The sequence below is a fragment of the Paraburkholderia sp. TE9906 genome (genome assembly GCF_056279605.1).
In genome coordinates this window covers 402,551-517,893 of the sequence record NZ_JBWCCT010000007.1, presented here as the reverse complement: position 1 = coordinate 517,893, position 115,343 = coordinate 402,551, and the positions used below count along the sequence as shown (strand labels likewise).

94 protein-coding genes, 2 tRNA genes, 1 pseudogene and 1 riboswitch (1 of these 98 cut by a window edge) are annotated in these 115,343 nt (G+C 64.1%); of the genes and pseudogenes, 51 read left to right on the top strand and 46 right to left on the bottom strand.

Annotated features, from left to right (window positions below):
* The 6 genes from ACZ9H4_RS21885 to ACZ9H4_RS21860 all read right to left on the bottom strand — a co-directional run.
* Window positions 1-915: the beginning of a phosphocholine-specific phospholipase C gene (locus tag ACZ9H4_RS21885; protein ID WP_476120796.1), read on the bottom strand. The gene continues 1,206 nt to the left of window position 1, outside the view; the window shows 915 of its 2,121 coding nt (coding positions 1-915); its start codon is at window positions 913-915; its stop codon lies off the left edge, out of view.
* Window positions 916-998: 83 nt separating this feature from the next.
* The gene (locus ACZ9H4_RS21880) at window positions 999-1,334 is read right to left on the bottom strand and encodes a hypothetical protein (RefSeq protein WP_408156997.1); all 336 of its coding nucleotides are present in this window, start codon (window positions 1,332-1,334) and stop codon (window positions 999-1,001) included.
* A gap of 192 nt (window positions 1,335-1,526) precedes the next feature.
* Complete coding sequence (locus tag ACZ9H4_RS21875) at window positions 1,527-2,387, bottom strand: alpha/beta fold hydrolase (protein WP_476120794.1); 861 nt, start codon at window positions 2,385-2,387, stop codon at window positions 1,527-1,529.
* Between the two features lie 8 nt (window positions 2,388-2,395).
* Window positions 2,396-3,997: a benzoate-CoA ligase family protein gene (locus ACZ9H4_RS21870; protein ID WP_476120793.1), complete on the bottom strand. Its 1,602-nt coding sequence runs from the start codon at window positions 3,995-3,997 to the stop codon at window positions 2,396-2,398.
* Window positions 3,998-4,077: 80 nt separating this feature from the next.
* Entirely contained in the window at window positions 4,078-5,673 is a 1,596-nt protein-coding gene (locus ACZ9H4_RS21865) for a 3,4-dehydroadipyl-CoA semialdehyde dehydrogenase (RefSeq protein WP_476120792.1), read from the bottom strand.
* Window positions 5,674-5,680: 7 nt separating this feature from the next.
* Entirely contained in the window at window positions 5,681-6,148 is a 468-nt protein-coding gene (locus ACZ9H4_RS21860; protein WP_408148210.1) for a DUF4863 family protein, read from the bottom strand.
* 200 nt (window positions 6,149-6,348) lie between these two features.
* On the opposite strand from ACZ9H4_RS21860, the gene ACZ9H4_RS21855 reads away from it, so the two are divergent.
* The 4 genes from ACZ9H4_RS21855 to boxA all read left to right on the top strand — a co-directional run bounded on the left by ACZ9H4_RS21855 (window position 6,349) and on the right by boxA (window position 11,924).
* Window positions 6,349-7,329 carry a helix-turn-helix transcriptional regulator gene (locus ACZ9H4_RS21855; RefSeq protein ID WP_476120791.1) on the top strand — a complete coding sequence of 327 codons (981 nt, stop codon included), beginning with the start codon at window positions 6,349-6,351 and terminating at the stop codon, window positions 7,327-7,329.
* A 117-nt stretch (window positions 7,330-7,446) separates the two neighbouring features.
* Window positions 7,447-9,117, top strand: a complete 1,671-nt coding sequence (boxC, locus tag ACZ9H4_RS21850; protein ID WP_476120790.1) for a 2,3-epoxybenzoyl-CoA dihydrolase — start codon at window positions 7,447-7,449, stop codon at window positions 9,115-9,117.
* A 99-nt stretch (window positions 9,118-9,216) separates the two neighbouring features.
* Window positions 9,217-10,644, top strand: coding sequence for a benzoyl-CoA 2,3-epoxidase subunit BoxB (gene boxB / locus ACZ9H4_RS21845; protein WP_476120789.1), 1,428 nt, complete (start codon window positions 9,217-9,219; stop codon window positions 10,642-10,644).
* 38 nt (window positions 10,645-10,682) lie between these two features.
* The gene (gene boxA, locus ACZ9H4_RS21840; protein WP_476120788.1) at window positions 10,683-11,924 is read left to right on the top strand and encodes a benzoyl-CoA 2,3-epoxidase subunit BoxA; all 1,242 of its coding nucleotides are present in this window, start codon (window positions 10,683-10,685) and stop codon (window positions 11,922-11,924) included.
* A gap of 94 nt (window positions 11,925-12,018) precedes the next feature.
* On the opposite strand, the gene ACZ9H4_RS21835 is transcribed toward boxA, so the two are convergent.
* On the bottom strand, window positions 12,019-12,771 hold the full coding sequence (locus tag ACZ9H4_RS21835) for a TetR/AcrR family transcriptional regulator (protein WP_408148323.1): 753 nt from the start codon (window positions 12,769-12,771) through the stop codon (window positions 12,019-12,021).
* A 313-nt stretch (window positions 12,772-13,084) separates the two neighbouring features.
* On the opposite strand from ACZ9H4_RS21835, the gene ACZ9H4_RS21830 reads away from it, so the two are divergent.
* From ACZ9H4_RS21830 to ACZ9H4_RS21805, 6 genes are all read left to right on the top strand, one after another.
* Entirely contained in the window at window positions 13,085-14,368 is a 1,284-nt protein-coding gene (locus ACZ9H4_RS21830) for a Zn-dependent hydrolase (protein WP_408156978.1), read from the top strand.
* 126 nt (window positions 14,369-14,494) lie between these two features.
* On the top strand, window positions 14,495-15,844 hold the full coding sequence (locus tag ACZ9H4_RS21825) for an NAD(P)-dependent oxidoreductase (protein ID WP_476120787.1): 1,350 nt from the start codon (window positions 14,495-14,497) through the stop codon (window positions 15,842-15,844).
* A gap of 70 nt (window positions 15,845-15,914) precedes the next feature.
* A complete protein-coding gene (gene preA, locus ACZ9H4_RS21820; protein ID WP_408148224.1) occupies window positions 15,915-17,264 on the top strand; it encodes an NAD-dependent dihydropyrimidine dehydrogenase subunit PreA in 1,350 nt (449 codons plus the stop codon).
* A gap of 122 nt (window positions 17,265-17,386) precedes the next feature.
* The gene (locus ACZ9H4_RS21815; protein ID WP_408156972.1) at window positions 17,387-18,898 is read left to right on the top strand and encodes an NCS1 family nucleobase:cation symporter-1; all 1,512 of its coding nucleotides are present in this window, start codon (window positions 17,387-17,389) and stop codon (window positions 18,896-18,898) included.
* A 79-nt stretch (window positions 18,899-18,977) separates the two neighbouring features.
* Window positions 18,978-20,429, top strand: a complete 1,452-nt coding sequence (hydA, locus tag ACZ9H4_RS21810; RefSeq protein ID WP_476120784.1) for a dihydropyrimidinase — start codon at window positions 18,978-18,980, stop codon at window positions 20,427-20,429.
* Window positions 20,430-20,567: 138 nt separating this feature from the next.
* A complete protein-coding gene (locus ACZ9H4_RS21805; protein WP_476120782.1) occupies window positions 20,568-21,353 on the top strand; it encodes an amino acid ABC transporter substrate-binding protein in 786 nt (261 codons plus the stop codon).
* A 102-nt stretch (window positions 21,354-21,455) separates the two neighbouring features.
* Here ACZ9H4_RS21805 and leuA read toward each other — a convergent pair whose 3' ends face one another.
* Both leuA and ACZ9H4_RS21795 read right to left on the bottom strand, forming a co-directional pair.
* Window positions 21,456-23,174, bottom strand: a complete 1,719-nt coding sequence (gene leuA, locus ACZ9H4_RS21800) for a 2-isopropylmalate synthase (protein ID WP_408148232.1) — start codon at window positions 23,172-23,174, stop codon at window positions 21,456-21,458.
* Window positions 23,175-23,449: 275 nt separating this feature from the next.
* Window positions 23,450-24,349, bottom strand: coding sequence for a class I SAM-dependent methyltransferase (locus ACZ9H4_RS21795; protein ID WP_476120780.1), 900 nt, complete (start codon window positions 24,347-24,349; stop codon window positions 23,450-23,452).
* A 275-nt stretch (window positions 24,350-24,624) separates the two neighbouring features.
* On the opposite strand from ACZ9H4_RS21795, the gene ACZ9H4_RS21790 reads away from it, so the two are divergent.
* Window positions 24,625-25,113, top strand: coding sequence for a hypothetical protein (locus tag ACZ9H4_RS21790; protein WP_408156962.1), 489 nt, complete (start codon window positions 24,625-24,627; stop codon window positions 25,111-25,113).
* A gap of 152 nt (window positions 25,114-25,265) precedes the next feature.
* Here ACZ9H4_RS21790 and ACZ9H4_RS21785 read toward each other — a convergent pair whose 3' ends face one another.
* The 3 genes from ACZ9H4_RS21785 to ACZ9H4_RS21775 form a co-directional block, all read right to left on the bottom strand.
* Entirely contained in the window at window positions 25,266-27,152 is a 1,887-nt protein-coding gene (locus ACZ9H4_RS21785) for a glycosyl transferase family 1 (protein ID WP_408324281.1), read from the bottom strand.
* A gap of 166 nt (window positions 27,153-27,318) precedes the next feature.
* Entirely contained in the window at window positions 27,319-28,593 is a 1,275-nt protein-coding gene (locus ACZ9H4_RS21780) for a DUF3443 domain-containing protein (protein WP_408156960.1), read from the bottom strand.
* A 43-nt stretch (window positions 28,594-28,636) separates the two neighbouring features.
* Window positions 28,637-29,101: a DUF2844 domain-containing protein gene (locus tag ACZ9H4_RS21775; RefSeq protein WP_408148239.1), complete on the bottom strand. Its 465-nt coding sequence runs from the start codon at window positions 29,099-29,101 to the stop codon at window positions 28,637-28,639.
* Window positions 29,102-29,559: 458 nt separating this feature from the next.
* Here ACZ9H4_RS21775 and bamC point away from each other — a divergent pair, with 458 nt between their 5' ends.
* The gene (gene bamC, locus ACZ9H4_RS21770) at window positions 29,560-30,795 is read left to right on the top strand and encodes an outer membrane protein assembly factor BamC (protein ID WP_476120777.1); all 1,236 of its coding nucleotides are present in this window, start codon (window positions 29,560-29,562) and stop codon (window positions 30,793-30,795) included.
* An 807-nt stretch (window positions 30,796-31,602) separates the two neighbouring features.
* On the opposite strand, the gene ACZ9H4_RS21765 is transcribed toward bamC, so the two are convergent.
* The 6 genes from ACZ9H4_RS21765 to ACZ9H4_RS21740 all read right to left on the bottom strand — a co-directional run bounded on the left by ACZ9H4_RS21765 (window position 31,603) and on the right by ACZ9H4_RS21740 (window position 38,708).
* A complete protein-coding gene (locus ACZ9H4_RS21765; RefSeq protein WP_408156956.1) occupies window positions 31,603-32,529 on the bottom strand; it encodes a DMT family transporter in 927 nt (308 codons plus the stop codon).
* A 341-nt stretch (window positions 32,530-32,870) separates the two neighbouring features.
* Window positions 32,871-34,469, bottom strand: coding sequence for an L-lactate permease (locus ACZ9H4_RS21760; protein ID WP_408148245.1), 1,599 nt, complete (start codon window positions 34,467-34,469; stop codon window positions 32,871-32,873).
* Window positions 34,470-34,796: 327 nt separating this feature from the next.
* Entirely contained in the window at window positions 34,797-35,255 is a 459-nt protein-coding gene (locus tag ACZ9H4_RS21755) for a hypothetical protein (RefSeq protein WP_408148247.1), read from the bottom strand.
* A 241-nt stretch (window positions 35,256-35,496) separates the two neighbouring features.
* Entirely contained in the window at window positions 35,497-35,709 is a 213-nt protein-coding gene (locus ACZ9H4_RS21750; protein ID WP_168668529.1) for a glycine zipper 2TM domain-containing protein, read from the bottom strand.
* A 304-nt stretch (window positions 35,710-36,013) separates the two neighbouring features.
* Entirely contained in the window at window positions 36,014-37,945 is a 1,932-nt protein-coding gene (thiC, locus tag ACZ9H4_RS21745; RefSeq protein ID WP_408148249.1) for a phosphomethylpyrimidine synthase ThiC, read from the bottom strand.
* A gap of 92 nt (window positions 37,946-38,037) precedes the next feature.
* Window positions 38,038-38,156: riboswitch (TPP riboswitch) on the bottom strand.
* A gap of 141 nt (window positions 38,157-38,297) precedes the next feature.
* A complete protein-coding gene (locus ACZ9H4_RS21740; protein WP_408148251.1) occupies window positions 38,298-38,708 on the bottom strand; it encodes a GreA/GreB family elongation factor in 411 nt (136 codons plus the stop codon).
* 585 nt (window positions 38,709-39,293) lie between these two features.
* Between ACZ9H4_RS21740 and ACZ9H4_RS21735 the strand changes: the two genes are divergently transcribed.
* On the top strand, window positions 39,294-39,749 hold the full coding sequence (locus tag ACZ9H4_RS21735) for a hypothetical protein (protein WP_476120773.1): 456 nt from the start codon (window positions 39,294-39,296) through the stop codon (window positions 39,747-39,749).
* A gap of 380 nt (window positions 39,750-40,129) precedes the next feature.
* Window positions 40,130-41,059, top strand: coding sequence for an EamA family transporter (locus ACZ9H4_RS21730; RefSeq protein WP_408148255.1), 930 nt, complete (start codon window positions 40,130-40,132; stop codon window positions 41,057-41,059).
* A 64-nt stretch (window positions 41,060-41,123) separates the two neighbouring features.
* Here the strand turns inward: ACZ9H4_RS21730 and ACZ9H4_RS21725 are convergent, their stop codons facing one another.
* Window positions 41,124-43,157 (bottom strand): 2,4-dienoyl-CoA reductase FMN-binding domain-containing protein, encoded by a 2,034-nt coding sequence (locus ACZ9H4_RS21725; protein ID WP_476120770.1) that lies wholly within the window; start codon window positions 43,155-43,157, stop codon window positions 41,124-41,126.
* 358 nt (window positions 43,158-43,515) lie between these two features.
* Here ACZ9H4_RS21725 and ACZ9H4_RS21720 point away from each other — a divergent pair, with 358 nt between their 5' ends.
* Window positions 43,516-44,310: a DUF4397 domain-containing protein gene (locus ACZ9H4_RS21720; protein ID WP_408148259.1), complete on the top strand. Its 795-nt coding sequence runs from the start codon at window positions 43,516-43,518 to the stop codon at window positions 44,308-44,310.
* A 370-nt stretch (window positions 44,311-44,680) separates the two neighbouring features.
* Here ACZ9H4_RS21720 and ACZ9H4_RS21715 read toward each other — a convergent pair whose 3' ends face one another.
* Entirely contained in the window at window positions 44,681-44,818 is a 138-nt protein-coding gene (locus ACZ9H4_RS21715) for an entericidin A/B family lipoprotein (RefSeq protein ID WP_121317209.1), read from the bottom strand.
* Between the two features lie 225 nt (window positions 44,819-45,043).
* Window positions 45,044-46,681 carry a sensor histidine kinase gene (locus tag ACZ9H4_RS21710; RefSeq protein WP_476120819.1) on the bottom strand — a complete coding sequence of 546 codons (1,638 nt, stop codon included), beginning with the start codon at window positions 46,679-46,681 and terminating at the stop codon, window positions 45,044-45,046.
* 40 nt (window positions 46,682-46,721) lie between these two features.
* Between ACZ9H4_RS21710 and ACZ9H4_RS21705 the strand changes: the two genes are divergently transcribed.
* The 5 genes from ACZ9H4_RS21705 (at window position 46,722) to ACZ9H4_RS21685 (ending at window position 49,073) form a co-directional block, all read left to right on the top strand.
* A complete protein-coding gene (locus ACZ9H4_RS21705) occupies window positions 46,722-46,898 on the top strand; it encodes a DUF1328 domain-containing protein (protein WP_408148328.1) in 177 nt (58 codons plus the stop codon).
* A gap of 120 nt (window positions 46,899-47,018) precedes the next feature.
* Entirely contained in the window at window positions 47,019-47,180 is a 162-nt protein-coding gene (locus ACZ9H4_RS21700) for a DUF1328 domain-containing protein (RefSeq protein WP_075643714.1), read from the top strand.
* 102 nt (window positions 47,181-47,282) lie between these two features.
* Entirely contained in the window at window positions 47,283-47,828 is a 546-nt protein-coding gene (locus tag ACZ9H4_RS21695; RefSeq protein ID WP_408148261.1) for a ferritin-like domain-containing protein, read from the top strand.
* Window positions 47,829-47,991: 163 nt separating this feature from the next.
* Window positions 47,992-48,624, top strand: coding sequence for a response regulator (locus ACZ9H4_RS21690; protein ID WP_408148263.1), 633 nt, complete (start codon window positions 47,992-47,994; stop codon window positions 48,622-48,624).
* 20 nt (window positions 48,625-48,644) lie between these two features.
* Entirely contained in the window at window positions 48,645-49,073 is a 429-nt protein-coding gene (locus ACZ9H4_RS21685; RefSeq protein WP_408148265.1) for a response regulator, read from the top strand.
* Window positions 49,074-49,375: 302 nt separating this feature from the next.
* Here the strand turns inward: ACZ9H4_RS21685 and ACZ9H4_RS21680 are convergent, their stop codons facing one another.
* The 7 genes and pseudogenes from ACZ9H4_RS21680 to ACZ9H4_RS21650 form a co-directional block, all read right to left on the bottom strand.
* Entirely contained in the window at window positions 49,376-50,578 is a 1,203-nt protein-coding gene (locus tag ACZ9H4_RS21680) for an MFS transporter (protein ID WP_408148267.1), read from the bottom strand.
* A 377-nt stretch (window positions 50,579-50,955) separates the two neighbouring features.
* Window positions 50,956-51,783: a phosphodiesterase gene (locus tag ACZ9H4_RS21675; RefSeq protein ID WP_476120765.1), complete on the bottom strand. Its 828-nt coding sequence runs from the start codon at window positions 51,781-51,783 to the stop codon at window positions 50,956-50,958.
* A 43-nt stretch (window positions 51,784-51,826) separates the two neighbouring features.
* Window positions 51,827-52,885: an ABC transporter ATP-binding protein gene (locus ACZ9H4_RS21670; protein ID WP_476120763.1), complete on the bottom strand. Its 1,059-nt coding sequence runs from the start codon at window positions 52,883-52,885 to the stop codon at window positions 51,827-51,829.
* Window positions 52,886-52,982: 97 nt separating this feature from the next.
* Window positions 52,983-53,882: pseudogene (locus tag ACZ9H4_RS21665) on the bottom strand (ABC transporter permease); the annotation flags it as partial.
* Between the two features lie 47 nt (window positions 53,883-53,929).
* Complete coding sequence (locus tag ACZ9H4_RS21660) at window positions 53,930-54,754, bottom strand: ABC transporter permease (RefSeq protein WP_408148275.1); 825 nt, start codon at window positions 54,752-54,754, stop codon at window positions 53,930-53,932.
* Entirely contained in the window at window positions 54,751-55,743 is a 993-nt protein-coding gene (locus tag ACZ9H4_RS21655) for an ABC transporter substrate-binding protein (protein ID WP_408324280.1), read from the bottom strand. The genes ACZ9H4_RS21660 and ACZ9H4_RS21655 overlap by 4 nt, the downstream gene beginning before the upstream one ends.
* Window positions 55,744-55,968: 225 nt before the next feature.
* On the bottom strand, window positions 55,969-57,039 hold the full coding sequence (locus ACZ9H4_RS21650) for a LacI family DNA-binding transcriptional regulator (RefSeq protein ID WP_408324237.1): 1,071 nt from the start codon (window positions 57,037-57,039) through the stop codon (window positions 55,969-55,971).
* Between the two features lie 182 nt (window positions 57,040-57,221).
* On the opposite strand from ACZ9H4_RS21650, the gene ACZ9H4_RS21645 reads away from it, so the two are divergent.
* Window positions 57,222-57,306: transfer RNA gene (locus ACZ9H4_RS21645), tRNA-Leu, on the top strand.
* 725 nt (window positions 57,307-58,031) lie between these two features.
* Here ACZ9H4_RS21645 and ACZ9H4_RS21640 read toward each other — a convergent pair.
* Window positions 58,032-58,517: a DUF1643 domain-containing protein gene (locus tag ACZ9H4_RS21640; protein WP_408156938.1), complete on the bottom strand. Its 486-nt coding sequence runs from the start codon at window positions 58,515-58,517 to the stop codon at window positions 58,032-58,034.
* A gap of 68 nt (window positions 58,518-58,585) precedes the next feature.
* Here ACZ9H4_RS21640 and ACZ9H4_RS21635 point away from each other — a divergent pair, with 68 nt between their 5' ends.
* Entirely contained in the window at window positions 58,586-58,894 is a 309-nt protein-coding gene (locus tag ACZ9H4_RS21635; RefSeq protein WP_408148281.1) for a hypothetical protein, read from the top strand.
* Window positions 58,895-59,353: 459 nt separating this feature from the next.
* Here the strand turns inward: ACZ9H4_RS21635 and ACZ9H4_RS21630 are convergent, their stop codons facing one another.
* The 4 genes from ACZ9H4_RS21630 to ACZ9H4_RS21615 form a co-directional block, all read right to left on the bottom strand.
* Window positions 59,354-59,596: a hypothetical protein gene (locus ACZ9H4_RS21630; RefSeq protein ID WP_476120759.1), complete on the bottom strand. Its 243-nt coding sequence runs from the start codon at window positions 59,594-59,596 to the stop codon at window positions 59,354-59,356.
* A 62-nt stretch (window positions 59,597-59,658) separates the two neighbouring features.
* Window positions 59,659-60,126: a hypothetical protein gene (locus tag ACZ9H4_RS21625; RefSeq protein WP_476120757.1), complete on the bottom strand. Its 468-nt coding sequence runs from the start codon at window positions 60,124-60,126 to the stop codon at window positions 59,659-59,661.
* A 23-nt stretch (window positions 60,127-60,149) separates the two neighbouring features.
* A complete protein-coding gene (locus ACZ9H4_RS21620) occupies window positions 60,150-60,704 on the bottom strand; it encodes a hypothetical protein (RefSeq protein WP_476120755.1) in 555 nt (184 codons plus the stop codon).
* Between the two features lie 20 nt (window positions 60,705-60,724).
* Window positions 60,725-60,952, bottom strand: coding sequence for a hypothetical protein (locus ACZ9H4_RS21615; RefSeq protein WP_408148289.1), 228 nt, complete (start codon window positions 60,950-60,952; stop codon window positions 60,725-60,727).
* Window positions 60,953-61,197: 245 nt separating this feature from the next.
* Between ACZ9H4_RS21615 and ACZ9H4_RS21610 the strand changes: the two genes are divergently transcribed.
* Window positions 61,198-61,701, top strand: a complete 504-nt coding sequence (locus tag ACZ9H4_RS21610; RefSeq protein ID WP_476120752.1) for a M48 metallopeptidase family protein — start codon at window positions 61,198-61,200, stop codon at window positions 61,699-61,701.
* A 7-nt stretch (window positions 61,702-61,708) separates the two neighbouring features.
* Here ACZ9H4_RS21610 and ACZ9H4_RS21605 read toward each other — a convergent pair whose 3' ends face one another.
* Window positions 61,709-64,039 carry an FdhF/YdeP family oxidoreductase gene (locus ACZ9H4_RS21605; protein WP_476120750.1) on the bottom strand — a complete coding sequence of 777 codons (2,331 nt, stop codon included), beginning with the start codon at window positions 64,037-64,039 and terminating at the stop codon, window positions 61,709-61,711.
* A gap of 180 nt (window positions 64,040-64,219) precedes the next feature.
* Between ACZ9H4_RS21605 and ACZ9H4_RS21600 the strand changes: the two genes are divergently transcribed.
* On the top strand, window positions 64,220-65,653 hold the full coding sequence (locus ACZ9H4_RS21600) for an aminotransferase-like domain-containing protein (protein ID WP_476120748.1): 1,434 nt from the start codon (window positions 64,220-64,222) through the stop codon (window positions 65,651-65,653).
* A 27-nt stretch (window positions 65,654-65,680) separates the two neighbouring features.
* Entirely contained in the window at window positions 65,681-65,995 is a 315-nt protein-coding gene (locus ACZ9H4_RS21595; RefSeq protein WP_408148297.1) for a helix-turn-helix domain-containing protein, read from the top strand.
* 120 nt (window positions 65,996-66,115) lie between these two features.
* Here ACZ9H4_RS21595 and ACZ9H4_RS21590 read toward each other — a convergent pair whose 3' ends face one another.
* Window positions 66,116-67,123 (bottom strand): alpha/beta fold hydrolase, encoded by a 1,008-nt coding sequence (locus ACZ9H4_RS21590; protein ID WP_476120746.1) that lies wholly within the window; start codon window positions 67,121-67,123, stop codon window positions 66,116-66,118.
* A gap of 196 nt (window positions 67,124-67,319) precedes the next feature.
* On the bottom strand, window positions 67,320-68,069 hold the full coding sequence (locus ACZ9H4_RS21585; RefSeq protein WP_476120744.1) for an SDR family oxidoreductase: 750 nt from the start codon (window positions 68,067-68,069) through the stop codon (window positions 67,320-67,322).
* 277 nt (window positions 68,070-68,346) lie between these two features.
* On the opposite strand from ACZ9H4_RS21585, the gene ACZ9H4_RS21580 reads away from it, so the two are divergent.
* Entirely contained in the window at window positions 68,347-69,501 is a 1,155-nt protein-coding gene (locus ACZ9H4_RS21580; RefSeq protein ID WP_476120742.1) for a BMP family ABC transporter substrate-binding protein, read from the top strand.
* Between the two features lie 49 nt (window positions 69,502-69,550).
* Window positions 69,551-70,087: a nucleoside deaminase gene (locus ACZ9H4_RS21575; RefSeq protein WP_408324275.1), complete on the top strand. Its 537-nt coding sequence runs from the start codon at window positions 69,551-69,553 to the stop codon at window positions 70,085-70,087.
* Between the two features lie 151 nt (window positions 70,088-70,238).
* Here the strand turns inward: ACZ9H4_RS21575 and ACZ9H4_RS21570 are convergent, their stop codons facing one another.
* The gene (locus tag ACZ9H4_RS21570; RefSeq protein WP_476120740.1) at window positions 70,239-70,850 is read right to left on the bottom strand and encodes a lysozyme inhibitor LprI family protein; all 612 of its coding nucleotides are present in this window, start codon (window positions 70,848-70,850) and stop codon (window positions 70,239-70,241) included.
* Between the two features lie 325 nt (window positions 70,851-71,175).
* Between ACZ9H4_RS21570 and ACZ9H4_RS21565 the strand changes: the two genes are divergently transcribed.
* The 8 genes from ACZ9H4_RS21565 (at window position 71,176) to ACZ9H4_RS21530 (ending at window position 79,194) form a co-directional block, all read left to right on the top strand.
* Window positions 71,176-72,006, top strand: coding sequence for an SH3 domain-containing protein (locus ACZ9H4_RS21565; RefSeq protein ID WP_476120738.1), 831 nt, complete (start codon window positions 71,176-71,178; stop codon window positions 72,004-72,006).
* Between the two features lie 306 nt (window positions 72,007-72,312).
* Complete coding sequence (locus tag ACZ9H4_RS21560; protein ID WP_476120736.1) at window positions 72,313-74,619, top strand: putative bifunctional diguanylate cyclase/phosphodiesterase; 2,307 nt, start codon at window positions 72,313-72,315, stop codon at window positions 74,617-74,619.
* Window positions 74,620-74,937: 318 nt separating this feature from the next.
* A complete protein-coding gene (locus tag ACZ9H4_RS21555) occupies window positions 74,938-75,126 on the top strand; it encodes a hypothetical protein (RefSeq protein ID WP_115105230.1) in 189 nt (62 codons plus the stop codon).
* A 147-nt stretch (window positions 75,127-75,273) separates the two neighbouring features.
* The gene (locus ACZ9H4_RS21550) at window positions 75,274-76,674 is read left to right on the top strand and encodes an FAD-containing oxidoreductase (RefSeq protein ID WP_476120734.1); all 1,401 of its coding nucleotides are present in this window, start codon (window positions 75,274-75,276) and stop codon (window positions 76,672-76,674) included.
* Between the two features lie 17 nt (window positions 76,675-76,691).
* Entirely contained in the window at window positions 76,692-77,063 is a 372-nt protein-coding gene (locus tag ACZ9H4_RS21545; protein ID WP_408148311.1) for a cupin domain-containing protein, read from the top strand.
* 228 nt (window positions 77,064-77,291) lie between these two features.
* Window positions 77,292-77,867, top strand: a complete 576-nt coding sequence (locus tag ACZ9H4_RS21540) for a TMEM175 family protein (protein WP_408148313.1) — start codon at window positions 77,292-77,294, stop codon at window positions 77,865-77,867.
* Window positions 77,868-77,870: 3 nt separating this feature from the next.
* Window positions 77,871-78,680, top strand: a complete 810-nt coding sequence (locus tag ACZ9H4_RS21535; protein ID WP_476120731.1) for a hypothetical protein — start codon at window positions 77,871-77,873, stop codon at window positions 78,678-78,680.
* Window positions 78,681-78,705: 25 nt separating this feature from the next.
* Window positions 78,706-79,194, top strand: coding sequence for a metallophosphoesterase family protein (locus ACZ9H4_RS21530; RefSeq protein ID WP_408324216.1), 489 nt, complete (start codon window positions 78,706-78,708; stop codon window positions 79,192-79,194).
* Window positions 79,195-79,301: 107 nt separating this feature from the next.
* Here the strand turns inward: ACZ9H4_RS21530 and proP are convergent, their stop codons facing one another.
* Window positions 79,302-80,804, bottom strand: a complete 1,503-nt coding sequence (proP, locus tag ACZ9H4_RS21525) for a glycine betaine/L-proline transporter ProP (RefSeq protein WP_408148335.1) — start codon at window positions 80,802-80,804, stop codon at window positions 79,302-79,304.
* 35 nt (window positions 80,805-80,839) lie between these two features.
* Here proP and ACZ9H4_RS21520 point away from each other — a divergent pair, with 35 nt between their 5' ends.
* The gene (locus ACZ9H4_RS21520; protein WP_408156350.1) at window positions 80,840-81,235 is read left to right on the top strand and encodes a hypothetical protein; all 396 of its coding nucleotides are present in this window, start codon (window positions 80,840-80,842) and stop codon (window positions 81,233-81,235) included.
* A 389-nt stretch (window positions 81,236-81,624) separates the two neighbouring features.
* On the opposite strand, the gene ACZ9H4_RS21515 is transcribed toward ACZ9H4_RS21520, so the two are convergent.
* Together ACZ9H4_RS21515 and argA are read right to left on the bottom strand one after the other, a co-directional pair.
* Window positions 81,625-81,897 (bottom strand): oxidative damage protection protein, encoded by a 273-nt coding sequence (locus ACZ9H4_RS21515; protein ID WP_408148319.1) that lies wholly within the window; start codon window positions 81,895-81,897, stop codon window positions 81,625-81,627.
* Window positions 81,898-81,939: 42 nt separating this feature from the next.
* A complete protein-coding gene (argA, locus tag ACZ9H4_RS21510; protein ID WP_408148321.1) occupies window positions 81,940-83,328 on the bottom strand; it encodes an amino-acid N-acetyltransferase in 1,389 nt (462 codons plus the stop codon).
* A 335-nt stretch (window positions 83,329-83,663) separates the two neighbouring features.
* On the opposite strand from argA, the gene hrpA reads away from it, so the two are divergent.
* Both hrpA and ACZ9H4_RS21500 read left to right on the top strand, forming a co-directional pair.
* Window positions 83,664-88,022 carry an ATP-dependent RNA helicase HrpA gene (hrpA, locus tag ACZ9H4_RS21505; RefSeq protein ID WP_476120815.1) on the top strand — a complete coding sequence of 1,453 codons (4,359 nt, stop codon included), beginning with the start codon at window positions 83,664-83,666 and terminating at the stop codon, window positions 88,020-88,022.
* A 63-nt stretch (window positions 88,023-88,085) separates the two neighbouring features.
* On the top strand, window positions 88,086-88,271 hold the full coding sequence (locus ACZ9H4_RS21500; RefSeq protein WP_476120727.1) for a hypothetical protein: 186 nt from the start codon (window positions 88,086-88,088) through the stop codon (window positions 88,269-88,271).
* Window positions 88,272-88,406: 135 nt separating this feature from the next.
* Here ACZ9H4_RS21500 and ACZ9H4_RS21495 read toward each other — a convergent pair whose 3' ends face one another.
* Window positions 88,407-91,931, bottom strand: a complete 3,525-nt coding sequence (locus ACZ9H4_RS21495) for a YadA family autotransporter adhesin (RefSeq protein WP_476120726.1) — start codon at window positions 91,929-91,931, stop codon at window positions 88,407-88,409.
* A 592-nt stretch (window positions 91,932-92,523) separates the two neighbouring features.
* On the opposite strand from ACZ9H4_RS21495, the gene ACZ9H4_RS21490 reads away from it, so the two are divergent.
* The 4 genes from ACZ9H4_RS21490 to ACZ9H4_RS21475 all read left to right on the top strand — a co-directional run bounded on the left by ACZ9H4_RS21490 (window position 92,524) and on the right by ACZ9H4_RS21475 (window position 96,447).
* Window positions 92,524-93,540: a YVTN family beta-propeller repeat protein gene (locus ACZ9H4_RS21490; protein WP_408143947.1), complete on the top strand. Its 1,017-nt coding sequence runs from the start codon at window positions 92,524-92,526 to the stop codon at window positions 93,538-93,540.
* 60 nt (window positions 93,541-93,600) lie between these two features.
* Window positions 93,601-94,602 carry a sterol desaturase family protein gene (locus ACZ9H4_RS21485; RefSeq protein ID WP_476120723.1) on the top strand — a complete coding sequence of 334 codons (1,002 nt, stop codon included), beginning with the start codon at window positions 93,601-93,603 and terminating at the stop codon, window positions 94,600-94,602.
* A 147-nt stretch (window positions 94,603-94,749) separates the two neighbouring features.
* Window positions 94,750-95,583, top strand: a complete 834-nt coding sequence (locus tag ACZ9H4_RS21480; RefSeq protein WP_408324206.1) for an EI24 domain-containing protein — start codon at window positions 94,750-94,752, stop codon at window positions 95,581-95,583.
* Window positions 95,584-95,613: 30 nt separating this feature from the next.
* The gene (locus tag ACZ9H4_RS21475; protein ID WP_408156337.1) at window positions 95,614-96,447 is read left to right on the top strand and encodes a competence/damage-inducible protein A; all 834 of its coding nucleotides are present in this window, start codon (window positions 95,614-95,616) and stop codon (window positions 96,445-96,447) included.
* A gap of 308 nt (window positions 96,448-96,755) precedes the next feature.
* Here ACZ9H4_RS21475 and ACZ9H4_RS21470 read toward each other — a convergent pair whose 3' ends face one another.
* A complete protein-coding gene (locus tag ACZ9H4_RS21470) occupies window positions 96,756-97,220 on the bottom strand; it encodes a rhodanese-like domain-containing protein (RefSeq protein ID WP_408143955.1) in 465 nt (154 codons plus the stop codon).
* Window positions 97,221-97,659: 439 nt separating this feature from the next.
* Between ACZ9H4_RS21470 and glnA the strand changes: the two genes are divergently transcribed.
* From glnA to ACZ9H4_RS21450, 4 genes are all read left to right on the top strand, one after another.
* Complete coding sequence (gene glnA / locus ACZ9H4_RS21465) at window positions 97,660-99,075, top strand: type I glutamate--ammonia ligase (protein WP_408143959.1); 1,416 nt, start codon at window positions 97,660-97,662, stop codon at window positions 99,073-99,075.
* Window positions 99,076-99,275: 200 nt separating this feature from the next.
* Window positions 99,276-100,418 carry a nitrogen regulation protein NR(II) gene (glnL, locus tag ACZ9H4_RS21460; protein WP_408143961.1) on the top strand — a complete coding sequence of 381 codons (1,143 nt, stop codon included), beginning with the start codon at window positions 99,276-99,278 and terminating at the stop codon, window positions 100,416-100,418.
* Between the two features lie 35 nt (window positions 100,419-100,453).
* On the top strand, window positions 100,454-101,971 hold the full coding sequence (gene ntrC, locus ACZ9H4_RS21455) for a nitrogen regulation protein NR(I) (RefSeq protein ID WP_476120719.1): 1,518 nt from the start codon (window positions 100,454-100,456) through the stop codon (window positions 101,969-101,971).
* Window positions 101,972-102,110: 139 nt separating this feature from the next.
* Window positions 102,111-104,267 carry a prolyl oligopeptidase family serine peptidase gene (locus ACZ9H4_RS21450; RefSeq protein WP_476120717.1) on the top strand — a complete coding sequence of 719 codons (2,157 nt, stop codon included), beginning with the start codon at window positions 102,111-102,113 and terminating at the stop codon, window positions 104,265-104,267.
* Window positions 104,268-104,329: 62 nt separating this feature from the next.
* Here the strand turns inward: ACZ9H4_RS21450 and xth are convergent, their stop codons facing one another.
* A complete protein-coding gene (xth, locus tag ACZ9H4_RS21445; protein ID WP_408143967.1) occupies window positions 104,330-105,106 on the bottom strand; it encodes an exodeoxyribonuclease III in 777 nt (258 codons plus the stop codon).
* A 292-nt stretch (window positions 105,107-105,398) separates the two neighbouring features.
* Between xth and ACZ9H4_RS21440 the strand changes: the two genes are divergently transcribed.
* Both ACZ9H4_RS21440 and ACZ9H4_RS21435 read left to right on the top strand, forming a co-directional pair.
* Window positions 105,399-105,686: a hypothetical protein gene (locus tag ACZ9H4_RS21440; RefSeq protein WP_121317276.1), complete on the top strand. Its 288-nt coding sequence runs from the start codon at window positions 105,399-105,401 to the stop codon at window positions 105,684-105,686.
* A gap of 104 nt (window positions 105,687-105,790) precedes the next feature.
* Window positions 105,791-105,867: transfer RNA gene (locus tag ACZ9H4_RS21435), tRNA-Met, on the top strand.
* Between the two features lie 473 nt (window positions 105,868-106,340).
* Here the strand turns inward: ACZ9H4_RS21435 and ACZ9H4_RS21430 are convergent.
* Entirely contained in the window at window positions 106,341-107,300 is a 960-nt protein-coding gene (locus tag ACZ9H4_RS21430) for a LysR family transcriptional regulator (RefSeq protein WP_408143969.1), read from the bottom strand.
* 130 nt (window positions 107,301-107,430) lie between these two features.
* Between ACZ9H4_RS21430 and ACZ9H4_RS21425 the strand changes: the two genes are divergently transcribed.
* Both ACZ9H4_RS21425 and dctA read left to right on the top strand, forming a co-directional pair.
* Window positions 107,431-108,597, top strand: coding sequence for a mandelate racemase/muconate lactonizing enzyme family protein (locus ACZ9H4_RS21425; protein ID WP_408143971.1), 1,167 nt, complete (start codon window positions 107,431-107,433; stop codon window positions 108,595-108,597).
* Window positions 108,598-108,761: 164 nt separating this feature from the next.
* Window positions 108,762-110,117, top strand: a complete 1,356-nt coding sequence (gene dctA / locus ACZ9H4_RS21420) for a C4-dicarboxylate transporter DctA (RefSeq protein ID WP_476120713.1) — start codon at window positions 108,762-108,764, stop codon at window positions 110,115-110,117.
* 577 nt (window positions 110,118-110,694) lie between these two features.
* On the opposite strand, the gene ACZ9H4_RS21415 is transcribed toward dctA, so the two are convergent.
* Window positions 110,695-111,393: an aspartate/glutamate racemase family protein gene (locus ACZ9H4_RS21415; protein ID WP_476120711.1), complete on the bottom strand. Its 699-nt coding sequence runs from the start codon at window positions 111,391-111,393 to the stop codon at window positions 110,695-110,697.
* Window positions 111,394-111,609: 216 nt separating this feature from the next.
* Here ACZ9H4_RS21415 and ACZ9H4_RS21410 point away from each other — a divergent pair, with 216 nt between their 5' ends.
* Window positions 111,610-112,902 (top strand): amidohydrolase family protein, encoded by a 1,293-nt coding sequence (locus tag ACZ9H4_RS21410; RefSeq protein WP_408324199.1) that lies wholly within the window; start codon window positions 111,610-111,612, stop codon window positions 112,900-112,902.
* Between the two features lie 157 nt (window positions 112,903-113,059).
* Here ACZ9H4_RS21410 and ACZ9H4_RS21405 read toward each other — a convergent pair whose 3' ends face one another.
* The gene (locus ACZ9H4_RS21405; protein ID WP_408143978.1) at window positions 113,060-115,168 is read right to left on the bottom strand and encodes a M3 family metallopeptidase; all 2,109 of its coding nucleotides are present in this window, start codon (window positions 115,166-115,168) and stop codon (window positions 113,060-113,062) included.
* Between the last annotated feature and the right edge of the window lie 175 nt (window positions 115,169-115,343).

The following is a 115,343-nucleotide window of genomic DNA, read 5'->3' as shown; positions in this document are numbered from 1 at the left end:
TTGCGGCAGCGCGTTGCTCTGCACGTCGCGCTTGAGAATGTCGAAGTAGCCGTCGCCTTTCGCCGCGTTGGTGCCGGTGCGGGCGTTGTCGTAGAGCGGATTGCCGGGCTGCGCGTTACGGTACTGGTTGAAGTAGAGCAGCGAGTTGTCGCCGTAATTGCCGATGTACGGGTTCTGCGTCCAGCCCCACGAGCCGTTCGCATCGAGACCGGTGCCGACGTCCTGATAGATCTTCCACGAGATGCCTGCGTTCTGCAGCACTTCCGGATACGTGGACCAGCCGTAGCCGAGTTCGGAGTTGTCGATCACCGGGCCGCCGCCGCTGCCGTCGTTGCCGACCCAGCCGCTCCACATGTAGTAGCGGTTCGGGTCCGTCGGCCCCATCAGCGAGCAGTGGTATGCGTCGCAGATCGTGAACGCGTCGGCGAGCTGATAGTGAAACGGGATGTCGTCACGGGTCAGGTAGGCCATCGTCGTCGCGCTTTTGGCGGGCACCCATTGGTCGTTGCGGCCGCCGTTCCATGCGGCGTGCGTGCTGCCCCAGTCGTGCGCGAGATCCTGCAGGAATTGCAGGCCCAGGTTCGGCGCAGTGGGGTGGAACGGCAGCACGTAACCTGCATTGGCGGCATCCGCCGTGAGCGGTTGATACCAGACCGGCTTGCCGTTCGGCAGGTTGATCGCGCGGGTGTCGCCGAATCCGCGCACGCCTTTGAGCGTGCCGAAGTAATGGTCGAACGAGCGGTTTTCCTGCATCAGCACGACGATGTGTTCCACGTCGCGGATCGAACCGGTACGGTTGTTCGCCGGAATGGCGAGCGCATTGCGAATGCCCAGCGGCAGCATGCTCAATGCGGTGGCGGAACCGGCGGCTTGCGCGGCGGAGCGTAGAAAATCACGGCGATTTTTTGAAGTCATGGTTTTGGCTTTCGATCTTCGGTTGACGAACGATGCACACAGCGCGCGTGAGGCTGAGCCGCGCGTCGTGTGCGGCGCGAAACTCAATCCACAGTGTGGATGACAGGCGTGGCGAGCGGCGCCGGCGCGACGGCGGATAGCGTTGCGCCGGCGTCGGATGCGGGTAGTGCCGGGGTTTGAATCGTGAGCGAGGGTGGTGCGGGCGCGGCTGACGAGGGATTGCCCGGCAGAGCCGCGAATGCGGACGGGTTGCTGTTGTTGCCGTCGGCAGTGCTATTGGTCGAGGCCAGCGTGTTCGTGCGGGCTGTGTCGTCGTCGTTGCCGCAGGCGCCGAGCAGCACGCTTAGCGACGTGGCGATCAATGCGCTCGTCAAACGTTTGCGCAGCAAGGCAGGAGCGGACTTCGACTCGACGGACATGGAAATGTCTCCGGCACGGGGAAGGGGCGCCAGGGCATCCATGTGCCGAGGTCAGCGATGCGGCAGCATAATCGCTTACCTGTGTAACTTTTGTGAAGAAAGCGTGCGGAGTTGGGATGCCGCTCATGGCGGCGGTGTATTCGCGCTCATACGTCGCCAGCGATGCAGTTAGCCGAGGCGCCCCTCTTTCCCCTACCGTCTAACGCTCCCCAAAACAAACGCCTCCATCGCCTCATTCAACTTTTGCGGTGCATCCCGATGCGGAGAATGTCCGCAAGCATCGAGTTTGACAAGTTGTGCGTGCGGCACGCTCGCGGCAATCGTATCGATCTGCGCCATCGTGCCGTAGTCGTCTTCATGCCCTTGCACCGCGAGCAGTGGCTCGCGAATCGACGCAAGCTCGGCCGCAATGGTCCACTGCCTGAACGCGGGGTTCAGCCAGATATCGTTCCAGCCATAGAACGCGGAGTCGACGTCAGCGTGATAGCGGGCGAGCTTGTCTCGCAGATTGGTGGATTCATAGAGCCGCTTCGTCTGCGCGATGCTTTCCACCGAGATGTCTTCGACGAACACATGCGGTGCGATCACCACCGCGCCGGCCAGCGCTCCGGGATACAGCGCGGCGTACAGCAGCGCGATCGAGCCGCCGTCGCTATGGCCGATCACCCACATCCGTTTGCGCTCCCGCATGTCGACACCTAGTGTGTCGAGCAAAGCGGGAAGAATGTCGCGCGCCTGAGCCGTCATGAAATCGACGGGCCATTTGATCTCATGCGCACGCGGCGTCGATAGTCCATAGCCTGGACGCGAATAAACCAGCCCGCGCATGCCGAGCCGCTCGCACAACATTTGCGGCCAGTCACGCCACATGGCCACCGAGCCGAGTCCTTCGTGCAGGAACACGGCGATCGGCGCCTTGACCGCCGTTTCGTTGATCCAACGATATTCGATGCGCAGCGGCCCATGCGATACGGTAGCGGGCAATTCAGCGAAGTCTCCAGCCGTGGTGACAGCAGACGCAGCGGCAACGGTGGCGAGAGCGGGTTTCTCCATGGATCACCTTATGACAGTTCGCGCAGTTTGAAGCGTTGAATCTTGCCGGTAGCGGTTTTCGGCAGATCGTCGACGAATACGATGTCGCGCGGATACTTATGCGGAGCAAGCCGTTCCTTGACGAAGACCTTCAACTCATCCGCGAGTATCTCAGACGGCGCGAAATCACGCTTCAATACGACGAACGCGCGTGTCTTCACGAGCCCGCCGTGATCGACGCCGACCACCGCCGCTTCGAGCACCGCGTCGTGCTGAACGAGCACCATCTCCACTTCGACCGGCGAGACATACTGGCCGCTGACTTTCAGCATGTCGTCGCTGCGGCCCGCATAGAGATAGCAGCCGTTCGGCAGCCGGCTGTACTTGTCGCCGCTGCGAATCCATTCGCCGAGAAACGTCGCACGCGTTTTTTCGCGATTGCTCCAGTACATCAGCGCGGCACTCGGCCCCTTGATATACAGATCGCCGACTTCGCCATCGGGCACCGGCCGGCCGGCTTCGTCGCGCAGTTCCACTTCGTAGCCCGGCACCGGGCGGCCGGTCGTGCCGTATTCGACCGCGCCCGCGCGATTCGACAGGAAGATATGCAGCATTTCCGTCGAGCCGATGCCGTCGAGAATCTCAGCGCCGAAGTGCGCGGTGAAGCGCTCGCCGATCTCACGCGGCAATGCTTCGCCCGCCGACGTGCACACGCGCATGGCGACCTCGGCGCGCGCGGGCAGGTTGGGCGACACGAGCATGCTCGCGTACAGCGTCGGCACGCCGTAGAAAACCGTCGGGCGATGCCGCACGAGTCGCGCGAAAATCGCGTCGGCGGTAGGGCGCTCGGCCATCAGCACGGCGGTCGCGCCGACCGAGAGCGGAAAGGTCAGCGCGTTGCCGAGACCGTACGCGAAGAACAGCTTGGCCGCCGAAAACACCACGTCGCTTTCGACGATCCCGAGCACCGCTTTCGCATACAGCTCGGCGGTCCAGTACAGATTCGCGTGCGTGTGGACCGTGCCCTTCGGTTTGCCGGTCGAGCCCGATGAATACAGCCAGAACGCAATGTCGTCGCCGCCGCTCGCGCAGCCCTTGACGGCGGGCGCGGCGGCGTCGATCAACTCGTCGAGCCGGGGCGCATCCAGCGGCGCGCCGTCGAGCGGCTGCGAAACGATCAACTGGCAACCGTCATGGTCGGCGCTATTCAACTGATCCAACGCCTGCGTGACGCCCGGCAGCAATGCACCCGATGCGATCACGGCACGCGCGTGGCTATGCGTGAGCATGTACACGTAATCGGCGGCAGTGAGCAGCGTGTTCGCGACGACCGGTACGACGCCCGCGTACAGCGCGCCGAGAAATGCGATCGGCAGCGCGACGGTGTCGAGCATCACGAGCAGCACGCGCTCCTCGGGATGCACGCCGAGCCTGCGCAACGCGGTCGCGAAGCGTCGCGCGCGCTCTTCGAGTTCGCCGTAGGTGGTGGTGCCGGTGTCGTCGATGTAGGCGATCTTCCCGGCGCGTGCTTCGTTCAACTGAAACAGATACGCGGCGAAATTGAATAGCGGGGGCGGCGGGGCCACCGTCGCGGGGCGATGACTGGCGGCTGTTTCCAGCAGGGCTTCCATATGTCTCCTCCATCTGTGGGGGGCGGTCCGGCTGTTGTGTGCTCTTGATCCGCGTAATGCCTGCAATATGTCATGCGCCGCTAGGCTGGCGGCGAGTGGGTCGTTTGCGTGAGGGTGCCGATGGCCGCTGCTGATGCCTGAACCGCGCAGCGCCGGTGATAGAACCCCAGCGCGCGCAAGCCGCCGAGTTCTTCACCACCGCCCGCGCGGCCTGGGCCGCCATGCAGCGACATCGGCATCACGTTGCCGTGACCCGTCTGGCTCTGCTGAACCGACGGCGAGATCGCATGCACGCGTCCATGCGAATCGGCGAGTTCGAGTGAGAGCCGGCCGAGATGCGCATCGTCGTTCGAATAGATCGATGCGACGAGCGAGCCCTGGCCGCGTCGCGCAAGCGCGACGGCGTGCGCCTCGGGCAGTTCGCTGCCGTTTGCCGTCACGCGATAGGGCGCGACCGTGGCCACCGGTCCGAAGACTTCGAGGTCGTGCAGCAGCGTCGCGTTGTCCGGATCGTTGACCACGAACAGATGCGGCGCGACGCATGCTGCAATCGCGGGGTCCGCGTCGATCAGCGGTACAGCCGAACCGTCGTACGCGAGCACCGCTTCTTCACGCAATGCGGCGATGCCGGCGAGCACGTTCTCGTATTGCTCGCGGCTCACGAGGGAGCCCATCCGCACGGTGTCGTTACGCGGATTGCCTACGCTGACTGTCGCGAGCTTCGCTTTGAGCGCATCGAGAACGGCCTCGAGCGCGGTTTCCGGCACGAACGCACGCCGGATCGCCGTGCATTTCTGCCCGGACTTGACGGTCATTTCCCGCACTACTTCCCTGATGAACAGATCGAAGGCGGGCGTGTCGGGCGTCGCGTCGGCGCACAGGATCGCGCTGTTCAGGCTGTCGGCTTCAACGTTCAGACGCGCGCCGTGCTGCACGAAGGCGGGATGCTCGCGTAGCGTCGCGGCGGTGTCGGCCGAGCCGGTGAACGACACCACGTCGAAGGCCCGAATCTGATCGAGCAGACCCGCCGAGCCGCCGCAGATCACCGAGAGCGCGCCGGGCGGCAGGATACCCGCGTCGATCACATCGGCGACCATGCGCTGCGTGAGCCACGCGGTGGCCGTGGCGGGCTTGACGATGACCGGAACGCCCGACAGCAGCGCGGGCGCCGCTTTCTCCCACAACCCCCAGGACGGGAAGTTGAACGCGTTGATGAAGAGTGCGACGCCGCGGGTTGGTGTCAGCACGTGCTGCACGCTGAACGACTGATCCTTGCTCAGTGCGACGCTTTGACCATCGCGTAGCGCGTGCACGTCGCCGAGCGACGCGCCGAGTTTCGCGTAGTACGACAAAGTAAAAATGCCGCCGTCGATATCGGCGGCCGAGTCGTTGCGCGTAGTGCCCGAATTCGCGGTGGCGATCGCATAGTAGTCGTCGCGCTTCGCCTGCAACTGCCTGACGATCTCGGTGAGGCGGGCAGCGCGCTGCGCATAGGTCAGCGCGCGCAGTGCGGCGCCGCCCTCATCGCGCGCAAAGCTGAAGGCCTGCCCGAGGTCGTGACCCGCGCTCGATACGCGCACGAGCGCGGCACCCGTCACCGGATCGGTCAGCGTCACGCCCGCATCGCTGCCGGCAATCCACTGTCCGGCTACGTAGTTCTTCAATAGTTCGGTCATGACGGTCTCACGCGGGAGTGAATTCGATCGCGCCTTGCGGCAACAGATACAGCACCAGCGCCTCACCATTCGCGACGGTCGGCCGATGCGCGGAGCCTGGGCCGTACACGCACCAGCCGGCCGGGTGGCCGTCGAAAGTCACGCCTTCGGTGAGCGGCATGATCAGATCGATCTCGCCATGCGGGTGAACGTGATGCGGACCGGCGATGTCGCGCATGTCGACCACGTCGACGGAAAAGCCGTGGGTCTCGGGCAAGGGCTTGAAGATGCGGCCGTAGCGAATGCCGCCGCCTTCGCGGTTGCACAGCCAGCCTTCGGCGACGCCGGTCCGGCACGCGTTCGCGAGATCGCGGAACGTCGCGCCGTCGGCCGGGTAGGTGTCGTTCAGCCACGCGGCGAGCTGGCCGTCGAGCGGCCGGCCGGCGAGTTGCTCGGTGACGCCCGCAATCAGGCGCTGGAATTCATGTGGGGACATGCGACCTCCAGATTGCGCGTTCACCCGCCGCGGCGCCCTGAGGCACCTTAATGCAGGCGTGTCACCGCGCCGTCTCCATGACGCTGCCGAAAGAGTGCGACAGGGTTTGTTATTGCCTTGTTATTTGGCGAAAATTAACCGTTCACCAAGTGCGTGTCAAGCACTATAGTACATATATCGTCGTCATGAGGTGGTAAAACATGAATCAAAAGTACTCTCCCGCATCGCCGGATGAAGCCGCCGCCGACGACGCGAGCCACCCCGAGCGAATCGAGCGCGGTGCCGAGCGCGAGGAGCGCAATCCGTTTCTCACGGCGATGGGCGAGCGCGTGCGGCTGCTGCGCGCGCGCCGCGGTATGACCCGCAAGACGCTCGCGACCGAAACCGGCTTGTCGGAGCGGCATCTGGCGAATCTGGAATCGGGCGTCGGCAATGCATCGGTGCTGGTATTGCGGCAGCTTGCGGCCACCTTGAACTGTCCGCTCGCCGAAGTGATCGGCGACGAAACCACCGCGTCCGCCGAGTGGCTGCTGATCCGCGAACTGCTGCACGGCCGCGATCAGGCGGCGCTGCAACGGGCGCGCGTCGCGCTCGCCGAGATGTTCGCGCAGGCGCCGCGCGATCCGCATCGCAAGGACCGGGTCGCGCTGATCGGTCTGCGCGGCGCCGGCAAGTCGACGCTCGGGCGGATGCTGGCGCAGGAGCGCAAGGTGCCGTTCGTCGAGCTGACGCGCGTGATCGAGCAGATGGCCGGCTGCCCGCCGTCGGAGATTCATTCGTTGTACGGAGCGAGCGCTTACCGGCGCTACGAGCATCGCGCGCTCGAGGCCGTGATCCAGGAGCACGAGCGCGCGGTGATCGCGTCGCCGGGCGGGCTGGTGTCCGAGGCGGGCACCTTCAACGCGCTGCTGTCGCACTGCTTCACGGTGTGGCTACAAGCGACGCCGGAAGAGCATATGCGCCGGGTCGTTGCGCAAGGCGACTTGCGGCCGATGTCGGGCAACAAGGAGGCGATGGACGATCTGAAGCGCATCCTGGCCGGGCGCGGCGAGCTGTATGGCCGCGCCGACATGACTTTCGACACCAGCGAGAAGACCCTCGCCGACGCCTATCTGCAGTTGCGAGACCGTCTTGCCGCACGGCTCGCCGCGGAATCGCCGGATGACGCCCGGGTGGGCTGACCTGCAGTGGAGCGCCAGGGTTTACTAGCAAACATGCACTAAAGTGCTTTACATGGGGTTGGCAGTGCACTATTGTTCAAAAAACAGATTTTGCATCGTCCAGTCAGGAGACGCCCCATGTACACCGCAGACACCGCCGTTGCGCCGGTCGACTACCGCACCGATCCTTCGCAGTACAAGCACTGGAAGCTGAGCTTCAACGGTCCCGTCGCGACACTTGGCATCGATATCGCGGAAGACGGCGGCATCCGCGACGGCTACAAGCTGAAGCTGAATTCGTACGATCTGGGCGTCGACATCGAACTGCACGATGCGATACAGCGCATCCGCTTCGAGCATCCTGAAGTCAAGGCCGTAGTGCTCACCAGCCTGAAGGACCGCGTGTTCTGCTCGGGCGCCAACATCTTCATGCTCGGACTGTCGACCCATGCGTGGAAAGTCAACTTCTGCAAGTTCACCAACGAAACGCGCAATGGTTTGGAAGACTCGTCGCGTCATTCGGGTCTGAAGTTTCTTGCCGCGGTGAACGGTGCCTGCGCCGGCGGCGGCTACGAACTCGCGCTTGCCTGCGACGAGATCTATCTGGTGGACGACCGGTCGTCGTCGGTGTCGCTGCCGGAAGTGCCGCTCTTGGGCGTGCTGCCGGGCACCGGCGGCCTGACGCGCGTCACCGACAAGCGGCGCGTGCGCCACGATCGTGCCGACATCTTCTGCACGGTGGTCGAGGGCGTGCGCGGCGAACGCGCGAAAGCGTGGCGTCTCGTTGACGAAGTCGTGAAGCCGAACCAGTTCGATCAGGCGATCCAGGCGCGCGCGCTCGAACTCGCCGCGCAAAGCGACCGCCCGGACGATGCACAAGGTGTGATGCTCACGCGTATCGAGCGTACCGAGCGCGAAGACGGCCTGACCTACACCACGCTCGATGTCACGATCGATCGCGCGAAGCGCATCGCGACATTCACAGCCAAAGCCCCGCAAACCGAGCCGCCGACGAGCATCGACGCAATCGTCGCAGCCGGCGCGAACTGGTGGCCGCTGCAATTCGCCCGCGAACTCGACGACGCGATCCTGTCGATGCGCACCAACGAACTCGACGTCGGCACCTGGGTCTTCAAGACCGAAGGCGACGCGCGCAACCTGCTTGCCGCCGACGCCACGCTGATGCAGCACAAGGACCACTGGTTCGTGCGCGAGACCATCGGTCTGCTGCGCCGTACCCTCGCGCGCATCGATGTCTCGTCGCGCTCCCTGTTCACGCTGATCGAACCGGGCTCCTGTTTTGCCGGCACGTTCGCGGAACTCGCGTTCGCCGCCGACCGCACTTACATGGCCGCTTTGCCGGGCAATGAAGACGAGGAGCCGGCCATCACGCTCACGGAAGTCAACTTCGGTCTGTATCCGCTCGTCACGCATCAGTCGCGGCTCGCGCGCCGCTTCTACGAAGAGGCCGAGCCGCTCGATGCGGTGCGCTCGCGCATCGGTGAAGCAATCAAGCCGGTCGAAGCCGAGCGCCTCGGCCTCGTGACCGCCTCGCCGGACGATATCGACTGGGCCGACGAAATCCGCATCGCGCTCGAAGAACGCGCGGCGATGTCGCCGGATGCGTTGACCGGCCTCGAAGCGAATCTGCGCTTCAACGGTCCGGAAACGATGGAGACGCGCATCTTCGGCCGTCTCACTGCCTGGCAGAACTGGATTTTCAACCGGCCGAACGCAGTGGGCGAGAAGGGGGCGCTCAAGGTGTACGGCAAGGGCAGCAAGGCGCAATTCGACGTCTCGCGCGTGTGATGCCCGCCTGAACCTCGGCACCGCGCAGCGACGCAACGCCACCTGGCCGATACGCACCTCTTACCGCCAGCACTGCAGCTTCCGCACAGGGAACCGACCATGTCAACGATCAACTACAGCGAAAAGATTCCGAACAACGTCAATCTCGCCGACGACCGCGCGTTGCAGCGCGCGCTCGAACAATGGCAGCCGAATTTTCTGTCGTGGTGGGGCGATATGGGACCGGAAGGCTCGCACGGCTACGACGTCTATCTGCGCACGGCGGTGAGCGTCGATGCGGGTGGCTGGGCGCACTTCGATCACGTGAAGATGCCGGACTACCGCTGGGGCATTTTTCTCGCGCCGGGCGAGCAGGACCGCAAGATCCACTTCGGCGAACACAAGGGCGAAGCGGCCTGGCAGGACGTGCCCGGCGAGCATCGCGCGAATCTGCGCCGCATCATCGTCACGCAGGGGGATACGGAGCCGGCGTCGGTCGAGCAGCAGCGTCATCTGGGGCTCACGGCGCCGTCCATGTACGATCTGCGCAACCTGTTCCAGGTCAACGTCGAAGAAGGCCGCCATTTGTGGGCGATGGTGTATCTGCTGCATCGCTACTTCGGCCGCGACGGACGTGAGGAAGCCGAAGCATTGCTGGGGCGCCGCTCGGGCGACGACGACAACCCGCGTATTCTCGGCGCATTCAACGAGAAAACGCCGGACTGGCTCGCGTTCTACATGTTCACGTACTTCACCGATCGTGACGGCAAGTTCCAGTTGTCGGCGCTCGCGGAGTCGGGCTTCGACCCGCTCGCGCGCACCACGAAGTTCATGCTGACCGAAGAAGCGCATCACATGTTCGTCGGTGAATCGGGCGTGTCGCGCGTGATCCAGCGGACCGCACAGGTGATGAACGAACTGGGTACCGACGACGTCGCGAAGATTCGCGCGGCCGGCGTGATCGATCTGCCGACCATCCAGCGCTATCTGAACTTCCACTACTCGGTGACGATCGATCTGTTCGGCGCCGATCATTCGTCGAATGCGGCGACGTTCTATAGCTCGGGTCTGAAGGGACGCTATGAAGAGAACAAGCGCGACGACGATCATCAGTTGAACGGTCAGAGCTACAAGCTGCTCGACGTGCAGGACGGCAAGCTGGTCGAGCGCGAAGTGCCGATGCTCAATGCGATGAACGAAGTGCTGCGCGACGACTACATCAAGGATTCGGTGGCAGGCGTGGGGCGCTGGAACAAGGTGCTCGAAAAGGCCGGTATCGATTTCCGCATGACGGTGCCGCACAAGGCGTTCAACCGGCAGATCGGCACGTTTGCGGGCACGCGCGTGTCGCCCGATGGCCGCGTGATCAGCGAAACCGAATGGGCCGCGAACGAGGCGAAGTGGCTCGCGTCGCCGGAGGACCGCGCGTTCGTGGCGTCGCTGATGGGCCGTGTCACGGACGCGGGCAAGTTCGCGAACTGGATCGCACCGCCCGCGATGGGCGTGAACCGTCAGCCGATCGATTTCGAATACGTGCGCTTTAACTGAAGCGAGCGCACGCGCAGCACACCATGGTGGAGGAAGTCATGAACGGCCCAGTATCGATCGAAGTGCTCCGGCAGCATCTGATCGATCCGGAAATCTGCATTCGCTGCAATACCTGCGAAGAGACTTGCCCGATCGATGCGATCACCCACGACGACAACAACTACGTGGTCAAGGCGGATATCTGCAATGGCTGCATGGCGTGTGTGCCGCCGTGTCCGACCGGCGCGATCGACAACTGGCGCACCGTACTGAAGGCCGACGCCTATCCGATCGAAGAGCAATTCACGTGGGACGTGCTGCCGGAACAGAACACGATGGCGGTGCCCGCCGCGGACGAATCGTCGGGCGCGCACGCGTCGGGCGATACGTCCGCTGACGCGAGCGGCATCGAAGTGGACACCGTGCGCGGCTCGGTCGTGCCGCCGTGGTCGGCCGCGAAGCCCTACGTGAATCTCTATACGCACAAGGCGCCGACTACCGCGACGGTGGTCGGCAACTACCGTCTCACCGACAGCACGAGCGACAGCGATATCCATCACATCGTGCTGGATTTCGGTTCGATGCCGTTTCCGGTTCTGGAAGGGCAGTCGATCGGCATTCTGCCGCCGGGCGCGAGCGCCGATGGCCGCACGCATCACGCGCGCCAGTATTCGGTGGCGAGCCCGCGCGATGGCGAACGGCCCGGCTACAACAACGTATCGCTGACGGTCAAACGGGTCTCGCAGCAACACGGCGACGCGATCGACGGCGTGTGCTCGAACTATCTGTGCGATCTGAGGAAGGGCGATGTGGTCAACGTGATCGGCCCGTTCGGTGGCACCTTTCTGATGCCGAACCATCCGAACTCGCATCTGTTGATGATCTGCACGGGCACCGGCTCCGCGCCGATGCGCGCGATGACCGAGTATCGCCGGCGGCGCCGGCTGAAAGGCGCGACCGGCAGGCTGATGCTGTTCTTCGGCGCGCGCACCAAGGAGGAACTGCCGTACTTCGGACCGTTGACGAATCTGCCGAAGGATTTCATCGATACGAATCTGGCTTTTTCACGCACGCCGGGGCAAGCGAAGCGCTACGTTCAGGACGCGATGCGTGAACGCGCGGTCGACGTCGCGAACCTCCTCAAGGACGACAACACGCATATCTACGTGTGCGGATTGAAGGGCATGGAAGACGGTGTGCTGCAGGCGTTGAAGGAGATCGGCGAGCAGCATCGACTGGATTGGGAGGCGCTGTGGGCGAAGTTGAAGCGCGAAGGGCGGCTGCATCTGGAGACTTACTGAAGCTGACGCCGAAGCCAACGATGCCGTGAGTCGATGAAGGCCCCGCATACGCCCATGCATGACGAGCGTATGCGGGCCTTCAGGTTCTCAGGCCTCACCGTGAAGGATCGGCCCCGTCCTCGCGCCGCGAAGGCGACACCGCACCGCACGCGCGAATCACCAATTGCACCACTTCCTCGGTGGTAGCGTCGAACGCTTTCTGCGTCAATGCGCGCTTGCCCTTGAGCGCGCGAATCTGCGCGTCGAAGTCGGCGTAGTGCTGGGTGGTGGCCCAGATCATGTACATCAGCGTTTGCGCATTCACCGGCGCGAGCAGGCCACGCGCGATCCAGTCGTCGATCACTTTCACGCGGCTGTCGAGCCACGGTTTTACGCGTCCCTTGAGGATGTCCTCCATATGCTCCGCGCCGTGGATGATCTCGCTCGCCCACACCTTCGAACCGAGCGGCCGGCGGCGCGACAATTCCATTTTCGCGCGCACGTAGCCGGCAATTGCCTCGACCGGATCGTCGCTGCATTCGAACGTGTCGGCTGCCTTGTACCAGTCTTCGAACAGGTCTTCCAGCACGCGCCGGTAAAGCGCGAGCTTGGTCGGAAAGTAGTAGTGCACGTTGGCTTTCGGTAAGCCGGCGCGCTCCGCGATCATCGCGGTGCTCGCGCCATCGAGTCCCCGTTCGGCGAAAACGGCTTCGGCGCACGCCAGCAGATGCGCTTCATTCGACTCGCGAATGTGTGCCTTGCGCCGCCGCAAAGGCGCGCGTGATTCGTCGTTTTCCGTAATTGCGGCCGCCACGTCGTCGTCTCTCATGTTCGCCTTCGGCGGCATCTGTGCCGCGTCGCGCTTCATTCTAGTCGTTTGATGCGGGGTCCACACGCGGATTCGTCGTGCCCCGTCCGCTCGTGCTGCAACGCAATGGCACGCTTCTCGCTCTGCATCTTCTCCGTACTCTAACGAACGAAAGGCATTGATTTGGCGAGGCTAATCGTCTACAACCTGTCCAACTGGACAGGATTGAGAGAGCGGGCGATGCCCTAGGGTTTGCCCTTTGTATGAGAGGCGAACGGGTGCGTCGAACGTGCACCGCGACCGTGCGGACACGCCCCAAAGCCCGCCGCCGATGCACCAGTTTCATGTCGGTTCACCGAAAGGAGCGAGACGAATGAACGCGGTATCCGAAGCGCTGAAACAGCAAGCCGAACCGTCGACGTCGATCAGGATCGACGGCAAGCGGCTGTGGGACAGTCTGATGACGATGGCGAAGATCGGTGCGACGCCCAAGGGTGGCGTGTGCCGCCTCGCGCTCACCGACCTCGACCGGGAAGGGCGCGATCTGATCGTCAGTTGGGCGAAGGAAGCTGGCTGTACGGTCAGTGTCGATCAGATGGGCAACGTATTCATGCGCCGCGCCGGGCGCAATCCCGACGCGTTGCCGGTGATGACCGGCTCACACGCGGACTCGCAGCCGACCGGCGGGCGTTTCGACGGCATCTACGGCGTGCTGGGCGGTCTCGAAGTGATTCGGAGTCTGAACGATCACGCCATCGAGACCGAGCATCCGGTCGAAGTCGTGATCTGGACCAACGAGGAGGGCTCGCGTTTCGCACCGGCGATGGTCGCCTCGGGTGTCTTCGCCGGCGTGTTTACGCTGGACTACGGCCTGTCGCGCAAGGACGTGGACGGCAAAACGATCGGCGAGGAACTCAGCCGCATCGGCTATGCGGGCGATGTGCCTTGCGGCGGCCGGCCCTTGCATGCGGCGTTCGAATTGCACATCGAACAGGGGCCGATTCTTGAAGCCGAACAGAAAACCATCGGCGTCGTGACCGATGCGCAGGGTCAGCGCTGGTACGAGATCACGCTGACCGGTCAGGAAGCGCACGCGGGGCCCACGCCGATGCCGCGTCGTCGCGACGCGCTGCTTGGCGCCGCGCGCGTGGTCGATCTGGTCAATCGCATCGGACTCGACAACGCGCCATTCGGCTGCGCGACGGTCGGCATGCTGCAGGTCCATCCGAACTCGCGCAACGTGATTCCGGGCCGCGTGTTCTTCACGGTCGATTTCCGTCATCCGGACGACGCCGTGCTCGCGAAAATGGACGCGGCGTTGCGCAAGGGCGTCGCCGAGATTGCCGGCGGCGTCGGCCTCGAGACCGAACTGGAGCAGATCTTTTACTACGCGCCGGTAGCGTTCGACGAAGCCTGCGTGAAGTCGGTGCGCGCGGCAGCGGAACGCTTCGGCTATGCGCATCGGAACATGGTGTCCGGTGCGGGGCACGACGCGTGTTATCTGTCGCAAGTCGCGCCGACCTCGATGGTGTTCGTGCCGTGCGTCGACGGGATCAGTCACAACGAGATCGAGGACGCCACGTTCGAATGGATCGAAGCAGGCGCCAACGTGCTGCTGCACGCGATGCTCGAGCGCGCATGCGAGCCGGGTTCATGACGTTTTAGCGGTCGCTTTTCGCTCGTCTCAAGTCTTAACGCAGTGCCCATAGAACACGCCGTTCCGGCTCCGCTTCGGCGCAGCCGGCAGGTACGGCTACGTCCTCACATCGAAGAAGGAACGTGTATGGCCATCAAGCAAACCGGCGACGTGGCGGCGCAGCGCCTCTCGCCCGAGCAACTCTCGTGCGAGTTCTCCGATATCGCGCCCTTGTTCGACGCGAGCGCGGCGGCCGCGGCGGCGAGCCGCTGCCACTACTGCTACGACGCGCCTTGTGTGAATGCGTGTCCGACGCAGATCGACATTCCCAGTTTCATCCGCAAGATCAGTAACGGCAATCTGAAGGGCGCGGCGGTGGACATCCTGTCGGCCAATCCGTTGGGTGGTATGTGTGCGCGTGTTTGTCCGACCGAGATCCTGTGTGAAGGCGCCTGCGTGCGCAACCACCAGGATGCGAAGCCGGTGGCGATCGGCGCGTTGCAACGGCATGCAACCGATCACGCGATGGCGCGCGGCGAGCCGCTCTTCAAACGCGCCGCTGAGACCGGGCGGCGCGTCGCCGTGGTCGGCGCGGGACCGGCGGGGCTCGCGTGCGCGCATCGTCTCGCGCTCGCAGGTCATCGCGTGACGATTTACGACGCGCGTGAAAAAGCCGGTGGCCTGAACGAATACGGCATCGCCGCCTATAAAACCGTCGACGATTTTGCGCAGCGTGAAGTGGCGTGGCTGTGTTCGGTCGGCGGTATCGGGATCGAGCACGGCGTCGTACTCGGGCGTGATATCCAGCTCGATACGTTGCGCCAGCAGCATGACGCCGTGTTTCTCGCGATTGGTCTCACCGGCGTGCGCGCGCTCGCGCTGGCCGGCGAGGACCTGAGCGGCGTGATGAACGCGGTGGACTTCATCGAACAGGTGCGCAGCACGAACGATCTGGGTACGGTGCCGGTGGGCCGTCGCGTGGTCGTGATCGGCGGCGGCAATACGGCGGTGGACGCGGCGGTGCAAAGCCGCAAGCTCGGCGCGACCTCGGTGACGATGGCGTACCGGCGCGGCGTCGAATCGATGAGCGCGACATGGGCCGAGCGTGATTTCGCGCAGACTTGCGGCGTGACGCTCGTCACGCATGCAACGCCGCTGCGTTTGCTCGGCGAAAGCGGCGTGGTCACGGGTGTCGAATTCGAACGCACGTCGAGTGGCGGTGACGAGGAACGCTTCGTGGTCGAAGCCGACATGGTGCTCAAGGCGATCGGGCAAACGCTGGTGGCGGTCAGCATCGCGCGCGAGCTGCTGACACTCGACGGCAGCCGTATCGAAGTCGATGCAAACCGGCAAACCTCGCTGCCCGGGGTGTGGGCCGGCGGCGATTGCGCGGCCACCGGCGGCATCGATCTGACCGTGCAGGCGGTGCAGGACGGCAAGGTGGCCGCCGCGGCGATCGATGCGCAGTTCGCGCGCACCGCCGTCAAGGCCGCGTAGGTCCGCATAAAACCGCTCGAACCTGCATCAGCATCCAGACAAAGAACAGCAGTCCCCCAAGGAGCCGAACATGGCCGATCTGCGCTGTACGATTGCCGGCATCACTTCGCCGAATCCTTTCTGGCTCGCTTCCGCGCCGCCCACCGACAAGGCCTACAACGTGAACCGCGCGTTCGAAGCAGGCTGGGGCGGCGTGGTGTGGAAGACGCTCGGCCTCGACCCGCATGTGGTGAATGTCAGCTCGCGCTACGGCGCGGTGCAATGGAACGGCCAGCGCATGGCAGGCCTGAACAATATCGAACTGATCACCGACCGTCCGCTCGACATCAATCTGCGGGAGATCGCGCAGGTCAAACGCGACTGGCCCGAGCGCGCGATGATCGTGTCGCTGATGGTGCCGTGCAATGAGCACGACTGGAAATGGATCCTGCCGCTCGTCGAAGACACCGGCGCCGACGCGGTCGAATTGAATTTCGGCTGTCCGCATGGAATGAGCGAGCGCGGCATGGGCGCGGCGGTGGGCCAGGTGCCCGAGTACGTCGAGATGGTCACGCGCTGGGTCAAGGAAGGCACGAAGCTGCCGTGCCTCGTCAAACTCACGCCGAACATCAGCGACATCCGGCTCGGCTCGCGTGCGGCATACAAAGGCGGCGCGGACGGCGTGTCGCTGATCAACACGATCAACTCGATCGTGGCGGTCGATCTCGACGCGATGTCGCCGCTGCCGATGGTCGACGGCAAAGGCACGCATGGCGGCTACTGCGGACCCGCGGTGAAGCCGATCGCGCTGAACATGGTGGCGGAAATCGCGCGCGATGTGGAGACGCCTGATTTGCCGATTTCCGGCATCGGCGGCATTTCGACCTGGCGCGACGCGGCCGAGTTCATCGTGCTCGGCGCGGGCAGCGTGCAGGTTTGCACGGCCGCGATGCACTACGGCTTTCGCATCGTTGCCGATCTCGCCGACGGCCTCTCGAACTGGATGGACGAAAAAGGCTACGCGACGCTCGACGACATTCGCGGCCGCGCCGTGCCCAACGTCACCGACTGGCAGTACCTCAACCTCAACTACGAGATCAAGGCACGCATCGATCAGGACAAGTGCATTCAATGCGGGCTGTGCCACATCGCCTGCGAGGACACCGCGCACCAGGCGATCATGAAAGAAAAAGATGGCGTCCGGCATTTTGAAGTGATGGACTCCGAATGTGTCGGCTGCAATCTGTGCATGCACGTGTGCCCGGTGGAGCAGTGCATCACGATGGAACGCGTGGATAGCAGCGAATACGCGAACTGGACCACGCATCCGAACAATCCGGCGCGCGTGGACGTGGCCGCATGCGCGCCGACAGGGACCGCTGAAGCCGCCGAAACCGCAACCCAGGTGCACGCTCACGCGCAGCCGGCGAAAGCAGCCTGAGGCATGAAGCACCGTTAGCCACGCAACGTAACGTAGCGCTCGTACTGAACCTGTCTTTCCCCAAAGGCCCGACGCGCCAGCAGAAGCCGCGCGGGCCTCAACGATCAAGTGGAGATCTTTCGATGAAGCAGACAGCGCACTCCGTCGATCCGCAGTTCGCGGCCGGCGCGCAAAGCAGCGTCCTCTACAACGACGACCTTGCGCCGACCGGCCCCGCGCAGCGCACCTGGCGGTGGTATCACTTCGCCGCGCTGTGGGTGGGCATGGTTATGAACATCGCGTCGTACATGCTCGCCGCCGGTTTGACGGAGCAGGGCATGTCGCCATGGCAAGCGGTCGTCACCGTGCTGCTCGGCAATCTGATCGTGCTGGTGCCGATGCTGCTGATCGGCCATGCGGGCGCGAAGCACGGCATCCCGTATGCAGTGCTCGTGCGCTCGTCGTTCGGCACGAGCGGCGCAAAACTGCCGGCGTTGCTACGGGCGATCGTCGCGTGCGGCTGGTATGGGATTCAGACGTGGCTAGGCGGCAGCGCGATCTATGTGCTGCTGAACATTCTCACCGGCAACGCGCTGCACGGCGAGGCGCTACCGTTTCTCGGCATCTCGCTCGCGCAACTCGCGTGTTTCCTCGTGTTCTGGGCGCTGCAGATCTATTTCATCGTGCATGGCACCGAAGCGATCCGCCGCCTCGAAAGCTGGTCCGCGCCGATCAAGATCGTGATGTGCGTCGCGCTCGTGTGGTGGGCGACCTCGAAGGCGGGCGGTCTTGGTTCGATGCTGTCGGCGCCGTCGCAATTCGTGCCTGGCGGCAAGAAGGAGGGCATGTTCTGGGTGACCTTCTGGCCGAGTCTCACCGCCATGGTCGGCTTCTGGGCGACGCTCGCGTTGAACATTCCCGATTTCACGCGCTTCGCGAAGACGCAGCGCGACCAGATCATTGGCCAGTCGATCGGCCTGCCGGTGCCGATGGCGTTGCTCTCGGTGATTTCGGTAGTGGTAACCTCGGCGACCGTGGTGATCTACGGCAAGGCGATCTGGGATCCTATCGATCTGACGAGCCGCATGACCGGCATCGGCGTCGGCGTCGCGCTGATCATCCTCACACTCGACACGATGTCGTGCAATCTCGCGGCGAATCTGGTCGGCCCGGCCTACGACTTTTCCAGTCTCTGGCCGAAGGGCATTTCGTATCGCGTGGGCGGCATGATCACGGCGACTATCGCAATCGTGATGATGCCGTGGAAGATTCTCGCCACCACGCAGGGCTATATCTTCACCTGGCTGGTCGGTTACTCGGCGCTGCTCGGTCCGGTGGCCGGCATCCTGATGGTCGACTACTTTCTGATTCGCGGCACGCGGCTCGACACGCGCGAACTGTTCGACGAGCAGGGCGAGTACAGCTACACGGGCGGCTGGAACATCGGCGCGGTGGTCGCGCTGATCGTCGGCGTGTTGCCGAATCTGCCGGGCTTTTTGCACACCGCGTTTCCGGCGTCGTTTCCGAACGTGCCGGCGATCTTCAATACGCTCTATACGTATGCGTGGTTTGTCGGACTCGCGTTGGCGTCGATCGTATACAGCGCGTGGATGAAACTGAGCAAGGGACCGAGTGCGCGAGTGGCGCGCGCATGAGTGCAGATGAAGTACGCGGATGAAGTACGCAGATGAAGTGCGCAACATCGAAACCAGCAGTTCATAAGGAGGCGGCACCATGACGACCCTGATTCGCGGCGGCACGATTATCGACGCGGAGAACACGTATCGTGCGGACGTGTTGTGTGCGGACCCGCAGGACGGCGGCACGATCCTGCAGATCGGCGCGGACCTGGAGGCGCCGGCGGGCGCCACGATCGTCGATGCGGGCGGCCAGTATGTGATGCCCGGCGGCATCGATCCGCACACGCATATGGAATTGCCGTTCATGGGCACCACCGCGAGCGACGATTTCTATACCGGCACGGCGGCGGGTTTATCGGGCGGCACGACCAGCATCATCGACTTCGTGATTCCGAGTCCAAAGCAACCGCTGATGCAGGCGTTCAACGAGTGGCGCGGCTGGGCCGGGAAGGCGTCGGCGGACTACGGCTTTCACGTGGCGGTCACATGGTGGGACGAGTCGGTCTATCGCGACATGGGCACGCTCGTGCACGAACATGGTGTGTCGAGCTTCAAGCACTTCATGGCCTACAAGAACGCGATCATGGCCGACGACGAAGTGCTCGTGAACAGCTTCTCGCGTTCGCTCGAACTCGGCGCGCTGCCCACCGTCCACGCTGAAAACGGCGAACTGGTATTCCAGTTGCAGCGCCAGTTGCTGGCAAAAGGCTTCACGGGGCCGGAGGCGCATCCGCTGTCGCGGCCGCCCGAAGTGGAGGGCGAAGCGGCCAATCGCGCGATCCGTATCGCGCAGGTGCTGGGCGTGCCCGTGTATATCGTGCACGTATCGGCGAAAGATGCGGTCGACGCGATTGCGCGCGCCCGCAGCGAGGGTTTGCGCGTGTTCGGCGAAGTATTGCCGGGCCATCTCGTGATCGACGAAGCGGTGTATCGTGACCCTGACTGGACCCGCGCGGCCGCGCACGTGATGAGCCCGCCGTTCCGCTCCGCCGAACATCGCGAAGCATTGTGGCGGGGTTTGCAGGCGGGTCAATTGCACACCACCGCGACCGATCACTGCGTGTTTTGCGCGTCGCAGAAGGCGATGGGCCGCGAGGACTTCACGAAGATTCCGAACGGTTGCGGCGGCGTCGAGGATCGCATGGCGGTGCTCTGGCATCACGGCGTGAATTCGGGGCGTCTCACGCCGAACGAATTCGTGCGCATCACGTCGACCAACGCCGCGCAAATTTTCAATCTGTATCCACGCAAAGGCGCGGTGCGCGTCGGCGCGGATGCGGACCTCGTGGTGTGGGACCCGAACGCGAGCAAGACGATTTCGGTGAACACGCATCATCAGAAAGTCGACTTCAACGTGTTTGAAGGGATGACGGTGCAGGGCGTCGCGATGCATACGCTCACACGCGGCGCGCTCGCGTGGACCGACGGCGAATTGCGTGCGGTGCGCGGCGCGGGGCGCTATCTGAAGCGTCCGCCGAATTCCGCGTACTTCGATGCGGTGCGCGTCGCCAATAAGCGCAAGGAGCCGCATCCGGTGGAGCGCTAGGCGCTCATCGCGCGAGGGGCTTTGAAAAAAAACAGATGGTTTGCTACAGTCCGCCGAGTCTGCCGGCCGCGAGCGCCGGCGGGGACAGCCGAACGTAAGACTCAGCCACTGCTGTAGCAAACCTGACGGAGCCTCCCGATGAAGCCGATTCGTTCCATTCTGCTGATCGCCCTGTGGCAGGCGGTGGCGATGGCGAGCCCGGTATTCGCCGCCGACGAACTCGCGCAAATCCGTTCCACCGGCGTGTTCCGGATCGGCACGGAAGGCACCTACGCGCCGTTCACGTATCACGACGAGGCGGGCAACCTGAGCGGCTTCGATGTGGAGATCGGCAAGGAGATCGCACGGCGGCTGGGCGTCAAGCCGCAATTCATCGAAAGCCGATGGGACGGGTTGATTGCCGGGCTCGACGTGAACCGCTACGACGCGGTGATCAATGAAGTGGCCGTCACCGAGGCGCGCAAAGTCAAATACGATTACTCCGATCCGTACATCACGTCGCACGCGGTGCTGATCGTCGCGTCGGACAACACATCGATCAAAAGTTTCGATGACCTGAAGGGCAGGAAGTCCGCCAATACGCTGACCAGCAACCTCGGCAAGATCGCGGCGGCGCACGGCGCGCAAGTGATCCCGGCGCAGGGCTTCGACGAATCGATCGAGCTGCTGACCGCCGGCCGGGTCGATGCAACGGTCAACGATTCACTCACGTTTCTCGACTTCGTGAGGCGCTCGCCGGATGCGAAGGTGAAGATGGTCGCCGTCGATACGTCGCCGGACAGCAGCAATAAATCGGCGGTGCTGATCCGCAAGGGCAACCCGAAGTTGCGCCTCGCGATCAACAAGGCGCTTGCCGACATCAGGAAAGACGGCACGTACGAGAAGATCTCGCGCAAGTACTTCGGCAGGGACGTGTTTCAGTAAGTGCCGCGTGCCCGTTTCGAAGAATAGGGCGCGCAAAAAAAGAGGGGGCGTCGCAACGGACGCCCCCTCGAACACGCTAGACAGTCAACGCAGACCGAAGCCTCAAACCGCCACGTCCTCCGCTGCGTCGATCGACGCCGCGTCGAAGAAGCACGCTTGCGCTTGCGCATTGGCGCGCGTGTAAGCGCGATTGATGCCGCTGATCACCGCGCGAATCGAAGCCGTCACGAGGTTCGCATCGATGCCGACGCCGAAGGCGCTGCCGGCCACATCGGCGCCGGCCATTTCGGCGATCGCGACCGCGCGCGCATCGGCGCCCTGGGTCAGCGCGCGTTCTTCGTAGTGCTGGATTCGCACCGGTGCGCCGATCGCGTGCATCAACGCGTCGAGCGGACCATTGCCTTCGCCGCGCAGCACGCGCGCCGTGCCGTTGATGTCGACCGTGAGCTTGATATGTTCGCGGCCGTCACGCTCGGTGAGGCTGTGTCCGATGTAGCGCACCGGGTCAGCGGTCCGCACGTATTCCTGCTGGAACAATTCCCAGATCTGCGCGGGCGTGACTTCCTGGCCGCTCTCGTCGGTAAAGTGCTGCACGGCCGAGCTGAAATCGACCTGCAGACGGCGCGGCAACACCACGCCGTAGCTCTGTTCGAGCAGATAGGCGATGCCGCCTTTGCCCGACTGGCTGTTCACGCGAATCACGGAGTCGTAGGTGCGGCCGAGATCGCTCGGATCGATCGGCATATACGGCACTTCCCAGATCGCGTCGGGCTTCTGCACGGCGAAGCCCTTCTTGATCGCGTCCTGATGCGAGCCGGAGAACGCGGTGAACACCAGATCGCCGACATACGGGTGACGCGGATGCACCGGCAATTGCGTGCATTCTTCGGCGGTGCGCGCGACTTCGTTGATGTTGGAGAAGTCGAGCTCCGGGTCGACGCCCTGCGTGTAAAGATTCAACGCGAGCGTGACGAGATCGACGTTGCCGGTGCGCTCGCCGTTGCCGAACAGGCACCCTTCGACGCGATCGGCACCCGCCATCACCGCGAGTTCCGCCGCGGCGACCGCGGTGCCGCGGTCGTTATGCGGGTGGACCGAGACGATCAGCGAATCGCGGCGCGCGAGATTGCGGTGCATCCATTCGATCTGGTCCGCGTAGACGTTCGGCGTGGCCATTTCGACGGTGGCCGGCAAGTTGACGATCGCCTTGTGCTCGGGCGTCGGTTCCCAGATGTCGAACACCGCGTCGCACACTTCTTTCGCGAATTCGAGTTCGGTGCCGCTGAACACTTCCGGGCTGTATTGCAGCGTGAAGTGCGTTTGCGGCGACGCGTCGGCGAGACGCTTCATCGTGCGGGCGGCTTTTTGCGCGAGTTCCTTGACACCGCTCTTTTCCAGACCGAAGACGATCTTGCGGAATTCCGGTGCGGTCGCGTTGTACAGGTGGACGATCGCGCGCGGTGCGCCGCGCAACGATTCGAACGTGCGTTCGATCAGATCGTCGCGGGCCTGGGTCAATACTTCGATCGTGACGTCGTCGGGGATGTGGCCGCCTTCGATCAGCTCACGCACGAAGTTGAAGTCGGTTTGCGACGCCGACGGAAACGCGACTTCGATTTCCTTGAAGCCGATCTGCACCAGCGTCTTGAACATGCGCATCTTGCGCTCGGCGTTCATCGGCTCGAACAGCGCCTGATTGCCGTCGCGCAGGTCGGTGCTCATCCAGATCGGCGCGCGCGTGATGGTGCGCGACGGCCACTGGCGGTCCGTCAAATTGATGGGCTTGAACGAACGGTATTTGGTAGCAGGGTTTTTCAACATTTTCATCATCCGGAAGTGAGACCAGAAAGCTGGGAGTCGACCGGACGACGAAACGATACAGGGCCGCCGGTCGGAAACCGGGGCTGGGTCAGTTACTGTGGAATCAAGCGGTGCTTCGGTGTATCAGATAGAAGCGCGCAGCAGCAGACCTAGCCCGGTAGAGCGGGCTAGTAGTAGCGATAGGGTGGTCTGGGCGCGGTACATAGTGCGCCATAGGAACATATTATCGGGACGGAGTCAAGCGCCGCACTCGCACCGTGTTCGCGCCGGGTCGCTCAGTGGAGGGGTTTTACGAAGCGCAAGGTCATGCGGTCGGACTCGCCGATCGCTGCGTAGCGGGCCCGATCGGCGCCGCCGCCCTCGTAGCTCGGCGGCAGCGACCACACGCCGTGCGGGTAATTTTTCGTGTCGCGCGGATTGCTGTTCACTTCGCTCCTGCCGGCCAGTTCGAAGCCGGCCGCCCGAGCGTGGGCGATCACGTAGTCTTCCGTGACGTAGCCGCTGTCGATGGTCTGTTGCAGCGACGTGCCGGGCGTCGCGCGGTGTTCCTCGACGCCGAGGATGCCGCCGGGCTTGAGTGCGGCATAGAACGCGCGCAGGTTCGCGTCGATCTCGCCGTCCTTGATCCAGTTGTGGATGTTGCGGAAGGTGAGCACGCGGTCGACGCTGGCGTCGGCGGGAAAGCCGCCGAACTGGCCCGCGTGCAGCGTGCCGACCACGACGTTGCCATAGACGGCGGGCGCGGCCGCCAGCTTGCGCGCGAACGCCGCGCGGCCAGCCTGTGCTTCCGCCGACGGCGACCCTTGCGGGCCGTCGTATTGCGCCTCGTACAGCTTGCCGTGGTCGCGCAGATAAGGCGCGAGGATGTCGGTGTACCAGCCGCCGCCCGGCGCGATTTCCAGCACGCTTTGCGAGGGCGCGAGTTCGAAGAATTGCAGCGTTTCCTTCGGATGGCGGTAGATGTCGCGCGCGCGGGCCTGGGCGCTGCGTTGCGGGTTGGAGACGGCGGCGTCGAGCGAGGTGGGAGGGGCGGAGGCTGGCGTTGCTGTCGCTGTCGATGTATTCGACGCTGAGGGACTGGCGCAGGCCGCCAGCAGCAGTGCCAGGCCGAACGCTGCGAGCGGGCCGCGCAACAGGCGTGTAGGGAATTTGGCTTGAACGTTCATGACAGTCATTATCGGGCTCGATCGGGGCGGAAAGAAATCGGCAATCGGCATAAGCATAGGGCGTGGCGGAATTTGCGGCGGCGTCGAAGGCACCGATCGCGGCGACGACCGAATCCGAAGGGGCGCTTAGCGCGTATAAATGACGGGGTCAGCGCCCGCCGCACCTTGATTTTTCGACAGCGCGGACATGATCCCCTTCATTTCACTTTGCCGGAGGCAAGCATGAAACGAATATCGAGGATCCGTAAGCTACAATTCCCGACGGCTTGAAAAACGGAACATCAATGAAGATTCGGATTCTCTCTATCGCCTGCGTCACGACCGCAGCCGCGCTGCTGGCGGCCTGCACGACCGTCCACAGGAACTCGGGTGCATGCGAGCAGTTGATGCGAAGCAAGCTGGCCGCCACGTCGTCGGATACGCTGAAGGTCGCTCATCGGGCCGCGGCCATCCGCGGCTCGCGGGTGGTGGTCGAAGGAACGATCGAGCACGTGATGACGGCTTCGGAAGTGGCGGCCGCCAGGCCAGCTTCGGCCGCGCGGGCGGCATCCGCCGCGCGCGGGGCTGCGAAGGCGAATGCCGTGGCTGCGGGCGCGACGGCAGCTTCGGGTGTCGAGGCGTCCTCGAAGAAGCCGGCTGAACCGAAGACTGTGAGACTGCCGGCCGCCGCCGAGTGCACATTCCACGGCGAAGATCTCGACGTGTTCCGCTGGCTCGCGCCGGCCAAACTCGCAGCACCGCCCGCTCAGGCCGCTAGCGAAGCCGCGGGGTGATGCGCGGGAGCTGCCTGTTTGCGGCTTTGGCGGATGCCTTGCGTGATGAGCCGCGCGGAACTTTGCGCCATGCCCAACCATTGTCCACAAGGTTGCCGCGACGATATTGGCGGATGCGCACTTCGAGTCCACTGCCGGATCCGCCATACGGTTTATTGCTCTGCGATCGCCTCCAGGCGCTGCCTTGTCTTATCGCGCACGAGCTTCAACACGCATTCACCGAACGCCTGAGGCCGCCCCTCGAAACACCGCTGCACCGCCTGCGTGTCGATCAACCTCTGCCGCAGCGCCGTGCGCTCGGCGTGCGCGTCGATCATCCGCACGGCGGCGACAATATACTCGTCGACGCTATCCGCCACCGTCCACGATGGCATCTCCACGCGCTCGAACAACGCGCCGTCGATCCGTTCGAATACTTCTGCGCCACGCTTGCAGACGCCGGGCAACCCCAGCGTCAACGCATCGACGATTCCATTGGTATTGCCGAACGGAAACGGACTCAGAAAGAGGTCCGCCCGGTTGATGCGGGCCAGATAGCCCGCGTAGTCGTGAAAGCCGTGCACTCGCGCGCCCGGCAACGCTTTCTCGATCACGGCGCGCATCCGATCGAGCGGCAGACCGGTCGGCACGCCGCTCATGAAGTGAAACTCGACGCGCGTCTGCGCACGCGCGGCGATTTCACGGCACGCGCCGAGAAAGCCCAGATTGAGCTTCATCGCGCTAGCCGTGATGACGATCTCGAGCCGCTCGCGCGGAGGTGGAATGTGCGCGACGATCTCAGGCATAGCCACCGACGGCCGGTACGGCTGGCCGTCTTTCGGTAGTTTCATCAACCGCTCGCTGAAGCAGGCAGGGTCGCCGACATAGTCTTCCTCGACGCTGATGCGGTCGATCTTGTCGGAATGCGTGGTGGCCGGGTGGCCGAGACCGGCGATCTGCAGCGGCGCGACGCGCAGGTTCGACATGAACACGCTCAGCACGAACATGCCGACGCTCGGCATATATAGCACGTCCGGCTGTTCGGCCGAGGCGAACGCGCGGATCGTCGCGAGGCATTCGCCGATATATTCCGGCTCCTCCAGTTCGATGAAGCGATCGAACACCGCCCGCCCGAGGTCGTCGACGGCGTAGCCGAAGCCGAAACCCACCAGTTCGAAATATTCGCGTGCGGCTTCGAGCGTGCGCGAGTGCGTGCGATAAATCGAATGGGCGCCGCTGAACCACTCCAGCACGACGATCATCAGCGGTTTCTTGCCGCGCGACGGAGCGCGTGCGCGTTTCGTGGGCACAGCTTTCGGCCCGGGTAGATCGGCGAGTCCCAGTTGCGCGAGTTTGCGTCGCACGAGCGCGTTGATGTCGCGCTTGATTTCATGGCGACGCGGCGTCTCCGCGTAACTGCAGAACATGTAGGCGTTGTGCAGCAACGCGGTCGGCAGGTCGTCGAGGTCGCGGATCTGCTGCAGCTTGCCGGGCAGCCATTCGATTAGTGCCTCGCGTTTCAGATGCGCGTTCGCCGAGCCCTTGAACGTCGGCGCCAGCAGGACGAGCGCGAGACTGGCGGCGAGCGTTTTGTCGTACGCCCACAGCGCGGCGAAGTCGAGCTCCAGTTCCGACTCGGTCGAATAGAGCGCGCAGAGCTTTTCGACGAAGCGGTCGCCGGCCAGGAATTGCGCGTTCTCCGGGCCACGCGGATTCAGATAGCGTACGACGTGGTCGGCATTGCCGAACGCGGTGGTGGAGAACACGAGGCCGGTCCATTCGTGCAGCGTCAGAAACAGCCTGAAGCACGCGGGCGGCAGGTCGAATTGGGGGTCGGCGAACAGCGTGGAGGCCGCGCTCGCGAGGCGCGTGCAGAAGCGCCGATGCTGCTCGGCCGCCGGCAGGTCGATCATGCCCGACGCGAGAAAGCGCTCGTCGAGGTTGCCGCGCTTCTGTTGCAGCAGCGCCAGCGCGGCGATGAGTTGAACCGACGCCTTGACGTACTGCCGCGTGTAGACGAGGTGTTCGAAGTTGTCGAGCGAAAAGGTGGGTTCTTCCATCGGGCGGTGTTTGAAGATAGGCATGACTAACTATCGTGAAACGAAAAGTTAGCCGGTTCTCGAATTATCACCGCCGCCCTATATCAAATTTACTCCCCCAATCAATTTGGGAAATTTCCGCACGCACTGGGCCCTATACTGGCTACGTGCCGTAGTGAAGCATCGTTCAGAACGCGTAGTAAGGACCCTGGCCGGCCGACGTATTGCGCGAGGCGATCGCCGTATAAACGCGCCGGCCGTAGAAGAACGGCAGGCCCCAGCCGAAGCCGCGGGCGGCAGGACCGGCAAGATTGTTGAACGCGTTGTTCGGCGAGGCGAACAACGCGGTCGAATTGCCAACCGGGAACGACACCGCGCTCGAGGCGCCGTCAACGCCGACTAGCGCGGCGCTGACCGTTTGCGTCGAGCTTGGGCAGTACCAGAAGCCGCATTGTGGGAATTGGGCGTTGCGAAAGAAGATCCCGTTCGAGCCGCTGTCGATATAGCTTTGCGCATAGGTTTGGCCGGCGGCGTTGGTGACGAGGTAGCCGTTCGTCGCATTCGCCTTGACGATGCTGGCGCCGCCGAGCGTGTTGTTCGCCTGGGTCCCGATGCCGAAGATCAGCGAGCCCGACACGCTGGGCGCACCGGTATCGGGGATCGCGGGCAGGTCGATCACCACGCCGTTGTTGTCGAGCGCGAAGTGGCTGACGGGATTGGCGACCTGTTGCGCGAGCGCCTGCGCGCTCGCCACGCAAGCGCCGTTGACGTCGCAACGGTAGTACCAGCGAGGCAGCGCAGTGTTCGCGCAGCCGCTACCGCAGTCGGCTGTGAACAGGCCGATGCCGAGAATGCCGTTGCCGCGCAGGGCGGCAACCGTCAGCATCGCCGGGCCGGAGTTGGCGCAATCGGTGGGCACGCTGGGCAGCGCCGTGTCGGCGATCAGATGGACCGGGATCGACGCGGCTACCTGGCCGGCCATGCGGACGTCCGCGCTGCGCACCGCGCCCCATGCGTAGCCGCTGCCGAACACCGCGCATTCGCCGGTGACGCCGCTACCCGACGGCGCCGCCGCAAGCGCCAGGCTTGCCGGCAGCGCGGAGGCGAGAATCCGCAAGCCATTCGAGCCGGTGTCGACCTGAATGTCGTCGACCGTCGCGCAATTGGTGGTGCCGGCCTGACAGACGGTGACGCTGGTCGTCAGCATGTTGCGCGTCAGTCCGGGCGCGACGTTGACCGCGATCGGCTGGACGTTCGGCGTGTTCGACTGCGGCACATTCAGGTTCGCGCTGGTGTTGCCCGCGCCAGGCGAGCCGCCGCTTGCCGGTGCGCTGGCGGCGCCTGGACTGCTGGCTGCGCCCGCCTGCGACGAACTCGCTGGTGAGCCGCCGCCTCCACCGCCGCAACCTGTCAACGCCGCACAGACGAGGAAGAGGGTGCAAAGTCGAGCCGAGGGTTTCATGGTGGGTATCGATCGTCGAAGGATTGTCCTGATGGGCGTACGCTTACCGCAGGTCGTCCGCGGTGACGCCGGGAGGTAGCGCCGCGGGCAGCCATGCGCGTCCGAAATAGCCGCGCATCGGCCCGCCGGATTCGACGATCACGTCCGGCCGCGCGATCCGCGAGCTGTGGAGATTGGCGTCCACTTGCGGCATGGCGGCCCCCGCGAGGTACGAGTTGGCATACTTGCCGAGCATCGCGTGCAGATCCGGCATGGTCGGGCCTTCCCACGCGTAGCCGATGATCTGGCCGGTGCTCGTCGCGTACTCGTTGATGGTCGTGTTGCCGGCATCGGTCAGGGTGCGCATGCGCAGCGCACCGTTCAGCAGCATGCTCGGCGCGGTCGCGGTCGGGTTCGCCTGACCAGGCATCGTGCCGCCCAATTCGGCCTGCGCGCCAGCGCTCGCACACAGCGCGCCGAGCGCAAGCGCCAAGGCGGCCAAAGAGGGGGAGAAACGGGACTTTGACATGGCGGTTTGCCTCGCGAGCCGGTCTGTTCCGGTTTTATTGAGATGCGGAGGTGACGGTAGCATCCGGGTTTTTGATGGTCACGGAGCATGTCGCCGCCGCTCGATGCGCGGTCAAAATACGTGTTGGGCCGGAAGAGGAAATTGCTTTTGAAAACAAAGATCTGACAAGGTTATAGATGTGAGCCTACGCAGTAGTAGTAAATGTTGGCGAATGTTAAATATGCGGCGCACGCGCGATTTTCCGCCGCGAGCGCAATGCGTTTTTTCCTGGGCGAAGATTTGCCTAAGACAAGTTTTTGGACTTTGTGCCGGGGGTGTCGCGACGCGTTCAGAACATGCCGTCGGCCGTTCAATTGAGCGGGCAAACCCCAGTTTTTGCACACGGCTCGCCGGGACCGGTAAAATGTTGGGTTGATCCACGGAAACTTGCCGTGGCGTAGCGGAAGGATTCCCCGAACATGACTGATCTTCGTCTTACCAAGCGGTTTGCAGTAATGCTGATGGCAGGCGGGCTGGTCGCCGGCTGTGGCACTTCGTCGCCGACCAAAATCGACTACAAGAGCGACTCCAAATCAAAGCAGGTGTCACTCGCCGTCCCGCCGAACATGATCGACGAGACGGCCGATCAGCGTTCGTTGCCCCCGCAAGGCGGCGAAACGTCGTTGTCCGCGCTCAAGGAGGTTCAGGCGCAAGCGCCGTCGGCGAGCAATAACGTGGCGGTGGTGCCGCCGGTCAGCGGCATGCATATCCAGCGCGACGGCACGGAGAGCTGGCTCGTGATCGACAACAAGGCGCCCGCGCAGGCGTGGGAGCAGATCCGCCGCTTCTGGCAGGAACAGGGCTTCCTGCTGGTGGTCGACCAGCGCGACAAGGGCGTGATGGAAACCGACTGGAACGAGTCGCACGCGCAGATCAGCGACGGCCTGATCCGCAACACGCTGTCCAAGGCAATGGGCAACAGCTATGTGACCTCGGAGCGCAACAAGTACCGCACGCGTCTCGAGGCGGCGCCGAACGGCGGCACCTACGTGTTCATTAGCCAGAAGGGCATGCGCGAGGCGCTCACCGGCACGAACAACGATTCGAGCCAGTGGCAGCCGAAGCCGAACGATCCGGCTCTCGAACAGGAATATCTGAAGCGCCTGATGGCAGCGCTCGCGCTGGCCGATTCGCGCTCGAAGTCGGGCGGTGGGCAAACCGCCGAGCTGTCGCCGGCCGGCGCGCAAGCGGCGCCGAACGCTGCGAGCGCAGGTGCGAAGTCGGCCGCGGCGGCCACGGCGGCGCAGAACGTCGCGCTGTCGGCGCAGCAGCCGATGCCGGATGCGGATTCGGCGAATACCTCGGCGCAGCTTTCGTCGACCGAACTCACGCTCGGCGAACCGTATGACCGCGCGTGGTTGCGCGTGGGCCTCGCGCTCGACCGCAGCAACTTCACCGTCGACGACCGCGATCTGAGCCGCGGCCTGTACTTCGTCCGTTACGTCGATCCGAAGGATATGTCGTCGGTGGAACAGGGTTTCTGGAGCCAGGTGTTCCACGGCAAGAAGGAGAAGGTCGCCAAGCAGTATCGCGTGAACGTGCGCGCGGTGACACCGGACCAGACGCGTGTGGCCGTGGTCGACGACAAGGGTGCGATCGACGAAAGCTCGCAGGCCAAGCAGATCATGAGTCTGATGGTCGACCAGCTGCATTGAGCTGGCAAAGCCTGAGCAGATAGCAGGCGAAGCTGATGTTTGAAAAAACGCCCGGGATTGACGTCTCGGGCGTTTTTTTATGGCCACGGGATTCTGTGCAGGCACCGGCGTCCCGCCGTTCGTCGAGCCATGGACGCACGCGACTAGACACCGACATTCGTCCCCGGCCACGTATACGTCTTTCGCTTCCTTCCTGTGAGCGTTATTCACGCTAGCCCGCCAGGAGTGGGCCATGTTCGACGTCATGCCTTACGGGATGCGCGCGGCAAGCCTGCTCGTTTTGGCGCTCATCTGCGGCGCCGTTTGAGCGCGGGCAAGACAAGATGGCATACCGGTCTCGTGGCGCGGCATACGGCGTCGCATCCCATGAAGTGATCTCTCTCGTTCGCCGATAAATTCAATAACAATCAATGATTTACGGTTGTTCCGCTGCGAACTTCTGTAACTGGCGGGAAAGCTGCGTTTTATCGTTCATAGGGCCGGATTCGATAAGACCGGCATGAGTTGCCGCGTGCCGGCCTCCCGCGGTCCCGCCATTTCCGGCGCCGGCCGACAAACCGGTGCCGCGCCCGATGACGACCCACGCGCGTGACGCGTGGTCTCGCTGGCCCCGTCGCCTATCCTCGTAGGCCGACGGTTTCACCCACACTCTGACCGGAGTGCAGGCTATTTTTCGGATGCGGAATTCGCGGCGATCAAAGCGGAGGCGGGACTGCTGTGGCCGATGAGACCCCAGTCAGCGAAGACGAAAAGACACGAACGAAGACATACCGCGACGCCGGCTGGCGGCGTCGCGCGAAACGGTTTTCAGGTATCGGCCCGGCGCGTGCCGATCCACGGCAGACGCTTGATCACGCCGGTGGCAAGCGCGGTGCCGACCAGAATCACGGCGCAACCTTCCAGCATGCCGGGCGACACGCCTTCCCCGAGAAACAGCGCGCCCCACAGAATGCCGAAGATCGGAATCACGAACGTGACGGTGATGGCACGCGCGGGCCCGGCCACCGCAATGAGGTGGAAGAACAGCATGTACGCGACGCCGGTGCACGCGACGCCGAGCGCGATCACCGCGCCCCACGCGTGCAGCGAGATCGGCGTGACCGGCCAGAACATCACGGCGAGCGGCAGCAACACGATGGTCGCGCCGGTCATTGTGCCAGCGGCGACGGTCAGCGCATCGACGCCGGTGAGGTGGCGCTTGGTGTAGTTCGCCGCGATGCCATACAGCAGCGTCGCGCCAAGCGCCGCGCCGGCCGCGAGCGCGGTGCTCAGCGGCGTCGCGGCCGAGCCGTTCGGTGCGGCGATCTGATCCCATACCAGCATCAATACGCCGAGAAAGCCGATCACGAGACCGAGCGTGCGCAGCGCGCTCAGCCGGTCGCGCAGCCAGAGAAAGCCGACCAGCGCGCCCCACAGCGGTGTGGTCGCGTTGATCACCGAGGTGACCCCCGCCGACAGTGTCAATTCGGCGTAGGCGAACAGGCAGAACGGCGCCGCCGAATTCAGGATGCCGACCACCAGCAGAGGAAAGGCGCGCGTGCGCAGGATCGTCGCCGATTGCTGCAGCGGCCGCCGCGCGAGCAGCACGATCAGCAGAAAGGCCGCGCCGATGCCGACGCGCAGCGCCATCAGCGGAGCCACGCCGAAGTCGGTGACGCCGACGCGGATAAACAGAAACGACGCGCCCCACAGGGCGGCGAGGATCAGCAGTTGCAGCAGGTTTTGAGGTTTCATCGGGATGGCGCCGCGCGCGGTTGAGTCGGGACGCCTGCGCATCGTAGCAGTGCGATCACCCGAAACGTTTCAGGTTGGGATGAAACGGCAAGGTTCGGGAGATCCAGGCGTCCGGTGCCTGTGATCGTAAGCGTTGGCGGGGCGTAAGCAAAACGAGCAATTCTCACGCTGTTGTGAGAAAAATTGAGATATGGCGGCGGGAGGGAGTGGACGCGCCCTCGGGGGTTATGGAGTTTGTTGCGCCAACAACTCAGCCGAACAAAGCGGCCCGACGGCCACAAAATCAACGCTCTGCTTGCCGCCGCGCCGACAAGCAGAGCACACGCAAACCACATCGACCATCAATGCGGAATCATCCACTGCAAGAAATTCTGCTGCGCCCACACGAGCAAACCGAGCAACACCGTCAACAGAATCGAATGCTTGAAGGTCTTCGCGAACACCACCCCTTCCTTGCCTTTGAGTTCGGTGGTCGCCACGCCGGTCGAAATGTTTTGCGGTGAGATCATCTTGCCCATCACACCGCCCGATGAATTGGTCGCCGCCATCAGCACCGGACTCAGATTCAACTGGTTGGCCGCGACCACCTGCAGATTGCCGAACAGCGCATTGCCCGACGTATCGCTGCCAGACAGAAACACCGCGACCCAGCCGAGGAAGGCCGACACCAGCGGGAAGAACGGACCCACCGACGCGACGCCGAGACCGAGCGTATAGGTGAGCCCCGAATAGTTCATCAGATAGGCGAGCCCGACGATGGTCGCCACCGTCAGGATGGCGATGCGCGTCTGCACCCACGTGTCGGCGATCGCCTTGCCGAATTCGCGCGCGCTCAGGCCGACCACGAACGTCGTGATGAGCGCCGCGACCAGAATCGCCGTGCCGGTGGCGAGCGGCTGGAAGTCCCACACCGCGCCATAAGGCGTGTTGTACAGCGTGATGAACACGGCCTTGTCGAGCCCCGGCCACGGCACCTTGACGTCGCCGATCGTGAAGACTCTCGCGATGGTCCAGACGATCACCACGACCGACACGATGATCCACGGATACCAGCCCTGGCCGCCGCTGATCTTGCCGCGCACCTCGCCGATCCGGTCGACGTTGATCGCGAATTTAGGATCGGCGGCGGGCTTCCAGATGCGCAGGAATGCGATCGTCAGAATCAGCGACACCATCGACGACAACACGTCGGTCAGGCTGTAGTTCACGTAGTTCGACGCGATGAACTGGGTCAGCGCGAAGCTCGCCCCCGACACCAGCAGCACCGGCCACACGCGCAGCATGTTGCGAAAGCCCGCATACACCGCGATCACATAGAAGGGCAGCAGCAGTGCGAAGAACGGCAACTGACGGCCGACCATCTTGGCGAGCAGATCGGACGGCAGGTGCGTCACCGCGCCGAGCACGGTGATCGGTACGCCGAGCGCGCCGAACGCGACCGGCGCCGTATTGAAGATCAGCGTAAAGGTGAGCGCTTCGAGGGTGGGGAAGCCCAGCAGGATCAGCAGCGAACTGGTAATGGCGACGGGTGTGCCGAAGCCGGAAATCCCTTCGAGCAACGCGCCGAATGAAAAGCCGACTACGACCAGCACGACCCGCCGGTCGTTCGGCAGGTTGTCGATCATCCACATGCGAAAGGCCGCGAAGCGGCCCGAGCGTTGCGCGATGTTGTACAGCAGGATGGCCGTGACCACGATCCACATGACCGGCCAGCAGGCGAACACCGCGCCCGCGAACACGGAGTTCAACGCGAGCCCGACCGGAAACTGCCACACTGACACCGCCACGATCAGACCGACGATCAGCCCCGCGAGCGAGGCCTGCCAGGCCGGCCTGCGCGCCCAGCCGAGCAGAAGCAGCACGACGATGATCGGCAACGCGGCGACGAGGAATGAAGGTAACAGCGCATTGCCGACCGGGGTGAGTAGTTGGTGAAACATCACGTCTCCTTGGTATTGTTCGGCGCGACGCGGGGATCACGAATGAGAGGCGCGTCTCTGTAGCAGGATGGACGAACGTCAGCGGAACGTAAGAGTCGAACCGCATTGCTTATTAAACGGGTGCTGCATGTGCTTCCCAAGCATAGAACCCCGCGCGGGCACGTCAAGAAGGGAAACTACGGGCGCGCGAAAAGAAGTGGCGCAGACCGGTTGTCCGCACGATACGAAGCACAGTGCATGAAACGGAGCGGGCGCATGCCGCGTCATTGCGGGTGCGCCCGAATTGCAGTCAGTAACGTGGCGTCGAAGCCTGCACGCGACAGGCGTTCAGTGATGCCAATGATGTCCCCATCCTCCACCCCAATAGCCGCCGATGCCGATCGACACCGATGGTCCGTAGTAGCCTGGATAGCCGTAATACGCCGGGTAAGCGGGATAGACCGGAGGGGGATAGTAGGCGGGATAAGCCGGCGCCACATAGACGGGCGGCGGCGCTACTGCATAAGCGGGTGCCGCGTTCTGTTGTTGCTGTTGCTGCGCATCGGTCGAACCGGTTTGGCCCGCCGGGACGCCCTGCTGCACGGCCGTCGCGGGCGCCGTTGAATACGGTGAATAGTAAGCAGGGTAGTAGCCGGACGGATAGTAACCGTATGGGTAATAGCAGCCCGACAATGTCACGACGCAGAGGACGCTGCCGGCAGCAACGACTCTACGGGGCAGCCGTAAAAATACGCGCGGCAGCCATGAGCCCCTCGCGCGAACACTGTTGATGACGCGGGACTTCATGACGCGCTCCTCGTTGTGCCGTACACCGTCACCGTCGGCGTAACGAGATGAGCTTACGCTCCCGCGGCGCGAACACGATTGCAAAACCGTAACGGCGTATTTCACGACATTGCACCGCATCGTTCGACGCTTGCGCTGAACCTTCATGACGAGGCGGTTCGAGCGTCGTCATGAAGGCAAGCGTCGTGTTCGCTTTCGAAATACCGCGTGACTTACCGTGCAGTATGCGCCTTCACATCGCTTATTTGCCGACCTGATTACCGATGATGCCGCCCGCCGCCGCACCGCCGATCGTCGACAGCGCATTGCCGCCGATCGCCGCGCCCGCCGCGCCCCCCAGACCCGCGCCGATGGCGGTATCGCGCCCTTGCCGGCTCATGCCTTCACACGCCGAAAGTCCCGCAACGAGAGCGACGATGGTTGCGAGCGTGCCGATTTGTCGAATCGTTTTCATGATGCTGACTCCCGGTTGTTTAATTGAGTTTGTTGGACGTAATCGCCGAAACGTAAGAGGGACGAAAGCCCCCCGTTCATGCATTCGATGTTAGCCGCGCGTCGCGTATCCAGATGTGTGAGCTTGTCAGCGGATTGACGGCTTCGTAATCAAATGTTTCCCTTCGCCCAGCATGCGGCGTGCCCGGCTTCGCACACCCTCGCACAAACGAAAAAGCCCGCCAGTGGCGGGCTTCGATGCTGCAATGCAGGTTCCTGGCGGAACCGGACGGCGCTCAAGCCATGCCCGGTCTGCACACCGAACCTTACTGCCGCTGATAGATCTCGGCACCTTTCTTCATGAACTCGATCGACTTCACTTCCATACCTTTCTTCAGCGCTTCGTCGTCGGTGACGCCTTGTTGCGCCGCGAATTCGCGCACGTCCTGAGTGATCTTCATCGAGCAGAAGTGCGGGCCGCACATCGAGCAGAAATGCGCGACCTTGGCCGAATCCTTCGGCAGGGTTTCGTCGTGGAATTCGCGCGCCTTGTCCGGGTCGAGGCCGAGATTGAACTGGTCTTCCCAACGGAATTCGAAACGTGCCTTGCTCAGTGCGTTGTCGCGCACCTGGGCGCCCGGATGACCCTTCGCCAGATCGGCGGCGTGCGCAGCGAGCTTGTACGTGATGATGCCGGTCTTCACGTCGTCCTTGTTCGGCAAGCCGAGGTGTTCCTTCGGCGTCACGTAGCAGAGCATCGCCGTGCCGAACCAGCCGATCATCGCCGCGCCGATGCCCGACGTGATGTGGTCGTAGCCCGGTGCGATGTCGGTGGTGAGGGGTCCGAGCGTGTAGAACGGCGCTTCGTCGCACCATTCCAGTTGCAGGTCCATGTTCTCCTTGATCAACTGCATCGGCACGTGGCCAGGGCCTTCGATCATCGTCTGCACGTCGTGCTTCCAGGCGATCTGCGTGAGTTCGCCGAGCGTCTTCAACTCACCCAGCTGCGCTTCGTCGTTCGCATCGTAGATCGAGCCGGGGCGCAGGCCGTCGCCGAGCGAGAAGGCCACGTCGTACGCCTTCATGATTTCGCAGATGTCTTCGAAGTGCTCGTACAGGAAGCTTTCCTTGTGATGCGCGAGACACCACTTCGCCATGATCGAGCCGCCACGCGAGACGATGCCGGTCATGCGCTTCGCCGTCAACGGCACGTATTGCAGACGCACGCCCGCGTGAATCGTGAAGTAGTCGACGCCTTGCTCGGCCTGTTCGATGAGCGTGTCGCGGAAGATTTCCCACGTCAGGTCCTCGGCCTTGCCGTTGACCTTTTCGAGCGCCTGATAGATCGGCACCGTGCCGATCGGCACCGGGCTATTGCGGATGATCCACTCGCGCGTTTCGTGAATGTGCTTGCCGGTCGACAGATCCATCACCGTGTCGCCGCCCCAGCGGATCGCCCACGTCATCTTGTCGACTTCCTCGCCGATCGAAGACGTCACCGCCGAGTTGCCGATGTTCGCATTCACCTTCACGAGGAAGTTGCGGCCGATGATCATCGGCTCGCTTTCCGGGTGATTGATGTTGTTGGGGATGATCGCGCGGCCGCGCGCCACTTCCTCGCGCACGAATTCCGGTGTGATCGCGGTGAGGCCGTTTGGACCGAACGCGCTCGCACCGAACGCCTGGCCCGGATGCTGACGGCCCATCATCGCGGCAAGCTTCTCGCCGTTCGGGCCGCTCGTCTTCAGGCTCTCCAGATACTCGGCGCGGCGCTGGTTCTCGCGAATCGCGATGTACTCCATCTCCGGCGTGATGATGCCTTTCTTCGCATAGTGCATCTGCGACACGTTCTTGCCGGCGATCGCGCGGCGCGGCGTGCGATGCAGGCCTTTGAAACGCAGGTCGGCGGTGGCGGTGTCGGCGGCGCGCTCGCGGCTGAAGTCGCTCGACAGACCCGTCAGCGCTTCGGTGTCGCCGCGCTCTTCGATCCACGCCTGGCGCAGCGCCGGCAGGCCCGCGCGGATGTCGATCTTCGCGTCCGGGTCGGAGTAAGGGCCCGACGTATCGTAGACATAGACCGGCGGATTCTTTTCGCCGCCGAAGCTGTCGGGCGTATCGGCCTGCGAGATTTCGCGCATCGGCACGCGGATGTCGGGGCGCGAACCGCTCACGTAGACCTTGCGGGAATTCGGCAGCGGCGCGACAGCGGCTTCATCGACGTGGGCGTCGGCGGACAGGAATTTTGGATTGGCGTTCATCGTATCTCCATGCAAAGCAATGTGGGCCGCTAAGCAGGAGACGAGATGGAAGTAGTCGGAAATCGCGCGAGAGGTGAGGCGATGGGGCTGGAGTGCGAAATCCGTACGCTTCCCTGCGCTGGCATTATCCAGATCAGGTTCAAAGGGTATTTCTCACCCGCGCGGCACGGACCTCCAAGCTCCATGCGACGCAGGACCCCCGCGTTAGCAGCGCACACGATACACCGGCCACCCGCTGCTTGGCAACCCGTCCGGTTGAACCGAACCGCGCATTGGGGCGCGGACCGCCGTGTCCTATGCTGGTTGTGACGGGCTGGCGGGCGAGCTGCCGCGTGCTTGAATTGCAGCAAGATCAGAGCGAGAAATTGTCGGCGGCTTCGGGCTGGTACAGGATCTTGTCGAGCTTCAGCACTTTCTCCGTGCCGCTCGGCGGCGTGAAGCGGATGCGCTCGCCGCGCTTCGCGCCGAGCAACGCGAGGCCGGCCGGCGAGAACACGTTCAGGCGGCCTTGCGCGAAGTCCGCGTTGGGCGGATAGACGACGGTCCAGGTCATCTGCTCGCCGCTGGCTTCGTCGGTCAGGGTGGCTTGCGAATTCATCGTCACCACGTTGGCCGGAATTTCGCGCGAGTCGACGATCACGGCGCGTTCGAGGACGTCGTCGAGCATGTCCTGCAGTTTTGCGTTGGCACCGGGCGCGGAGGCGTGCTTCTCGAGGCGGGCGACATCGAGTTCGGTCAGATAACAGGGTTTCGTCTTTTTCATGACGGGTACTCCAATTCGATCTGCATAAAAGAGAACGGCGTGCGTAAGCGTTCAGCCCGGCGCCCGAAGAAAGTCCCCTTGGGGACGACGCGGCCTGAACAGTGGAGCAAGCAGCGTTAGATCGGGAGCCGGGCGGCGAGGAGCGGGAGCGTTCGGGACGGCTCACCGGCCGGACGCGGCGCGAAGTCCGCGCGCGCCTCACCGGTTGCGCGGCGGGGGCGCAAGCGGGTGAGGGCACGGGAAGTCGGGAAGCGCATCGAGGTAGCCGGCAGGTGTCGAAAGAGAAGAGGGTGAAGGCGTTGCCTGAAAACGGAAAGCAGCGCGATAGAAAGGTCCATGTTAGCACGCGGCCGAGTGTCGCCTGATTCGATCCGCGTCGGCCTGGTGCTCGGGCAACGGGCGGCGCGGTGGCACCTGGGATGCATTCAAGCTCATCGTAAAAATGTCGTTAATGGTTCTGTCGGGGTGTGTGAACTGCTGTTGTTCATTGCGTCTGCGGCAAAGGCGGCTGCCCGGTGCGGTGACATCGCGCCGGACGGCATCAGTGATACGAAACGAATCGAGTCGGCTCACGGGAGAGTGCGCATGAAAACCAAAACATCGCGGACACGGACGCTCGGTGCAGTGGCGGGGGCAATGACGCTGCTGGCGGCGCCATTGATGACGTCGGCTTCCGAGGGCGGCAGGGTGTCGTTCGTGGGTGCGATCGTGGCGCCGCAGCTGCAGATAACGGAGGGTAGCGCGGCTGATGGCGCGCGCGGCGGAGTGGCGGGCGTGCAGACCGCGCAGGCCGGCTCCGCGCTCACGCTGACGTTCAAAGCGCCGCCGGGCGTGACGGGCGGCGCGGATGTCGCGTTGCAGGTGAACGACGGCGTGCCGGCGCGCGACCTCGTGGCGGCGCGTTTCGTCGATAGCGGCGGGCGAATCGCCCCGGCCCGCAACGGTCACTACCAGGTCGGCCGCGACGGCGGCGTGTTGTCGTTGTCGCCGAAGGATGCGCGCACCGATACGCGCGTGACGGTGGTCGTGAGCTACCAGTGACTTCACGAACTCGCGTGCGCGGATTTCAGGTGATGGCGAGAGAAATGTCCCACTGCTGCACACGCTGAAAACACCGGGGATACGTCCCCGGTTTTTGTGTTGCAAGTACACCAAAAAGTTACGATTCTTTCGTTCGGCGCCGTGGGCGCTTACTGCATAATGCGATGCGCGCCGCAGCCTTGGCGCGTGTTCGCCCCGGCCCGATTTCTTTCGCAAGCCGCGGCGTTGTGGCCCCTTTGGTCATCTATCGCCTTTCCGTTCCACCGACATGTCCGCCAGCCTCGCCCGTCAGACCGCGTCTTCGATGCGGTGTCCGCCATCCCGTCAGCGGGTTTTCAGCGGGGGCGCAATACCTCGAGCGGCATGGGCGGGTTGAACGCATGTCGCTGCAACGCTCCAGTTTCTTTTCGCGCGGTCTGCCGATCCGCCTGCCGCAGTCGCACGGCGGCCAGATCGCGCTCGCCCTTGCCGTCGTGTATCTCGTGTGGGGCTCGACGTATCTCGCCGTGCACGTCGCCCTCGGTTCGTTTCCGCCACTGCTGCTCTCCGGGCTGCGCAACCTGTTTGCCGGCATAGGCCTGTTCGTCTTCGCGGTGCGCCGCAAACCGGTCTGGCCGAGCGCCGCCGAAATCCGCAATGCCGGACTCGTCGGCACGATGCTGGTGGGTTTGTCGAGCGGCATGCTCGCCTACGGGATGCGCACTGTCGGCACCGGCACGGCGGCCGTGATGGTCGCGACCGTGCCGCTCTTCGCGACGGTGATCGCCGCCGTCGCGGGCCGAAAGATCGGCCGCGGCGAGTGGTTCGCGGTCGGCCTGGGGCTGGTCGGCATCGCGATTCTGAGTCACGGCGACAGCACGCCGGGTTCGGCGGGCGGCAGTCTGGCGATCCTGTGCGGCGCGCTGTTCTGGGCGGTCGGCGCGCATCTGGCCGGGCGTCTGAAGCTGCCGTCGGACCTGTTTCTGTCGACCGCGCTGCAGATCGGGCTGGGCGGCGCGATGTCGACACTGGTCGCCTGGGTCTCCGGCGAACGCATGCTCGACATGCATGTCCTGCCGTTGCTGGCATTCATCTACCTGATGCTGATCGGGACGATGGCCGCGTACGTCGCGTATGGTTTTCTGATTCGCCACACGAGCCCGATCATTGCGAGCAGCTGCATGTACGTGAATCCGGTGGTGGCGGTCGCGCTCGGCGCGTTGCTGCTGGGCGAGCCGGTCACGCGCTCGACGGTGATCGCGACCGTTGTGATTCTGGCCAGCGTGGGCTTGTCTTTCTGGTTCGATTACAGGAAGAAGGGGCTGGCTTGACGTTCGCCCTGGGGTGGGGTTGGTAGCGGCGCGTCTGGAGCGGCCAAAAAAACAACCCCCCGCTTCAAAGCGCCGCCGCCACCTCAGCCCCTTCGCGGATCGCGCGTTTCGCATCCAGTTCGCTCGCCACCTTCGCGCCGCCAATCACGTGATAGCGCGGACGACCTGCCGCAGCAGGCGTCGCGGGTAACAGATCGCGCAGCGATTCCTGCCCCGCGCAGACGACGACCGTCTCCACCTCCAGCCACTCTTCGACGCCATCGCGCGCAATCTTCAACCCGCGCTCGCCGATCTCGAGATACGACACGCCGCCGAGCATCTTCACGCCGTTCCTCGCCAGCGTCGCGCGATGCACCCAGCCTGACGTCTTGCCGAGCCCCATACCGAGCTTGCCGGCCTTGCGCTGCAACAACCAGATCTCATGCGGCGGCCGCGCCGGGGCCGGCGGCTTCAGACCGCCGCGCTCCCGTACCGCGAGATCGACGCCCCATTCGTCGAGCCAGGCATCGCGCGGCATCGGCAGCGGCTCGCCCGCGCGATGCAGCAGGAACTCGCTGACGTCGAAACCGATGCCGCCCGCGCCGATCACCGCGACGCGGCGACCCACCGGCGCACCGCGCAGCACGTCGACATAGGACAGCACGTTGGGCCCATCGATACCGGCAATCGCCGGCTTGCGCGGCACGATGCCGGTGGCGATGATCACGTCGTCGTAAGCGCACGCGGCGAGCAGCGCGGCATCGACGCGCGTGCCGAGCCGCACGTCCACCCGATGCCGCTGCAACTGGCTCTGAAAATAGCGGATCGTCTCGCTGAACTCTTCCTTGCCCGGCACACGCATCGCCAGATTGAACTGGCCGCCGAGCGTCGCGCTCGCATCGAACAGCGTCACACGATGCCCACGCGAGGCCGCCACCGTCGCCGCCGACAAACCCGCCGGGCCCGCGCCGACCACTGCGATCGAACGCGCGGCGCGCGGGTCCGTCAGCGGCCGGTAGACCAGTTCGGTTTCGCGTCCCGCACGCGGATTCACGAGACAGCTCGCGCGCTGATTTTTGAACGTGTGATCGAGGCAGGCCTGATTGCACGCGATACAGGTGTTGATTTCGTGCGTGCGGCCCTCGGCGGTCTTCACCACGAAGTCGGGATCGGCGAGCAGGGGGCGCGCCATCGACACCAGATCGCCGGCGCCTTCGGCGAGCAAGGCCTCGGCGACCTCGGGCGTATTGATGCGGTTCGACACGATCACCGGCACGTTGACGGCGCGCTTCAAACGTCCGCTCAACCCGGCGAACGCCGCACGCGGCACCGAGGTCACGATGGTCGGCACGCGCGCCTCGTGCCAGCCGATGCCGGTGTTGAACAGCGTCACGCCGGCCGCTTCGAGGGCTCTTGCGACCTGCACGGTTTCGTCCCAGGTATTGCCGCCTTCCACCAGATCGATCAGCGAGAGCCGGTACACGACGATGAAGCGCGCGCCGCACACCGCGCGCACCCGCTCGACGATCTCGCGCGCGAGCCGCATGCGGTTCTCGATGCTGCCGCCGTAGCGGTCGGTGCGTCGATTGGTGCGGGGGCACAGGAACTGGTTGAGCAGATAGCCTTCGCTGCCCATGATCTCGACGCCGTCATAGCCGGCGCGCTGGGCGAGCCGCGCGCAACGCGCATAGTCGCGCACGGTCTTCGCAATGCCGGCGAGGGTGAGCGCGCGCGGCTTGAACTTCGAGATCGGCGACTTGAGCGCGGAAGCGGACACCACGAAGGGGTGATAGCCATAGCGGCCCGCATGCAGGATCTGCAGCGCGATCTTGCCGCCCTCGGCATGCACGGCCTCGGTCAGCAGCCGATGATTGCGCAGATCGAACACGGAATTCAGCGTGCCGCCGAACGGCAACAGCCAGCCCGCGCGATTCGGCGAGATGCCCCCGGTGACGATCAGGCCCACTCCGCCTTTCGCGCGTTCGCGGAAATACGCGGCCAGCTTCGGGTAATTCCAGAAGCGGTCCTCCATGCCGGTGTGCATCGAACCCATCACCACGCGGTTGCGCAAGCGGGTGAACCCGAGGTCGAGTTCGGCGAGTAAGTGCTGGTAAGACATGGTGAGGTGGCGTGTAAGTTTTGGGTGCGCCCGAACGATACACCGCGCACCGGGCCAGCCCGCCGAGGAAAAATTCTAATCCTCGCAACCCATTGCTCCGTAAGCCATTTATCAGTCGCTCTCAGCCATCGGGCCACCCCCGGCACACGCATTGCTCGAAGCGATCGTCCATCGACACGGACCGCGCCGTCTGGAGAAACAGGCGTGATGTGCAGCAGGGATAGGGAGGGGGCTGCTTCGGAGAGCCGCCTGGGACCGTTCAAACAAATGATGAACGCGGTGTCCGGCGGTGCGGTGTCCGAAGCGGAACGCCCGTAGATCAATGGGTCGAGAGCCCACATCGATATAGGTGAACACAATGAAAATGATCCGAACCATGGCGGCCGTTGTTGCGGTTGCATCTGTTCTGAGCGCATGCGGCGGCGGGTCCGACGACGTCGGCAAGGAACTCGGCCTGACCAATCCGCAGATCCACTTCATTCACGCGATTCCGAGCGGCCCGGCCGTCGACTTCCTCGTGAACGGCAGCGCACCTTCCGGACAAACGAACGTCGCGTATAAAGGCGTGACGAACTTCACCAATATCAACACGGGTTCCACCAACGTCGGCTATGCGGCGACCGGCACGACGACCGCGCTCGCGAGCGGCAACTTCCCGAACGTCGCGAAGGGCCACGAATACACCGTGCTGGCGCTGCCGGGACTCGCCGCGCCGGATATCGGCCTGATCGACGATCCGTTCGACAAGGGGCTGCTGTCCAATAGCGCGCGGGTGCGCGGCTTCAATGCATCGGCGAACGCGACCAACCTCGATCTGTATCTGGTCCAGTCCAGCGCTACCGACATCACCACCGTTTCGCCGACGATGGCGGGTGTCGCATTCAAGAACGCAGTGCCGGCGAGCGGGCAGGATTCGATCTACGTGTCCGGCGGGCAGTACGTGCTGATCGCGACCGCGGCCGGCAGCAAGACGCCGATCTTCCAGTCGCCATCGTTCACGCTGTCGAACAATGCCGACTGGCTGGTGACGTCGGTGCCGATCGGCGGCACGCTGAGCCAGCTGGTGCCGGGGCAGATCCATTTGCTGATCGCGCAGAACGGCAACACCAGCACGCCGAGCATCGAGTTGTCGAATACGCTGACGGGTGAATAAGCGGGTGAGTTAGCCCGACGCGACAGGCGAAGGCCATAGACGACACGTCCTGGGGAGGACGGAGCGGCGATCCACGCGAGTGGGTCGCCGTTTTGTTTGTGCGTGTTGATACGGATGACTACGTATTTGCTGCCAGCAGCTACGTTCCCGGAAAGCGCGCGGAAGGACCGGTGCACGCGCTTCACGCAAGAACGCGATTCAGGTTCACGCAAGAACCCGGGCAAGAGAGTCTGGCAAGAGCCCAACTAAAGACCCGCTAAAGTACCCACAAAAAAAAGCCCGCCACGGTTCCCCGTGACGGGCTATCGAATCTCTGCATGACCCGGCGCCACAAAAGCGCCGGCCCTTCAGCTACTCGCACATAGCCGGCTTACTTGGCTTTTTCCGCCGAGTTCGAGATGGCGTTGCCGCCCTTCGAAATATCCTCGCCCGCGCCGGCCACCGTGTTGCAGCCGGAGAGCGCGGCCACCGAGCCAGCAATGAGAAACAATGCGATCAGTCGAGCCATGGAAGTTCTCCTTGTCGAGAATGCGTCGATTGACGTGCCGATGGTGCGTGGCACGCGCTAGCTATCGTCCGACCGGGGCTTACGCCAGTCGATCCGGTCTGATTGCATGGTAAAAAAAGGGCGGGGGCGGCGCTGTCAGTTACGCTGCGATTTTGTTGTAGGCGTGTTCCGGTGTTTGCGTCGGCGCACTCCTACAATGCGGCTCGGCGGTGCCGCGCCGCCTCGCTAGACGGGCGTTCGTGAAGGCGTCGCCGGCGGCAGATCGACCGACGGCGTCGCGGTGCTGACGCTCGGCATCGCCACGTCGATGTCGGTGCCGTTCGGCACGCCGCGCCGGATCTCGAAGTGCCCGCCACGCGCGGCGACTCGCTGACGCATGCCGAGCAGCCCATGCGTATGCGTGCGCTTCAGATCGGCCGGCTGGATGCCGACGCCGTTGTCGGCGATATGCAGCGCCACCTGGCCGTCGCCGACCTGCAACGCGATCGACACCTTCGAGGCCCTCGCGTACTTCGCGGCATTCGTCAGCGATTCCTGCGCGACGCGAAAGAGCGCGATCTCGGTCTGCTCGTCGAGCTGGATGTCGTCGGCGGGCAGGTGCAGTTCGAGCGTCCAGTTGTTGCGCTGCGCGGCTTCGTCGGCGAGCGTGCGCAGCGCGGTGACGAGCCCGAAGTTCGCCAGGACCGTGGGCCGCATGTCCTCGATGATGCGCCGCTTCAACGCGATGCCCTGGTCGAGATTGGCGAGCGCGCGCGTGAGTTTTTCGGAGATGTCGGGCGCGCTGTCCTTCAGCTTGCGGTTGGCCCACGCGACGTCCATCTTGCTGGCCGTCAGGATCGCGCCGAGTTCGTCGTGCAGTTCGCGCGCGAGCTGGGTCTTTTCGTTTTCGCTGACCGCCTGCAAGTGCCAGCCGAGCGCTTCGAGCTGACGCGTGCGTTCAGCGACGAGCTGGTCGAGTCCTTCCTGCTGCGTGATCAACTGACGCTGCACGCGTGCCTGCCGGTCGATCTGGATCCCGAGATTGCGGAACAGGAGGATGAACAGCACGATGTTCAGCGCCGACAGGCCCGCCGCGCACAGTGTCGAGATCCGCTGATCGGCGCGGCTCGCGGCGAGCGCGTGCTGCGCGCGGCGCTCCTCGTTGTCGCGCAGCAGCGTGAGGGTGCTGTCGATCAGCGAGGCGTCGGCGGGATTGACGTCGCTCGCGCTGCCGCATGCGCCGAGATCGAGTGGCTGCGCCGCCGCGTGTTGCAACGCGGCGGCGCCCGCGCCGATGCGCGCTTCGATCAGCGCGAGAATCTGCGTGAAGCTGGCGAGTTCGGCGCTGTCCGCGCGGCCGCCGCGGTAGAAGCGGTCAAGTTGCTGCGTGCTCTGACGAATACGTGCCGCGGTCGAACAGAAAGCGTGGGCGGACGCGTCTTCCTTCGTCAGAAGAAAATGGTTCTGCTCGGCGGACAGGCGCGATAGCTGACTCGCGAGTGTGCTCAGTTGCACGGTGACATCGCGCGCTTCGAGCGCGGTTTCGTATTCGGCGGTGATGCGTTGGCGCGCCGTTTCGAGAATCACGAGCCCGCCCACCGTGATGACGATCGCCACCGTCATCGCAATCGCCCAGCTGCGGGCACGCATCCAGTCGGCGAGTCGCGCTGCTGCGCCTTGGCCGGCTAACGCTGGCGCGCTCGACAGGTTCTGAACATCTGGCACATTCGGCTCCTCGGATGGGCCATCAGTGTAACGTCCGCGGCGTCCGGGGCCTTCACCGCGCATCCCCCGGCGTAACGCCGCCGTAATCCCATGTAAGCGGATTCTCACACGAAAACCGGCGTGCGCCGGAATGCGCGCGGCCCTGCGGATCGATAGGATGGACCTGATCGTTCATTCACTGTTTCCGGAGGAAGCCATCATGTTGAAGTGGGCGTTGTTCTTCGCCGTCATCGCGGTGATCGCGGGGCTTCTCGGCTTTACCGGCATCGCGGCCGGCGCGGCGGCGATCGCGAAGTTCCTGTTCGTCGTGTTCGTCATTCTGTGCGTGGTGTTCCTCGTGCTGGGCTTCGTGGTGACGAAGAAAATCATCGATTAGCGCCGCTGCGGCGAGCCGGTTGCGTGCCATTTCTCCGGTAGCGCGGAGCGGCTCGCGTCAGGCCGATGCCAGTCAGTATCGGTCGATATCCGTCGATACCCACAGAAAAGGAGAGTCGCCATGCTTCACTATGCCGTTGTCTTTTTCGTGATTGCGATCATTGCCGCCGTGTTCGGTTTTACCGGCATCGCGGCAGGCGCGGCCGAAATTGCGAAGATTCTGTTCTATATTTTTCTGGTCGTGTTCGTGGTCACGTTGCTGCTCGGCGTATTCCGAACATAGACCTGCGCGCACCAACGCGTAGTCTTGATCTCTACCGGCGCATCAGGCGCGATTCGTGCGGGATGCGCGGTTTCCCCCAATACCGCAGAAAGGAGAATTTCGATGGCGAACCAATCTGGCGACACCTTTGTGATGGACGTCAAGAAGATCCGCGAGGATGCGCGCAAGCACATGTCGGACGGCGCGGTCACGCAGACCTATGGCGCGGATCTGAAGACGGTGCTGAAGCTGCTCAACGACGCGCTGGCCACCGAAATCGTCTGTGTGCTGCGCTATAAGCGGCATCACTTCATGGCCAAGGGCATCAATTCGGAAGCCGTGGCGGCGGAATTCGCCGCACATGCGGCCGAAGAGCAGGGCCACGCGGACAGCATCGCCGAGCGCATCGTGCAGCTGGGCGGCGAGCCGGACTTCGCGCCGGACGGTTTGAAGACGCGCGCGCACTCCGAGTACAAGGAAGGCGGGAACCTCACGGACATGATCAAGGAGAATCTGATCGCCGAGCGCATCGCGATCGACACGTACCGCGAGATCATCCGCTATCTCGGCGAGAAGGACGTGACGACGCGGCGTCTGTTCGAAGACATTCTCGCCGTCGAAGAAGAGCATGCCGACGATATGGCGGACCTGCTCGCGGGCCGGGAATAAGGAAAACGCACGAGGCAGTGCGGGCGGCGCGGCGCGCGCGGGCGAGTCCGAAGGTGTGCCGCGTCGCAGGCGTCTTTCGTTTCGTGGACCTCCGGCTGAGCCCGTGCCGGAGGTCATTACAATGTCTGCTTTGGAGCGATTCCATCGCGGGGACACCAGACCGATGATTCGAGTGTTGATAGCCGACGACCATGCGATCGTCCGAGGTGGCTTCAGGCAGTTCGTCGCCGACGAGCCGGATATGTGCGTCGCGGCCGAAGCCGCCACCGGCGACGAAACCATCAGCCTCGTGCGGGAGCAGGCATTCGACGTGGTGCTGCTCGACATCGCGATGCCGGACAAGAACGGCATCGACACGTTGCGCGTGATCAGGCAGGTGCGTCCCGAACAGGGCGTGCTGATCCTGTCGGGCTACCCCGAGAGTCAATATGCGATCAACCTGCTGCGCGCGGGCGCGAACGGTTATCTGAACAAGGACTGCGAGCCCGACGAAATCGTGCGGGCGATTCGCGCGGTGGCGCGCGGGCATCGTTATCTGTCGGAGGCGGTGGCCGACACGCTCGCCGACAATCTCGACAAGCCGGCCGCGGGGCGGCCGCATGAAGCGCTGTCCGAGCGTGAGTTCCAGATCTTCTGCAAGCTCGCGGCCGGGCAGATTCCCACCGAGATCGCGGAGGAACTGCATCTGTCCGTGAAGACGGTGAGCACGTACCGCGCGCGCGTGCTGGAGAAGATGCGGTTGGCGAACAATGCCGATCTGACTTATTACGCGATCAAGAACGGCTTGATCGAATAATGGACGATCGAGATACCCTGATGAACAGCGAATCGAACCGAGTTGCCGAGCAAACCTGTCCCGCTCCGTTGCGCGTGCTGCTGATCGAGGATTCGCCGCTGATCCGTCGCAGCCTCGTGGAGGCGATCGACGCCTCGGGTTTGCTGCAAGTGGCCGCGTATGCCGATTCCGCCGATCAGGCGATTGCGCTGCTCAGCGACGAAGCCTTCGATGCGGTCATCGTCGACCTGCAGTTGCGGGAGGGCTCGGGCGCGCCGGTGCTGGCCTATTTGCAGCGCGAAGGGCTGATCGACTCGATGTTCGCAGCCGTGCTGACCAATCATGCGTTGCCCGCCTATCGGGAGCGCTGCGAGCAGTACGGCGTGCGCCACTTCTACGACAAATCGTTCGAGTTCGATCGTGTGATCGACGCGCTGCACGAGTATGCGTCGGCGCGAAGCGGCGGGTGAGTGCGCCGTGTGGAAGAGGAGTCGGTGCGGCCTAAAGCGGATGCGCAGACGCGAAGCAAACGCGAAATGGCACCGAGCGTGAGAGCAGCGCGAACCAGATGCGAGATGAGCGCTGTGAGGCAAGCGCTCTGAGACAAGCGCTCTGAGACAAGCGCTCTGAGACAAGCGCTCTGAGACAAGCGCTCTAAGACAAGCGCGAGCCGAGCACAAGGCAAGACGAGCACAAGCCGAGCGCTAATCAGCCTTGCAGGAACGCGGGTCGAGCGTGACGCAAGTGCACTCTCAGCCCGTGCGCCGGCCACTCAGCCTAATGCCCCGCGCGACGGCAGCCGCAAATGATTCCACGCCGCCAGCCCCGCGAAGACGATCCCCGCCACGCTGACGCCGAGCCACCCAAAGGCCGGCCAGACCACCGCGCCGACGCCCGAGCCGAGCGCTCCGCCGATGAAATAGGCGACCATGTACACCGTATTCACGCGGCTGCGTGCCTCGGGTTTCAGCGCGTAAATGCGCGATTGATTGGAAATCTGCGCGGCCTGCACGCCAATGTCGAGCACGATCACGCCCACCACCAGCCCTGCGATACTCCTGGCCGACGCGCCGAACACGACGAACGCGAGCGCCACCAGCACGATCGACACGGTGACGATCGCGCGCGGTCCGCGCCGGTCGGCGAACTTGCCGGCGAGCGGGGCGGCCATCGCCCCCGCCGCGCCGACGATCCCGAACAGCCCCGCCGCCTGCGGCCCGAGATGAAACGGCGCGCCTGCCAGCAGCAATGCCAGCACCGACCAGAAAATGCTGAATGCCGCGAACAGCGCCGCGCCGGTCAGCGACGCTTCACGCAGCGCGCGATGCTCGACCAGCAGATGCCACATCGACACCAGCAGCTTGCCGTAGGGCAGCGTCGAGGTCGGCTGGCTCTTCGGCAGGCGCAGGATGATCACGACCGCGAGCGCCAGCAGGGCGACCACGGATGCGCCGAACACCGCGCGCCAGCCGAAATACTCGGCGATCAGACCCGAGGCGGTCCGCGCGAGCAGGATGCCCAGCAGCAGGCCGCTCATCACCGTGCCGACCGCGTGGCCGCGTTCGGCCGGCGGCGCGAGTTCGGCCGCGAACGGCACCGCCTGCTGCGCGATCGTGGAGAGCACGCCGATCGCCAGACTCGCGACGATCAACACCGCGAGCGTCGGCGCGGCCGCCGCCACGACCAGCGCGACGCACATGGCGGCGATCTGCAGCAGGATCAGGCGGCGGCGGTCGAAGCGATCGCCGAGCGGTGCGAGCAGCAGCATGCCGGCTGCATAGCCGAGCTGGGTGACAGCGGGCACCGTGCCGACCCACGACGCGCTGCCCGGAAACGACTGGCGGAAGTTGTCGAGCAGCGGCTGGTTGTAATAGATGTTCGCGACCGAGACACCGGCGATGGTGGCGAGCAGAAACAGCAGGCCGCGCAACGACCGGTCGGCGGAAGCGGGGGTGGAAGCGTCGGAAATGGACATGAGAGAGGCGGGTCGACGGACCGGCCCATGCACGGTCCTCAAGCGTGCCGATCATACCGGAGCGGGGCGGTTTGTGCTGACGGCGGCGAAGTGTGCGAAAAAGCGTCGGCGGACAGCCGTTTGCCGCATCGGCCCGCAGATTGACGGGTGGTTCGCGCGCCTTGTGTGTCGTAAAGCGGCGTGCTTCCCGGGACAGGTGCAAACGGGGCCGTTCGCGATTCTCGTGATACGTACCGGTGCTGGCTGCTCAGCGATGACATGATTCATGCGATCTGCGTCGAGATAGCGATGCCCGCGAACTGTTTCTTGCAGGCCGTGCTCGTCGCCGCGCTCGGGATGCCGTATTTCAGGTGGTCCCGGCGCGTGAGCGGCGACGCTCAGTCGATCAACGCGCCTTCGGGCTCGTAAAACGGATAGGGTCCGTCGGCGCGCTCCACATACGCGTGGTGCGTGACGATGCCCGTGGCCGGATCGTAGCGATGCAACGCATACGCCGGCGGTTCCATCACGAACACCGACGGCGCATCGTCGCGCAGATCGAGCCCGACCTGATGGCCGGGCGCCGGCACCGCGGACGCGATCGTACCGCCGAAGCGCACGAACATCGGCCGATGGACGTGCCCGCAAATCACCCGCTCCACGTTCGGATGAAGTGCGATCAACGCCGAGAGCCTGGCGGATGCGGCAGGGTCGAGCCTCAGTGAGTCCATATGGCCGATGCCGCAGGTGAATGGCGGATGATGCAAGGCCACCACCGTCGGCGTGTTCCCGGCCGCGTCGAGTTGCGCCGCGAGCCACGCGAGTCGTGCGTCGCACAGCGTGCCGGCGCTTTGGCCGGGGACCATCGAATCGAGTGCGATCACGCGCAGCGGCCCGACGTCCACCGCGTACTGCACGAACTCGCCGCCGCTGCGCAATTCCGCGCGCTCGGGAAACGCCGCGCGCAACGCGGTGCGTTCATCGTGATTGCCGACCAGCAGGAAGTAGGGGATGGCCAGCGGCGCGAGCAAGGTCTTCAGGTGTTCGTACTGTTCCGGGTCGCCTTGATCGACGAGGTCGCCGGTCATGATCACGGCGTCGGGACGCGGTTCGAGCGCATTGAGCGCGGCGACGCAGCGCGCGAGGTAGGCGGCCGTGTCGACCCGGCTGTATGCGAGCGCGCCGGGCCGTTTGATATGCAGGTCGCTAATTTGAGCCAGCAGCATGGGGAGTCCTTGTCATTGCGCGCCGGGACATGGCGCGGCGTTGTTACGATAGCGCAATCAGCGCGTCCTGCGAGATCGAGATGCCGACCGGTGTGCCGCGCGCCAGCTCGACGCGCCCGGCCACGTCGATCAGCAGCGGGTCCGGTGCGGCGCCCCCGATCGTCAGACGGGTGCGCTCGCCGAGAAACGCGCTGCTTTCGATGCGGCCGCGCAGATGCGCGCTCGCCGGGTCGGCCAGCCATGCGTCTTCGGGGCGGAAGAAAATCTCGTGCGGCTGATGCGGGTGCGGGCTCGTGGGTGGGGGCATCGACGGCAGCGGCACGGCGCCGCCGCTCGTCATTAGCATGCCGTCGCGCGCTTCGCCAGCGACCCGGTTGATCGTGCCGACGAATTGCGCGACGCTCCGGTTCGCCGGCCGATAGTAGATGTCGCGCGGCGAGCCGATCTGTTCGATGCGTCCCGCGCTCATCACGACGATGCGGTCGCCCAGTTCCATCGCCTCCGCCTGGTCGTGCGTCACGTAGACGGTCGTGATGCCCAGCTCGCGCAGCAATGCATTCATCTCGCTGCGCAAGGTGTCGCGCAGGCGCGCGTCGAGCGCGGTGAGCGGCTCGTCGAGCAGCAGCACGCGCGGCTGCACCGCGAGTGCGCGCGCCAGCGCCACGCGTTGACGCTGACCGCCCGAAAGCTGGTCGATGGGTTTGTCGGCGTGGGCGCTGAGACGCATCATGCCGAGCAACTCGTCGACCCGCTGCCGCGCGGCGGCAGCCGGCATGCGCCTGATCTTCAGGCCGTAGCCGATGTTGCCGCGCACACTCAGGTTGGGAAACAACGCGTAGCTCTGGAACACCATGCCGACCTGGCGCTTTTCGATCGGCAACGCGGTGACGTCGTCGTCGCCGAACGCGATGCGCCCGCCCGCGTCCGGTGTTTCGAGTCCGGCGATCATGCGCAGGGTCGTGGTCTTGCCGCAGCCGGAGGGCCCAAGCAGGACCAGCGTTTCACCCGCGTCGATCCGTAGATCGAGCGGTTCGAGCACGCGCGTGCCGCGAAAGGTTTTCGCGCATTGCGTGAGCGTGATCGGAATGGAGGCAGGTTTCATGGCGTGTCGATGGAGTTCGATGAGGGCTGGCGGAAATGTTCCTGGCGGGATGCGCAGCGCCTGGCACCACGTCGGTCGCTGCATCCGCTGCAAGCTGTTTCGCAGTAGAGCCGTTGCCGCGTTTCGCCGCCGCGCTGCGCTGGCCGGTCGCATCGACGCCGAGCCATTGCATCGCGACGAGCAGAGGCATCGTCATGATGAAGAACAGAATGGTGTACGCGCTGCCGATCTCGATGCGCAACGACGCGTAGGTGTCGGCGAGGCCGACCGGCAGCGTCTTCGTCTCGGGTGTGTGCAGCATCCACGTGAGGTTGAATTCGCCGATCGACAGCGTCAGCACCGCCAGCGCGCCGGCGACGATGCCCGGCCGCGCGTTCGGCAGCACGATCGTCACGAAGCGTGCGAAGAAGCTCGCGCCGAGACTCGCCGCGCCTTCCTCGAGCGTGCGCAGATCGCTGCTCGCGCATACCGCGGCGACCGCGCGCACCATGAGCGGCAACGTGAACACCACGTGCCCGACCACGATGAACGCGGCGCTCATGCGAAACCGCGTGAAGCCGCCGTAGATCACCAGCAGCGCGAGCGCGGACGCGAGACCGGGCAGTGCGATCGGCAGCACGAGAAACTCTTCGATGACGCGCGAGAGCCGCGTCCTGCTGCGCGCGAGCACGTAGCCCGCGGGCACGCCGGTCAGCAACGTGATGAGGAGTGTCGCCGCCGCCACTTCGAGCGACAGCCACACCGAGCTGTGATACTGCGTCCACACTTCGACGAGCCAGCGCAGCGTGAGTCCGCTGGCGATGCCCTTGAAGTAGTTGACCGTCAGCCCGGCCATGATCGACATGATGACCGGCACGATCAGAAACGCACACAGCAGTAGCGTGACGAACCATTGACCGGCGGCGAGCCATGTTCGCGCGCCGGGCGCGCGCAGCCGCAAGCGCGAAGCGGTGCCTGAATGAGTCTCAGATCGTGCTGAAGCAGTGATGGAATTCATCGACGTGTTGTCGTCAGGTTGGGATGCGCCGGGTCGGGACATGCTACTCATGCGCTCGCCGCCACCGCCGCGCCGCTCACGCTGCGCGCGAACGCCAGCACGGCCCACGTGACGATGCCGAGCACGATGGACAGACCCGCGGCCGTCACCATGTTCGCGTTGAGGGTGAACTCGGTATAGATGGTCATCGGCAGCACGTCGATGTCGGTGGCGAGCGTGAAGGCCGTGCCGAACGCGCCCATCGCGGTGGCGAAGCACACGGCCCCCGCCGCGACCAGCCCCGGCGACAGCGCGGGCAACACGATGTCGCGCGTGATGCGCCACGGCGATGCGCCGAGCGAGCGCGCCGCTTCTTCGAGCGAGGCGTCGAGCTTGGTCGCCGAGGCCATCACCGTGACGATCACGCGCGGAATCGAGAAGTACAGGTAGCCGAGAAAGAGGCCGCTCATCGAATACGCGAACACCCAGCGCTCGCCGGTGAGTTTCAGCGACAGCGCGCCGATCAACCCCTGGCGTCCAGCCAGCATGATGACCATGAAGCCGACCACCACGCCGGGAAACGCGAGCGGAAACGTCAGCAGCGCGAGCAGCGTGCGCTTGAACGCGAACTCGCGGCGCGCGAGCAGCAGCCCGGCGATCACCGACAACACCAGCGTCGCCGCCGTGACCGCCGCCGACAGCAGGACGGTCGCGCCGAGGCTCGACATGTAGCGCGGATTCGTCAGCATCGCGCGATAGGTGGCGAACGCGTGGCCGTCGCCGCTCAACTGCGCAAGCGCGGCCATCGGCAGCAGCCAGAACGCGAGGAACACCGCCAGCGCCGGGGCGAGCAACGCGATGCGCCAGCGCAGCGGGAACGTGATGTCGTTCAATGCATCACCTGCAGATAGCGTTCGCCGAAGCTCGCCTGCTTCTCGGCCATCTTGCCGAAATCGACCGCTTTCGCGCGGGCATAGTCGCTCGCGGGCAGGAATTTCGCGGCGGCTTCCGCGCTCATCGCATTGGCACGGACCGGGCGCAGATAGGCGTCGGCCCACAGCTTCTGGCCTTCGTCCGACAGCACGAAGTCGAGCACCTTGCGACCGTTCGCGTCGTGCGGCGCGCCTTTCACGAGGCTCATCACGTAGGGCACCGAGATCGTGCCTTCCTTCGGAATCACGAACTCGACGTTCGCGTGATCCTTGTACTTCGCGCGATAGGCGTCGAAATCGTAGTCGAGCAGGATCGGGATTTCACCGGACATCACGCGCGCGTACGCGGTCTGCTTCGGCACGATCGGCGCGTTGGCCTTCAGCTTGCGGAACCAGTCGAGGCCGGGCTCGAAGTTATCGAGCGTGCCGCCGAGCGCCTGGTTCACCGCGACCGCGCCCGCATAGCCGACGAACGCGCTCGACGGATCGAGGTAGCCGATCATGCCTTTGTATTCCGGCTTCAGCAGATCAGCCCACGAGCGCGGCACCGGCTTGCCTTCGAGCGCGTCCTTGTTGACGAAAAAGCCCAGCGTGCCCGAGTGGATCGTGAACCAGTAGCCTTGCGGGTCTTTCAGGTTGGCGGGGATGTCGTTCCAGTGCGCCGGCTTGTACGGCTGGATCACACCCTTGTCCTTCGCCTGGAATGCCGACGATACGCCGAGGTACACCACGTCGGCGACCGGGCTTTTCTGCTCGGCCATCAGCTGCGCGATCGACTGGCCGGAGTTCTTGTTGTCGAACGGCACACGGATGCCGGTCTTCTGCTGGATCGCCTTGATCTGGCTGGCCCAGTCGGCCCATTCCGGCGGGCAGTTGTAGCAGATCGCGGTTTCGTCGGCATGGGCCGCCTGCGGGGCGACGGCGGCGAGCGCCGCGCCGGTGGCGATCATGACGTGCGCGAGACGGCGCCACAGCGGTTTGAGCGACGAGGCGAAGCGTGAGGGTGAGCGGATCACTGCGGGTCTCCTGGAGAGGACGAGAGCGGGTGGTTTGAGGTTGGGTCGATCAAACGGGCTTTGGGGCTTTCTGCTTTTTGCGAGGCCGCGCAGGTGAGGTGTGTGTGCGACGCATGCGACTCACGTCACTCACAGCCTCGGCGCGGCTCGTGCAGCGGGTCAGGCCAACGGTTGTTCGGTCGCCGCCGAAGCACGCGGCGATGTACTGTCCGTGCGATTCGAAATCGCCGCGATGGTCGCGCCTTCGCGCAAGCTGTGCGGCAAGGTCAATGCGAGCGATGTGTTGGCGGATGCGTCGTCGTCGCCGGTGACACGCGCGAGCAGGCGCCGCCAGGCCGCACAGCCGATCTCGCGATTCGGCGCGCAAATGCTCGCGAGCGGCGGCGACAGCAGCTCGCCCATCGCGAGGCCGTCGAAGCCGAGAATCGACATGTCCTGCGGAATCCGCAGACGCGCGCGACGCAGGCCGCGCATCACGACCATCGCGAGCAGGTCGTTGCTGCAGAAGAGGGCGGTCGGGCGACTCTGTCCGCTCGTCAGATGCGCGAGCACGGACGGCGCCAGTTCTTCCGCGTTGAAATCGACTTCGAGCGCTGGCGCGGGCGTGAGACCGGCTTGCTGCATGGCCTGCGCGTAGCCGAGATGGCGTTGACGCGCGCGGTCCGATGCGGCCAGCGTGCCTGCCAGCATCAGGATGCGGCGATGGCCGTGGGCGATCAGCGAGCGCACGCCGTCGTAGGCGGCGAGCCGATTGTCGACCGATACCGACGGCCGCCGCACCGTGTCGTTGTGCATCAGCACGTAGAGCAGGCCGGCGCGGTCGAGTTCGTCGAGCAGCGGATGCGTGTCGGCGTCGGTGACGGTCAGAATCAGGCCTTCGACGCGCTGTTCGCGCAGCGTTTCGATGGCGTGGCGTTCGCGGTCCGCGTCGTACTGGGTGGTCATCAGCATGAGCCGGTAGCCTTGCGCCGACGCGAGTTCGTCGATGCCTTGCAGGCACTCGGCGAACACCGGATTGGCGAGCGTCGGCAGGATCACGCCGATCAGCCGTGTGCGCTCGCCGCGCAGCTGCCGGCCGAGCGGGCTGGGGCGGAAGTTCAGGGCGTCGATCGATTGACGCACCTTGTCGAGCGTGATCGGGTTCACGGTATGCGGCGCATTGATCGCGCGCGAGACCGTGGCGATGGAGAAGCCCGCGTGGGCGGCGACATCTTTGATCGTCGGGATCATGGTTTCCGCTCTGGCTGTAAACGTTTTCGTGAGCGGATTATCGGGAACGTTTGTGACTGCCGGATGACTCCGGTTCGAGCGAGGCGAGGGGGAATGGCGGCGGGTGTCTGCGGCACGAGGCGCCGGTTGGTGCGCCCGCCGGGCAATGGTAGAATTCGCGTCCACGCGCGATTGCAGCCCCTGCCGGGGTGATGAAATTGGTAAACATAGCGGACTTAAAATCCGCCGCTTAACAGCTTACGGGTTCAAGTCCCGTCCCCGGCACCACGCTTGCAGCAAAGAGTCCTACGCTTTTTGCTCCCTTCCTGCGGGTGCGTGGGGTGTCGGTTTTTCTGCCCTGAACCGGATTTCTCGGCTCCTTCATCTTCTGCCCGATCTTCTCGACTGCGGCCGCCAATCTTTCTGTGACCAGGTGCGAATACCGCCTGGTCGACACGACCGACTTGTGCCCGAACACCCCCTCCAACTGTGAATAGGTCGATCCCGGCATTGATCATCTCCGATGCCTCGCCATGCCGCAGGTCGTGGGACTTCGTGTTTGGATAACCGGGCGCGACACGCGCTCGCTTCCATGCTTTCTCGAACTGCTTGATCGTCAAGGTGAAGCGCATGCGGCGCGCTAAGACCGCGACGCACGGGTGACCACCGCAGCGCCAGATCTGGATGCATGCTGAATGCCGGGTTGTATTGATGAGGCTGTCGCGCTCATCGCCGGTGCTATGATCATCTGTGAAACAGGGAGAGCAACATGACTCCGCGCGCGAAGTACCACGACTATTGGTATGAGATTTCGGCCACTTCCGTAGACCCGGATGGTTCGCAATGGCAGGGTGAACTCAGACTCGGCAGGTACGGAACCGGAGAGACCATTCTGGACGGGCACCTCGTCCCAGGATACTTCGACACTGAGCCTGAAGCACGAGACGCCGCCGACGCGTATGCGCGTGTCTATATCGATCAGCTCTGACCGCAGACAGGCTAAGGTGGGTCGATCATGGGTTCAGGCTCCATTCGAGCAGCGGTTGATCGGCGCGGACGTACAACGGATGGCGTGGGGAGCCGTCCTTCGTCGTGCCGAGACACCAGAGGCGCGCGCCGGCATTGCGCATGATGCTGGCGACTCGATTGGCCCGCTCGAGCCTGGCGTTCGATCCCCAGGCGCACACGACGTCGCCACACTCGCGGGCGAAATTCCACAGGTAATCGTCGTTATCGGGACCGACCGGATCAGGATGCGTCCAGAGCGCCGCTGGATTCGTCGAACGCAGCGCGTAGAGGTTCGCAACCGCGAGGCCGTTGCAGTCCCATATCTTCGCGAAGCCGCGGCATCGGCGAATGGTGGGGTCGTCGAGCTGCGCATCTGCGGTGCTTGGGTTGAGCATGATGAACAGGGCCGTCGACTTAACCGGCGCCAACGATTCAGCGGCACGCGTCAGGCGATAGCGATATGCGCCGCAAGGGCTGATAACGGCGCTCACGATTGATCCTCGACAAAAGAAGCGGCGCATAATGCTGAGATCCCTTTGTCAACACGATGGAGGTGGATGTGACCACTCTCGCTATAGACGCCATTCGCATCAATCCGGCGAACGACAGGATTACCCACGTGCGCTGGGCTCCCGTCGACCCGTCGACGCGTGACTGGTTGTCTCCCACCTCGATTGTCGAGGTAGACGAAGTCGTGGCCGCGATACGTCGGGGAGATGCTGTTTGGTCCCTTTTTACTCTTGGCGGCACACGGTACCTGGGGCCAAAAATTGTGACTGTCGCTCACACCAACGGCCACGACGGGATTAACACCGATGTCCCTGGCGATCATGTCGAGAAATGCATCGACGATCTGCCGCGCATTTGATTGCATACCTTTAAGATCGCTCGGCACTGCGCCTGCATTAGTGGTCATGGTGCCCTCACTCATTTCCCGATTGCTTCGCGCGCTGCGCGGATGAACTCTGCTGCCGCTTGCGCGTTGATCGCGTTACCGTAGGCACGCCGGCCGCGACGACAGCCAAGCCACTCGCCCGAGCAAAGCGTTCAACGGGATGTTCGCGCACTCGCGACCGTCCTTGTGATCGCGCGTAGTCGGCGTCGGCCGCGAAGTACGTTCGGTCGCGGATGTGCGGAGCACCGACGCGCGCACACGGGAAAGGTGTCGCCCCGCAGGCGCAAATCCAAGGCTCCCAGGTCATCGAAAACAAGGTCGATCCAAGGCTCGACGCCCCTGCTTGCAACCTGCTCGCCAAAGGCGATTGCAGGGCCGCGCTCCTGGATAGCGGCGCGGGCGAGTTCCAGTGTGGCGGGTGCCCGGTCGTGATCAGAAAGCGGGCGCGAAGCTCGGCATGTGCTTTGCGTGACACAGTAAGGCCATGCCGTCGAGCTTGCGCGCGTCTTCGTCCGTGATCGGGGCCGAATAATGTTCCGCAACATCAGGGGGCACGCTGATAGTGACGGCGCGCTCTATCGACGCCTCCACATGAGAACGTGGCACAACACAGAATTTCACTTGCCCAGCCTCTTCATCGTAGACGCTGATTAATGCCAACTCGCTCTTGCTCATCAGTCTCCTCTACACAGTTGATAGTTTCCGAACGCGCGCTGTTTGCACAGTACGTAATGAGTTCAGAATTCGTTTCGCCGATACGGTCGAACTGCGCTGACGACGACCTCTTTACACGTTAAGCGAATATCGAGTCCGATATTGGGTTCAAGATCGAACCGGATCAAATCGTCGGGTGCGGCCGACAAGGAGATCTGCATGATCGAGGCTTCTTCAAGCATCGCATCGACATCGATCTCCGAGCTGTGAATATCCAGGAGATCCAGCACGACCAGATAATCGGGGCCTGCGTCGGCGCGAGGGGCCGCGTAACGGTTGTGCAACACCTCCAGCTGGAGATCGATCAGGTAGCGTCCGCGATCAGCCTGCGGCGGTGTCGAATCCGCGGTTTCGAATGGACGCCGCTTTCGTTGTAAAGAGAACGTCGCCACGGCCGAGTCGTGAAAGGACGGATATTCGCCGAGAATTTTAATGAGCAAACCATTGTTTCTCGCCAGTTCCCAGCCCCATGTCCTGTTTTCACTGCTCATTCGTTTCTCCCTCGAAACACGCTCTACCTGCGATTGATCGGTGACATCGGAAAATGAGTGTCATCTCTCACTCCCGCGTCGAAGTTATGGCCGTGTGCGTCCCCGCGACTCTGATGATATTGGGCGCATAGGTTGCCGTTCGAATCGAAGTAATCTACGTCAAGGCCGCTCGGATTGATGCGATAGCCGCCCGGTTCGTTGCCTGTCAGGCGGACTCCGCGTGCAGCGATCTCCTCCGCGTCGCCAATAGTATCCGGCGTGTACTCGAACGGCTGCGCATCCGCCAGTGGCGTCGACAGGTCCGCCGGGAGGTCATCGGTCTTCATCGCGTTGCGGGCAGCGATACGCTTTGCTTGCTGCGTGCCGGGGTCATACGGGCCGGACAGCAAAGGTTCTCCCGGAGGAAACGCAGCACCCTCGGCCCACGGCGTGGCCCAGCGCGTTACTGCATCGACGAACCCCATAGCAGCCCCGCTGCTGGGCGGCAGCAACCCACTGGCGATACCACCTGGCGATGGCTCTTGCGCGACCAGCACCACGCTCTCGCCACGAATCATCGACCGCAGGGTCTCTACCACTTCGAGATCCGCACCGACTCTCAGGAGCCGCTGGTGCCAGTAAAAATGCGTTCCGAGAAACGCGCGGACGCGTCGCACAAGTGCGGCATCACGAGCCCAGACATCGGCGTATGCGCGTTGCGTGAATTCTTGCCTTCCTCAACCACCTGTTTCTGCTCGGCCGTGAGAAAGATTCGCCCACCCTCATACGCATCCCTGCTGTACATCATCCCGCGGTGCGAAGCATCTGATTTGAGTTCCGTTCCCATTGTTCTGTATCGGGAAGTCAAGCAGGTGCCGAAAAGTATCCTGGAACGCGAAGTGATATTGTCAAGAAAGGTTGTGGCTTGCGTTCACCTGGCGCCGCTGTGATTCCTCCGGAACTCGTTGCGCCCGGTGTCGATGTCGCGGAGTATCTCGCGGCCATTCCCGACGTCGCGGCGGCCGGCGTAGCCAGCCGTGTTACGCTCCCTCGGCCGCCGATGAGGCGACGCGCACACACATACCCACCACCATGTCCCACCTGAAATACCTGACCGGCTACCCGGCGCCTTTGCAAGAGAAGGTGAGAAAGCTTATCGCCGACGAGCAACTGGGCGCCTATCTCAGCACGCGTTACCCGAACACGCACGACGTGCAAACGGACCGCGCGCTGTACGCCTACTGCGCTGACCTGAAACGCGAACACCTGCGCAGTGCCGATCAGATCGACAAGGTCACTTACGACAGCAAACTCGACGTGGTACGCCACGCGTTGGGCCTGCACACGAGCATCTCGCGCGCGCAGGGCGGCAAGCTGAAGGCGAAGAAGGAAATCCGCATTGCGTCGCTATTCAAAGGCGCGGCGCCGGAGTTTCTGAAGATGATCGTGGTGCACGAACTCGCTCATCTGAAGGAGAGCGATCACAACAAGGCGTTCTATCGTCTCTGCGAGTTCATGCAACCGGGCTACCATCAGATCGAATTCGATTTGCGTCTGTATCTGACGCATCGCGATCTGACGAAGAAGCAGGGCTGAAGGCCCTTCACGCCGCCACTGCCTCGAGCGCCGCCGACGCCTTCAGCAACACCGGAATCGACTTCGAAGTCGGCGTACCCGCGCCATCGGCCACCGACGACAGCGGCACGAGCGGATTCGTCTCCGGGTAATAAGCGCCGAGGCACCCGCGCGGAATGTCGTACTCCACGAGCAGAAAGCCGTCGGCATGCCGCTCGATGCCATCGGCCCACACGCTCGTGATATCCACCCGCTGTCCCGCGACGAAACCCAGCATCGCCAGATCGTCCCTGTTCGCGAACAGCACGCGCCGTTGCCCATAGACGCCGCGATAGCGGTCGTCGAGCCCGTAAATCGTCGTGTTGTACTGATCGTGCGAACGCGTGGTCATCAGCGTCATCAGCTTCTCGCCATGCTGCTTGCGCGCCTGATGAATCGGCGTCGCGACGTCGATCGCATGCACGAGGAACTGCGCCTTGCCGCTCGGCGTCTTCCAGATCCGCTCGCGCGACGCCACGCCCAGGTGAAAACCGCCCGGGTTTTTCAGGCGCTCGTTGTAATCGTGGAAGCCGTCGATCACCTTCGCGATGCCGTCGCGGATCAACGCGTAATCCGCCGCCTGCGCGAGCCAATCCACCTTGCCGCTGCCGAGCGTCGCATGCGCCATCCGCGCGACGATCGCAATCTCCGACAGCAGATTCTCCGACGCCGGCTTGTTCATTCCATACGAGATGTGCACCATGCTCATCGAATCCTCGACGCTCACGCCTTGCGCGACGCCATTCTGCAGGTCGATCTCGGTGCGCCCGAGCGTCGGCAGGATCAATGCGTCGCGGCCATGCACGAGGTGGCTGCGGTTCAGCTTGGTCGTGATGTGCACGGTCAGATCGCAGGAGCGCATGGCTTCCCACGTGCGCGGCGTATCAGGCGTCGCGATCGAGAAGTTGCCGCCGAGACCGATGAACACCTTCACCTTGCCGTCGAGCATCGCCTGGATCGTGTTGACCACGTCGAGCCCGTGCTCGCGCGGCGGCTCGAAATCGTAGACCTCGCCGAGCCGGTCGAGAAACGCCTGAGTCGGCTTCTCCTCGATACCGACCGTGCGGTCGCCCTGCACGTTCGAATGGCCGCGCACCGGGCACAACCCCGCGCCGCGCCGGCCGATATTGCCGCGCATCATCATCAGGTTCGACAGCAGTTGCACCGTCGGCACCGAATTCTTGTGCTGCGTGAGGCCCATGCCCCACGTCGAAATCACTGCGCGTCCCTGCACGTAGATGTCGGCGAGCTTCAGCACGTCGTCGAACGGCGCGCCCGCTTCGGCGACGATGGTGTCCCAGCGCTCGGCGCGCAGATCGTCGGCGAACGCGTCGAAGCCCACCGTGTGTTCGGCGATGAAGCCGACGTCCAGCACGCGTTCGAGACCGGAGGCGAGCGCTTCGTCGTCGAGTTCGATCACGCGCTTGGCGACGCCCTTGATCAGCGCGAAGTCGCCGCCCACTTTCGGGCGAATGAACACGGAGCTGATTTTCGTGCTGCCCATCGTCAGCATTTCCACCGGATGCTGCGGGCTCGCGAAGCGTTCGAGGCCGCGCTCCTTCAGCGGATTGATCGACACGATGGTCGCGCCGCGCTTCGCGCACTCGCGCAGTTCGCCGAGCATGCGCGGATGGTTGGTGGCTGGATTCTGGCCGAAGATCAGCAGCGTGTCGGCGTGTTCGAAGTCGTCGAGCGTGACCGTGCCCTTGCCGATGCCGACCGTATGCGGCAAGCCGCGGCTGGTCGCTTCGTGGCACATGTTCGAGCAGTCGGGGAAGTTGTTGGTGCCGTACATGCGCACGAACAGCTGATACAGAAACGCGGCCTCGTTGCTCGCGCGGCCCGACGTGTAGAAAGCGGCGCGGTCCGGATCGTCGAGTTGCTTCAGGTGGCGCGCGATCAGATCGAACGCTTCGTGCCAGCCGATCGGCACGTAGCGGTCGGAGAGCGCGTCGTAGACGAGCGGGTCGGTCAGGCGGCCGTGCTGTTCGAGTTCGAAGTCCGACTGCGCCATCAGTTCTTCGACCGTGTGCTGCGCGAAGAAGGCGGGCGTCACGCGCTTGCTGGTCGCCTCGGCGGCCACCGCCTTGACGCCGTTCTCGCAGAACTCGAAGGTGGACGCGTGCTCGCGATCCGGCCACGCGCAGCCGGGGCAGTCGAAGCCGTCCGGCTGATTCTGCTTGAGCAGCGTGCGGTAGTTGCCGCCCGTCACCTTTTCCTTGAGCAGGTTGATGGCAACGTACTTCAGCGCGCCCCAGCCGGCGGCCGGGTGCGTGTAGGGTTCGATACGGGGTTCGCTGCGAGCTTCGGATTTCTTCATGATCTTGCCGCTGGATAAGGCCTGGCGCGTGTGAACGGCGCTTGTTAAGCCGATGCCTGCAAGACTACTGTGTTCCAAAAAATGCGCTGCATACAGAAAATCGAAAAGCGGAGGGATACAGTTGGCGGATTTCTGTCATAGACTGGCGCTTCCCACCACGTTTGCGTTTGATCCAGGCCCTTGAAACTGTACGAGAAGCTCGCCGATGAAATGACCGAAGCCGTGCGCCGCGGCGTGTTCGCGGCGGGCGAGCGGATTTTGTCGGTGCGCCAGGCGAGCCAGCAGCACGGCGTGAGCATCAAGACGGTGCTGCATGCGTACGCGTTGCTGGAAAGCCGGGGCATTGTCGAGAGCCGGCCGCAGTCCGGCTATTTCGTGCGTGACGCCGCTGCGCGGGCGCTTGCTCCCGCCGCACCGCAGCCGGGCCGCAGCCGGGCGCCGCAAGCCGCGCCAGTGGCGGCCGAGGTGGACGTGAGCCGGCTCGTGCTGTCGACGCTGCGCAGCATCCGCGCGCACGACGCCGTGCCGTTCGGCTCGCCCTATCCCGATCCGTCGCTGTTCCCATGGCGGCGCATCAACCAGTACGCGAACGCGATTGCGCGCCGTCAGGCGAGCTGGAATCTGATCGACGACCTGCCGCCAGGCAACCCCGAGTTGATCCGCCAGATCGCGCGGCGCTACGCCGAAAACGGCATGCCGGTCGATCCCGGCGAGATCGTCATCACGCTCGGCGCGACCGAAGCGATCAACCTGAGCCTGCAGGCGGTCGCCAAACCGGGCGATACGGTGGCCGTCGAATCGCCGACTTACTACGCGATGCTGCACGCGATCGAGCGCCTCGGCATGCGCGCGATCGAAGTGGCGACACATCCGCGGGACGGCATCGACATCGAGGCGCTTGCGCAGGTGATCGCGCGGCAGAAGATCGCCGCGTGCATGGTGATGCCGAACTTCCAGAATCCGCTCGGTTTCCAGATGCCCGACGCGCGTAAGCGGCAACTGGTCGAGCTGCTCGCCGCGCACGAGATTCCCGCGATCGAGAACGACGTCTACCAGGAGCTCTATTTCGGCGAGGCGCGGCCGTCGACGCTGAAGACCTACGACACGAAGGGACTGGTGCTGCACTGCGCGTCGTTCTCGAAGAGTCTGACGGCGTCGTACCGGATCGGCTGGGCGCTGCCGGGACGCTACCGCGCGCAGGTCGAGAAGCTGAAGTTTCTCAATACGCTGACCACGCCTTCGGTGCCGCAGGTCGCCGTCGCCGATTACTTGCGGCAGGATGGCTACGATCGTCATCTGCGGCACGTGCGCAAGGTGTACCGGCAGCAGGCGAGCATCATGACGGCGCTGGTGCAGCGCTTTTTCCCGGTCGGCACGCGCATGTCGACGCCGCAAGGCGGCTATGTGCTGTGGGTGGAATTGCCCGACAGCGTCGATTCGATGCGGCTCTATCAGGCGGCGCTCGCGCGCAGCATCACGGTCGGGCCCGGCATGATGTTTTCGACGCGCAACGATTTTCGCCATTTCATCCGGCTCAACTACAGCTATCCGTGGACGGCGCAGACCGAGGCGGCGCTGAAGACGCTGGGTGAACTCGTCAAACAGATGACGTAAAGATGACGTAACAAAGAGGAGACACGAATGGACGACGATGAAATCGATCCGGTGCTGGCCGCCGTGCTCGCGCAACTGTGGCGCGCGCATCGGGAAACGCCGGGCGGCGCGTGGTCGCTCGCGAAGCTGTCGAAGCAGGCGGGCGTGCCGATGAGCGGCTTGCGGCGCCAGTTGACGGCGCTCGCCGACGGCGGTCTGGTGGACACCACCTTCGACGAGGAGGGCACCGGCACCGCGCGGTTGAGCGAACTGGGCGAGGGGGTGTGCGCGGAGTTGTTCGGCGGCGAGGGCGAGGCGCCGGATGTCGAGCAGGCCGATGAGCCGCCGCCGAAACTTCACTGATGTGTGCGGTGACCCGAGGCACGTGAGGCACGTGAGGCATGCGAGGCACGCGGGATGACGGGGCCTGGGCGGCTAACTCGCCTGTGTGGTCAACGCCCCCCGCACCTCGCACGATGTTGCCTAACGCACCGGCGGCAGGAACTTCAGCAACGCATCGGTAACGGCCTCCGGCTGCTCTTCCGCGACCCAATGCCCCGCGCCGTCGATCTGCACGGCTTGCACGTCGAGCGCGACATGGCGCAGCTCCTCGCCGACGATCGGCCCGAGGCTGCCCGCTCCGCCGATCCCCAGCACCGGCATCGTCAGCTTGCGCTGCGCGAACGCCTGGTTCTGCCGCGCGTCCGCAGGAAACGCCCGGTAGTACTCGAAGCCCGCGCGCAGCGCGCCCGGCATCGCGTATTCGCGCGCGTAGGTTTCTTCGACGTCGTTCGTGAAAGCCCGCGAATTGACCGCTTCGGAATTGTGGAACCACTTCAGGTACGCGAGTTCGCGGCCTGCGATCAACATTTCCGGCAGGTCCTGCACCGCATAAAAGCGGAAGTGCCAGGTGCGCGGCATCTGCACGATCCGATCCCACGGCTCGATGCCGGGCAACGGCACATCGAGGATCGCGAGCGTGCGCACTTCGTCGGGATGCTGCGCGGCATATGCATACGCGACCATGCCGCCCATGTCGTGACCGACCACGTTCACGTCCGGGCCGAGGTTCAGTTGCGCGACCAGCGCGTGGATATCGTCGGCGATGCTGGCCTTCTCGTAGCCCGTCGCGGGTTTGGCGGTGTCGCCGAGGCCGCGCAGGTCCGGCGCGAGCACGGTGTAGCCGCGCGCGACCAGTTGCGGCATCACGAAGCGCCACATGAACGAAGTCGAGCCCCAGCCATGCAGCAGCACGACCGGCGTGCCGTGTCCTTGAGCGAGCAGGTAGTGGTAGCGCACGCCGTTCACGTCGATCTTGCCGTCGCGGATTTTCGCGGATGCCGCGGCCAGCGCGGACGAATCCGGCGCGAGGGCGGCCGGTGCGCCGGCGGCGTTCGTGGCGTCGCCGGCGCTGTGCGCGGCGGGCGCGATGGCCGCGAGCGACATCGACAGCGCAACGGCCAGCAAAGCGGAAGACAGTTTCAGACGCATGATTGTCTCGTTGGGAAAAAGGGCGCCCGCCGGGTCGTCCTTCACGGAGACCCGGGTGTCGGGAGCACAGGGGGGTGGTTGGACGCGGCGCAGCGCACGCCGACGGACGAACCGGCTCAATCGCGACATGAGCCGCCGCGATGTCGGGCGCCCGTGCCGGGCCGCGAGCCCGGCGACGACGCTGTCCTGGCTGTCCTTAAAGCTGGCTCATCCCGCCATCGACGATGATTTCCGTGCCGACGATGAACGCCGATTCGGGCGCGGCGAGATGCAGCACGGTCGAGGCGATTTCTTCCGCCTTGCCGAAGCGGCCGACCGGCACCTGGGCGAGAATCTGGGCGGCGGTGGCTTCGAGCGCGGCGGCGTCGAGGCCGAGCTTGCCGTACAGCGGCGTTTGCACCGGGCCGGGGCTCACGACGTTGACGCGCACGCCTTGCGGCAGCAATTCCGCCGACAGCGTCTTCGCGAGCGAGATCAACGCGGCCTTGCTCGCCGCGTACACCGACGATGCCGGCATGCCGATATGCGCATTGATCGACCCGTTCATCACAATCGACGCGCCCTTGTTCAGGAGCGGCAGCAAGGCCTGGATCTGGAAATACGCGCCTTTGACGTTGGTGTTGAACGTGGCGTCCCAGAAGGTTTCGTCGACGTCGGGGAAGGGCGCGAACTTCGCGGTGCCGGCGTTCACGAACACGGCGTCGAGCCGGATGCCCGCGGCGTCGATCGCGGCGGCCAGTTCGCGGGCCGAGGCGATCGAACCGGCGTCGTTGCGCACGGCGAGCGCATTCGCGCCGAGCTGGGTGCGAGCGGTGTCGAGCGCGTCGGCGTCACGTCCGGTGACGACGACACGCGCGCCTTCATCCGCGAAGGCCTTGGCGGCCGCGAAGCCGATGCCGCTGCTGCCGCCGGTGACGAGAACCGATTTACCCTGGAAGCGAGTCATGTTATTTCTCCGAAAGAGTGTTGCGGGTTGGTGAGAAGGATATTGCGCCTGATAAAGGGCCTTGCCGTACCACTTTCTTGATGCACTCGTTCGAAGATATCGAACATGTCTGCCCGACACTGCGCCGGACCCCACAATACGGGTTTCGTTATGGGCGGGATAACGGATAAAAATTTTTCCGCTGAAATTGGCCTTCGAATATGGCCCCGTATGCTGACGCCTTGCCCGGACAGTCCGGGCATTGTGGCAGGCACGGTCAACCATCTTCGGAGAATCCATGAAAACAAAGCTGGCGCGAGCGCTGACCCATTCATTGCGCATCAATGCCGTCCGTTCCGTGCTGGACACCGCATGCAACGCCTGCGTCGGGGTCACTGCCGCGGCGCTCCTCGCGTTCGGCGCGGGGCCCGCGGCTGCGGCGAACACGCAGCCGGTCGGCATCGCGTTCGTCTATCTCGGCAATCCGGGCGACGCCGGCTGGACCTATGCGCACGAGCAGGGCGTGAAAGAGGTCGAGGCGAAGTTCGGCGACAAGATCAAGGTGACGCGGGTCGAGAACGTGCCGGAGTCGGCGGATTCGGAGCGCGTGTTTCGCGATCTCGCGGCCAAGGGCAACAAGATCGTGGTGGGGTCGAGCTTCGGCTTCCAGGATTTCGAGCTGAAAGTCGCGAAGGACTTTCCGGACACCGTGTTCGAACACGCGACGGGTTTCAAGAAAGCGGGCAACTTCGCGACCTATGACGTGCGCACCTATCAGAGCGCTTATCTGGCCGGCCTGGTCGCGGGCTATACGACCAAATCGAACACGTTGGGCTTTGTCGGCTCGGTGCCGGTGCCGGAAGTGGTGCGCAACATCAACGCGTTCACGATGGGCGCGCGCTCGGTCAACCCGAACGCGCGCGTGAAGGTGGTGTGGATCAACAGCTGGTTCGACCCGGGCCGCGAAAAGCAGGCCGCCGAAACGCTGATCGGCCAGGGCGCCGACGTGCTGATCCAGAACACCGATTCGACCGCGACGATGCAGACCGCCGAGCAGAAGAAAGTGCATGCGTTCGGCTGGGATTCCGACATGAAGAAGTTCGGGCCGAACGCGCAACTCGGCGCGTGCGTGAGCAACTGGGGTGTGTATTACACCCATCTGGTCGAGCAGGTGATATCGAATACGTGGACCAACGCGCCGGTGTGGTGGGGGCTCAAAGAGAACGCGATCGATCTCGCGGACATTAACACCAGCGCCGTGTCGCCGGTCGCGCAAAAGGCGCTGAGCCAGAAGCGCGACGACATCATCTCCGGCAAATTCAATCCGTTTGCCGGGCCGATCGTGGACCAATCCGGCGCGGTGAAGGTCGCCGCCGGCAAGTCGTTGAGCGACGCGGAACTGCTGCGCCTGAACTGGTTCGTGCAGGGCGTGGACGGCACGCTGCCGAAATGAGCGATTAGTTTGGCTCACTAACTATTGTCGAAGGAGAGCGTCGTTGAGTCTGAGCGATTCGAATGAGACTGTCGCGCAAGCGGCGAACGCGCCGCCACAAGGATTGACGCCGACGCACGAGCAGATCGTGCGGCATCTGCGGCATTCGAGCCGGATCGCCGAGCGCGCGACGCTGCTCGGCCATCATCCGTTCGGCGCGGTGCTGGTCGGGCCGGACCAGGAAACCGTGCTGATGGAGCAGGGCAATGTCGATACGGTGAATCATGCCGAATCGGTGCTGGCGCGCGTGGCGGCGTTGAACTTCACGCCGGAGTATCTGTGGAGCTGCACGCTGTACACGTCGGTCGAGCCTTGCTGCATGTGCGCCGGCACGATGTACTGGGCCAACATCGGGCGGGTCGTGTTCGGCATGACCGAGAAGCGTCTGTTGGAGGCGACCGGCAATCACGCGGAGAACCCGACGATGAGCGTCGATTGCCGCTATGTGTTCGATCATTGCCAGAAGCGGGTGGAGGTGATCGGGCCGATCGCCGAGGTCGAAGCCGAAGTGATGGAGGTGCAGCGGCGGTTCTGGAGCGGGCGGTAGCGAGGGCTTTCTGTTTGCGGCTGTCGGGTTGTGTGTCGGCGCGAGCCGTGGATGAAGGCTTCAGGGAGCGCCACGGGCATACGCATGGATACGCGTGCCCGTGGCGCTCGCTCACTTGCGGGTCTGTCGTCTGTTTATGAAGCACGCCGCCCTATTGCGACGCGCTCGCCTGCATTTGCGATGACCCCACCATCGCGACCCCGCAGAACCAGTCGCTGCCGTGCACCTTGTATTTCCATGGATGGCCGGTCTCCCTGATCACGGTCGAACACTGCTCGTTCACCACCGGGCCGGGGTTCGCCGCCGTGCATTGAAGCAGCGTGGTTGCCGCTGCCTGAGCCGTCGTCGACGGTTTTCGCCGACCACCGGATGCATCCGGCGCACCCGGTTCCGTTGCGACAGCGTCTGCGCCCGCGCTCGACGGCGCAAGTGGCGTCCCTGTCCGCATGCTGTCGATCAGCCGCTGCAACTCCTCGATACGCGTCGCATACCACGTCCCCAGACACGCCGCGTCGCGGCAATTCGCTTCGCGCCATGCCCACTTGCTGTCGCTGTCATCGAGAAACGCACGACGGTCGACGACTCGCCGACGCGCTTTCCAGTACAGTTGCCCGAGCGTGTCGTCGAGCTTCGAAAGCGCGGGATCGTTGCAGATCATGCGTTCGGTAAGCGAGCGTCCCCTGTGACAGTCGAAGCTGGTGGCGTGGGCGGGCAGATGCGCGAGCATCAGACCGGCGATCAGAAGCGGACGAAAAACTTTCATGGCGTTCCCGGCGTTGCGTGGATTTCTCATGCAACGGATGATCGGCCGGGCAGCCCGAACGCAGACGCCCGAAAAACGCGTGACTTCGGGCAGGTCGTTACCAAATCTTGCTCCGCATGCGTGACGCAGAGCGGGCGGATGCGTCGCGCGACACGCCGGCCGAACGTGTTCACGCATGCGCCGTGCAAGTGCGCGGTTGGCGCACGCATGGCGCAGTGAGGTGAGCTGCGTTGCGTCTGGGAACCTCGGGCGCTCATGCGCTCTACGCTCATAAGTACACACGTTGGCCGGCAAGTCGCAAGCGGCCTTTGAAACGGGAGAAGGAATGAAACAACATCTGGTTCGATGTCTTTATGTAGCAGCCGGCTTGCTGGCGCTGCCCGTCGTGGCCGACGCGCAGTCGCAGGCTTTCACGGCGAGCGGCGTCAACGTGCGCGCGGGCCCTGCTGCCGATTACCCGATCGTCGCGCAATTGCCTCCCGGAGTACCGGTGACGGTGATGGGCTGTATCGCCAATTACCAATGGTGCGATGTCGCGGCGCCGAATCTGCGCGGCTGGGTGTTTGCGTCGCTGCTCAGTTCGCCATACCAGGGTGGCAACGTCCCGCTGATGAACTATGGCACGGTGCTCGGCCTGCCGATCCTCGGTTTTTCGATTGGCGATTACTGGGGCAACTATTATCGCGGCCGGCCCTGGTACAACCAGCAGTCGCGCTGGGCGCATCATGCGCCGCCGCCTCCGCCGCGACCCGGGGCGGGACGCCCGCCGGGACATCCGGGCGCGCGTCCGGGCGGGTATCCGCCGGGGTATGCAGGCGGACGGCCACCAGGCGGTCCGCAACCCGGGCATGCAGGCGGACGGCCGCCAGGCGGTCAGCAACCGGGGAACGCAGGTGGTCGGCCACCGGGCGGTCAGCAACCGGGGAACGCAGGCGGTCGGCCACCGGGCGGTCAGCAACCGGGGAACGCAGGCGGTCGGCCACCGGGCGGTCAGCAACCGGGGAACGCAGGCGGTCGGCCACCAGGCGGACAGCAAGGCGGCACAGGTGGTCGTCCCCCGGGTGGCGAATCACACGGCGGCGGTGGCAACCACCCCCGAGGCGGCCCTTCGCAAGGCGGGGGCGCAGGCCGTCCGCCCGGCGGAGGGAACGGTTGAGGAAGCTGAAGCGCCGAAGCCCGCTGCCCAAGCCGCGCCACGTCAGTGCGGCTCAGGCGGGCTCCGGCCCAACGTCCACGTCGGCCACGACGACCTTGACGCCATCAAAATCGGCGGCATACGCGCAGGCACTTCATCAGCCTGGATTCGCGCAACCGCGTACCTCTGCGCCGTCCCTATCTGCCGCCGCCTTCAACCCATCCCCATGCGCCCAGTCATGCATTAAGAATATTCCGCACCGGCTTCGCGTAAACCCCGGTGTGCCGCGTACACTAGATTGCCGATGTTGGGTTGGGGGGCGCATACATGACTAGCGAAGCGACATCAGGTGGCACGATGGGAGCAGCGCCAGAGGGCACCCACTATCGGCCCGATCTGGCCGAGGAGGTGTTGGCGTCAGAGCGTGGCGTGTTGCGGCTGATTACCCGCAACACGCCGCTGCCGGAATTACTCGATGAAGTATGCCGCCGCGCGGAAGCGCTGCTTGGCGAAGGTGCGTCCTGTTCGATCCTTCTGCTCGACCCCGACGGCGTGCACGCCAGAGTCGGCGGCGCGCCGTCGCTGCCGCCGCAATTCAGCGCGGCGATCAACGGCGTCGCGATCGGTCCGCGCGTCGGGTCCTGCGGCACCGCGATGTACGAGCGGCGCCTCGTCATCGTCGAAGACATCGAAACCGATCCGCTGTGGGCGGACTATCGGCACCTCGCGCTGCCGCTCGGCTTGCGCGCCTGCTGGTCCGTGCCGTTCGAGAACGACGCCGGCACGATCCTCGGCGCGTTCGCGGTGTACTACCCCACCTCGCGCCGGCCGAGCGCCGAAGCGGAGGCGATTCTGCGCGACATCGGCAGCAGCGTCGGCCTCGCCGTTCATCAGGACGTGATGGCGCAGCGTCTTGCGCATAGCGAAGAGCATCACCGGCTGGTGGTCGATCATCTGAGCGAAGGCATCGTCGTGCAGTCGCGCGCGGGTGTCGTGCTGGCCTGCAATCCAAGCGCGCAGCGCATGCTGCGCACGACCGCTCAGATCATCGGCCGCAGTATCCGGACGGTGATGACGCGCAGCTATCACGAGGACGGCACGCTCGTCAGCGAATCCGACCGTCCGACCTCGCGGGTCCTGGCGACCGGCAAGCCTATCCTCGGCGTCACGATCGGGGTGGAACTCGTGGGGGGCGACGTCGTGTGGATTACCGAGAACGTCGTGCCGATCATCCGGCCGGGCGACAGCGAGCCCAGTTCGGTGCTGATCTCGTTCACCGACATCGGCCCCGTGCGCGAAGCCCAACAGCAGCTCAAATTCCTCGCGACTCGCGACTCGCTCACCGGTCTGTACAACCGCGCCTATCTCACCGAACGGATGCGCGACCTGTTCGAGCCGGGCGCGGCGGCCGGCGGCGAACTGGCGAGCGTCGCCGTGTTGTTCGTCGATCTGGACGGCTTCAAGAAGGTCAACGACACCGCAGGTCACGAGGGCGGCGACGCGTTGCTGTGCAGCGTCGCGGAGCGGCTTTCGGCCTGCGTCGGACGCCGCGATACGCTCGCGCGCGTGGGCGGCGACGAGTTCGTGATCGTGATCAGCGCGTATGAGAACAGCGGGCATCTGATCGGGCTCGCGCGCCGCATCCTCGACATGATCGCGGTGCCGTTCGCGGTGGCGGGCAACGAGTACTACCTGGGGGCGTCGATCGGCATCAGCCTGTTTCCCGAGGACGGCCAGGACGTCGCCACGCTGATGCGCAACGCCGATTCGGCGATGTATCACGCGAAGCAGCGCGGCCGCAACAACTTCCAGTTCTTCACCGCCGAGCTCAACCAGCATCTGCAACGGCGCTTCACGATCGAGCAGTCATTGCGGCGCGCGCTCGCCGCCGACGAGCTGAGCCTCGTGTACCAGCCGATCGTTGACAGCCAGGATGGCCGCACGATCGGCGCGGAGGCGCTGCTGCGCTGGTACAACGCCGAGCTCGGCAACGTGTCGCCGGGCGAATTCATTCCGGTCGCCGAAGACGCGGGCTTGATCGTCGAGATCGGCGGCTGGGTGCTGGCGCGGGCCTGCGCGCAGGTTGCGCAATGGCGGCGCACGCTGGCGCCGGATCTGATCGTCGCGGTGAACCTGTCGCCGCGGCAATTCAACGACGGGCTGCTGGAGCGCATCGAGGGCTGTCTGGAGGAGTCCGGGCTCGAACCCGCGGCGCTCGAACTGGAGATCACCGAACGGCTGCTGATGAGCGACAGCGAAACGGTGCTGCCGATCCTGAGCGCGCTGAGCGCGATGGGCGTGCGCATGTCGGTCGACGATTTCGGCACCGGCTATTCGTCGCTGTCGTATCTGAAGCGTTTTCCGCTGCACAACCTGAAGATCGACCGTTCGTTCGTCGCGGGCTTGCCGGATCATCGCGATTCGATCGCGATCACGCAGGCGGTGGTGGCGATGGCGCATTCGCTCGGCATGAACGTGACCGCGGAAGGCGTCGAGACCGTCGAGCAGGCGGCCTTTCTGCGCGCGATCGATTGCGACAAGCAGCAGGGGTATCTGTACAGCCGGCCGGTCGGCGCGAGTGCGTACGCCCGCCGCTTGTGCGACGCGCAGTTGAGTCTCGCCGGGGAGTCTTGAGCGCGGCGGGAGGGGAGGGGGTCGCCGGATTGAGGGCCGCTGTTCTTCGTGTGAAGAGAGGCTGGCATGGGGATAGGCAGATGTCCATGCCAATGCCCGCGAAGCGCCCGAGCCGTAGCGCTCAAGCCGCATACGTAGACGCCCGCAAGCTCGTCGTCACGGTCTCCAGGGCACGCCTGCCGGCCCGATTGTTCAGATTGCCAAACAAGTGCCTTCGCGTTCCCGGTATTTATCCGCGGGTGCGGACTCCCTAAAATTCTCCCATTGGAACGTAAATCGAGTTCGGCGCCGAAGCGGCGCCGGGCGATGGGAGTCGTCATGCCGGCCTTGATCAGGAATCAGCTTTATCGGCCATCGGTGGTCCTGCCGATGGTTGCCCTCATGCAGGTGATGGTGTCGCAGGACTTCAATCTCGGCCAGGTCGGCTGGGTGGTCGCGGCGCGCGGCGCGCAGGCCGCACTGCAACGCTCGCGCGAATTGATCTGCGCGGTGCATTGCCACGCCTGAGCCGCAGCGGGAGACAGGTTTCGGTGATGCACGGCAATCACGCAGCCACCGCGAGGTAACGACGCAGCAATCGGCAACACCGCATCGCGACGCGAGGCACTAAGGGTAAGATGCTACGACCTGCACCCCAGCCTCGGGAGAGTCGCCATGCCACAGCACTTCGACGCAGTCGTGATCGGTACGGGACAGGGCGGCTCGCCGCTCGCGGTACGTCTTGCTCAAAGCGGCCGTCAGACCGCGGTGATCGAGCGTGCGGCCTTTGGCGGAACCTGTGTAAACGTCGGCTGCACGCCGACCAAATCCTATGTGGCCAGTGCCCGCGCGGCGCATGTCGTGCGCCATGCGGCTGAACTCGGCGTGCAGGTGAGCGGCTCCGTCAACGTCGATCTCGCCGCGGTCAAGGCACGCAAGGACGGCATCATCGGCCAGTCGCGCGACGGGGTCGAGAAATGGCTGCGCGGCACGGACAACGTTACCGTGTTCAACGGCCACGCGCGCTTCACCGGCGCGCATACGCTCTCGATCAGCGGGCCGGGCGGCCTGGTGCTGAATGAAATCAGCGCCGACGAGATATTCATCAATACCGGCACGCGCGCCGTCGTGCCGCCGCTCGAAGGTCTGGAGCGGATTCGCTATTACACCAACTCCAACCTGCTCGAACTGACCGAGCTGCCGAGTCATCTGGTGATCGTCGGCAGCAGCTATATCGCGCTCGAATTCGCGCAGATCTTTCGGCGCTTCGGCAGCGAGGTGACCGTGCTGGTGCGCGGCGAGCGCGTGCTGAGCCGCGAGGATGCCGACTTCGCCGAGTCGGTGCGCAAGGTGCTCGCCCGCGAGGGCGTCGAGTTCCGCTTTGGCGTGCAGCCGTCGCGGGTCGAGCCGCATCCGCATCGCGCGAACGATGTGTGCATCGGCTTCGAGCAGAACATTCCCGCGCTGGAGGCGTCGCACCTGCTGTTCGCCACCGGCCGCGAGCCGAATACCGACGATCTCGGCCTCGCCGACGCAGGCATCACGGTGGACAAACACGGCACGATTCCCGTTGACGGCCAGTTGCGCACCAATGTGCCGGGCGTGTGGGCGATCGGCGACGTCAACGGACGCGGCGCGTTCACGCATACGTCCTACGACGACTTCCAGATCGTGGCGGCCAACCTGCTTGACGGCGGCGCGCGCAGCGTCGATACGCGGATCATGGCCTATGCGGTGTTCGTCGATCCGCCGCTCGCCCGCGTCGGGATGTCGGAAGAAGAGGTGCGCAGGAGCGGGCGCGCCGCGCTGATCGCCACCATGCCGATGTCGCGCGTGGGCCGCGCGCGCGAGCGCGGCGAGACCGACGGCTTCATGAAGGTGATGGCCGACGCGCAGAGCAAGCGGATACTCGGCGCGGCGATTCACGGCGTCGAAGGCGACGAGGCGATTCACACGTTCATCGACATCATGACGGCGGGGGCGCCGTATCCGACCTTGCAGTATGCGATGCACATCCATCCGACGATCAGCGAACTGGTGCCGACCCTGCTCGACGGGCTCAAGCCGATGGCATGACGGGCCGGGCACGAACGATGAAACGCGCGCTTGTCACGGGCAATCTGTTTGATCTCGGGGCGTTGATCGGCGCCGATGCGAACGCCGAAGAGCAGGTCGACGCGCTCGTCGAGCAGGCGGGCGTGACGATCGAACGGATCGTATCGACGGGGCAGGCGAGCCCGCCCGGCTTCTGGTACGACAGCCCGCGCGCCGAATGGGTCGTGCTGCTGAGCGGCGCCGCGACGCTGGAATTCGAAGGCAGCGCCGAGCCGCATCCGATGAAGCGCGGCGATCACGTGTTGATCGAAGCACATCGCCGGCATCGGGTCGCATGGACGAGCGACACGGAGCCGAGCGTGTGGCTCGCCGTGTATTGCCCCGACGTGGCGGATGGCGCGTCGGGTTGAGCGGGCTCGCTCCATAGGTTCGCGCCGTTTCCCCAGCCTGTCGGCTCAGGCAGCGCAGGCAGCGTAGGCAGCACACGCGCGCACGCAGCCCAGGAACGTTCACTCTCATCGGGCGCGCGCATCGACAAAGCATCACAGCATCGCGGATAATCGGCAGCGGCGCGGGTCGTCCGGCGGACGCGGGCGAGCGGTGCGTCCAACTACATTCTTCATCAGGGAACCCCACCGATGGGCAAGGGACGAGTCGAGGCCTTCAGCGATGGCGTGATCGCCATCATCATCACGATCATGGTGCTCGAACTGAAGGTGCCGGAGGGCTTCGATCTCGCCTCGCTGCGGCCGGTGGTCCCGGTGTTCTGCGCGTACGTGCTGAGCTTCATCTACGTCGGCATCTACTGGAACAATCATCACCACATGTTCCATGCCGTGCAGAAGGTCAACGGCGCGGTGCTGTGGGCCAATCTTCATCTGCTGTTCTGGCTGTCGCTGCTGCCGGCCGTCACGCATTGGCTCGGCGAAACCCATCTGGCCGCCTGGCCGACCGCGATGTACGGCGTCGTGCTGTTCATGTCGGCGATCGCGTATTTCATTCTGACGCGCGTGCTGATCCGCGAACACGGCAAGGAATCGACCATCTCCAAGGCGGTCGGCAACGACTTCAAGGGCAAGGTGTCGGTCGTGCTTTACCTGCTCGGCATCGGGCTCGCGTTCGTTCTGCCGTGGGGGTCGGCTGCACTCTATACGCTCGTCGCGGCATGGTGGCTGATCCCGGATCAACGCATCGAACACGTGCTGGGCGCGTAATTGATGCTGACACTGAAGCTCCTGCTGGTGCCGGCTTTTCTCGCCGCGCTGACCGTGGCGGGGCGCGTTTGGGGGCCGTCGGTGGCGGGGTGGCTCGCGGGGCTGCCGGTCGTCGCCGGGCCGATCGTGCTGCTGCTCACGTTGGAGCGCGGGCCGTCGTTCGCGGCGCAGGCGTCGGCGGCTTCGATTGCGGCGATTGCCGCGTCGGAAGCGTTCAATCTTGCTTATGCGTGGACCTGCCGGCGCTTTGCGTGGCCGCTCGCTTTGGCGGCGGGCATGGCGGCGTGGCTGGGCGCCGCGATGCTGCTGGTGCAACTGCCCGGCTCGCTCGTAGGGGCGTTCGCGGCGGCCTGCGTCGCGGTGATGGTGTCGCAAAGCGGCCTGCCGCGCGTGACGGGCCCGGTGCCGGCGGCGCGCCTCGGGCTCGCCGATCTCGCCGTGCGCATGCTTGCCGGCGCGCTGCTCACGGTCGCGGTGACGACCTTGTCCGCGTCGATGGGCGCGAAGTGGAGCGGCGTGCTGTCGGTGTTTCCGCTGCTCGCCATCGTGCTCGCGGTATCCGCGCAACGTGCGCATGGCGCGGACTTCGTCGCCTTGCTGATGCGCGGCATGGTGATCGGGCGCGGCTCGTTCGCGGCGTTTTTCGCGGTGACCGCCATCCTGCTGCCGCGATACGGTGTGTGGTGGAGCTTCGCCTGCGCGGCGCTGATCTCGATTGCCGTGCAGGGCGCAACGCGGCGCATGCCCGGCGTGCGGCGGCCTGCGCAAGTTTCAGCCGTGTCGCGCGAGCTCGCCGGTCAGCAGACGGAGTGAGGCCGTTTGGCCGATACTTGACGGCATGACTTCGCGCAGCTCACGTTCCCAGGCCACCCGTATCGGGCTCATCTCCGATACGCATAACCTCATGCGTCCCGAAGCGCTGAACTATCTCGCCGGCTGCGACGCCATCATTCATGCGGGCGATATCTGCAATCAGGCGGTGCTCGATGCGCTGAGGCAGATTGCGCCGGTCACGGCGGTGCGCGGCAACAACGACACCGGCGACTGGGCCGCGCCGCTGCCGACCCATGCGACGCTGACCGTGCAGCAGGTGACGATCCGCGTCGTCCACGATATTGCCGATCTCGGCGCCGATCCGCGCAGCGAAGGCGTCGGCGTGGTGGTGAGCGGCCATTCGCACAAGCCGTCGATCGGGGAGCGCGATGGCGTGCTGTTCGTCAATCCCGGCAGCGCGGGACCGCGGCGTTTCAAACTGCCGATTTGCGCGGGCATCCTGATTGTTGAAGGCGCGCACGCGAGCGCGTCGTTCGATTCGCTGTTGACGTAAAAAAACGGGCCGGCAAAAATTTGCCGGCCCGTTTCCGAGAGACTCGCACTCAACGTGGCGCGGTTAAGGCTACACCGCTCAACGCAGTGCGCCTGCGCAACTCACACTCACGCACGCGCCGTCGCGGCCGCCGCGTAACGCTCATCCATCTCCTCGGCTTCACGCTCGCCGCGCAGCACCGCATGCGCTTCGGCACGCGTGGCCACGCACGGGCCCGAACCGAGCAGCGGCTTGCGCGCGGTTTCACGCAGCGCGAGCACCGACACGATACCGATCAGCGACGCACCCATCAGGTAGTACGCGGGCATCATCAGATTGCCGGTATGGTCGACCAGCCAGGCCGTGACGAGCGGCGTCGTACCGCCGAACAGCGACACCGAAATATTGAAGCCGATCGCGAGCGCACCGTAGCGGATCTTCGTCGGGAACAGTGCCGGCAGCGCCGACGGCATCACACCGGTAAAGCACGACAGCAGCACGCCGAGAATCATCAGCCCGCCGAACACCGGCAGCACCGTGCCCATGCGGATCAGCAGCAGCGCGGGCACCGACAGCGCGAACAGACCCACGCAACCGAACAGCATCACCGGCTTGCGGCCGATCGTGTCGGACAGACGGCCGGCGGCGAGCGTCATCGGCATCATCAGGATCATCACGAGCAGCACGAGGAACAGGCCGTGCGTTTCGTTGAAGTGCAGCGTGGCCGACAGATAGCTCGGCAGATACGACAGCGCCATGTAGTCGGTGACGTTGAAGATCAGCACGAGGCCCACGCACAGCAGCAGCGGCTGCCATTGCTGCGCGAGCAGCTGCCGGAACGATTGCTTTGGCAACGCCTTGTCTTCGGCCTCACGTTCTTCGGCCTGCTTCTTGAACGCGGGTGTTTCTTCGAGCTTCATCCGGATGTACAGACCCACCAGACCGAGCGGCCCGGCGATCAGGAACGGCACACGCCAGCCCCACGACAGCAGCGCGTCGTTCGAAAGCGTCGCGGTCAGCACCGCCACCGTGCCCGCGCCGAGCACGTAGCCGATCAGCGTGCCGAACTCGAGGAAGCTGCCCATGAAGCCGCGGCGCTTGTCGGTCGAGAATTCGGCGATGAAGGTCGCGGCGCCGCCGTACTCGCCGCCGGTCGAGAAGCCTTGCACCAGACGCGCGACCAGCAGCAGCACCGGCGCGAAAATGCCGATCGTCGTGTAGCTCGGAATCAGACCGATCGCGAAGGTGCCGAGCGCCATCATGATCATGGTCATCGCCAGCACGCGCTGACGGCCGATGCGGTCACCCAGCGGCCCGAACACCATGCCGCCGACCGGCCGCACGAGGAACGCCGCGGCGAAGGTGCCGAACGTGGCGATCAGCTGCGCAGCCGGACTTGCTGACGGGAAGAACACTTTGCCGAGCGTGACAGCGATGTAGCTGTACACGCCGAAATCGAACCATTCCATCGCGTTGCCGAGCGCCATCGCGCCGACGGCTCGCTTGAGGAGGGATTTGTCGACCACGGTAATGTCGTCGAGAGAGAGGCGTTGTTCTTCTTTGTGATGTCGCCAGAAGCCGTTGCTGGAAGCCGTCAAGGTAAAAACTCCAATGACTGCGACGAAACTCATGATGCGCATGAACGTTTCGCCACGGTTGCTGGGAAGTGTCGTTTCGCGAACAAGGCGATGACTGCTCCGCCGCCGGGACCGGCAACGCAGTAGAGGGCGCAAAAGAAAAACAGAACGCCCGTGCCTCGCGAGACATGTCGCGAAAAAACACTCGTCTAGATTGTGCTGACTGTTGCGCCTGCGTGGCCGTGGAAGGGGGGCAGGTGCATGAGGACGCCGGGTGGCTGGAAGCTGGCCCGCGCGCCGCTGGAAGGCTTGAAACGAAAAAGGCCGGTTGCTTTATTCGCCGCTCATGGCAAGAGCTGAAACGGAGAAACGACCGACGAGCCTTCTTGTATATAAAACTGTTCGACTCAGCATGGAACGCGCAGCGCGCCACGATGAAACGAAATGTCAATGAAGGTGAATTGCTGTTTGAACGACGCACATGATAGCACGATGGCGGACGATCGCGCAAATCTGGTGGCCGAAGGGTGCCTTGCGAGGGCGCTCGATCCCTTGACGGGCGGGGGATTGCGGCGGATTCGGGCGGTTCGTCAACGCACCCTGAAAACGGTAGGAAATGAACCGTTTCGATCATTTTCAGGTTGGCGCCTACGGGAAAAATGGGCGGCCAGAAGTGCCGGGATGGGTGGCGACAACGGCGCGAATCGTGCCAAAAAGAGGCCGATAAGCCCTCGCAATGAAGCGGTCAAGGTCGCGAGGTGTCGCCAAAGGCAGCAAGCGGAGCCACGCAAGCCCGCAAAGGGCGAAAAAAATCCGCGTTCGCGGCGCGGATTTTTTCATCGATGCGTGCGGCTCACGCCGCTACGACGGTGTCTCAAGCCGACGGCGGCACGTAACCCTGCGCGGTATCCGCGCCTTCGCCGAAGAAGAACTTTTCGGTCTGCTTCATCAGATATTGGCGCGCGCGCGGGTCGGCCATGTTCAGACGGTTTTCGTTGATCAGCATGGTTTGCTGCTTCAACCACGCTTGCCACGCTTCCTTCGAAATGCCTTCGTAGATCCGCTTGCCGAGTTCGCCGGGCAGCGGCGGGAAATCGAGACCTTCGGCTTCCTTGCCGAGCTTGGCGCATTGAACCATACGAGTCATGCTGTGCTTCTCCTGTAATCGATATGTGGGGCTGGGCGCCGCTCAGAGCTGCTTCATCAGCACGAGCGACTTGCGCTGCCAGTTATAGAGTCTGCGGCGGTCTTCAGGCAGATCGTCGACCGTGACCTTGACGAAGCCGCGCTTGAGGAACCAGTGTTCGGTGCGTGTGGTGAGCACGAAAATGCGCGTGAGGCCGCGGGCCCGCGCGCGCTGCTCGATGCGTTTGAGCAGACGCTCGCCGTCGCCGGTGCCTTGCGCTTCGGGCGCGACCGTCAGGCACGCCATTTCGCCGATGCGCTCCTGCGGATACGGATACAGCGCCGCGCAACCGAACAGCACACCATCGTGCTCGATCACCGAGAAATGGTCGATGTCGCGCTCGATCTGGTGACGGCCGCGCCGCACCAGCGTGCCGTCCGATTCGAGCGGCTCGATTAGCGAAAGAATGCCGCCGACATCGTCCGGCGTGGCTTCGCGCAGGCTTTCGAGGTTCTCGTACGAGATCATCGTGCCGACGCCGTCGTGCAGGAACAGTTCGAGCAGCAGGCTGCCGTCGAGCGCGTAGGGGATGATGTGCGCCCGCGCGACGCCGCCGCGGCATGCGCGGATCGAATGCTTCAGGTAGAAGCCCGCGTCGCCGGTGACTTCGCCGCTTTCGTGCAGCTTGTACGCGTCGTCGAGCGACAGTTCGCGGACCAGTTCGGGACCGTCTTCGCCGGCTTCCATCAGGCCCGGCGTTTCGGTCAGGAACACGATCTTGTCGGCGCGCAGCGCGATGGCCGCAGCCGAGGCCACGTCTTCCATCGCGAGGTTGAACGCCTCGCCGGTGGGCGAGAAGCCGAGCGGCGAGAGCAGCACCAGCTTGCGGCTCGCGAGCGAATGGCGGATCGAATCCGCGTCGATCTTGCGCACCACGCCGGTGTGCGCGAAGTCGACGCCGTCCAGAATGCCGACCGGCCGCGCCGTCACGAAGTTGCCCGAGACCACGCTGATGTGCGCGTGCGCCATCGGCGTGTTCGGCAAGCCCTGGCTGATCGCCGCCTCGATGTCCAGACGCACTTCGCCGGCCGCTTCTTTCGCGGACTCCAGCGCGCGCGCATCGGTGATGCGCATGCCGTGCGAGAACTCCGACTCCACGCCATGCAGGCTCATCTGCTCTTCGACCTGCGGCCGCGAGCCATGCACCAGCACGATCTGGATGCCCATGGCCTGCAGCAGCGCGATGTCGGACACCAGCGCATTCAGGAGCCCCTGATGCACCACCTCGCCGCCGAAACCGACGACGAACGTCTTGTTCCGGAACGCATGGATATAGGGGGCGACTGAACGCATCCAGTCGACGAATTGCGCATGCTGTGCGAGGTTTTCCGTTGTTCCGGCGGGGGCCGGAACGCTCGCGGGCGCGGGGACGAGGTCGGTTTGGGAATTCATGCCGGGGATTATAATGCGCCCCCATGTCGAATGTACCCAAAAGTCCCGCTGCGGCGAACGAGAATCCGGCGCCGGCCGCCGATCCGATGAACTCAGGCGACGCGCAGCGCCGTCCAGCGCAGGACACCGAGCCCAACACGCCGCACGCGGCGCGCGAATCGCGTCGTGCGGCGCAGGTCGCGCAGCCGTCGGCGCAGAAAAAAAATCCGCCGCGTGAGGGTGATGGCCCGCATGCGCAGGATGATGGCGGCAGTGGCTTGTCGCAAGCCGCGCGGGCGGATGAAGGCCGGAGTCCGGGCCACGGTCGGGAGCACAAGCAGGAACACGCGGATCGCGTGGAGAATGTGCCGCAAGGCCAACGGCCCGGGCGTGGTGACGGGCAGCGTGGGCAGTCCGCGCGCGCTGCGGGAGCGAACCAGGGGCGGCGTGGCGGCGAGCAGCGCTCGCCATCGGCACGTGCGCCGGGTTCGGACCAACCGCGGCGCGGCGACGAGCAGCGCGGACAGCCTTCTCATGCGGCGGGTCCAGCTCAGGATACGCGCGGCGACGCCCGCGCGGACCCGCCAAGCCGCGGGCCGGCGCAAGGCGGCGCGCCGCGGCGCGAATCCGGAGCGCCCGCGCAAAAGTCACAGCAAGCCGCTGGTCGCGACCGCAACACTGGCAGCCGTGAGCCACGGGCAGCGAACGAAGCACGCGAACCGCGCCCGACGCGCGAATCACGCCCGCCGCGCGCGCAGCGCGTGGTCGAACCGAACCCGATTCCGCCGATCACCTTCCCCGAAGCGCTGCCGGTCTCCGGCCGCCGCGACGAGATCGCCAAGGCAATTGCGGAGAACCAGGTGGTGATCGTGTCGGGCGAAACCGGCTCCGGCAAAACCACCCAGTTGCCGAAAATCTGCCTCGCGCTGGGGCGCGGTCTCGGCGCGGGCGGCTCGGGGCTGATCGGCCACACGCAGCCGCGCCGGATCGCTGCGTCGGCGACCGGGCGGCGCATTGCCGAAGAGCTCGGCACGCCGTTCGGCGAAGTGGTCGGCTACAAGGTGCGCTTTACCGACAATCTGTCGCCGGGCGCATCGGTCAAGCTGATGACCGACGGCATCCTGCTCGCCGAAACGCAGACCGATCCGCTGCTCAAGGCGTACGACACGCTGATCATCGACGAAGCGCACGAACGCAGCCTGAACATCGATTTTCTGCTTGGCTATCTGAAGGAAATTCTCGCGAGGCGCCCCGATCTGAAGTTGATCGTGACCTCGGCGACCATCGACGCCGACCGCTTCGCGCGCCACTTCGGCAGTGAGGAGAAGCCCGCGCCGGTGATCGAGGTGAGCGGGCGGCTCTATCCGGTCGAGGTGCGCTACCGGCCCGTTGTCGAGGACAGCCCGGCGGTGAAGGCCGCTCAGGGTACGTCGTCGGGATCCTCGTCCGCGCGCGGCGACAGGCCGAAGACCCAGCGCGAAACCGACCGCGATCTGATGGACGCGATCGTCGATGCCGTCGACGAACTGTGCCGCGAAGGCCCCGGCGACGTGCTCGTGTTCCTGCCCGGCGAGCGTGAGATCCGCGACGCCGCCGAGGCGCTGCGCAAGCATCACCCGCCGCATACGGAAATTCTGCCGCTGTTTGCGCGGCTGTCCGCGGCCGAACAGGAGCGCGTGTTCCGCACCTCGAACGCGCGCCGCATCGTGCTCGCAACCAACGTCGCCGAAACCTCGCTGACGGTGCCGGGCATCCGTTACGTGGTCGATACTGGCCTCGCACGCGTGAAGCGCTATTCGTACCGCAACAAGGTCGAGCAGTTGCAGGTCGAGTCGATTGCGCAGTCCGCAGCCAACCAGCGCGCGGGGCGCTGCGGCCGGGTCGCCGATGGCGTGTGCATTCGCCTCTATGAGGAAAGTGATTTCCAGGGCCGTGTGCGCTTCACCGATCCGGAGATTCTGCGTTCGTCGCTGGCGTCGGTGATTTTGCGGATGAAGTCGCTGCATCTGACGGCGATCGAAACTTTCCCGTTCATCGAGCCGCCGCCGGGCCGCGCGATCGCCGACGGCTATCAACTGCTCAACGAACTCGGCGCGGTCGACGACGACAATCAGCTCACGCCGCTCGGCCGCGAACTCGCGCGCCTGCCGCTCGATCCACGCGTCGGCCGGATGATTCTGGCCGCGCGCGATCAGCAGGCGTTGAAGGAAGTGCTGATCATCGCGAGCGCGTTGTCGGTGCAGGACCCGCGTGACCGGCCGATCGAAGCGCAGGAGCAGGCCGACCAGGCGCATCGCCGTTTCGCCGACGAGCGCTCGGAATTTTTGCAGTGGCTGAAAATCTGGAACTGGTTCGAAGAAGCGATCGCGCACAAGAAGTCGAACAAGCAGTTGCACGAGGAATGCCGCAAGAACTTCCTGTCGCAACTGCGGCTGCGTGAATGGCGCGACGTGCACTCGCAACTGCTGACGGTGGTGCGGGAGCACGGCTGGCGTCTGAACGAGGCGGAAGCGACTTTCGAGCAGATCCATCTCGCGCTGCTGACGGGGCTGCTCGGCAATATCGGCCTGAAAGCCGACGATGAGCCGTATTACCTCGGCGCGCGCGGCATCAAGTTCTATCTGTGGCCGGGCTCGGCGCTGGTGAAGAAGGCGGGCAAGTGGGTGATGGCCGCCGAACTGGTGGAGACGAGCCGTCTGTACGCACGCTGTATTGCAAAGATCGAGCCGGAGTGGGTGGAGAAGATCGGCGCACATCTGCTGAAGAAGTCGCTCTCCGAGCCGCACTGGGAAAAGCGCGCGGCGCAGGTGTCGGCGTTCGAGCGTGCGATGCTGTACGGTCTGCCGATCTATCACCGGCGGCGCGTGAGCTTTGGCAAACAGGACCCGGCGCGCGCGCGCGAGTTGTTCATTCGCGGCGCGCTGGTCGAAGGCGAGTTCGATACGAAGCTGGCGTTCTTTGCGCACAACCGCAAGTTGCTCGCCGATATCGAGCAGTTGGAACACAAGTCGCGGCGCCAGGACGTGCTGGTCGACGACGAACTGATTTTCGCGTTCTACGATCAGGCGTTGCCCGATGGCATTTGCACGGGCGCGTCGTTCGAGCGCTGGTATCGCGACGAGGTGAAAAAGAGCGGCCAGCCGGAAGACAAGCTGCGCCTGCTGTATCTGTCGCGCGACGATCTGATGCGGCACGAGGCCGCCGGCGTGACGACCGATCTGTTCCCGAAACGGATGACGATGTCGGGCGTCGAGATGGCGCTCACCTATCACTTCGAGCCCGGTACGCCCCGCGACGGCGTGACGCTCGCCGTGCCGCTCTATGCGCTGAATCAGGTGGACGCGCGGCGCTGCGAGTGGCTCGTGCCCGGCATGCTGAAAGAGAAGACGCAACTGCTGCTGAAGTCGCTGCCGCAGAAATTGCGGCGGCATTGCGTGCCGCTGCCGGAATTCGCGGCGGGCTTCGTCGAGCGGCACAGTGGGCCGCGTTTCGGTGCGGGCACGTTGCTGGAGTCGCTGATCGCCGATATTCGCGAGCAGACCCAGGTCGCGATGAAGCAGGCGGACTTCAAGCTCGAAACCTTGCCGCCGCATCTGTTCATGAACTTCAAGGTCGTGGATGAGCACGGGCGGCAGCTTGCGATGGGCCGCAATCTGTCGCAACTGCGCGCCGAACTCGGCGGGCAGGCGCAGCAGCATTTCCAGAAGATCGCGTCGAGTGCGGCGGGTGCGGCGTTGGCGGATGCGGGGGGCGGCGGTGTGGCGACGCCTTCGCAAGGAGCGGGGGCGGCTGGCGCGGCGCAGCGCGGCAAGGGCGCGACGGGTCCGCAAACCACAACGCCGGACGGTGCGGCGGGCACGGCGCTGTATGAAAAACTGACCACCTGGAATTTCGGCAAGCTCCCTGAATTGCTCGAGATTCGCCGGGGCGGCCAGACGCTATTCGGCTACCCGGCGCTGGTGGATCGCGGCACCCATTGCGATGTCGAAGTGTTCGATTCGCCGGATGAAGCCGCGCGGATTCATCGCGCGGGATTGCGCCGGCTTTTCGCGTTGCAGCTGAAGGAGCCGATCAAGTATCTGGAGAAGAATCTGCCGGGCCTGCGTGAAATGGCGATGCAGTTCATGCCCCGCGGCACGCAGGAAGAACTGCGCGATCAACTGATCGACACCGCGCTTGATCGCGCCTGTCTTCAGAACCCGCTGCCGGACGACGAGCTCAGTTTCCACACGCGACGCGACGAGGGGCGTAGCCGCCTGACGCTGCTGGCCCAGGAAATCGCGCGGCTGGTCGGACAGATTCTCGGCGAATACGCGAGCGTGACGAAAAAGCTGGTGCAGGCGAAGTCGTTCGCGGCCGCGCATGCCGACATGCAGAATCAGCTGGATGGACTGATCGGCAAGCGCTTCGTGGTCGATACGCCGTACACCCAGTTGGCGCACTTTCCGCGCTACCTGAAAGGGATGGCGCTGCGCATCGACAAGCTGAAGGCGGACCCGCCGCGCGACGCCCGGCAGTTCGCCGAGTTTGCCCCGCTGTTGCAGAACTATCAGCGTGCGGTGGCGCAGCGGGGCGGTGTGCTCGATCCGCGCTTGTCGGAGTTTCGCTGGTTGTTGGAAGAGTTGCGGATATCGCTCTTCGCTCAGGAGTTGCGTACGCCGATGCCGGTTTCGGTGAAGCGCTTGTATAAGGTTTGGGAGTCGATGCAGCGGTGAGGGTTGTGTGTTGGGTGGTCGTTGCTGAGGAAGTGTGGGGGCGGGGCGCTACAGATGCGGCCGTTGCGTGCCGGTGATGCGCAGTACACTCCTGTCGGGTTCGGCTTCGGCTTCGGCTTCGGCTTCGGCTTCGGCTTCGGCTTCGGCTTCGGCTTCGGCTTCGGCTTCGGCTTCGGCTCTCCATCGTCGAGGCGGATGCTGTTGTGTTTGTGTGAGGCCGTGGGCCCGCCCGGGTCAGGCAATGCGTGAGGTCATGCCTTGTGAGAATGACGTCCCGCCACAAAGGGCGCGGGCGTTTTAACCCGCGCTCGACATGACCACGCAACCACGCTGAAACCATCACAGCGGCTGGTCCTTGAAGCGGACCGGCTCCATGACCTCCACCTACCAGTGCACGCCTGCACCGATCGACGCGCCAAACTCGCCGCGCGAGTCCGTACTCGCTTGCAGCTTGTAAGCCCACGTTCCCTTTTCCGACATCTGCGACATGCCGATGGCCAAGGCCGACTGGCCGCCATACGTGCCGCCCGCCATCGCGAACATGCCGCGACCCGGCAGGACTGCCTGCGGTAAGCCTGCTATCGCCAACGCGGACGCAGTGCCGCCGTATCCGTCACGTCGGGCCGAGCGGATCTGATCGTCGGTGTAGCGGTTCGCCTGACTGAGCACGCCGCCCACGGTCTGCTGTAACTGATTGACGTTGACTGCGTCGGTGCCTTGCACCCCCGCTGCGACATTGATGATCTGGCGTTCCTGACCCGCCGTGCCCACCGACACCGTATCCGCACGGTCCGCGACCGAGCCGTGACCCAACGCGACCGAATTGTCCGCGCTCGCATGCGCTGCCGCGCCAAGCGCGATTGCGTTACTTCCGCTGGCACTCGCACTCGCACCGATGGCGGTCGCACTTGCGCCCGTGGCCCGCGCGTTCGCGCCCGCCGCGATCGAGTGCGCGCCCGACGACACTGCGCTTTCGGTTTCTCGACTGCCTTCCGCGCTGATGAACGGATTCGCCTCATTGACCACGGCGTTGTTGACCATACCGTTGACGACCGCGTTCAACTGACCGAGGTTGACCGCGTCAGATGCATCCACGCCATTGGCGACGTTGTGGATGGCAGTGCCGCCGTTCGATGCGTCGTTGCCCAGTGTGACGCTGTTGCGATTGAGACTGCCGTCGGCGTTCTTGTCGTACATCAGCGCGCCGTCGAGTTTTGTGGCGGTCGCTTCGTCCTGATCGCTGACCGTTTTCAACTGAGCGACGTTGACCGCGTCGGTGTCAGCGGTGCCGGCGGCGACGTTGTGGATGACGGTGCCACCGCTTGCCGCATCGCCTGCGAGAGTGAAGCTGTTGTGGTTGATGCTGCCGTCGGCGTTCTTGTCATATATCAGCGCGCCTTCGAGTTTTGTAGCAGTGGCCGTGGTCTGATCGCTGACCGTGTTCAACTGGGCGACGTTGACCGCGTCGTTGTCGGCGATACCCGCAGCGACGTTGTGAATCACGGTGCCACCACTTGCTGCACTGCCAGCGAGTGTGACGCTGTCGTGGTTCACGCTGCCGTCGGCATTCTGGTCATACATCAGTGCGCCGTCGAGTTTTGCGGCATTAGCCTTGCCTTGGTCGCTGACCGTGCTCAACTGCGCGACGTTGACCGCATCGTTGTCAGCGGTACCGGCAGCGACGTTGTGGATGACGGTGCCGCCGCTTGCGGCACTGCCGCCGAGTGTGACGCTGTCGTGGTTCACGCTGCCGTCGGCATTCTGGTCGTACATCAGTGCGCCGTCGAGTTTTGCGGCATTAGCCTTGCCCTGATCGCTGACTGTATTCAATTGGGCAACGTTGACCGCATCCGTGGCAGCGGTGCCGTCGGCGACGTTGTGAATGACGGTACCGTTGCCCGCCGCATCGCCTGCGAGTGTGACGCTGTCCCGGTTGACACTGCCGTCGGCGTTCCGGTCGTACATCAACGCTCCGTCGAGTCTTGTGGCGGTGGCATTGCTCTGATCGCCGACCGTGTTCAACTGGGCGACATTGACCGCGTCAGTGTCGGCGGTGCCGGCGGCAACGTTGTGGATGACTGTGCCGCCGTTTGCGGCGCTGCTCCCGAGCGTAACGCTGTCCCGGTTGATGCTGCCGTCGGCATTCTGGTCATACATCAACGCGCCGCCGAGTCTTGTGGCGTTGGCATTGCTCTGATCGCTGACTGTTTTCAATTGAGCGACATTGACCGCGTCGGTGTCAGCGGTGCCGGCGGCAACGTTGTGAATCACGGTGCCGTCACTTGCGGCAGTGCCGCCGAGTGTGACGCTGGCGTGGTTCACACTGCCGTCGGTGTTCCGGTCGTACATCAGCGCGCCGTCGAGTTTCGTTGCGGTCGCCTCGCCTTGGTCGCTGACCGCTTTCAACTGAGTGACATTCACCGCATCGGTATCGGCGGTGCCGGCAGCGACGTTCGTAATCTGGCGCTCCTGGCCGACCGAGCCTACCGACATCGTGTTCGCCCGCTCGGCCAGCGAATCCCGGCCAATCGCGACGGCGTTGTCCGCGGTAGCAGACGCGCCGTAGCCGAGCGCGACCCCTGCGTCGCCGACGACGACCGAGTGCGCGCCGATGACAGTCGCGTTCGAGGCACCAGCAACGGCCGACGCGCCTATCGCCGTGGCATCTGCCTCACCGGCAACCGCACCCGCCCCGATCGACGTAGCGTTCAGCGCGTCTGCCACGGCATTCGCGCCGAAGGCCGCCGAGCCCGTGCCGCCCGCGCGGGCCCTGGCGCCGACCGCTGCCGCATCGGCGCCAGTGGCAGTAGCGCCAGCCCCCGCCGCGAGGGCATAGGCGCCCGTCGCGACGGCGTCATCGGAACCGTCGACGCCGCCTTCGGCTTTGAAGTAGCGCTGCGTACCGCTTCGGGCAATCGCATCGACCTTGCCGTCGATCCCGCTCAACTGGCTGACATTGACCGCGTCGGTCGGCAGCGCGCCAGCCGCGACGTTCGTCAGGCGACGTTCGTTGCCCGTCGAACCGAGCGAAACTTCGCCCGCTGGATCGGGAGCCGCGATCAAGCGGGCGCCGAGGCCGACCGGAGCATAAGCGGGCTGTGTCAGGTCGGCAGTGGTGGTGGAGTTGGCACCCAACGCGACGCTATTCGCAGCGCTGGCAGTGGCGTGGTTGCCGAGCGCGATCCCGTCGACGCCGCTGACGCTCGCGCGGTTGCCGAGCGCTACGCTGCCGTCAGCCGCCGCCGATGCCAGACTGCCGCCGGCGAAGGCTGCGCTGCCCTGCGTTTGCGCGCCGTAGCCTACTGCGGTGGAGGCGGAGCCGGAAGCTGTCGACAGTGCGCCGAATGCGGAAGCGGCCGCGTCCGTTGCGGTGGCCCCCGAGCCAGACGAGATGGAATCGAGGCCCGTTGCGACCGCGTTCAAGCCGACTGCGGTTGCACGGTCGTTCAGCGCGCTGGCGTTCAGGCCCGCTGCCATTGCGCCGGCGCCGAGCGCCCGCGTGCCCGCCCCCACCGAAGTGGCACCGCTGCCTTGTGCATCGGCGTTCAGGCCGACTGCATTGGCGCCGTCTCCTTGCGCATTGGCATTCGAACCGGCGGCCATCGCGGCGTTGCCCTGCGCTCGGGCTTGCGCGCCTAGCGCAATTGAGCTGGAGCCCGGTGCGCTCGCCTGCTTGCCTACCGCAATGGCGAAGTCGCCCGAGGCATCGGCTGCCGAACCTGACTCGATCGCATCCGCGCCCGCAGCGAACGCCGACGCTCCACTCGCAAAAGCCGCGGCGGTGAGTACGGCATGCACGATGGCTTTCTTTCGCGCCGCCGCGCGATTCTTCCCGAAGTCTGCGCGCCCGGAGACAACCGGCGCCGCGTGCGCCGCTGCGCACCAGGTCATTGAAATACGTTCATTCATCGTGTGAGAACCTCCACGTTATTGTGCGAGTGGACGGCGGCGCGTGACTGAAGGTAATTGATCGGGTTCATTGCCCTGATCAATCGCTAAAAATACGAGGAAAAATAGCGGCGCCTTTTTGCGCTCGTGCTTTTATGCCTTTTCACGCCCGAAACTCCGCGCCACGACCGATGGGTCGACGGGAATGCGCGTCGCGGCGAGGAGTGTTGAATTATCTGGTCCGTAGCCCAGGTTGGGGTATCAGCAAAATCTTAAATGGGTGAAGTGAATAATCTGTATAAATTAATCGGGATTATTTTTATCTGCCAATGGATAAAATAAGGAGTGGTCTGATTCTCTCTGATAGTTGGTTATCGGGCTTTGCGATTATTTAAATATCTGGCCGAATGGGATAGGTCGCAAATCGTCTCAACCCGGATACGCAATATCCCTGCATTCAAAAACCGTTTCCCGTTGCGCTGCGCCTGTTCGTTCCGAGCGCCGCCGCGCTTGCTCACGCCCCTTAGTTTCAGCACGCCGCGTATCGACCTACGTCAACCGCTGACGCCGGCAAACGTTCTACAATGACCGTTGTTCTCCGAAGTGAGTTTTCATGCGTAAATTTTTTCTTCCCGGCTTGACTGCCACCTTCGCCGCAAGCGCGGCGCTGGTCGCCGCCGCAGGCTTTTTTTCTCCCGCGGCTCACGCGAACAACGTGATCGTGCTCAATTCCGGTGAAGCCACGCTGAGCCTGATCGACGAGACCACCCGCCAGGTCATCGGCACGGTGCCGACGGGCAAGGAGCCGCATCACCTGATGGCCACGCCGGACAATTCATCGCTGATCGTCGCCAACTCGGTGTCGAACAATCTGATGTTCGTCGATCCGAAGTCGGGTCAGGTGCAGCGCTGGGTCGAGAACATCGAAGATCCGTATCAGATCGGTTTTTCGCCCGACCGCAAGTGGCTCGTCACCACCGGTCTGCGTCTGGACCGTCTCGACATCTATCACTACGACCAGAAGAACCAGATGACGCTGGCCTCGCGTCTGCCGCTCGCGGTCATGCCGAGCCACATGGCATTCACGAACGACAGCAAGACGGTGTTCGTCACGCTGCAGGTGTCGGGCGAACTGGCCGCGATCGACTTGCCTACGCAAACCGTGAAGTGGAAGATGAAGGTGGGCAAGGTGCCGGCGGGCCTGTGGATGACACCGGGCGAGAAGTATCTGCTGGTCGGCATGACCGGCGCGGATTACGTCGCGGTGGTCGACTGGCGCAACCAGAAGGTCGTCAAGACCATCCCGACGGGCAAGGGCGCGCATAATTTCCGTTCGCTGGCCGACGGCAAGCACGTCGCGGTGTCGAACCGCGTGGCGAGCACGATCAGCATCATCGACGAGGACACGCTCACCAACGTCGGCGATATCACCGGTTTGATGCCGGGGCCGGACGACATGGAACTCTCGGCCGACAAACGCTATCTATGGGTGACGTTCCGCTTCGCGAAGCATATCGGCATCATCGACCTGAGCACGCGCAAGCTGATCCAGACGATCGCGGTGGGCCGTTCGCCGCACGGCATCTATTTCTTCAATCGCGCGCCGGTGACGGCGCCGAACGGCGCATAAAGCCGGCGCCATGCCGCACGCAACGCGAGTCACGACGGATGAGGTAACCAGGCCAGCATCATGTTCCATCTGATTTTTTCTTCGCTCGACAGCTTCGTGTCAGCCGTGCAGACGCTGCTGTATGTCGACGTGGTGCAGCCGCTGCTGTTCCGCTTCGACCTGATGGACTACGACGAGGACACCTACGACAGCCTGTACTGGGTGATCGTGGGCGTGCTCGAGGTGCTGGCGATGTACGCGATCCTGCGCCCGCTCGAAGCGCTGCGTCCGGTGGAGCAGTGGGAGAGCCGCAAGGCGGTGCGCATCGACGTGCTGTACACGTGGATCGCCAAGCTCGGCATCCTGAACCTGTTCTTTTTCTTCGCGTTGCAGCCGTTTTTCGACAACGTGCAGGGGTGGCTGCGACTGCACAATATTTCGAATATCGAATTCGACAATCTGTGGCCCGGCGTCACTACGCAGCCGCTCGTCACGTTCGTGATGTACCTGCTGGTGCTCGATTTCGCGGGCTACTGGTATCACCGCTGGGAACACCGGATCGGCGTGTGGTGGGAACTGCACGCGGTGCATCACAGCCAGCAGCAGATGTCGCTGTGGTCCGACGACCGCAACCATCTGCTCGACGATCTGCTGCAGGCATCGTTCTTCGCGGTGATCGCGCTGGTGATCGGCGTGCCGCCGTCGCAGTTCGTCGTGCTGGTCGCGATCACGAACCTCGCGCAAAGCGTGCAGCACGCGAACATCCGTCTGTACTTCGGCTGGCTCGGCGAGCGGCTGCTGGTCAGCCCGACGTTCCATCGCCGTCATCACGCCATCGGTTACGCTCACGCGGGGCTGCAGTACGGCTGCAATTTCGGCGTGCTGTTTCCGTGGTGGGACATGCTATTCCGCAGCGTCTCCTGGAGCCGCGAGATGGAGCCGACCGGCATCAGCGATCAACTCGAAGGCCGCCGCTATGGCGACGGTTTCTGGGCGCAGCACTGGCTTGCGTTCGTACGCATCGCCGCCAGGCTGACGTCGAAACGTCGCCCGGGTGAACGCAACGACGCAGCCGCTGTCTGAGCCGCCTTTCCCGCATGCCGCCGGTTTCCCCGGCCGCGCTTCCCGTGGTTTATCCTGTGCACGTTTGCGCACGCGTTCGCGGCCCGCTGGCCGGTGCGCCGGGCGCTTCGCCTGATTCCTCCGTTTCGCTCACCGACACAGGCTCGCATGAATGATCTGTTGCGCTCGTTCGGGCGCGCGCTTGCCAGCGCGCTCCACCCGCGCATGCTCTGGCTGACCTTCAAGCCGTTTCTCGCGGCTACGGTCGGTTGGGGCGTGATCCTCTGGTTTTTCTGGCAGACGCTGGTCGGCGGCACCCGGCTCTGGCTCGATAACTGGTCGTTTACGGTCACGCTTTATCGTCTGTTCGACTGGCTCGGCTTTTCGGCGCTGCATGCGGCAATCGCGCCGTTCATCGTGATTGCGATGGCGATTCCGCTGATCGTCGTCACGGTGTTGCTGCTGATCGCCACGCTGTCGATGCCCGCGGTGATCCGTTTCCTGTCCGCGCGCCAGTTTCCGGCTCTGGAAATGCGGCGCGGCGGAACATGGTACGGTAGCCTCGGCCAGGCGTTGTGGACCACGCTGGTGTGTCTGCTGCTGCTGATCGTTACGTTGCCGCTGTGGCTCGTACCGCCGTTCTTCGCACTGATTCCGCCGCTGTTGTGGGGCTGGCTGACCTATCGCGTGATGAGCTACGATGCGCTCGCATTGCACGCGACGCGCGACGAGCGGCGCGCACTGGTGCGCCGGTTCCGGTTGCCGCTGCTGTTGATCGGCATCGCGAGCGGCTTGCTGGGGTCGCTGCCGACGCTGCTGTGGGCGTCGTCGGTCTGGCTGATCGTGCTGTTCCCGGTGATCACCGCGATGACGATCTGGATCTACGCGTTCATCCTCGTGTTTTCGGCGTTGTGGTTCGGCTATTACTGTTTGCGCGCGCTGCAACGCATGCGCACGGAAGAGCATGGCGGCGTGCGTCAGACGGCGCCGGTTCCTTATTGACTGGTATTGATCAAGCAAAAAGAGGCGGCAATGGCATTTGGCGTCATCATCATCGGCGATGAAATCCTGTCGGGCAGGCGTGTCGACAAGCATCTGCCGAAGGTCATCGAGTTGCTGGGCGCGCGCGGTCTGTCGCTCGGCTGGGCGGAGTACATCGGCGACGACCCCGAGCGCATCACGGCGACGCTGCGGCGCACGTTCGCCACGGGCGACATCGTGTTCTCCACGGGCGGCATCGGCGCCACGCCGGACGACCACACGCGCCAATGCGCGGCGGCCGCGCTCGGCGTACCGCTGGAACTGCATCCGGAAGCCGCGAAGCTGATTCAGGAGCGCATCCGCGACATGTATCCGGTGAACGCGGCGGCGCCGCTCGATCTGGACTCGCCGGAAAACCAGCATCGGCTGAATATGGGCACGTATCCCCAGGGCGCGTCGATCATTCCGAACGGCTACAACAAGATTCCCGGCTTCTCGATCAGGCATCATCATTTCGTGCCGGGCTTCCCGGTCATGGCGTGGCCGATGATCGAGTGGGTGCTGGATACGCAGTACGCGCACCTGCACCACGCGACGCCGCATGCGGAAAAGTCGTTGCTGGTGTTCGAACTGCCGGAATCGCGCATTACGCCCCTGATGGAAAAAATCGAAAGCGATTTTCCGGGCGTGCGAGTGTTCAGCCTGCCGAGCGTCGGCGATGCGGAACGCGGCGGCGTATATGCGCGCCATCATATCGACCTGGGCGTGAAGGGCGAGCCGGAAGCCGTGGCGGCTGCGTTCGTGAAGCTGCGCGAGGGCGTGCACCTGTTGGGCGGCGATATCGTCGAGCCCGAGTCGATTCCGGCGGCGAAGCCGCGCGGCTGAGGCACGGCATGTGGCGGGCGGGGCTGCGGTTCGAGGCTGCCCGCGCCGCAGCGGTTACTCGGCCTTACCAGGCAGCCGGCGTGTGCGCGGCCGGCTGATTCGATCGAGGCCGGCTCACATCATCGGCCTGACACATTAAGCGCCGACGATGTGTCCGTGATGACACGGTGGCCGACCTGATGGTTGATCACGTGAAGACGCCGCGTGCCTGCTGCTCAACGGAAGCGGCCGGCGGCAGCCAGTCCCAGTCAAGCCGCAAGCTGGCGCCGCCCGCTTCTTCGCCGACCCGCTCCATCCCCGCTCCATCATTACGCGCCGATCCACGGCAATCCGCGAAAGCACCAGCCCGAGACCGTCTTCCGATGCCCCTGGCTGTCCTTGTCGCCTTCGAAGCCTTCCAGCAGGTCGTACGCTTTCGTGAAGCCGGCTTGCGTCGCGGCAATCGCGGCGAGCTTCGAGCGCGCGGCGCTGCGGCACAGAAACAGTACCGGCGTATCGTGCGACGCGACCTGGTTCAGTTGCGCAATGAATTCCTGATTCGGCACCGCGCCCGGGTAGCGCGTCCATTCCACGTGCGTGTATTGCCCGTCGCCGATGACCGGCCGGCCGACCCAATCGAGTTCGGCACGGGTGCGCACGTCGACGAGACGCGTGCTCGGATCGAGTTGCAGCAGTTCGAACGCCTCGGCGGGCGATACCGCGCCAGCGTAGGGCAGTTGGTTCTCGGTGCGGCGGGTATCCGCCTGGGCGTACAGCTGTTCGAGCGTGCTCATGAGCGCCAGTCTCCTTCGGACCAAATGATCATTCTAGCGCGCGGCGAGCGCGACGCACGCGCCGCCGGCCGGACGGGTTGGAGTGCTGGCTACCTAAAATTGCGCGCGCAATTACGGTGCATTTTTGCCGGAATGCACCAAAATAAGGATATCAAAGGGTTTCAGGATATCGAACGCACTAATATGGTGCGATAGCCTGTGCGCCAATATCAGGGCTGCATGCCGGTCGGTGCGTCTATTCCCCGTCACCGCGCGCGCAGTATCGATTTGCGCCGCCTTGGCGCATACATGGCACAGAAGCTGCTTTACTGGTGCCGATCGATTTGGCCCGGCAAGTTTTTCTGTTCATTCGTGGCGTTTGAGGGTGGACGCGCCGGGACGGGTCAGCTAGATTGGGCGGCGGCTGAATCCGCCGAATTCGTTAATCAGGAGATAGGTTATGAGTAAATCCGTGGCCGACGTCGTTCAACTCGTCAAAGACGAGGACGTCAAGTTTGTCGACTTCCGTTTCACCGACACGCGCGGCAAAGAGCAACACGTTTCGGTGCCGGTGTCGGCATTCGATGAAGACAAGTTCGAAAGCGGCCATGCGTTTGACGGTTCGTCGATTGCCGGCTGGAAGGGCATCGAAGCATCGGACATGTTGCTGGTCCCGGACGCGAACACGGCGTTCATCGACCCGTTCTACGAAGAATCGACCCTCGTGCTGACCTGCGACGTCGTCGAACCGGCTGACGGCAAGGGCTATGAGCGCGACCCGCGCTCGCTCGCGAAGCGCGCTGAAGCGTACCTGAAGAGCACGGGCCTGGGCGACACCGCCTTCTTCGGTCCGGAACCGGAATTCTTCATTTTCGATTCGGTCCAGTGGAGCACGGACCAGTCGGGCTGCTTCATCAAGATCGGTTCGGAAGAAGCACCGTGGTCGTCGGCGAAGGAATTCGAAGGCGGCAACACCGGCCACCGTCCGGGCACGAAGGGCGGCTACTTCCCGGTCGCTCCGGTCGACACGTTCCAGGACATCCGTTCGGAAATGTGCCTGTTGCTCGAACAGATCGGCATTCCGGTCGAAGTGCACCACCACGAAGTCGCGGGCCAGGGCCAGAACGAAATCGGCACGAAGTTCTCGACGCTGGTGCAACGCGCTGACTGGCTGCAGCAGATGAAGTACATCATCCACAACGTCGCGCACACGTATGGCAAGACGGCGACGTTCATGCCGAAGCCGGTCGTCGGCGACAACGGCTCGGGCATGCACGTTCACCAGTCGATCTGGAAGGACGGCCAGAACCTGTTCGCAGGCAACGGCTACGCAGGTCTGTCGGAATTCGCGCTGTTCTACATCGGCGGCATCATCAAGCATGCCCGCGCGCTGAACGCGATCACGAACCCGGGTACGAACTCGTACAAGCGTCTCGTGCCGCACTTCGAAGCACCGGTCAAGCTGGCCTACTCGGCACGCAACCGTTCGGCGTCGATCCGTATTCCGCACGTGTCGAACCCGAAGGGCCGTCGTATCGAAACGCGTTTCCCGGATCCGCTGGCGAATCCGTACCTGTGCTTCTCCGCGCTGATGATGGCGGGTCTGGACGGCGTGCAGAACAAGATTCACCCGGGCGAAGCCGCCGACAAGAACCTGTACGACCTGCCGCCGGAAGAGGATGCAAAGATCCCGACCGTGTGCGCCGGCCTCGACCAGGCGCTGGACTCGCTCGACGCGGACCGCGAATTCCTGACGCGCGGTGGCGTGTTCACGGACTCGATGCTCGACGCGTACATCGAACTGAAGACGGGCGAGCTGCAACGCTATCGTCAGTCGGTGCACCCGATCGAATTCGAAATGTACTACTCGCTGTAAGCGGCCATGGCGCTTCGCCCTTCACCCGGCGAAGCGCTTTGCCCGACGCTCGCGATCGGTCACGAAGGGACGGCGGCGCCGTCCCTTTTTCGTTAGGCCGCGCATCATTTTCGCGAGTCGCTTTTGCGTTGCTCGGGTAGTGAGCAACACAAAAGCGGCATACCTGATTTTTCACCATCTCCTACCGGCCAGACTGCAAGATGGTTCTCAAGAATCTGATCAAGGCAAGGAAAGGGCACGAGCAGTCGCTCTCGGACGATGCGCAACTCGTGAGCTCCGGTTTGCTGCCGGGCTTCGAGACGCTGCCGACCGTCGTGCTGGTGCTCGACAAGCGAACGCTGCGCGTCGCGTTCGCGAACCCGTCGGCGGAGTCGATGCTGGAAATGTCGCGCAGGCAGCTGACGCAGATGACGTGGCCGGACATCTTCTCGAATGCGGACGAACTGGTCGCGACCATCACCGCGATCGCCGCGCACCGTTTTCACGCGACGCATCTGGACGCCGTGCTCGAGCGCCCCGGTCATGAACCGCTGCATGTGCATGCGATCGTCGGCTTCCTGGAGAGCGCGCAGGACTACGTGCTGCTCGAACTGTTCGAGAACGAGCGGCATCTGCGTACCGATCGTGAAGAACGCATCAACGACCTCACCGCGGTCAACAAGCAACTGATCCGCAATCTCGCGCACGAAATCAAGAATCCGCTCGGCGGGATTCGCGGCGCGGCGCAACTGCTCGAGTTCGAACTCGGCGAGCGTCAGCGCGACGAATTGCGCGAGTACACGCAGGTGATCATCAAGGAGTCGGACCGGCTGCAAACGCTGGTCGACCGCTTGCTGGAACCGCACCGTCATCCGCACATCGTCGGCGACGTGAACATTCACGAAGTGTGCGAGCGCGTGCGCCAGGTGATTCTCGCGGAGTTTCCGCGCGGCCTCACCATCGAGCGCGACTACGACGTGAGCGTGCCCGACCTGCGCGGCGACAAGGAGCAACTGATCCAGGCGCTCCTGAACATCGTGCGCAATGCGGCCGAAGCACTGCGCGAACGTATTTCGCAAGGCGATGCGCGGATCGAATTGCGCACCCGCATCGCGCGCAAGATCACGATCTCGAAACGCTTATGTAAGCTGGCACTGGACTTGCATATCATCGATAACGGCCCAGGCATTCCCGAGGAAATCCGTGACCGCATTTTCTATCCGCTCGTGTCGGGGCGCGAGGACGGCAGTGGTCTCGGTCTGACGCTCGCGCAGACGTTCGTGCAACAGCACGACGGTCTGATCGAAGTGGAAAGCCGGCCGGGCCACACCGAGTTTCAGATTTTGCTGCCGCTCGACTGCTAACCCCACACGCATTTCAAGACTTCTGACCGACCCATATGAAGCCGATCTGGATAGTAGACGACGATCAATCGATTCGCTGGGTGCTCGAAAAAGCGCTCGCCCGCGAAAACTTCGCGACTCGCAGCTTCGCGAACGTCCGTGAGGCCTCGACCGCGCTCGATCACGACAGCCCGCAGGTGCTGGTGTCCGACATCAGGATGCCGGGCGGCTCCGGCCTCGAATTGCTGCAAACCGTACGCGACAAGGTGCCGGGCCTGCCCGTCATCATCATGACGGCGTTCTCGGATCTCGATAGCGCGGTTGCCGCGTTCCAGGGCGGGGCGTTCGAGTATCTCGCCAAACCGTTCGACGTGGACAAGGCGGTCGAACTGATCCGCCGCGCCGTCGACGAAAGCATGCGCGGCGAACAGCCGTGGGACGAGCGCGTCGCCGAAGCGCCCGAAATGCTCGGCCAGGCGCCGGCGATGCAGGACATGTTTCGCGCGATCGGCCGCCTGTCGCATTCCGCGGCCACCGTGCTCATTACCGGCGAATCAGGCACCGGGAAGGAACTGGTCGCGCGTGCGTTGCACCGACATAGCCCACGCGCGAACGGTCCGTTCATCGCGCTGAACACCGCCGCGATTCCAAAGGATCTGCTGGAATCCGAACTGTTCGGCCATGAGCGCGGCGCGTTCACCGGGGCGCAGGCGATGCGCCAGGGACGTTTCGAACAGGCCGAGAACGGCACGCTGTTTCTCGACGAAATCGGCGATATGCCCTTCGATCTGCAAACGCGTCTGTTGCGGGTGCTGTCGGACGGGCAGTTCTATCGCGTCGGCGGTCACAACCCGTTGCGCGCCAATGTGCGCGTGATCGCGGCGACGCACCAGAATCTCGAATCGCGCGTACGTCAAGGCCTGTTCCGCGAGGACTTGTATCACCGGCTCAACGTGATTCGCCTGCGCTTGCCCGCATTGCGCGAACGCAGCGAGGACATTCCGCTGCTCACGCGGCACTTCCTGCAGAAGAGCGCGCGCGATCTCGGTGTCGAATCGAAGCGCGTGTCGGAAGAAGCGCTCGCCTATCTCGCGTCGCTGCCGTTTCCGGGCAACGTGCGGCAGTTGGAGAATCTCGCCAACTGGCTCACGGTGATGGCGCCCGCGCAGACTATCGAGATCAAGGACTTGCCGCCTGACCTCGGTCCCGCACAAGCCGGCGTGAGCGATCTCACCGGCGGCGTGGCGGCTGGGGCAGGGACGGGCGACGAGGGCTTCGCCGGCAGTGCGCCGGTCAACGGCGCGAGCGCCGCGGCGCATCCGGCCGGCGCGGTGGGCACGCCGGTCGCGACCGCGGTGAGCGCGTGGGAAGGCGGCTTGCGCACCGAAGTCGCGCGGCTCTTGCGCGAAAACTCGGCAGACGTGATGGACGAACTCGCACGCCGTTTCGAAGCGGCGGTGATTCGCGAAGCGCTCGACTTCACGCGCGGGCGCAAGGTCGAGGCGGCGGAGCGCCTGGGCATCGGTCGCAATACCATTACGCGCAAGATTCAGGAACTCAATCTCGAGCCCTGAGCAAGGCGTCGTTGCAGCGGCGGGGCGGGGCGCGAGCCGCCTCGGCCTGCCGTTGCGGCGCAAGCCCGATATCGCCCGTTATCCGGGCCGCGGGTTCCCGCAAGGCATAATCAACGCTGTTTTCATTCGACAGCCGACGATGCCCGCTCCTCTGAACTCTCCCGCTTCCTTCTCCTGGCCGCTTTCCCCCGATCCGTTCCTGTCGCTCGAAGCACTCGACGACCCCGCTGCGCTCGCGTGGGTCGAACAGCAGAACACCCGCACGCGCGCTGCATGGTGTAGCGGCGCGCAATTCGAGTCGCTCAGGCAGCGGCTTGCCGATGCGTATCTGCCGCGTGAGCGTCCAGTGATTCCCGATCGGTGGAAAGACTGGGCTTACGATCTGTGGCAGGACGAGCGCAATCCGAAGGGCATCTGGCGGCGCACGACGTGGGCGGCATGGCGCAGCGGCGCGCCGGTCTGGCAGAACCTGCTCGATTTCGACGCGCTCGGCGCCGCTGAAGGCACGCCGTGGGTGTGCGTCGAACTCGACATTCTTTATCCGGACGGCGATCGCGCGTTGATCACGATGTCGCCGGGCGGATCGGACGCGCAGGTGGTGCGCGAGTTCGACATCGAGGCGCAGCGTTTCGTCGACGACGGCTTCGTGATCGCGAAGGCGGGCAAGCACACGGCGTCGTGGATCGATCGGGACACGCTGTACGTCGGCTGGGACAACGGCCGCAAGACGCTGACGCGCTCCGGCTATCCGCGCGACGTGCGGCGCTGGACGCGCGGCACCGCGCTCGCCGACGCGCCGGTGGTGTTCAGGGGCGCGTTCGGCGACATCGGCGTGGAGGCGCACTACGATCCGGTGGAGCGCCGCCATACCGTGGTGAGCAGCGTCGATTTTTTCGACTCGCACACGTATTACCTCGATAGCGCCGAGGGTGCTGATGGCGCCATCGACGCGTGGCGTCAGTACGACGTGCCCGCGCACGTCGCGGTGGGAGGCTGGCAAGGCTGGCTGCTGCTCGAACCGCGCCTCGACTGGGATAGCGATGGCGCACATTATCCGGGCGGCGCGTTGCTGGCGATCCGCGAGGACGTGTTTCTGCGCGGCGAGCGCGACGTGCTGCCGCTATTCATGCCGACGCCGCTGACCTCGGCCTGCGAGTGGACGCATACGCGCAATCACCTGATCGTGTCGTACCTCGACGACGTGCAGAACAAGACCTTGCTGTGGACACCGTCGCAAGACGCGGATCACGCATGGCATTGGCAGCAGCGCCTCTTTCCAGCACATGCCGACGCACAGGCCGACGTGTCGCCTGTCGAGCCGACGCTGAACAACGAAGTGTTCGTCGATACCGATGACTATCTGCAGCCGCCTGCGTACTGGCTGGCCGACCTCGCGCGGGAGAATCTGAGCGAGTGGGAATTGATCGACCGCTGGCCGACCCAGTTCGACGCGACGCGCTTCGCCGTCACGCGCGGGCATGCGGTGTCGGCGGACGGCACGCGGGTGCCGTATACGGTGATCGGGCCGCGCGCCGCGCAATCGTTCGACCCGTCGCATGAACCGCGCCCCTGCCTGTTGAGCGGCTACGGCGGCTTCGCGATTCCGCTTCTGCCGAGCTATCTGACCGGGCAGGGCATCGGTTGGCTGGAGCGCGGCGGCGTGTATGTGGTCGCGCATATTCGCGGCGGCGGCGAGTTCGGCACGCGCTGGCACACGGCGGCGCAGGGCGAGGAGCGCCAGCGCGCATTCGACGACTTCATTGCGGTCGCCGAAGCGCTCATCGACACCGGCGTGACGAGTGCCGCGCAGCTCGGCATTCAGGGCGGCAGCAACGGCGGTTTGCTGGTGGCGGCATGCATGGTGCAGCGTCCCGAGTTGTTTGGCGCGGTCGTGTGCGAAGTACCTTTGCTCGATATGAGCCGCTATCACCTGCTGCACGCGGGCGCGTCGTGGATCGACGAATACGGCGACCCGGACGAACCCGATGAAGCGCGTGTGCTGGCCGCTTACTCGCCGTATCACCGCGTGTCGGCGGGTGTCGCGTATCCGCCCGTGCTGTTCACCACTTCGACCGCCGACGATCGCGTGCATCCCGGCCACGCGCGCAAGATGGCCGCGCGCATGCAGGCGCTCGGCGCGCCTCTCGCGGACAATGTCTGGTATCGGGAGAACACGGAAGGCGGGCACGGGGGCTCCGATGAACTGGAGCAGGCCGAGCATGACGCGATGGTCTTCGAATTCCTGTGGAGCGTGCTGGGCGTGGGCGGCTCCGCGCAGGCCGACGCGGCGGTCTAGGGCGCACGCTGCGCGTGGTGCGAGGCGTTAGCGACGCGTCGCACCGTCGTCGAATCGGTGGCTCAGCCGAGCAGCGCGAAGACCGGCGCGTGATCGGACGGCTGTTCCCATTTGCGCGGCACCTTGTCGATGTCGCACGCCGAGCATGCGTCGGCCAGCGGCTTCGACAGCAGGATGTGGTCGATGCGCAGCCCCGCATTGCGGCGGAACGCCATCATCCGGTAGTCCCACCACGAGTAGATCTTCTCCGGCTGTTCGAACTGGCGGAACGCATCGAGCAGGCCGAGTCCGATCAGCCGCACGAACGCGGCGCGTTCTTCCGGCGAAACGAGGTTCTGGCCTTCCCATGCTTTCGGATCGTGCACGTCGCGATCTTCGGGCGCGATGTTGTAATCGCCGAGCAGCGCGAGCTTCGGATGCAGCGCCATTTCGCTTGCGATCCAGTCGTGCAGCGCCGCGAGCCAGCGCAGTTTGTACGCGAACTTGTCGGTGCCCGGCGCCTGGCCGTTCGGGAAGTACGCCGAGATGATGCGCACGCCTTCGATGGTGGCCGCGATCACGCGTTGCTGCGGATCTTCGAAGCCCGGGATGTTGCGCACGATGCTGCTTTCGTCGACGTCCAGCCCGTCGCGCACCAGAATGCCGACACCGTTATAGGTTTTCTGTCCGGCATACCAGCTCCGGTAGCCTTTCTCGGTGAGTTCGGCGCGCGGGAATTTCTCGTCGGGCAGCTTCAGTTCCTGGAGACACAGCACGTCGGTGCCGCTGGTTTCGAGCCAGTCGATCACGTGCTGCTGGCGGACTTTAAGAGAGTTGACGTTCCAGGTGGCGATTTTCATGACATTCTCACATTCTTGCGGGGCAAGGTTTCGCGGGGGCCTCGACCCCTCGTTTTACTCGAGCGCTCAGGTTTGCCGCGTGTCGCGCGGACGACGGCTATTCGACTCATCGCGCGGCTGACGTCGCGCTTGATTCCGCAGGCGATTCCAGTAGTCCCGCATCTTATCGCGCGAGAGCGGGGCCGGTGAAAATTGCCCGCGCGGCGCTGCAAAAATAAAAGCGCGATGGCGGGATGTCGCGGCGTATAGTGGGACCACACACTTTCGCACGATTGCGAGTCGGAGAGTCATCATGGCCGAACTTTACCCCGCCCTTTATAAGGACTTCGAAGTGCACCCGCTGGTGTTTTCGCGGGCGTTCGACAAATTCGACGGCCACAAGCGGCACGCCGAGGGCTACGACGTCGCGGTGCGCGTATGTCGTCCGGGTGCGATCAGCGGCTCGAAAGCGAGCCGCGTGTTTCGCCTCGTGCTGCCCGCCACGATCGCGGATTTCGGCGTGGCCAAACGCAGCGCGAGTCAGTACGGCGCGGACATCATCGATGGCAAGGTGGAAGGCGCGACGGTCCAGGATCTTTGACGCGCTTCACGAACGAGTGCCTCTGCGTATGCGATCGTTCGCGGAATAATTCGCACAATGGTTTGACGTATTGTGATCTGCCAGATATAATCTTTTTTCTCTGACGCGGGGTGGAGCAGTCTGGCAGCTCGTCGGGCTCATAACCCGAAGGTCACAGGTTCAAATCCTGTCCCCGCAACCAAAGCATTACAAGGCTTTGCAAGATTTCAGGTGCTTAGGCAGTAAGCGAAAAAGCACTCAGAAATCTGGCAAATCCGTTGTGACAGAAGCCCGCGCTAGCGGGCTTTTTGTTTTGTGGCTTCTGACGGCTTCACACTGTCGCTCTTGCCTTGCTACCTGCCGACTTCGTAACCGAACGACAGCACGCGCGCGATGTGCCTTTCTCAGCCCCTTTGCTGAATCGCTTGTCGCGAGTCCTTGCAGGGGCGCGGGAAACCGAGACGCGCCGAACCCCCGAAAGAAGTGCAAAAGCAGGGCGTTCCCGCGAGACTTGCATCAGGCAGTCATACCGGAGGCAGGATTGAAGAAGCGCAGGCAGCCTTTGACGACAAGTCGGTCCGGGATATCAATCATACGGATGCCGAAACATCTTTCGCCTCGCGAATGCGCAAGCACTATACATAGCGGACAGTCACGTTGCATGCGATGCACGACTTATGCCTTGCGGCCGGCTCGCTTTTTTTGAGCGTAGATCAAAGCACCGGTTTCGACCGGGATGAACGGAGCCTGAAAATGATCGATCAGGAAATCGATGAATGCTCGCGCGCGCGCGGTCTGATTGCGCTGGCTGGAATAGTAGACAAACAGATCGGCGGACGGCAATTCCGTGTCTGGCAGGACCAGTTTTAACCTGCCGCTCTGAACATACTTCGCCAGATCCCATTCGGAACGAATCAGGATCCCATGCCCGTCGAGCGCCCAGCGCAGCACGATGTCGCCATCGTTGCTCGACAGGGCGCCTTTGACTTTCAGTGCCTCGGTGTGGTCGCCCTGCACGTACCTCCAGACGCCATAGGCATCGTTGTTCTGGCGATGAATGATGCAGCGGTGGCGGGCGAGGTCCTCGACGCGCGCCGGCGTCCCGAAACGCTCCAGGTATTTAGGGGAGGCGCAAAGAAAACGGCGGTTGCTCATGATGCGCCTCGCACTCAGCCGGCTGTCCGGAAGCTCGCCGAAACGGATCGCCATATCGAATGCCTCCTCGACCAGATCGATGGGTCGGTCGGTCACTTCGAACTGGATTTCGACATTCGGAAACCGCTTCGCGAAGTCGGACACGAGCGGCGCGATGGTCGTGCGCCCGAAGCCGAGCGTCGCATTGATCCGCAACAGCCCATGAGGGTCGGACCTGGCACCCGATATCTCGTCTTCCATCTGCCGGACCTGCCCGACGATTTGCGTCGCGTAGCGCAGGTAGGTCTCGCCTTCCGGCGTGAGACTGACGCTTCTCGTCGTCCGGTTGACCAGCCGCACCCCCAGCTTCTGTTCGATCAGGCCCAGCCGTTTGGTGGCGGCCGGTGGGGTGAGATCGAGCGCGCGCGCCGCTCCCGACAGGCTTTTGAGCTTGGCGAGGAGGATGAAAAACGCGAAATCGGATGCCGGGTCGGTTGCCACTTCAGTTGTTCACCTAAAGTAAAAAATGAAATGAATCCAGGTGAATTCTAACGCCTCGATTCGCGGATAAGCTAGTTTCCATCGCAGCCAGGTGCATGCAATGCGTGCCTAAAACTCAGGAGACACTGTCATGAGAATCGTGGAAATCCGCGAAAAAACCGTTCCGATCAGCTCCCCGATCCGCAATGCCTATATCGACTTCCGGAAGATGACGCTGAGTCTCGTCGCCGTGGTGACGGATGTCATCCGGGACGGAAAGCCGATCGTGGGTTATGGCTTCAACTCCAACGGCCGCTACGGCCAGGGCAAGCTGATGCGCGAGCGTTTCATTCCGCGCATCCTCGAAGCCGATCCCGCCGCGCTCGTGAACGACGCCGGCGACAACCTCGATCCGCACAAGATCTGGGCGACCATGTTCACCAACGAGAAGCCCGGCGGTCACGGTGAGCGCTCGGTCGCGATCGGCACGATCGACATGGCGATCTGGGATGCGGTGGCAAAGATCGAGGGCAAACCGCTGTTCCAACTGCTGGCGGATCGCTATGGCAACGGCCAACCCGAGCGCAAGATTTTCGTGTACGCGGCGGGCGGTTATTACTACCCGGGTCAGGATCACGGGAAGCTGAAAGACGAAATGCGTAGTTATGTCGACCGTGGCTATACGGTCGTGAAGAAGAAGATCGGCGGGGCCTCGCTCGACGAAGACCTGCGCCGCATCGACTCGATTCTGAGCGTACTCGGCGACGGGCAGAAGCTGGCCGTCGACGCCAACGGCCGTTTCGATCTCGACACGGCGATCCAGTACGCGAAGGCGCTCTCGCAATACGACCTGTTCTGGTACGAGGAACCGGGCGATCCGCTCGACTACGAACTGCAGGCGACCTTGCGCAACTACTACGACAAACCGATGGCGACCGGCGAGGACCTGTTCTCGATGCAGGACGCCCGCAACCTGATTCGCTACGGCGGCATGCGTCCGGATCGCGATTGGCTGCAGTTCGACTGCGCACTGAGCTACGGCCTCGTCGAGTATCTGCGCACGCTCGACATGCTGCATCAGCACGGCTGGTCGCCGAGCCGCTGCATTCCGCACGGTGGACACCAGATGTCGTTGAACATCGCGGCCGGCCTGGGTCTCGGCGGCAACGAATCCTATCCCGACCTGTTCCAGCCGTATGGCGGCTTCCCCGACGGCGTGAAGGTGGACAACGGCTACATCACCATGCCCGATCTGCCGGGTATCGGCTTCGAAGGCAAAGCCGATCTGTTTGCCGAGATGCAGAAGCTGTCGGCCTAAGCCGTCAACCGGCAAACGCGCCGACTCAGGCGTCGGCGCAGCGTTCACAAAAATAGACAAAGGGAACGCAGGCGAAAGCGGTCCGTGCTCACCGCAGTGGGATGTCCCGCTGCGATGAGCATGAGCTGACTTTCATTAAAAGATGCCACGCATAGGAGACAGTCATGCGGGTTTCAAAGATCGGAAAATATCTTTCCAGGCTCTACGTACAGGTTCTGATTGGCATTGTCGCCGGCGTCCTCGTCGGCCATTTCTATCCTGACATCGGTTCCCAACTCAAACCACTTGGCGACCTGTTCATCAAACTGATCCGGATGCTGCTTGCTCCGATCATTTTCGCCTCCGTCGTCGTCGGTATCGCTCGCATGAGTGATCTTCATGAGGCCGGTCGCGTCGGCGTCAAGGCGGTCATCTACTTCGAAATAGCATCGACGATTGCGCTTGCTGTTGGCCTCATCATCGTGAACGTGATCAAGCCGGGCAGTGGCATGAACATCGACCCCGCGCATATCGACAGTTCCGCGATTGCCGCCTACACCCACGCAGCACGGCAGCACGGCATGCTTGAGTTCTTCATGAGCATCGTTCCGAACAGCATTGTCGGAGCGTTCGCGAATGGGGATATCCTACCCATCATCTTCTTTTCACTGCTGCTCGCCATCGCGCTCGCCAGGCTGGGTCCCCGTACCGCGCCGTTCGTCGACATGCTCGATATGTCTCTTCAAGGCATGTTCGGCGTCGTGCGAATCGTGATGTACGTCGCGCCGATTGGCGCTTTTGGCGGTATGGCATTCACCATCGCGAAGTACGGCATCGGCACGCTGGCCTCATTCGGCCAGTTGATGCTGTGTCTTTATCTGACTTCGATTTTCTTCGTGGTCGTGGTGCTTGGACTGGTGATGCGGATGAGCGGACTGTCGCTGTGGAAGTATCTCCGCTACATCAAGGACGAAATTTTCATCACCCTCGGCACGGCGTCGACCGAAGCGGTGCTCCCCCAAATGCTGATCAAAATGGAGAAGATGGGGTGTTCACGCCCCGTGGTCGGCATGGTGTTGCCAACGGGCTATACCTTCAACGCCGATGGCACGGCGATCTACCTGACCATGGCTTCGATGTTCATTGCACAGGCGATGAATATCCACCTAACTCTTTGGGACCAGTTGCTGCTGCTCGGCGTGTTGCTGCTGACGTCCAAGGGATCTGCGGGTGTGGCGGGGGCCGGATTCGTCGCGCTGGCTGCCACGCTGGCTTCAATGCACAAAATCCCTGTGTCCGGGCTGGTGCTGCTGCTGGGAGTCGACCGCTTCCTCAACGAGGCGCGTGCAGTCACGAACCTGATCGGCAACGGCGTGGCGACGATTGTAGTAGCACGATGGGAAGGGGCGATCGACATGAACAGGGCCCGAGCGACGCTCGACCGTACGAATACGAGCATTGACGCACGGGAGTCCACCGACGAGGCATTGGTGGATCGAGCGCATCCGAAAGACGCTACTATCCGGGCCCACACGCATTGAGTCGTGCAGTCGATTTCATCACGCGTATCACCGCCGTGACCACGCCATCCGACAAAGCGAACGTTCGCGGGGCAGCTCTGGATTGCCACGAACTCCCGACGTCGGGGAAGCTCGCGATCACCCCGGCGAGGCAGATGATCAACCAGCGCGACCTCTCGTTGGTCTACTCGTCGGGCGTCGCGTTCGCGTTTGCGTTCGCGTACGAGTATGAGGAAATCATGCGCGTACGTGTAGCAAGATACGCAACATACAGGTTCAGGACTGGACTGGAATTCCTGATTGGCCGTGACGTTGGCCGTGCGGAGACAGGAGCGGCAGGTCCGCCGCATTGATTGGCTAGTTTTGCGCGATGCGCAGTTCCGCCAGTCATCAGCAGCGCGGCTGATGGCGAACACGCATTCATGCGGCATTCCGGTCTCGCCGCGTGCAACCAGTCGGCCCCGCTGGCGATGGTCCGGCAATCAACTGCAACGCCCTGATCGTCTGCAACCGTGACGAGGCATAAGACGTCAGCGGTATCAGGCGCCCACCCTCGGCCTTGTCACCGATGCGCAGGCTATTTCACCTGATATTCAACTCACTCCGTGTCAATCGCCCATTCCACCGCCGCTTGCGCATGCAGTGCGGTCGTATCGAACACCGGCAGCGCGGAATCTTCCGGCTTGATCAGCAACGTGATTTCAGTACAGCCGAGAATCACCGCCTGCGCGCCACGCTCGGCCAATGATTGGATCACACCTTGATACACCGCTCGCGACGCATCCTTCACCTTGCCGTGACACAGTTCGTCGTAAATGATGCGGTGCACGTCGGCGCGGCCGGCTTCATCGGGAACGAGCGTTTCGAGGCCGTAGCGCTCGCGCAGGCGGCCCGTGTAAAACGTCTGCTCCATCGTATAGCGCGTGCCGAGCAGGCCAACCCGTTCGATACCCGCGGCCCGCAGCGCATCGCCGGTCGGATCGGCGATATGCAGGAACGGCACCGTGATCGCCTGCTCGATCGACTCGTACACGCGATGCATCGTGTTGGTCGCGAGCATCACGAGATCGGCGCCGCCGCGTTCGAGCTGGCGCGCGGCATCGGCCATCTGCTGACCGAGCGCGCTCCAGTCGCCCGCGCGCTGGTTCGCCTCGATCGGCGCGAAGTCGACCGTCAGCATCAGACTGCGCGCGTTGTGATGACCGCCGAGCCGTATCTTCGCGTGACGGTTGAGGAGTTTGTAATACTCGGTGGACGACTCCCAACTCATCCCACCAATCACGCCGATCATTTTCATCTGCCTGCTCCGTGAACGGATGACGGCTGCCGGAACGCCCGGTATGCACCGTCCTGAACGCCGAGTATAGGCGCGCGGCGAAGCGTGCAGCCGGTACGGATTGCGCGCCGCGCGCCGGTACGGAAGCCGGGGCGCGCATCCGGATAAAACACCGCACGACCTTTTCTGTCGCCGATAGAATCGTAACCAGTCAGAAGCGGGCAAAGGGAGAGACATATGGATCTGATCATCCGCCGCGCGATGCTGCCGTCAGGCGCCGCGCCACAGGACAGGCACCCGGTCGACATCGGCATCGATGCGGGCCGCATCGTCGCCGTCGAGGCGAACCTCGCCGCGAGCGCGGGCGAAGAAATCGATGCGGCGGGTTCGCTCGTCACGCCGCCGTTCGTCGATCCGCATTTCCACATGGACGCGACACTGTCGTACGGCTTGCCGCGCGTGAACGCGTCGGGCACGCTGCTCGAAGGCATTGCGCTGTGGGGTGAGCTGAAGCCGGAACTGACGCAGGCGGCGCTCGTCGAGCGCGCGTTGCAGTATTGCGACTGGGCCGTCGCGCGCGGTTTGCTGGCGATCCGCAGCCATGTCGACGTGTGCGATCCGCGCCTGCTCGCCGTCGAGGCCCTGCTCGAAGTGAAGCGCCGGGTCGCGCCGTATCTCGATCTGCAACTGGTGGCGTTTCCGCAGGACGGCGTGCTGCGCAGCGCCGGCGCGTTCGAGAACCTCAAGCGGGCGATCGCGATGGGCGTCGACGTGGTCGGCGGCATTCCGCATTTCGAGCGCACGATGGCCGACGGCGCGCAGTCCGTGCGCCTGCTGTGCGAGTACGCGGCGGAGCAGGGCTTGCGCGTCGACATGCATTGCGACGAATCGGACGACCCCATGTCGCGCCACATCGAAACGCTTGCGGCCGAAACGCAGCGGCTCGGTTTGCAGGGGCGCGTCACCGGCTCGCATCTGACGTCGATGCATTCGATGGACAACTACTACGTCAGCAAGCTCCTGCCGTTGATGCGCGAGTCGGGCGTCGCCGCGATCGCGAATCCGCTCATCAACATCACGCTGCAGGGCCGCAGCGACACCTATCCGAAGCGGCGCGGCATGACGCGCGTGCCGGAGATGATGGCGGCCGGCATCAACGTCGCGTTCGGCCACGACTGCGTGATGGACCCGTGGTACAGCCTCGGTTCGGGCGACATGCTCGAAGTCGCGCACATGGGCTTGCACGTCGCGCAGATGACGGGCGTCGACGGCATGCGCGCATGCTTCGACGCGGTCACGGTGAATGCCGCGCGGATTCTCGGTCTGGAAGGCTATGGCATCGCGCCGGGATGCGCGGCCAATCTGGTGCTGCTCGACGCGCGTGATCCGGTCGAGGCGATCCGCCTGCGCGCCGCGCGGCTCGCGGTGGTGAGCCGTGGCAAGGTGGTGAGCCGCGCGCCTGCTGCGCGGGCGGCGCTGTCGCTCGAAGGGCGTCCGGCGCAGGTGGACTTCAAGCTGCATCGCGGCTAGCGGGTAGCGGCTAGCGCGCGCCGGCAGGGTCTGTGGTGCGCGTGCGCAAGCTTTAGCGCAAGAAAAAGCCGGCGCCTGCTCACGCAGGCCGCCGGCTTTGTTTGATGGCACCGACATCGACGGCGCTCAGCAACACGCCGCTCGATGCTTCAACCGGTCAATGCACCGAGCCCGGCGCCATGCCGTTATGACGCAACAGCGCGTCGATATTCGGCTCGCGGCCACGAAACGCCTTGAACGATTCCATCGCCGGACGGCTGCCGCCCACCTCCAGAATCTCCTTGCGATAGCGCATGCCGGTCGTCTGATCGAGCACGCTGCCGCTCGCGGCTTGCGCCGCTTCTTCGAACGCGGCGTACGCGTCGGCGGACAGCACTTCAGCCCACTTGTAGCTGTAGTAACCCGCCGCATAGCCGCCCGCGAAAATATGGCTGAACGTGTTCGGCCAACGCGAGAACGATGCTTGCGGCACCACGTGAAAGCGTTCGTTGATCTCGCTCGCGAGTTCGGTGGCGCTCTTCGTGCCGCTCGCGTCGAAGCCGGTATGCAGTTGCATGTCGAACATCGAGAACACGATCTGACGCAGCGTGCCCAGACCGCTCTGGAAGTTCTTCGCGGCCAGCATCTTGTCGAACAGCTCGCGCGGCAGCGGCTTCGCTGTTTCGACGTGCGAGGTCATGTCGCTGAGCACGTCCCACTCCCAGCAGAAGTTCTCCATGAATTGCGACGGCAGTTCGACCGCGTCCCACTCGACGCCGTTGATACCCGAGACGCCCAGTTCATCGACGCGCGTGAGCATGTGATGCAGCCCGTGACCGAACTCGTGGAACAGCGTGATGACTTCGTCGTGCGTGAAGCAGGCGGGTTTGCCGCCGACGGGCGCTGAGAAATTGCAGGTCAGGTACGCGACCGGCGTTTGCACGCCGCCGTGCGAGTGCTTGTGACGGCCGCGCGCATCGTCCATCCAGGCGCCGCCGCGTTTGCCTTCGCGGGCATACAGGTCGAGGTAGAACTGTGCGACCAGACCACCGTCCTGATTCTCCACGCGGAAAAAGCGCACGTCCGGATGCCACACAGCCGCTTCGTCGCGACGGATGCGCACGCCGAACAGCGTTTCGGTGACCTTGAAGAGACCCTTGAACACCGCGTCTTCGGGGAAGTACTGTTTGACCTCGTTCTCGGAGAACGAATAGCGCTTCTGGCGCAGACGTTCAGCGGCAAACGTCATGTCCCACGGTTGCAGCTCGCTCATGCCGAGTTCGTTCGCGGCGAATTCGCGCAGCTCCTTCCAGTCCTGTTCCGCATGCGGACGCGCGCGCGTGGCGAGGTCTTCGAGGAACGTCATGACCTGGGCGGGCGATTCGGCCATCTTCGGCGCGAGCGAGACTTCGGCGAAGTTGCCGTAGCCGAGCATATGCGCTTCTTCCGCGCGCAGCTTCAACTGCTCGGCGAGCACCGATGTGTTGTCCCACTCAGGCTTGCCGTTGCCATATTGCGCGCCGAGCTCGGATGCGCGCGTCACGTACGCGCGGTACATCGCTTCGCGCATCGGACGATTTTCCGAGTACTGCATCACCGGGAAATATGACGGGAAGTGCAGCGTGAATTTGTAGCCGGTCTTGCCTTCGCGTTCGGCCGCTTCCTTCGCGGCTTCGATCACGTCTTCGGGCAGTCCGGCGAGTTGCGCTTGCCCGCCCGCTTCGACGAGGTACGCGTAAGCGTTGGTCGCGTCGAGCACGTGGTCCGAGAAGGCCTTCGACAGCCCCGCCTGCTTTTCCTGCAGTTCGGCGAAGTGCGGCTTCTGGTCTTCCGGCAGTTCGGCGCCGGACAGACGGAAATCGCGCAGCGCGTTGCCGAGGATCTTCTTGCGCTCGCCGGTCAGCGACGCGAAATCGCTGCTCGCGTTCAGCGCCTTGTACTTCTCGTACAGCGCGAGGTTCTGTCCGACGCTCGACCAGAATTCGGTCACACGCGGCAGATTTTCGCCGTACACGGCGCGCAGTTCGGGCGTATCGGCGACGGCGTTCAGATGGCCGACCACGCTCCACGCGCGCGACAGCGGTTCGGTGGCGCGTTCGACCGGCTCGACCACATCGGCCCACGACGCGGGCGTGACCGGCAGCGCGGCGCGCTCGACCGCGGCGGCCGCGTCGGCGAGCAGCACATCGAGGGCGGGCGTGACGTGTTCAGGGCGGATGTCGGCAAAGCGCGGCAGGTCGGAAAAATCGAGGAGCGGATTGTCGTGATGCGAGGGAGTAGTGGACATGAGGCTTCCTGTCTGACGCGGGTGAACGGGTAATCGGTGCATCGACGGGGCGCGCGCGGCCGCCTGTGGCACCCGATAAGAACATTATTGGGGCGGGACGCGCCGATTCCAATCCGTCGGCTGACAAATTATCAGATGTCGCGGCTCCGTGGGCGAATCGCATGCGGCATGCGGC

Bases quoted from the DNA above. Each gene is read 5' to 3' on its own strand.
- ACZ9H4_RS21765 (WP_408156956.1), bottom strand. From the start codon at position 32,529: ATGAAACCTCAAAACCTGCTGCAACTGCTGATCCTCGCCGCCCTGTGG.
- ACZ9H4_RS21680 (WP_408148267.1), bottom strand. From the start codon at position 50,578: ATGTCCATTTCCGACGCTTCCACCCCCGCTTCCGCCGACCGGTCGTTG.
- ACZ9H4_RS21700 (WP_075643714.1), top strand. From the start codon at position 47,019: ATGCTTCACTATGCCGTTGTCTTTTTCGTGATTGCGATCATTGCCGCC.
- ACZ9H4_RS21835 (WP_408148323.1), bottom strand. From the start codon at position 12,771: ATGAAGCGCGACGCGGCACAGATGCCGCCGAAGGCGAACATGAGAGAC.
- ACZ9H4_RS21550 (WP_476120734.1), top strand. From the start codon at position 75,274: ATGCCACAGCACTTCGACGCAGTCGTGATCGGTACGGGACAGGGCGGC.
- ACZ9H4_RS21405 (WP_408143978.1), bottom strand. From the start codon at position 115,168: ATGTCCACTACTCCCTCGCATCACGACAATCCGCTCCTCGATTTTTCC.
- ACZ9H4_RS21785 (WP_408324281.1), bottom strand. From the start codon at position 27,152: ATGGAAGAACCCACCTTTTCGCTCGACAACTTCGAACACCTCGTCTAC.
- bamC (WP_476120777.1), top strand. From the start codon at position 29,560: ATGACTGATCTTCGTCTTACCAAGCGGTTTGCAGTAATGCTGATGGCA.
- ACZ9H4_RS21495 (WP_476120726.1), bottom strand. From the start codon at position 91,931: ATGAATGAACGTATTTCAATGACCTGGTGCGCAGCGGCGCACGCGGCG.
- ACZ9H4_RS21415 (WP_476120711.1), bottom strand. From the start codon at position 111,393: ATGAAAATGATCGGCGTGATTGGTGGGATGAGTTGGGAGTCGTCCACC.
- ACZ9H4_RS21735 (WP_476120773.1), top strand. From the start codon at position 39,294: ATGAAAACCAAAACATCGCGGACACGGACGCTCGGTGCAGTGGCGGGG.
- ACZ9H4_RS21485 (WP_476120723.1), top strand. From the start codon at position 93,601: ATGTTCCATCTGATTTTTTCTTCGCTCGACAGCTTCGTGTCAGCCGTG.
- ACZ9H4_RS21450 (WP_476120717.1), top strand. From the start codon at position 102,111: ATGCCCGCTCCTCTGAACTCTCCCGCTTCCTTCTCCTGGCCGCTTTCC.
- ACZ9H4_RS21795 (WP_476120780.1), bottom strand. From the start codon at position 24,349: ATGACTGTCATGAACGTTCAAGCCAAATTCCCTACACGCCTGTTGCGC.
- ACZ9H4_RS21870 (WP_476120793.1), bottom strand. From the start codon at position 3,997: ATGGAAGCCCTGCTGGAAACAGCCGCCAGTCATCGCCCCGCGACGGTG.
- ACZ9H4_RS21860 (WP_408148210.1), bottom strand. From the start codon at position 6,148: ATGTCCCCACATGAATTCCAGCGCCTGATTGCGGGCGTCACCGAGCAA.
- ACZ9H4_RS21585 (WP_476120744.1), bottom strand. From the start codon at position 68,069: ATGACTCGCTTCCAGGGTAAATCGGTTCTCGTCACCGGCGGCAGCAGC.
- boxA (WP_476120788.1), top strand. From the start codon at position 10,683: ATGAACGGCCCAGTATCGATCGAAGTGCTCCGGCAGCATCTGATCGAT.
- ACZ9H4_RS21775 (WP_408148239.1), bottom strand. From the start codon at position 29,101: ATGTCAAAGTCCCGTTTCTCCCCCTCTTTGGCCGCCTTGGCGCTTGCG.
- ACZ9H4_RS21720 (WP_408148259.1), top strand. From the start codon at position 43,516: ATGAAAATGATCCGAACCATGGCGGCCGTTGTTGCGGTTGCATCTGTT.
- ACZ9H4_RS21610 (WP_476120752.1), top strand. From the start codon at position 61,198: ATGTCCCACCTGAAATACCTGACCGGCTACCCGGCGCCTTTGCAAGAG.
- leuA (WP_408148232.1), bottom strand. From the start codon at position 23,174: ATGTTGAAAAACCCTGCTACCAAATACCGTTCGTTCAAGCCCATCAAT.
- xth (WP_408143967.1), bottom strand. From the start codon at position 105,106: ATGAAAATCGCCACCTGGAACGTCAACTCTCTTAAAGTCCGCCAGCAG.
- boxC (WP_476120790.1), top strand. From the start codon at position 7,447: ATGTACACCGCAGACACCGCCGTTGCGCCGGTCGACTACCGCACCGAT.
- ACZ9H4_RS21540 (WP_408148313.1), top strand. From the start codon at position 77,292: ATGGGCAAGGGACGAGTCGAGGCCTTCAGCGATGGCGTGATCGCCATC.
- ACZ9H4_RS21410 (WP_408324199.1), top strand. From the start codon at position 111,610: ATGGATCTGATCATCCGCCGCGCGATGCTGCCGTCAGGCGCCGCGCCA.
- argA (WP_408148321.1), bottom strand. From the start codon at position 83,328: ATGAATTCCCAAACCGACCTCGTCCCCGCGCCCGCGAGCGTTCCGGCC.
- ACZ9H4_RS21625 (WP_476120757.1), bottom strand. From the start codon at position 60,126: ATGAGCAGTGAAAACAGGACATGGGGCTGGGAACTGGCGAGAAACAAT.
- ACZ9H4_RS21545 (WP_408148311.1), top strand. From the start codon at position 76,692: ATGAAACGCGCGCTTGTCACGGGCAATCTGTTTGATCTCGGGGCGTTG.
- ACZ9H4_RS21855 (WP_476120791.1), top strand. From the start codon at position 6,349: ATGAATCAAAAGTACTCTCCCGCATCGCCGGATGAAGCCGCCGCCGAC.
- thiC (WP_408148249.1), bottom strand. From the start codon at position 37,945: ATGAACGCCAATCCAAAATTCCTGTCCGCCGACGCCCACGTCGATGAA.
- boxB (WP_476120789.1), top strand. From the start codon at position 9,217: ATGTCAACGATCAACTACAGCGAAAAGATTCCGAACAACGTCAATCTC.
- ACZ9H4_RS21805 (WP_476120782.1), top strand. From the start codon at position 20,568: ATGAAGCCGATTCGTTCCATTCTGCTGATCGCCCTGTGGCAGGCGGTG.
- ACZ9H4_RS21790 (WP_408156962.1), top strand. From the start codon at position 24,625: ATGAAGATTCGGATTCTCTCTATCGCCTGCGTCACGACCGCAGCCGCG.
- ACZ9H4_RS21480 (WP_408324206.1), top strand. From the start codon at position 94,750: ATGAATGATCTGTTGCGCTCGTTCGGGCGCGCGCTTGCCAGCGCGCTC.
- ACZ9H4_RS21760 (WP_408148245.1), bottom strand. From the start codon at position 34,469: ATGTTTCACCAACTACTCACCCCGGTCGGCAATGCGCTGTTACCTTCA.
- ACZ9H4_RS21425 (WP_408143971.1), top strand. From the start codon at position 107,431: ATGAGAATCGTGGAAATCCGCGAAAAAACCGTTCCGATCAGCTCCCCG.
- ACZ9H4_RS21780 (WP_408156960.1), bottom strand. From the start codon at position 28,593: ATGAAACCCTCGGCTCGACTTTGCACCCTCTTCCTCGTCTGTGCGGCG.
- ACZ9H4_RS21750 (WP_168668529.1), bottom strand. From the start codon at position 35,709: ATGAAAACGATTCGACAAATCGGCACGCTCGCAACCATCGTCGCTCTC.
- glnA (WP_408143959.1), top strand. From the start codon at position 97,660: ATGAGTAAATCCGTGGCCGACGTCGTTCAACTCGTCAAAGACGAGGAC.
- ACZ9H4_RS21715 (WP_121317209.1), bottom strand. From the start codon at position 44,818: ATGGCTCGACTGATCGCATTGTTTCTCATTGCTGGCTCGGTGGCCGCG.
- ACZ9H4_RS21705 (WP_408148328.1), top strand. From the start codon at position 46,722: ATGTTGAAGTGGGCGTTGTTCTTCGCCGTCATCGCGGTGATCGCGGGG.
- ACZ9H4_RS21515 (WP_408148319.1), bottom strand. From the start codon at position 81,897: ATGACTCGTATGGTTCAATGCGCCAAGCTCGGCAAGGAAGCCGAAGGT.
- ntrC (WP_476120719.1), top strand. From the start codon at position 100,454: ATGAAGCCGATCTGGATAGTAGACGACGATCAATCGATTCGCTGGGTG.
- ACZ9H4_RS21825 (WP_476120787.1), top strand. From the start codon at position 14,495: ATGGCCATCAAGCAAACCGGCGACGTGGCGGCGCAGCGCCTCTCGCCC.
- ACZ9H4_RS21560 (WP_476120736.1), top strand. From the start codon at position 72,313: ATGACTAGCGAAGCGACATCAGGTGGCACGATGGGAGCAGCGCCAGAG.
- ACZ9H4_RS21685 (WP_408148265.1), top strand. From the start codon at position 48,645: ATGAACAGCGAATCGAACCGAGTTGCCGAGCAAACCTGTCCCGCTCCG.
- hydA (WP_476120784.1), top strand. From the start codon at position 18,978: ATGACGACCCTGATTCGCGGCGGCACGATTATCGACGCGGAGAACACG.
- ACZ9H4_RS21755 (WP_408148247.1), bottom strand. From the start codon at position 35,255: ATGAAGTCCCGCGTCATCAACAGTGTTCGCGCGAGGGGCTCATGGCTG.
- ACZ9H4_RS21630 (WP_476120759.1), bottom strand. From the start codon at position 59,596: ATGAGCAAGAGCGAGTTGGCATTAATCAGCGTCTACGATGAAGAGGCT.
- ACZ9H4_RS21865 (WP_476120792.1), bottom strand. From the start codon at position 5,673: ATGACCGAACTATTGAAGAACTACGTAGCCGGACAGTGGATTGCCGGC.
- glnL (WP_408143961.1), top strand. From the start codon at position 99,276: ATGGTTCTCAAGAATCTGATCAAGGCAAGGAAAGGGCACGAGCAGTCG.
- ACZ9H4_RS21490 (WP_408143947.1), top strand. From the start codon at position 92,524: ATGCGTAAATTTTTTCTTCCCGGCTTGACTGCCACCTTCGCCGCAAGC.
- ACZ9H4_RS21725 (WP_476120770.1), bottom strand. From the start codon at position 43,157: ATGTCTTACCAGCACTTACTCGCCGAACTCGACCTCGGGTTCACCCGC.
- ACZ9H4_RS21530 (WP_408324216.1), top strand. From the start codon at position 78,706: ATGACTTCGCGCAGCTCACGTTCCCAGGCCACCCGTATCGGGCTCATC.
- ACZ9H4_RS21615 (WP_408148289.1), bottom strand. From the start codon at position 60,952: ATGGGAACGGAACTCAAATCAGATGCTTCGCACCGCGGGATGATGTAC.
- ACZ9H4_RS21740 (WP_408148251.1), bottom strand. From the start codon at position 38,708: ATGAAAAAGACGAAACCCTGTTATCTGACCGAACTCGATGTCGCCCGC.
- ACZ9H4_RS21815 (WP_408156972.1), top strand. From the start codon at position 17,387: ATGAAGCAGACAGCGCACTCCGTCGATCCGCAGTTCGCGGCCGGCGCG.
- dctA (WP_476120713.1), top strand. From the start codon at position 108,762: ATGCGGGTTTCAAAGATCGGAAAATATCTTTCCAGGCTCTACGTACAG.
- ACZ9H4_RS21475 (WP_408156337.1), top strand. From the start codon at position 95,614: ATGGCATTTGGCGTCATCATCATCGGCGATGAAATCCTGTCGGGCAGG.
- ACZ9H4_RS21730 (WP_408148255.1), top strand. From the start codon at position 40,130: ATGTCGCTGCAACGCTCCAGTTTCTTTTCGCGCGGTCTGCCGATCCGC.
- ACZ9H4_RS21580 (WP_476120742.1), top strand. From the start codon at position 68,347: ATGAAAACAAAGCTGGCGCGAGCGCTGACCCATTCATTGCGCATCAAT.
- proP (WP_408148335.1), bottom strand. From the start codon at position 80,804: ATGAGTTTCGTCGCAGTCATTGGAGTTTTTACCTTGACGGCTTCCAGC.
- ACZ9H4_RS21565 (WP_476120738.1), top strand. From the start codon at position 71,176: ATGAAACAACATCTGGTTCGATGTCTTTATGTAGCAGCCGGCTTGCTG.
- ACZ9H4_RS21690 (WP_408148263.1), top strand. From the start codon at position 47,992: ATGATTCGAGTGTTGATAGCCGACGACCATGCGATCGTCCGAGGTGGC.
- ACZ9H4_RS21880 (WP_408156997.1), bottom strand. From the start codon at position 1,334: ATGTCCGTCGAGTCGAAGTCCGCTCCTGCCTTGCTGCGCAAACGTTTG.
- ACZ9H4_RS21675 (WP_476120765.1), bottom strand. From the start codon at position 51,783: ATGCTGCTGGCTCAAATTAGCGACCTGCATATCAAACGGCCCGGCGCG.
- ACZ9H4_RS21555 (WP_115105230.1), top strand. From the start codon at position 74,938: ATGCCGGCCTTGATCAGGAATCAGCTTTATCGGCCATCGGTGGTCCTG.
- ACZ9H4_RS21535 (WP_476120731.1), top strand. From the start codon at position 77,871: ATGCTGACACTGAAGCTCCTGCTGGTGCCGGCTTTTCTCGCCGCGCTG.
- ACZ9H4_RS21695 (WP_408148261.1), top strand. From the start codon at position 47,283: ATGGCGAACCAATCTGGCGACACCTTTGTGATGGACGTCAAGAAGATC.
- ACZ9H4_RS21605 (WP_476120750.1), bottom strand. From the start codon at position 64,039: ATGAAGAAATCCGAAGCTCGCAGCGAACCCCGTATCGAACCCTACACG.
- ACZ9H4_RS21590 (WP_476120746.1), bottom strand. From the start codon at position 67,123: ATGCGTCTGAAACTGTCTTCCGCTTTGCTGGCCGTTGCGCTGTCGATG.
- ACZ9H4_RS21655 (WP_408324280.1), bottom strand. From the start codon at position 55,743: ATGATCGCCACCGGCGCGGCGCTCGCCGCCGTCGCCCCGCAGGCGGCC.
- ACZ9H4_RS21470 (WP_408143955.1), bottom strand. From the start codon at position 97,220: ATGAGCACGCTCGAACAGCTGTACGCCCAGGCGGATACCCGCCGCACC.
- ACZ9H4_RS21670 (WP_476120763.1), bottom strand. From the start codon at position 52,885: ATGAAACCTGCCTCCATTCCGATCACGCTCACGCAATGCGCGAAAACC.
- ACZ9H4_RS21875 (WP_476120794.1), bottom strand. From the start codon at position 2,387: ATGGAGAAACCCGCTCTCGCCACCGTTGCCGCTGCGTCTGCTGTCACC.
- preA (WP_408148224.1), top strand. From the start codon at position 15,915: ATGGCCGATCTGCGCTGTACGATTGCCGGCATCACTTCGCCGAATCCT.
- ACZ9H4_RS21440 (WP_121317276.1), top strand. From the start codon at position 105,399: ATGGCCGAACTTTACCCCGCCCTTTATAAGGACTTCGAAGTGCACCCG.
- ACZ9H4_RS21830 (WP_408156978.1), top strand. From the start codon at position 13,085: ATGAACGCGGTATCCGAAGCGCTGAAACAGCAAGCCGAACCGTCGACG.
- ACZ9H4_RS21570 (WP_476120740.1), bottom strand. From the start codon at position 70,850: ATGAAAGTTTTTCGTCCGCTTCTGATCGCCGGTCTGATGCTCGCGCAT.
- ACZ9H4_RS21650 (WP_408324237.1), bottom strand. From the start codon at position 57,039: ATGATCCCGACGATCAAAGATGTCGCCGCCCACGCGGGCTTCTCCATC.
- ACZ9H4_RS21595 (WP_408148297.1), top strand. From the start codon at position 65,681: ATGGACGACGATGAAATCGATCCGGTGCTGGCCGCCGTGCTCGCGCAA.